The organism is Alsobacter metallidurans (assembly GCF_014636935.1).
GTDB lineage: Bacteria > Pseudomonadota > Alphaproteobacteria > Rhizobiales > Beijerinckiaceae > Alsobacter > Alsobacter metallidurans.
The window spans coordinates 1,423,148-1,532,947 of the sequence record NZ_BMES01000002.1; the positions used below are offsets into that span (position 1 = coordinate 1,423,148).

Here is a 109,800-nt window from a genome sequence, read left to right on the forward strand (position 1 = left end):
AAGGGTGCGGGAAACAGGGCCGATTGTCAAGGATTATTTTCATATTACGGGCGCGTTCCCATCCCCGCAATCCAGGCGGTTGGGGGTGGCCCCGACGCCGGCACAGCGCCCAGCCTTTAGACTGGATTGCTTCGCCTCCGGCTGGCAATGACGGCGAGGGCGCGGAAAACGAGCTTCAGTCCTCCGCCGAGCCCGGCGTCACGAACCTGTCCAGCCGGCCCTTGCCGAAGCTGATCTCGCTCCACTCGTCCACCGGGAAATCCAGCACCGCGATCGCCGAGGTCGGGAAGCCGCCGCGCAGGCGTGAGAAGGCGTACCGGTCGCCGTGGCCGGCCAGCGCGCGGGCAAATTCGGCCATGCCGGGGTTGTGGCCGACGAGAACGGCCGTGCGGGCCTTGGGGTCCGCAGCGCGCACCACCGCCAGCAGGTCGTCCGGCAGGGCCTCGTAGATGCGTTCGTCCGTCACCACCGGCGTCTCGCCCACCGCAAGCGCCGCCTGCGCCCAGGTCTGGCGCGTGCGCAACGAGGGCGACACCAGCGCGACGTCCGGCAGCAGGTGCTCCTCGGCGAGGTAGCGCCCGGTTCCGGCCGCGTCGGCGAGGCCGCGCTCCGCCAGGGCCCGGTCGAAATCCGGCGCCGCGCCGTGCGGGACGGCCTTGGCGTGGCGGAAGATTATAAGGCGTCGCATGCGGCCTCCCGCCTTTGAGCATCATCGCGCCCAGTGGATACCGGTTGGCGGCCCAAGATGATGCACATTCGTTTCACCGCTTCTCGCGCCGCGCCATGAAGGCGATCCGCTCGAAGAGATGCACGTCCTGCTCGTTTTTCAACAACGCGCCGTGCAGCGGCGGGATCAGCTTCGTGGGATCGCGCTCCAGCAGCGTCTCGGGCCCGATGTCTTCCGACAGCAGCAACTTGAGCCAGTCCAGCAGCTCGGACGTGGAGGGCTTCTTCTTGATGCCGGGCACGTCCCGCACCTCGAAGAACACCTTGAGGGCCTCGGCCACGAGCCGCTTCTTGATGTCGGGGAAATGCACGTCGACGATGCGCTCCATCGTCTCGGCGTCCGGGAACTTGATGTAGTGGAAGAAGCAGCGGCGCAGGAAGGCGTCCGGCAGCTCCTTCTCGTTGTTGGAGGTGATCACCACGATGGGGCGCTTCTCGGCCCGGATGGTCTCGCCCGTCTCGTAGACGTGGAACTCCATGCGGTCGAGTTCCAGCAGGAGGTCGTTGGGGAACTCGATGTCGGCCTTGTCGATCTCGTCGATCAGCAGCACCGGCCGCTGGTCGCTCTCGAAGGCCTCCCAGAGCTTGCCCTTGCGGATGTAGTTGCGGATGTCCGAAACGCGCGGGTCGCCGAGCTGGCTGTCGCGCAGGCGCGACACGGCGTCGTACTCGTAGAGCCCCTGGTGCGCCTTGGTGGTGGATTTCACGTGCCAGGTGATCATCGGCGCCCCCACCGCCCTGGCGATCTCCTCGGCCAGCACGGTCTTGCCGGTGCCGGGCTCGCCCTTCACCAGCAGCGGCCGCTGCAGCCTGATGGCGGCGTTCACGGCGACCTTCAGGTCGTCGGTTGCGACGTAGTTCTCGGTGCCGGAAAAGCGCATGCGGGGTCCGCTCGGTGGTTCTGGGGTCCGCCGGGCGGACGCGTCGACGCGAACTTAGCGCATTTCAGCGTGGCGTCATCCCCGAGGCGACGGGGACTGACGACCCCTCATCCGGCCCTTCGGGCCACCTTCTCCCCGTTCCGGGGCGAAGGGAGCGGCGGCGCCGTCGCCAGGCTCAATGAGCCGACCACGCGAGCGCGGCCCCCTCTCCCCGACCCGGGGAGAGGGTTGGGGTGAGGGTCTTCGCGCGCTCAGCTCGCCAGTCCCAGCCGCCGCAAAGCCCCCTGCCCGGCCGCAACGCCCGACGAAAAGCACGCCTGCAGCAGGTAGCCGCCCGTCGGCGCTTCCCAATCGAGCATCTCGCCGGCGACGAACACGCCCGGCAGGCGCTTCAGCATCAGCGTCTCGTCGAGCTCGTCGAACGCCACCCCGCCAGCCGTCGAGATGGCGCGATCCAGCGGGCGCACGCCCGTGATGCGGATGCGACAGCCTTTGGCGGCGCGGGCCAGCAGAATGGGTTCGCGCGGCAGGTCAGGCCCGAAAGCCTCGCGCAGGAGGCCGGCCGCGACGGGCGACAGGCCGATGGCCTTGCGCAGCACATTAGCGAGCGACTGCCCGGCCCTCATGGCGCCGACCCGCTCGGCCAGCTGCTCGGCCCGCAGGTCCGGCCGCAAGTCGATCCAAAGGGCCGCTTCGCCCGTCGCCTCGACCTCGGCGCGCAGCTCCGCCGAGAGCGCATAGATGGCCCCGCCCTCGATGCCGTGGCGGCTGATCACCGCCTCGCCCTTGAGCCGGCGACGGCCGACCGTATAGGCCGCGCCCTTCAGGGGCTCGCCCTCGAACCGGTCGCGGAACAGGTCGGTCCAGGCGACCTCGAAACCGCTGTTGGCCGCCCGCAGCGGCGCGATCGCGACCCCCTTGTCGGCCAGAAGCGTCGTCCAGCCGCCATCGGAGCCCAGCCGGGGCCAGCTTGCGCCGCCCAGCGCCAGCACGGTCGCGTCAGCCTCCACGGCGGTCACGCCGTCAGGGGTCTCGAAGCGCAGCAGCCCGAACTCGTCCCAGCCCGTCCAGCGGTGCCGCAGCGCCACGCGCACGCCGAGCCCGTCGAGGCGTCGCAGCCAGGCGCGCAGCAGCGGCGAAGCTTTCATCGCCTTGGGAAACACCCGCCCGCTGGTGCCCACAAAGGTTTCCTGCCCGAGCGCATCCGCCCAGGCCCGCAAGGCTTCGGGCGGGAATGCGTCCAGCAGCGGCCGCACCCGCGGCGCTGCCGCGCGATAGCGCTCCGCAAAGGCGTCCATCTGCTCGCCATGCGTGAGGTTCAGCCCGCCGCGTCCGGCCAGCAGGAACTTGCGGCCGAGCGAGGGCATGTGGTCGTACACCGTCACGGTGACGCGCCCGCCGGCTGCCGTCGCGATGGTCTCGGCCGCCATGAGCCCGGCGGGGCCGCCGCCCACGATGGCGACATGCGGAAGGGCGGGCGGCGCGGCGGCGATCTGGGTGTCGGTCATCCCGCTGCGTACGCGGGCGGCGTGCATGCCGCAAGGGCGCTCTCTCCGTCATGGCCGGGCTTGCCCCGGCCATCCACGCCGGAGCCCAGCGCGTGGATGCCCGGGACAAGCCCGGGCATGACGGTGGAAGGACCTCGCTCCGTTGCGCGAAGGGCCCCGCCTTGAAAACACCGGCCTCACGGCCCACCTTGCGGGCGAGGAGAATGCCGTGATCCGCCTGTTGATCAACGACCGCACCGGAACCCGCGTCGCCAGCCTGCCCCGCTGGGCCGTCTGGCTGGGCGTCGCCGCGGCGGCCGGCGTCGGCCTGCTGATCGCCGTGATCGGCTTCAGCCTGATCCTCGTGCTGGCCCCCTTCGTGATCGCGGCCGGCGCGCTGGCCCGCTGGCGCCTCAAGAAGGCGCTGCGCGAGATGCAGGCGCGGCAGGGCGCTGGTCCGGCCTCCGGGCGTAACGCCCGCCCTGCCCCTGCGGGCGTGATCGACGCGGACTACCGCGTGATCGAGGAAGCCCGGACGCCCGATCCCCGGTGACGCCGGGCGGGAGCCGCCCTAAACTCCCCCCATGCTCCTGACCTTCTTCACGAATCTGCGCGCCGCCAAGGTTCCCTGCACGCTGCGGGAGTATCTCCTGCTGATGGAGGCCCTGGAGGCCGACCTCGCCGACAAGTCGGTGGACGAGTTCTACTATTTGTCCCGCGCCTGCCTGGTGAAGGACGAGCGCAACCTCGACAAGTTCGACCGGGTGTTCGGGCAGACCTTCAAGGGCGTGGTCAGCCTCGGCGACGCCGTGGAGGCGACCGGAATCCCCGAGGAGTGGCTGCGCAAGCTGGCCGAAAAGTACCTCACCGACGAGGAAAAGGCTCAGATCCAGGCCCTAGGCTGGGAGAAGCTCTGGGAGACGCTGCAGGAGCGGCTGAAGGAGCAGAAGGGCCGGCACCAGGGCGGCTCGAAGTGGATCGGCACGGCCGGGACCTCGCCCTTCGGCGCCTATGGCTACAACCCCGAAGGCATCCGCATCGGGCAGGACAAGAACCGCAATTTCCGCGCCGTGAAGGTGTGGGACAAGCGCGAGTTCAAGGACCTGGACGACACGGTCGAGCTCGGCACGCGCAACATCAAGATCGCGCTGCGCCGCCTGCGCAAGTTCGCCCGCACGGGCGCGGCTGAGGAGCTCGACCTCGACGCCACCATCAAGGAGACGGCGTCGCACGGCTATCTCGACGTGCAGCTGCGCCCCGAGCGCCGCAACGCCGTGAAGGTGCTGCTGTTCTTCGACGTCGGCGGCTCCATGGACTGGCACATCGCCCAAGTGGAGGAGCTGTTCTCGGCCGCCAAGACCGAGTTCAAGCACATGGACTACTTCTACTTTCACAACTGCCTCTACGAGGGCGTGTGGAAAACCAACCGCCGCCGGCGCGAGGAGCAGACGCCCACCTGGGACGTGATCCGCACCTACCCGTCGGACTACCGCGTCGTGTTCGTGGGCGACGCCTCCATGAGCCCCTACGAGGTCGCGATGCCGGGCGGGGCCGTGGAGCACATGAACGAGGAAGCCGGCCAGGTCTGGCTCCAGCGCGTGCTGGACCATTTCCCCCGCACGATCTGGCTCAACCCGGTGCCCAGGAACCACTGGGGCTACACGCACTCCATCCAGATGATCAAGGACCTGATGGGCCAGCGCATGTTTCCGCTGACGCTGGAAGGACTGGACGGCGCGATGCGGGAGCTGGTGCGGTGAGGATGAGCGGCGGATGGCGCCAGCCCACGCCCATCTTGCAATCGAGCCCGGGCGGCCTGATAGCTGCGTCGCAGCCACAAGGACCGCCATGCAGGACGCCGCCCCCATCGCCTACGCCCACCGCCCCAAGCCGTTCGGCTACGAGGTGAGCTATCGGCTGGACCCGGACGCCCTGTTCGTCGACACCGGGCGCAAGCAGGAGCGGATCCCCTATCGGTCGATCGTGCTGGCGCGGCTCGCCTATGCGCCCACCAACTTCACCACCAAGGGCTACAGGCTCACGCTGCTGCTGGCGGACCGCCGGACGCTGAAGATCGCCAACCTGTCCTGGAAGACCTATTTCGAGTTCGACCGGCAGGACGGCGGCTATGCGGCCTTCGTGCGGGCGCTGCTGGCGCGCGCCGCGGCCGCCAATCCGCGCCTGGCGTGCCGCACCGGCACGCCGCCCGTGCTGTGGGGGCTCGCCGCCGCGGCGGGCGCGCTGGTGGTGGCGGGGCTGATCGCGATGGGCCTCGCGGCGACGCAGCGCGGCGGCCTTACGGTGGCGTTGCTGGTGATCCTGTTCGTGGCCCCGCTCGGCTGGCAAGTTCACGCCATGGTGACGCGCAACTGGCCCGGATCCTTCGACCCGGGCGCGCCGCCCCAGCGCGTGATGCCGGCTCCCGGCTGAGGCCGGCCTTCGGCCGCGGCTACTTCTTCGCCGGCTCGCGCACGACCAGCACGGAGGATTCCGCGTGCCGGACGATCGTGGAGGCGTTGGAGCCGAGCAAGTAGGTGGCCATGCCGGGCCGGTGCGAGCCGACCACGATCAGGTCCGCGCCGATCTTCTTCGCCTCGGCCAGCACCTCGTTGTAGACCGCGCCCATGCGCACCGCCGTGGTGACGGCGCCGCCAGGCACATGGAGGGTGGCGGCCAGTTCGGCCAGCCGCTTCTCGGCGTCGCCCTGCTGCTCCTCGTCAAAGGACGGCGGCACATATTCCATGAACGTGACCGGCAGGATCGAGCGCACATAAACGAGCGCAACCGTTCCGCCGCTGACGCCCGCGAGCGCCGTGGCTTTCTCGATGGCGGGGCGTGCAACCTCGACCTCGGAGAGGTCGACGGGAACCAGAATCGTCTTGAACATCGGGGGGCCTCCATTCACGGGACCCGCACACCTTAGCGCCTCTCGACGGCCGCGACATTGCGCAGCGTCAATGGGTTGGCGCGGTCAACGATGCGGCGCCGCCGCCAAAGCCCGTCGCGCCCGGCCGCATGGACATCCGGCGAGGCGCGCGGCTACCATCCACCATCCGGCCCGCGAAGAGGCCGGGCGGGGAGGATCACGGTGACGCATTTCACGATCGATCGGCGCACGTTGATGTTGACCGTCGCCGCGATGGCCGCCGGCGCCGGCGCGGCGCGCGCGCAGGACGCCTGGCCCAAGGGCCGCCAGTTGCGGGTGGTCGTGCCCTTTCCGCCAGGCGGCGCCACCGACGTGGTCGGCAGGATCGTGGCCGACAAGCTGGGGCAGATCTGGGGCCAGACGCTGGTTGTCGAGAATCGCGCCGGCGCGGGCGGCAATATCGGCAACGAGGCGGTCGCCCGGGCCGAGCCCAACGGCGACACGCTGCTGGTCGGCACCGTGGGGCTCACCACCAACCAGTTCCTCTACCCCAAGCTGAACTATGATCCGGTGGCCGATTTCGCGCCCGTGAGCCTGCTCGCGATGGTGCCGAACCTGCTGGTCGTGTCCAAGACCCTGCCGGTCAACTCGGTCGCCGAGCTCATCGCCTACGCCAAGGCCAATCCGGGCAAGTTGAACTACGGCTCATCGGGCGTCGGCACGTCGATCCACCTCTCGGGCGAGCTGTTCCAGCGCATGACCGGGGTGAAGATGGTGCATGTGCCCTACCGCGGCAGCGCGCAGGCGACGCAGGACCTGATCGCCGGGCGGCTCGACCTGATGTTCGACAACATCTCGCAGGCGCTTCCGCACGCCCAGGCCGGCTCCACCAAGGCGCTCGCGATCACCACCGCCAAGCGCTCGCCCGTGACGCCGGATTTCGAGACCGTCGCCGCCACCGTGCCGGGCTTCGACGTGTCGTCCTGGTTTGGCTACCTCATGCACCGCAAGACGCCGGCCGCGATCCTCCAGAAAGCCGCCGCCGACACGCGCGCCGCGGTGGCTGACCCGGCCGTTCAGGAGCGGCTGAAGGCGACGGGCGCCATCCCGGTCGGCTCCACGCCGGACGAGTTCGCCGCCATGATCGCGGCGGAAACCAAGATGTGGGGAACGGTGATCCGCGAAGCCAACATCAAGGCGGATTGACGCGGAGAATTGGGCGGAAAGATCAGGCCTGCCGCTCGGGCGTGTGGACCACCAGGCCGTCGAGCTCGGGCTTCACCTTGATCTGGCAGGACAGGCGCGAGGTCGGCCGCACGTCATAGGCGAAGTCGAGCATGTCTTCTTCCATGGAGGCGGGCTCGCCGACCTTGGCCTTCCAGGCCTCGTCCACATAGACGTGGCAGGTCGCGCACGCGCAGGCGCCGCCGCACTCGGCCTCGATGCCCGGTACGCCGTTGCGGACGGCCGTCTCCATCACGGTGGCGCCGTCCTGGGCGTCGATCGTGCGGGACGCGCCTTCATGGTCGATGAAAGTGATCTTGGTCATCGGGATCTCGGGTGGGACGCCGCCGCAGCCGGCGCTGCGGCGCGCAGTTCCGCCCTACTTAGGACAGTCTCGCCCGGTTGGCGAGAGGTGGAGCCACACCCACGCGACGCGTTCCCCGGAGCGATGACCTGGCGCTCACAGGCCCCCGATCCGCCGGTCGTGCAGGCGGGCGGCGATCACCGTACGCGCCTCGGCGACGGCCGCATGGAGGCCCGCGAGGGCTTCGAGAACCTCCTCCTCGTCGGCGGTGTCGTCCAGCGCTTCCACGGCGCCGGCCTGCCGGGCCACCATGAACGCCCCCACGGCGCTGGCGGAGCCCTTCAGGAGGTGTGCGGCGTCGCTGCGGCTGCGGCCGTCCACGGCGTCGCGCACGCTTCGCAGCACGTCGTTGGACTGCTCCAGAAACATGCCCAGCACGTCGCGGGCGAGATCCACGTCCCCCATGGTCTGGGCCGTGAGGTGCCGCAGATCGAGAATGGCCGGGGCCTCCAGCGTCGAACCGTTGTCCTGCCCCGCCAGCAGGTCTCGCGCCGTCAAATCGTCTGTCCCTGTCACTGCGCCGAACATGGTCTCAGGTCCTTTGTGCGACGAGCCGGCGGGAGACGCGGCCGATCAGAGAGAGTGTGCGGCGGGTTAAACATTCCGCAAGTCGCCATCCTGCGGAGGATTGGGGCGCAACGGTGTCAATGGTGGCGGCCGGCTGCACGTCTTTCGTTGTAGATAGACGTGCGTCTCTCATCCAATCGCCACCAGCGGCGCTCGCGCAACCTCATGGTTACGCTTATGGTAACCGAGGCGTTAACGACGTTTTGCGACGGCCGGGTGGGCCGGGTTCCCTTCGGGGGGGCCGCCGACTAGACTGCACTTTGGTTAACCGATCCCGAATGCGGGGCCGGGCGACCGCCGCGAGAGGCGCCACGCGTGGCTCTCGCCCGCGCATGTTGCATGCGGGGGCGGGGATGCGCGTGGAAGCGGCTGCGTGACGCGTACCGATGCGAGGCAAACCTGATGGCTATCCAACCCAAGGTCACCGACCCCACAGAGGCGGCGCTTTCGGCGATCGAGGAGGCGCTCAATCTCACGGGAACGACGCCGTCCGGGAAGCCTCGGGAAGACAACGAGACCGCCGTCGCCGCCCCGCCGCCCGCCACCGACGAGGAGCCCATCGGCCCCAAGCTGCCGGCCGTGAACGACGCCGAGATCTTCCCGGAAGTCAGGATCGAGAAGCCGCGCGACCGCGCCCGCCCGCAGCGCGACACGCTGGCCGACCAGCGTCGGCCCGAGCCCGGCCGCCCCGCCAATGACGACCGCCGCGCCGTCGGCGACATCCTGCAGGCCCTCCAGGTGCGCCCGTCCCGCGTTCCCCACGTTCTCGCCACTCTGGCGTCGCTGCTCTGGCTCGGCGTTTTCGCCGCCTTCGCGGCCGGCCGCTGGATGGCTCTCGGCGGCCCCGACCAGACCCTCGCCGAGCGGCTGCTGACGCCCGAGGCCGGCCTCGCGGCCTTTGCGGCGCTTGCGCCCATCATCATTTTCTTCGTGCTGGCCTCGCTGGCCGTGCGGGCGCAGGAGATGCGCCTCGTCGCCCGCTCGATGACGCAGGTCGCCATCCGGCTGGCCGAGCCCGAAACCGTGACCTCAGAGGGCGTCGTCAGCCTGTCGCAGGCGATCCGCCGCGAGGTCGCCGCCATGGGCGACGGCATCGAGCGCGCCCTGGCCCGCGCCGGCGAACTGGAGACGCTGGTTCATTCCGAGATCGCCACGCTGGAGCGCGCCTATGGCGAGAACGAGATCCGCATCCGCTCGCTGATCGACGAACTCGTGGTGCAGCGCGAGGCGATTCTCTCCAACGCCGAGCGCGTCCGCACCTCCATCACGGGCTCGCACGACACGCTGCGCGAGGAGCTGAACGCGGCTGCGACGCGCATCTCGGAGTCCGTCGGCGAGGCCGGCGCCCGGGTGACGCAGTCCTTTGGCTCCAAGGCCGAGGAAATCAGCGGCGTGCTGTCGCGCACCGGCGACCGCATGATTCATGAGATCGCCGAGAAGGGCGAGAACCTGATCACGCGTCTCGCGGCCACCACCGATGACGTCAATGGCCGCCTGACGCAGGCCACCACGGTGGTGACCGACACGCTCGGCGCCAAGGCGCGCGAGATCACCGACAATCTCACGGCCACGGGCGAGCAGCTCACCACCCAGATCGCCGAGCGCGGCGCGCTCGTCTCGCAGGCGCTGGAGCAGACCAGCCAGATCCTCACGACCTCGCTCGCGGAAGGCTCCGAGAAGGTCACGCGCGTGATCGCCGAGACCGGCTCCGGCGTGGCCGAGGCCATCGCGCAGCGCGCCATGGAGGTGAACGCAACCCTGAAGACCACCGGCGAGACGCTGGCGGCGGACCTGGGCGGCCGCGGCGACGAGGTCGCGCGGCGCATCGACGAGACCGGCGCGCGAATCGCCGACACCATCACGGCGCGTGGCGAGGACCTTGCCACCCGCCTGTCGGCCACGGGCGAGCGCATCCACGAGAGCGTCACCGTTAATGGCAAGACGCTGGGCGAGGCCCTGGCCCAGACCGGCGAGCAGATCGCGACCTTGATCGGCGAGCGCGTCGACTCCACCCGCACCGTGTTCGAGGAGACCGCCACCCGTTTGCAGGACGCCCTCGCGGCCCGCACGCAGGACAGCGAGCGCGCCTTCGTGACCAGCGCCGAAGCCGCCGTGCTGGCTCTCTCCACCCGCGCCGAAGCCGCCGAAGCGGCTTTCGCCACCCGCGCCGAGGCGATCGCCGAGACGCTGGCGGCCCGCGCCGCCGAGGCGCAGGCCGGCATGGCGTCCAGCTCGGAGGCCGTGGCCCGCACCCTGGCGAGCCGCACCGCCGAGGCCGAGCGCGTCTTCGCCGAGAGCACCACGGAGCTCGCCCGCAACCTCTCGGAGCGCGTCGCCGCCGCCGAGGAGGCGCTGACCGGCAGCGCCGAGCGGCTTGGGGCCACCGTGACCGAGCGCACCGCCGCGGCCGAGCGGCTGCTGGCCGACAGCGCCGAGCGCATCAACGACGTCATCGCCCAGCGCCTGCTGTCCGCCGAGGAGCTGTTCACCACCAGCGCCGAGACGGTCGCCCGCACCATCGCGGACCGCACCGGCGAGGCCGAGCAGACCTTCGCGAACAGTGCGGAACACGTCACCCGCACATTTGGCGACCGGATCTCGGACGTCGACGGCCACCTGGCCGCCCGCGCCCGCGAAGTCGCCGAGATGCTGGCCGCCCGCACGGTGGAGACCCGCTCGGCCTTCGAGGCCGCCACCGAATCGGTGCTCGCCGCCCTCACGGCCCGCGCCGCCGAAACGCAGAATGCCTTCTCGGAGCACGGCGACGTCGTGCAGGCGCGCCTCGCCGCGATCGCCCGCGACGCCGTGATGGCGGTCGCCACCCAGAGCTCGCGCATCAACGACGCGCTGGTGCGCAACGCCGAGCAGATCGTCGCGACCATCGGCGAGCGCGGCGGCGAAGTGTCCCGCACCATGGCGAACACGCTCACGGCCTTTGAGGAGACCGTGATCATTCGCGGCGGCAACCTCAACGAGCGCCTCGCCGGCCAGCTGGCGGCGTTCGAGGAAACCGCGCAGCAGCGCAGCCAGCGCCTCGAGCAGACCCTCACCGACCGCATCGGCGCGTTCGAGGGCGTTCTCGGCCAGGCCACGGCGCGGTTGGACGAAGCCTTCACGGCGCATGCAGGCAACTTCGAGAACCGCGTCCAGAGCCGCACCGCGGCCCTGCAGGAGGCGCTCGACGGCGTCGTGGCGGGCTTCGAGGGCAAGGTGCTGGAGCGCGGCGACACGCTCGCGACCACGCTGGTCGGCCGTCTCGATCACTTCGAGGAGAAGGTTCTGGGACGCGGCGGCGATCTGGTCGAGCGCATCGGCTCCGACACGCAGGCCTTCACCAACGCCGTGGAAGCCCGGCTCGCCCAGGTGGAGACCATCTTCGGCAAGCAGGGCGAGGTTCTGGCCGGCCGCGTCGCGGCGCGCGCCGAGCAGGCCGCCCGCGATCTGGAGAAGCAGATCGCCGACTACGAGGTCAAGACGGCCGCCTCCGGCGTCAACGTCGCCCGTACGCTGGACAGCATCTTCGTGCGCATCGACCAGGGGCTCGACGCCCGCGCCAAGTCGCTGAGCGAGACGCTGGCGACGCGCACGCTGGAGATCGCCCAGCTGCTGGGCAACGGCGGCAAGGAGATCACCCGCGCGCTCGACATGCGCGTCGAGACGGTGGAGACCGCAATCGCCAACCGCACGGACGTGCTGGCCCAGACGCTCTCGGCCAAGGCCGAACTCGTCAACGCCACGCTCGGCGCCCAGGCGAGCGCCATTGCGGCCACGCTGGACGGACGCGTCGCGCGCTTCGAGGAGCGGGTCGTCAATCGCCTCGACAGCGTCAGCGCCCTCCTGGACGAGCGCGCCCGGTTGTTCGGCGAAACGCTCACGAGCGGGGCGTCGTCCGTCACGGCGGCCCTGGGGCAGCGCACCGAGGAGCTCACCAGCCTCTTCGAGAACTCGACCCGCCAGCTCGACACCATCCTGTCCACCGGCGCGGAAGCCGTCACGGCTGCGCTCGGCGGCCGGACGGACGCCATTGTCGACATGGTGAGCGGCGCCGCGCGCTCCATCGACCAGGCCTTGACCACGGGCGTGCAGGCCATCGAGCGCGCCGTCGAAGGCCGCTCGGACGAGATCGCCAATGCGATCATCGCGTCCAGCAGCAAGCTCGAGGAGGTGCTCTCCACCGGCTCGCAGGGCGTCACGGGAGCGTTCGGGGACCGCATCGGCGAAATCGAGGCCCTGCTCGGACCCGACGGCGTCGCGAGCACCCGGCTGGCCAAGGTCGGCGACGACACGACCCGGCAGATCGCCAAGGTTGGCGAGGACACCACCAAGCAGATCGCCCATATCGGCGACGCCGTGCTGCGCGCCCTGGAGGGCCGCGGCTCGGAAATGATCAACGCCCTGCGCGAACGCAGCGACACGCTGGCCGAAGTGCTCCAGTCCTCGGCCGCCAGCCTGCAGCAGGTCATGGACGAAGGCGCCGCCCGCTCGGTCGGGCAGCTCACCGCCACCAACGACCGGCTCAAGGCCGAGATCAACGACAGCCTCGAAAAGCTCGCCCACACCAACGCCCTGCTGGAGCAGGCGATCAGCGGCGTCGGCCAGAACCTCGGCAGCCTCGATCAGGATCTCGGCGCCCGCATGGTGGCGCTGCGCGACACCCTGCACGCCATCACGAGCGAGACGAGCGCCGTGTCCGATCGCGCTGCCGAGCAGGTGGAAGCCCTGCGCGGCCTCTCGACCGGCGCGCTGCGCGACGCCGCCGGCCTGTTCGAGCGGCTGGACCAGCAGGGCCGCTCGGTGGCGGCCTCCAGCCAGGAGCACGCCCGCGCGCTGGCGAGCGTCGCCGCCATGCTGGAGCAGGTCGAGAGCCGCGTCGGGTCCGCCCTGGAGGAGCGCCGCGCCGGCCTCGATGCCGCCCTGTCGGCGATCACGTCGCGGACGGACGACATCGAGTACGTCACCCGCACCTTCAAGGCGCTGGTGGAAGACAGCCTCACATCCGCCGAGGAGCGCGCGCGCCAGATCGGTCAGGTGTTGAACGAGACGACTCAGTCGGCAAGCCAGGCTATCGGCGAGCAGTACGAAACGATCCGCATGGCCACCAGCAAGGAGCGCGAGCGCACCACGGCGGCGTTGCGCGCCGCCTACGAGCAGGTGATGGGCGAAATCGGCTCGGCGCTCACCGCCGCCACGGACCGGTTCCGCGAGGCCGCGAACGAGATGCGCCACCTTGGCTCGTCCGTGCAGCAGCAGCTGGAATCGACCCGCGAGGAGGTTCGCCGCGGCGTGCTGGAGCTGCCGAAGGAAACGCAGGAATCCGCCGCCGCCATGCGCCGCGTCGTCACCGACCAGATCCGCGCCCTGAACGAGCTCACCGCCCTGGTGGCCCGCTCCGACCGCGGCATGGACGTGTCGCGTCCGCAGGAGCGCGCCGCCGAGGAAGCCCCGCGCCGGGCCTCCGCCTCTGCGGCCGCGAGCGACGTCGGCCTGCCGGTGCGCGCCCCCGAGCAGCCCCGTCGCGCCCCCGAGCCGCCCGCCGCGGCCGCGCGCCCGAGCGTGCTCGTCACCCCGCCGCCGCGCCGTGAGGAGCCGCGTCGCGAAGAAGGTCGTCGCGAGGAGCCCCGCCGCGAGGAGGCTCGTCGTGAAGAGCCGGCCCCGCAGCAGCGGCCCGCCGCGCCGGCGCCGTCGCGCCAGCCTGAGCTTCCGCGCGAGGCCCTGTCGGGTCGCGCCAGCGGCGGCTGGCTGTCGGAGCTGCTGGCCCGGGCGTCCGTCGAGGACGACGCGCCCGCGCCCCGCAAGCCCGAGCTGCGCGCCTCCATCCCGCCGGAGCGCGAGCGCGCGCCGGCCGCCAAGGCCAGCAGCGCGGCCGACTCGCTGGGGTCGTTGTCCACCGATATCGCCCGCATGATCGACCATGACGAGGCGGTGGAGCTCTGGGCCCGCTACACGGCCGGCGAGCACGACGTGTTCAGCCGCCGCATCTACACGCCGCAGGGCCAGGAGCGTTTCGACGAATTCCGCCGCCGCTACCGCCGCGACCCGGAGTTCCGCGACACCGTGAACGCCTATGTGCAGAAGTTCGAGGAGCTGCTCGGCGAAGTCGCGCCTGGCGACCGCAATTCGACCCTGACGCGTTCGATCCTCACCTCGGACGAGGGCAAGGTCTACACGATCCTGGCCCACGCCTCGGGCAAGTTCGACTGACCTGCGGCGTAGTCACCTAATCAAAAGGCCCGGGAGCGATCCCGGGCCTTTTTCGCTTTAGGGCGCCCGACTCTCCGTCATCCCCGGCGGCGGCGCAGCGCCGGGAAGGGGATCCAGGGGTGAGCGCCTTTGTCCTGGATCCACTTCCCGGCCTGCTCCGCAGGTCGCCGGGGATGACGGCGGAGGTGTTGGGATCCCCGGGCCACCCTCCCGTCATTGCGAGCGCAGCGAAGCGATCCAGTCTGACGCCGAACAATCAGGCTGGATTGCCTCGCCTCCGGCTCGCAATGATGGCGCGGAGAGTTGGCGCCCTCAGCGCGCCCAGCGGACCACGTCGGCGAAGACGCGGCTGGCGGCCTGGTCGAGCGCGAGGGCGGCGGTTTTGCCGGAGATGTCGCTGAGCGGAACCGCGCCCTTGAACACGCGCGAGGCCGTGATCTTGCCCGAGGCGTTGTTCACGATCTTCACCGAGAGCTCCACGGTCGCCTGCGCGCCGCCGTTCACGCTCACGCCGAAGAAGCGGATGTCGGTTTGCACGATCGAGTCCGGGTTCACGCCGACGCCGGCGCGCGCCACCGCCCTGCCCTGGTTCTCGAAGGCCTGCACGAGCCGGTTCTGGAGCAGCCGCGGCAGTCGGTCGGACCACTGTACGCCCCCGACCGACGACACCGAGCCATCAGCCGACCGGACCACGATGCGGTCGGATTCGAGCGGCTGCAGGGCTGTGGGCTCCGCCACCACGAGCTGGCTGCGTCCCGGGCTTTGGCGCGCGGCGCCGATCGGCGCAGTCAGGTCATAGACCTCGGAGGGCGTCGAACTGCTGCACCCCGCGAGCGCGAGCGCGACGACGGCCGCGGCAAGCGCCGGCCGGAACGATGGGGCCGAACGCAACCGGGCCGAAGCGGCGTGGAAGGGGAACGCGGGCATGGCGGGGGATGGCCTCGAGAAAGTGGGGGTCGACACTAACGGCCCCGATATTCGGGAAGGGACGGCTTGCCGCCGAACAGCAGCTGCTGGGGGTTCTGCTGCAGGCTGCGCAGGGTGCGGTTGAGCTCGCCGAGCGCCTGCTTGCCGTCGGAGGCCAGCGACTGGTAGTCGCGCAGCGCCGGCCCGGTCACGCGGTTGATGCCGGCCGTGATCTCGGAGGTCCGCTTGTCGAGGTTGTCGGCGAGCACGCGCACGGACTTCGCCATGTCGCCAATGCTGCCCAGCGCCGCCTTGGTGTCGTCGGAGCCCAGGAACGTGCGAACGCTGGCCAGCACGCTGTCGACCTGGTCGGCGGCGCGGTTCAGCTTGGCGGTGAGTTCGCCGGCGTTCTTGATCACGTCGTCGACACGCTCGCTGTTGTTGCCGAGCGCGGCCGTGAACTTCTCGACGTTGTCGACCGAGCGCTGGATCTTGTCCGCGTCCACGGCCCGCAGGGTGCGGCCGGCGTCCGCCAGCACGCCGTCCAGCTTCACGGACGTATCGTTCAGCCGGCCGGCTAGCGTCGAGGCGTCGCGGATAAAGGCCGCGATGCGCTCCTTCTCGCCCGCGACGGAGCTCGTGATCTGCTGCAGGTTGGCGACGACCTTGTTGACGTCCTCCGGGTTCACGGCCTTGACGACATTGTCCACCGTCTCGGTGAGCTTCTGCAGGTCCACCGACAGCGAGGCGATCTTGTCGGCCGCGTTGCCGGTGGAGGACAGGAACTTGTTCACGCCCTCGGAATTCGAAGCCAGCGCGCCCGAGAAGGTCTCGATGTTGCGCACCGTGGCGCTGATGGAGCCCTGGTTGTCGGCCAGGATCTGGTCGGCGCGCCCCAGCACGTCGTCGGCCTTCTTGGCCAGCCGCTGGGCGCTTTCGAGCAGGTCCTGGAAATCGGAGCGGTCGGCGTTGATGGCCGGCGGCTCGGCGCCGTTCTGAACCAGCTTGGCGCTGTCGGGGCCGCCGCCCGAGAGCTGGATGGAGGCGACGCCGGTGAGGCCCTGGAACTCCAGCCGCGCCTTGGTGTCCACGTTCATGGGCGTGGCGGCGTCGATCTCGATCCGGGCGATCACCTTGCTGGGATCATTGGGCGCGAGCTGGATGGAATTCACTTCGCCGACGCGCAGGCCGTTATAGAGAACCTGGGCGCCGCGCGAGAGGCCGGACACCGATCCGTTGAACACGATCCGGTAGGTCGCCAGCTTGGCGCCCGCATCCTTGCCCGAAAACCAGAACACGAAACCGAACGCCGCGGTGAGAACCGCCAGCGTGAACAGCCCGATGAGCGCGTAGTTCGCGCGGGTCTCCATGCCGTTACCTTCCTGCCGCGGCTTCGCCCGTCATGTGACGGGCGCGCTCACCATGAAAATAGGACCGCAACCACGGATGGTCCGACTTCAGCATCGTCTCGATGGGCCCCGCGGCGATCACCTTTCCGTCGCCGAGCGCCGCGATGCGGTCACACGCCGAATACAGGCTGCCGAGGTCGTGCGTTACCATGAAGACGGTGAGTCCCAAAGTCTTCTGCAAGGTCGAGATCAGTTCGTCGAAGTCTTGCGCGCCGATCGGGTCCAGGCCGGACGTCGGCTCGTCCAGGAACACGATTTCGGGATCCAGCGACAACGCGCGGGCGAGCGCCACTCTCTTGATCATGCCGCCCGACAATTCGGACGGGAACCGGTCCGCGACTTCGGGCTTAAGGCCGACGAGCTCCAGCTTCAGCAGCGCGAGCTCGTCCATGAGCTCGTCCGAGAGCTTGAGGTGCTCCCGCATCGGCACCTGAACGTTCTGGCGCACCGACAGCGACGAAAACAGCGCGCCCTGCTGGAACAGCACGCCCCAGCGCCGCTCCATGGCCTTGCGGCCCGGCCCGTCCAGTTCGTCGACGTTTTGGCCAAACACCTCGATGGTGCCGCGCCGCTTCGGCACGAGCCCCAGGATCGTGCGCGTGAGCACGGACTTGCCGGTGCCGGACGCGCCCACGAAGCCCAGGATCTCGCCGCGATATACGTCGAGGTCGAGGCCGTTCATGATCAGCTTGTCGCCGAAGCCGACCACGAGGTCGCGCACCGAGATGATCACCTCACGCTCCGCGTCCGCGCCATTGGCGCGTCCGTCGGGCTGGGCGCTGGGGGGAAGGACGTCGGTGGCCATGTTCAATATTTGATGGACGCGAAGAACATGGCGAAAAGACCGTCGACCACGATCACCATGAAGATGGATTTCACCACCGAGGACGTGACCTGGCGCCCCAGCGATTCGGCCGAGCCCTTCACGGCGAGGCCCTCGATACACGCGATGATGCCGATCACCAGCGCCATGAAGGGCGCCTTGATGATGCCCACCATGAAGGTGTTGAACGCGATGGCGGAGCGCAGCCGGCCGAGGAACACCTCCTGGCTGATGTTGCCATAGAGCCAGGCGACGACGCCGCCTCCGAACAGGCCCGCGATGTTGGCCAGGAAGGTGAGCAGCGGCAGCGCCAGCATCAGAGCGAGGATCCGCGGAACGACCAGCACCTCGATGGGGTCGAGCCCCATCACCCGCAGGGCGTCGATCTCCTCGCGCATCTTCATGGAGCCGATCTCGGCCGTGAAGGCCGAGCCCGAGCGGCCCGCGATCATGATGGAGGTGAGCAGCACGCCCAGCTCGCGCAAGGTCAGGATGCCGGTGAGGTCCACCACGAAAGGCGTCGCGCCGAACTTGCTGAGCTGGAAAATGCCCTGCTGCGCCACGATGCAGCCGACCAGAAACGAGATCAGCGTGATGATCGGAACGCTGCGGAAGCCCACCGCCTCCAGGTGGAACACCACCGAGGTGATGCGGAACCGCGCCGGGTGGACGATCATCCGGCCCATCGCGGCCACGAGCGAGCCCAGGAAGCTGACGCCCCCCACCACGTCGCGCCCGGCGCCGCACACCGTGGAGCCCACATCCGACAGGATGTCGACCACGGCCGAGCCCCGCGCAACCGTTTTCTGCCCGAAGTCGTGATAAGCGACCTCCTGCAGGAGAATGCGCTTGGGCTCGTCCAGCCCGACGAAGCCGGCCTGCTGGCCGCCCGCCTCGAACGACGCCCGGGCCCGGTCCAGCACCCAGGCGCCGAGCGTGTCCAGCCGTTCAACGGCCGAGAGATCGAGCAGCACGCGCTGGGCGCCCTCCGCCTCGCTCGCGAGCTTGCCGGCCTCCTCCTCCACGGCGGCGGCCTGCTCGGACGTCCAGCGTCCGATGAAACGCAGCCGCGCTTCCGCGCCGTTGCGTTCCACCACCACGTTTGCGAGAGGATCCATGAAGGGTCTTTGTTCCGTGCGCCCGAAGCAAGCGCTTGTGCTGTTTTAGTTCAAATAGGGACAGCGCGTGAATGGCGCGAATACAACCGCTAAGCGTTTTCCCGCATGGTGTGACCCTTGGGCCAGCTTGCGCCGCGGTGGCGCAGCGGAGCCGGCTGCGTTAGAGCGGTTCCGGCTCCTATTGCACGAGGTGATCCGATGCCCCGCAGCTTGTCCGTAGCCGTCGAGCGATTCCCCATCGCGGGCGCGTTTACGATCGCGCGCGGTTCGCGCACGGAGGCCGTGGTCGTCACCGCGACCATCGGGGATCGTGGGGTGATCGCGCGTGGCGAATGCGTGCCCTATGCGCGATACGGCGAGAGCGTGGAGAGTGTCACGGCGCAGATCGAGGCTGCCCGCGCCTTCGTGGAGGGCGGCGGCGACCGCCATGGGTTGCTCGGGGCCATGCCGGCCGGCGCGGCGCGCAACGCCGTCGACTGCGCGTTGTGGGATCTCGAGGCCAAGACCACCGGCGTCCCCGCGCATGTGCTGGCCGGACTGGACCGTGTGGCGCCGGCCACGACCTGCTTCACCATCAGCCTCGGCGCGCCGGACGCGATGGCGGAAGCGACCGCTAAGGCGGCTGACCGGCCCATCCTCAAGATCAAGCTCGGCGGCGGGGCGGAGGACGGGGCGCGCATCGCGGCGGTTCGGCGCGCCGCGCCCGACGCCGTGCTGGTGGTGGACGCCAACGAGGGCTGGCGCGAGCACGACGTCGCGGCGCAACTCGCCGCCTGCGCGGCCGCCGGCGTCGCCCTGGTGGAGCAGCCGCTGCCGGCCGGGCAGGACGACCTTCTCGCCAGCCTCGAAAGCCCGATCCCGCTCTGCGCCGACGAAAGCGCCCATGGCCTCGCCGAACTCGCCGCCACGGCCGAGCGCTACGACGCCATCAACATCAAGCTCGACAAAACCGGCGGGCTTACGGCCGCGCTGGAGCTCGCAGCCGCGGCCCGGGCGGCCGGGCTCGACATCATGGTCGGCTGCATGGTCGGCACCTCGCTCGCCATGGCGCCCGCCATGCTGCTGAGCCCCGGCGCGCGCTATGTCGACCTCGACGGCCCGTTGCTGCTGGCGCGCGACCGGGAGCCCGGCCTTCGCTACGAGGGCGGGCTGGTGTTTCCGCCCTCGCGGGCGCTCTGGGGCTGAGGCGCGAGCCGCCAGGCCGCAAGCGCGAAAACGAGCCCGAGCACGGCCACCGGCGCCATCGCCAGAAACGCCCGGGCGCCGAAGCCGCCATAAAGCGGTCCGGACGCCACCGTGGCGAGCGCCGATGCGAGCGAGATCGAGGCCACGAGGGCGCCTTGCAATCGCGCCTTGGCGGCCGCGGGCGCCAGCGAGGCGAACGCCCCGATCGTGCCCAGATGCGTGGCGCCGAAGCTCGCGCCGTGCAGGAGCTGCAACAGCGCGATCGCGCCGGGCCCGGGCTCCAGCCCCATTCCGATCCACCGCAGCGCGGCGGCGGCGCCGCCGACGCACAGAAACCCGTAGGGCGGCGCCCGCCCTCCCCCGACGCGTCCCATCAGGGAAAACAGCGCGACCTCGACCACCACGGTGACGGCCCACAGGCCGCCCACGCCCGCAGGCGAGACGCCGGCCGCCTCGAAGGAGATCGACCCGAAGGCGTTCATCATGGAATGGCTCGAATGGATCATGGCGGCGCTCAGGATCACGAGCACCAGCGCTCCCGGCAAGCGCACGCGCCCTGCGCTCGGCTGCGCCGGGCGGGGCGCGTCGTCCCGGTCGAGATCCGCGACCAGAAGCGCCGCGGCGGCCGCGCCCAGATAGGACGCGCCCAGCGCCAGCGGCACCACGCCAGAGCCAAGCCAGCCGACGGCCGCGCCTGCCAGCAGGGTCGCCAGCGTGAACGAGAGCGAGCCCCAGACGCGGATGCGCCCATAATGCAGCCTCGGCCGGCTCTTTGCGGCCTCGATCGCAAGAACGTCCGACAGCGGAATGATGGGGCTTTGCGCCAGCGCGATGCTGGCCGTCAGCAGGAGCAGCACCGGAAACGCCCAGCCCGGCGCCGCCGCGAGATACCCCAATCCGACCAGCAGGTTTGCGGCCACCAGGATGCGACCCGCCGGGGCCCGCCCATCCGCCAGCCCGGCCGTCCAGACGCTCGCGAGGATGCGCACCACCAGCGGGGCGGCGACCAGCAGGGCGATCTGGTCCGGGCTGAGGCCCAGCCCGCGAAACCACACGGGCAGAAACGGGGACGACACCCCGATGCCGAAAAAGGTCGCCGCGTAGAGCGTGGAGAGCCGAAGCGCCACGGAAGTGTCGGACCGCATGCGCGAGATAGAGCATGATTTCCGCACGCCGCGCGACAGGCGCCGGCCAGATCGCTGGGGAGCCGCACGGCGAAAAGCTTGAGCGCCAGCCTGCGAGATGATGGTGTGCCACCGAGGAGGCGGCGCGCCTGATTCGCCGCCCGAACCGAGCGCCATGGCCGAGACCCCCAGCACCCCGCTGACCAGCGTGGAATACGAGGAAATCGAAGCCGCCGTGATGGAAACGTCGCGCGGGCGCTGGTTCCTGGCCGAGTTCGCCAAGCGCAACCGGCACGCCGAGACGGAGCGCCTGATCGCCTCGCTGGCCCGCATCGAACGCGCGGTGTCGGCCAGGGACATCACGCCCGATCCCGCCGTCGGCGTCCAGCGCGACCTCGCCGACATCGCCGACAAGATCGCCCGCACCCGCCACGATATCGCCCGCAGCGTCGCGGACGCGAACGGCGCGGGCGAGGCGCCCGTGGCCGACAAGGCGTTTGACGACCTGGTGGCGGCCGCCGAGCTCGCCGACACGGAGGCGTTCGACGCGGCCGAGCAAATCCAGGAACTCGCCTGGTCGCTGCGCGAAACCGCCGAGAGCGCCGAGGTGGCCGGCGCGCTGGACGACCTCGACCGCCATGCCCAGGACATCTACCGCGCCTCGAACCGCCATGCGCTGACCACCGGCCGCGTGCGGCAGCTGATCACGGTGTTGCGCGGCATCGAGGGCCGCATCCAGGCGCTGCTGGGCTCCGACGCGCGCGGCGGTCGCGCGGCCGCACCGGCGCAGCGGCCCGACGCCAGGCTGCCGGCCATGCGCGACGACGTGGTGTTCGTCGACAACCAGACCGCGATGCCGACCGAGCGACGCAGGCCCGCCCCGCCGGCCTTGCCGGCCGCCGATCGGCCCCTGGCCGAGCAGCGCCCGCCCGCTCCGGCGCCTGCCCGGGCGGAGCGCGCCGTGGATCCGCGCGTCGAGGCTTTCGCGGCCGTGGACGCCCTCAGCGTCGAGCAGAAGCTGGCGCTGTTCGTCTAGGGCGAGAGCGACCGCGCGGCGGCGGCGAGCCATGCGCCCCCCGTGACGCGGTTGCGCGCAATGGAGCTTTGCCCCGTCCGGCCGCGTGTGATCACATTGCGGGCAGCCTCGGCGCCGCCCGGCGTCCAATAGCCCGTTTCACTCCTCGCCCGCCGTCCTCAGGGTCGGCTCCGCCTGTCCGCAAGCCCAGACCCGCTCGTGAACGCCCTTCTCGGCATCAGCCTCAAGATCATCTCCACGCTTGCGTTCACGGCGATGTCGACGCTGATCAAACTGGTCGGCGCCGGCTACCCGACTGGCCAGGTGGTGTTCTTCCGCTCGTTTTTCGCGCTCGTGCCGCTGCTGATCTGGCTCGCCTCGCGCAACGAGCTCATCGACGCCGTTCGGACCACGCGGTTCTTCGGCCATCTGAGGCGCAGCCTCGCGGGCTCCTTGGCGATGTTCTGCGGCTTCACGGCGCTCGCGCTGCTGCCTTTGCCGGACGCGACCGCGATCGGCTACGCGACTCCGCTGATGACCACGGCGCTGGCCGCGCTGGTGCTCAAGGAAGTCGTACGCGTGTACAGATGGAGTGCGCTCGGGGTCGGCTTCATCGGCATGCTGATCATGATGATCCCCTACTTCAAGGCGGGCGGCGGCGGCCTCTCGGGCGGCCAGGCGGTCGGGGCCATGTTCGGCCTGCTCGGCGCGTTTTGCGGCGCAGTGGCGTCGGTGGAGATTCGCCGGCTGGCCCAGATCGAGAAGACCGGCGCGATCGTGTTCTACTTCTCGAGCACGGCGGCGCTGTTTGGCGCGCTCACGGCGGTGTTCGGCTGGCGCATGCCGAGCCTGCACGACGGCGCCATCCTCGTGCTGGCCGGGATCGCCGGCGGCGTCGGCCAGATCCTCCTGACGTCGAGCTACCGCTTTGCGCCCGCCAGCGTGATCGCGCCCTTCGACTACACGAGCCTGATCTGGGCGCTCGCGGTCGGCTTCGTGGTCTTCGCCGACGTGCCGGAGCCGCTGGTGCTGGTCGGCGCCGCGCTGGTGATCCTGGCGGGCCTGTTCGTGATCTGGCGCGAGCGGCGGCTCGGGCTGGAGGATCGCCGCCGGCGCGAGCGCGAAGCCGGCGCCCACCGCCAGACATGACCGCCGACGCGCCTGCCCCGGGGGCGCTGCTGCGCGCGCTCCTCACACTGGGCGTCACCCAGATCGCCGCCTGGGGCTCGCTGTTCTACACCATGGCGCTGGTTGGCCCGCGCATCCTCCACGACACCGGCTGGTCCGAAGCGCTGGTGTTCGGCGGGTTCAGCGTCGCGATGATCGCCTCGGGCGCCGCCGCGCCCTGGGCCGGGCGGTTGATCGATCGCCACGGCGGGCGGCCGGTGATGACGGCGGCCTCGCTGATCGGCGCCGCAGGGCTGGGATTCCTGGCGCTCGCGCAGGGGCCGCTGCCCTATCTGGCCGCCTGGGCGGTGATCGGCGTCGCAATGGCGGGCGCGCTGTATGACCCTGCCTTCGCCACCCTGGCGCAAATCGCGGGTCCGCAGACCCGGCGCGCCATTTCGATGCTGACGCTGGCGGGCGGCTTCGCGTCGACGGTCTCGTGGCCGCTCACGCTCTGGCTGCTGCGCGATCTCGACTGGCGGCAGGTGATCCTCGTCCATGCGGCCGGACAGGCGTTGCTCTGCGCGCCGCTGCACGCCTTCGGACTGCCGAAAGCCGCGCCGGCGCGCCCCGCCAAACTGGCAGGTGAAGCTGCGCCGCGCGCGTCGTTGTTGCGCGGCATGGATTGGACGGCCTTCGCGTTGTTCGCGCTGGTGATTTCGGCCCACGGCCTCGTCACCAGCGGGCTCTCGGTGCACCTCGTGCGGCTGCTCGACCAGTTGGGCCTCACGGAAGCGCAGGGCGTTCTCGCGGGGGTTTTCATCGGCCCCGCGCAGGTCGGGGCGCGGCTGCTGGAATTGTTGTTTGGCGCGCGGCTCAGCGCGCTGGCGCTGGGGGTGTTTTCCACCGCCATCCTGCCCTTCGCGTTCGCCCTGCTCGCCTTCGCGGCGCCGTCCACCGCGGTGGCGATCGCGTTCGGGCTGGTCTATGGCGCGTCAAACGGCCTGATCACCATCGCGCGCGGCGTGGTTCCCTTCGCGCTGTTCCGGCGCGACCGCTATGGCGAGATCCTCGGCCTCCTGGCCGCGCCCGCGCTGGCGACGAAATCGGCCGCCCCGGTCGTGTTCGCGCTCGTGCTGTCGGCCGGCGGGCCGAGCGCCGCGGTTGCGTTCTGCGCCGCCCTCGGCGTGCTGGCGGCGAGCGCGATGCTGCTGCTCGCACTGCTGCGCGGGACGGCGCAGCGGGCCTGAACAAAGGTCCGCTGAAACGAACGCCGCCGGGCGCGATTGTGAGAAACGCGCAGTTGCGCGCTCGATTGGGCTGTTCCGGCTTTACAAACAGCCGTTCGTTTTTCAAAACAGTTCAAGCGTTGAGGGAGTGAGCGGATGGGCGTCGAGGGCCGGGAGCGGGTCAAGGTTCTGGATATCGGCGCGCACGCCCTGTCGGGCCAGCTTGGAAAGACCATCCAACGCCTGCGCAAGGCCTACAACCTGTCGCTCTCCGAACTGGCCGAGCAGTCCGGCGTCGCGAAGTCGATCATCAGCCAGATCGAGCGCAACGAAACCAACCCGACCCTGGCCACGATCTGGCGCCTCTCGCAGGCGCTCGACGTCTCCATCGAGCGCGTGCTGTCCAGCGGCGACGACGAGCCCTTCATCGACAAGACCACCAAGGGCGACACGCCCATCCTGGTGTCGGACGACGGCAAGGTCCGCCTCGGCATCATCGGCTGGATCAAGACCGTCGAGTGGCTGCAGTGGTACGACGTCCAGGCCGAGCCCGGCGGCGTGCTCGACTCGGACGCCCACCAGCGCGGTTCCATCGAGTGCCTGTCTGTGATCGAGGGCGAGTTCGAGGTGGAGGTCGGCGAGCAGATCCAGCGCGCCAAGGCTGGCGAAACCCTGCGGTACCGCTGCGATCGCCCCCATAGCGTCCGCTGCGTCTCGAGCGCCCCGGGGCACGCCACCATGGTGTGCATCCTCAAGGCGGCCGTGATGGATTGAAGCGCCGCGCCCTACTCCGCCTTTTTCGGCGGGCGGGGCGGGCTCGCCACCGCGGGCAGGCTCTTGATGTACTCCGCCATCGCGCCCCGGTCGGCGTCGCTGAGCTGAGAGGTGTTCTTGATCACCGGCGCCATGGAGCCGCCAACGGCGTCATACTCCGGCGTGAAGCCGGTTTTCAGCAGTTCGGCGATGTCGTTCTTGGACCAGGACGCGAGGCCGGCCTTGTCCTGCGTGATGTTGGGCACGAAGCCCTTGCCCTCCGGGTCCGGCCCGCCCGAGAACCGTTTGCCGTCTACGATCGCGCCCGTGAAGGCGCGCGGCGAATGGCACTCGGCGCAATGCCCGGGGCCTTCCACCAGATAGCGCCCGCGGTTCCATTCGGCGCTCTTGGCCGGATCGGGCTGGATCGGCTTGCCGTCCAGGAAGGCGAGCTTCCACAGCCCGAGCCCGCGGCGCACGTTGAACGGGAACGGCAGGTCGTGATCGCGCACCTTGCCTTCGACGGGCGGCAGCGTCTTCAGGAAGGCGAAAACGTCGGCGAGGTCCTGCGCCGCCATGCGCTGGTAGGATGTGTACGGGAAGGCCGGATAGTAATGCCGGCCGTCGGGCGAGACGCCCTCCCGCATGGCGCGGATGAAGCTCGCAACTGTCCAGCCGCCGATGCCGTCGCGCGGATGGGGCGAGATGTTGGGCGCGTAGAACGTGCCAAAGGGCGATTGCAGCCCGAGGCCGCCGCCGAGCCTCGTCCTGTCGTCCTGTCCCGGGATGGCGTGGCAGGAGGTGCAGCCGCCCGCATAGAACAGCGTCTTGCCGTTCTCCAGGTTGGGCGCCGTCGCGACGGTGACGTCCGGGGCTCCGCGCAGGGCCTCGTAGGTAAACGGCGCCGTGAGCAGCCAAAACCCCGCCGCCCCGAGGGCCGCGAGCAACACGAGGGCGACCAGAAGCTTTTTCACCGATAGGGAACCCGGGACCAATTTGCGCTCAAATAGCCAAGCTTTTCATCGTGACGAGCACGCGGCCGAGCCACCCGCAACCCTCCACCGCCATCCCCGGGCTTGACCCGGGGATCCACGCCTCGGGCTCCGGCGTGGATGGCCGGGACAAGCCCGGCCATGACGCAGACCAACAGCCTGAACAACGACGGAGCGAGGGATGGTTACACCCCTGCCCCTCACCGACCGGTTCGAATCCGCTCAGCTCTTCTTGACGCGATAGCTCTCATGGCACGAGCCGCAATTCTTCAGCACGGCCGGGAAATTGGCCTTGAAGCTGGCCTCGTCCTTGATCTCGGCGGAAGCTTTGGTGGCGTCGGCCTCGAACTTCTGGAAGGCGGCCTTGAAGCCCGCCATGTCTTCCCAGATCTTCGGCGCCGCGGTGGTCTCGCCGCCCGTCTTGGAATTGTCGGGGAACAGCGCCGGCATCTTCTTGGCCGCGTCCTGATAGGTCGCGAGGCTCTTCTGCACCTTGGCGAGGTCGAAGGCGGCTTCGCCCTTCAGCATGGCGCCCGGGTCCTTGGTGGCTCCGCCGACCGATTTCATGATGTCCTTGCGCTGCGCAATGACGTCCGACTGCGCGACCACGGCGGTCGCCCCAATCGCGATGGCGGCGGTGGCGATGATGATGCGAAGCATCAGGTACTCCCCTCTGACCCGTTCAAACGGGCTCTATTGCAGGACATGCAGGTTGCCGCCCGGCCTCCCTAAACGCGAGGCGCGAGCTTGCAAAGTTGATCTTGCAACAGCGCAAGATCAACTTTGCGTTATAGAGCTGCGGACCTTCCATCGCCGAGATGCGATCACGCCGCCTGTGCGGATGCGCTCTTGATCGCCGCAAAAACCCTGTCCGGCGTCGCCGGCATGTCCATGTCGCGCACCCCGAAGGCCCGGTCGAGCGCGTCCACGACGGCGTTCATGACCGCCGGGCACGAGCCGATGGAGCCGGCCTCGCCCGCGCCCTTCATGCCGAGCGGGTTGGTGGTGGAGGGCACGTTCCGGGTTTCGAAATGGAGGAACGGCACGTCCTCGGCGCGCGGCAGACAGTAGTCCATGAAGCTCGCCGTCACGAGCTGCCCTTCCGCGTCGAACACGGTCTTTTCCAGCAGCGCCTGGCCGATGCCCTGCACGACGCCGCCATGCACCTGGCCGGCCAGCAGCATGGGGTTCACCGCAATGCCGAAGTCGTCGCAGATGGTGTAGCGCACCACCTTGGCGACGCCGGTGTCGAGGTCGATCTCGACCTCGGCGATGTGGGTGCCGTTCGGGTAGGTGGCGTTGGGAGGCGTGAAGTCGCCCTCCCCGGTCCGCGCCTCGCGCGTGGCTTCCGGCAGGTTGGCGAGGTCGACGAAGTCGATGCGCCGGTCGGTGCCGACGACGCGGACGCCGCCATCCGCGACCTCCAGGTCCGACACGCTGGCCTCGAGCTTCTGCGACGCGAGGTCCTTCAGCTTCTCGGCGAGCTTCTCGGAGGCGACGAACACCGACACGCCGCCGACCGGAATCGAGCGCGAGCCGCCGGTGCCGTGGCCGGTCTTCACCGATTGGGTGTCGCCCTGGATCACCTTGATGCGCTCCAGCGGGATGTCGAGATGCTGTGAGGCGAACTGCGCATAGGCGGTGGCGTGGCCCTGCCCGTTGGACTGGGTGCCCGAATACACCGTCACGGTGCCGTCGGTCTCCAGCCGGATCTCGACGTCCTCGCCCTCGCCCCAGGCGGTGCACTCGATATAGGTCGCCATGCCGACGCCGCGGATCTTGTTCTCCTTGCGGGCCGCGCGGGCGCGGTCCTTGAAACCGGCCCAGTCGGCCGCCTCCATGGCGCGCGTCATGTGCCCGTCGAAGTCGCCGGTGTCATAGGTGCGGTCGCCGATCGGCGTGCTGTACGGCATGGCGCTCGGCGGAATGAAGTTCTTGCGGCGGATCTGCTCGGGCTTCATGCCGGTCTCGCGCGCCGCGCGGTCCACCAGTCGCTCGAGGAGGTAGGCCGCCTCGGGCCGGCCCGCGCCCCGGTAGGCGTCCACCGGCACCGTGTTGGTGTAGACGCCGCGCACGCGCACATGGAGCGCCGGCGTCCTGTAGACGCCCGTCATCATGGTGCCGCCCAGATACGGGATATAAGGGCCATACTGCGAGCAGTACGCGCCGATCTCGCCCAGGATGTCGAAGCGCATGGCCAGGAACTTGCCGGCCTTGTCCATCGCGACTTCGCCCACCGCATAGTTGGAGCGGCCCTGCGCGTCGCCCATGAAGTGGTCGCCGCGATCCGCGATCCAGCGCACCGGGCGCTTCAGCCGCTTGGCGGCCTCGGCGGCCAGCGGATACTCGCGATAGCAGAACGTCTTGGTGCCGAAGCCGCCGCCGACGTCGCCGGTGACGACGCGGATGTTTTCCGGCTTGATCTTCAGGACCTGCGCAGCCAGCGTGTCGCGGATGCCGTGCACGCCCTGGCTGGAGAGCGTCAGCCTGTAGCTCTTCGACTTGGCGTCGTACTCGGCGATGACGCCGCGCGTTTCCATGTAGTTGGTGATCAGGCGGTTGTTCTCCACCTCGATCCGCACGACCTTGGCCGCGCCGGCGAAGATGGCGTCCACCTTGGCCTTGTCGCCCATCTCGGCGTCGAACGACACGTTGTCGGGCTGTTCGCTCCAGACCGATGGCGAGCCCTTCTCCAGCGCGGCGCGCAGGTCCACGGCGGCCGGAAGCTGCTCCCAGCTCACCCCGATCGCCTCGGCGGCGTCCTTGGCCTGGTTCACGGTCTCGGCAACCACGAACGCGACCGCGTCGCCGACATGCTTGGCGACGCCCTTGGCGAGCACGGGGATGTGGGCGACGTGGTTCTGCGTGCCGTCGCTGTTGGGCAGGGCGGCCTGGCAGGGCACATCGCCGAGATGCGCCACGTCCTCGTGCGTGAGGATCAGCTTCACGCCCTTCATGGCGCGCGCGGTCTCGAGGTCCGAGAAGGTGAACCGCGCATGCGCGTAGGGGCTGCGCAGCAGCACGGCCTCGAGCTGGCGCTCGGGCTGGTAGTCGGCCGTGTAGTTGCCGCCCCCGGTCAGCAGGCGCTGGTCCTCGACGCGGCGGAGCGGCTGTCCGATGCCGAACTTCTTGACGGTCATGGTGATCCTCGAAGCGGAGCGAATGGGGGTGTGGGAGGACGCAACTGGAAGATGGGCGCGGTCAGGGCCCCGTCGCGACGGGTTCGCCGTGCTGGACCCAGTCCAGCATGCCGCCCGCATAATGGGCGTCGACCGTGACGCCTCCGGCTGCGGCCGCCGCGGCCGCCGTCAGGGAGCGCTTGCCGGAGCGGCATGAAAACACGATGCGCCTGCCCTGCGGATCGGGCAGCGCCGCGGCGTCGAAGGTGGACAGCGGAAACAGAACCGCGCCGGCGATGTGGCCGGCTTCCCATTCGTTCGGCTCGCGCACGTCCACCAGCAGAATAGAGCCGTCCGCCAGGCCCTTCTTGATGTCCTCGATCCCGAGATTCTCGACCTTGGGTCCGCGGCCAAATCCGAACATGCGCGCCAGTCCTCGAACGTTTCCGGACCGGACTTTAGCCCATTCGGTTGGCTTGGCCAGAGGCCTGCGCGCCCGGTCTAACAAAAGGGGCGCGCCTTTTGGGCGCGCCCCGGATAGTGTCAGGCGAGCGGCGGAATGCGCAGCACCTGGCCCGGATAGATCTTGTCCGGATGGGTCAGCATCGGCTTGTTGGCCTCGAAGATCTCGTTGTAGTGGCTGCCCTTGCCCTTGCCGTACTGCTTCTCGGCGATGGCCCAGAGCGTGTCGCCCTTGACGACCGTGTACATGTTGGAGGCCGCCGTCTCGTTGTTGACGATCAGGTCGCTCTCGACCTCGGCCACGCCCTGCGTGTTGCCGAGCGCCAGGATGATCTTCTCGGCGTCGGCGGTGGACATCGCCTTGCCGGACACCTTCACCTTGTCGCCATCGACCGTGACCTGGATGCCATCGCCGCCGAGGCCATGCTTGGCGACTTCCTTCTGCAGCGCGTCAGGCTGCGCGGCGGCCGCCGGGGTCGCGCCGAACAGCTTCTCGCCGGCGTCCTTGATGAACTTGAACAGGCCCATGGTCCCACTCCCTTTGTGTTGTCGATCGATGAAGAGATAGGGCACATGCGCCGGGGTTCAAACAAGCAACCGTGAGGCGAGTAGCCCGACCGGACACGAAAAAGCCCGCGCGAATGGCGCGGGCTGGTCCGTCAGCGCGGCGAAAAAACTATTCGCCGGCGCGGAGCATCTTTTCCATCGCGGGTTCGGCGGGGTTCCAGATCGAATCCCCATCGAACTCGCCGTCGGCCGCCGTGGAAAGCAACTGCCCCAGGCGATTGCGGGCCCGGTTCACGCGGCTCTTCATGGTGCCGACCGCGCAACCGCAGATGTCGGCGGCTTCCTCGTAGGACATGCCGGAGGCGCCCACCAGGATCAGCGCCTCGCGTTGGTCGGGCGAGAGCTGCTGCAGCGCGTTCTGGAAGTCGAGGAAATCCATGTGCGAGTTTTGCGACGGAGCGGACGCCAGCCGGGCGGCGATCTGGCCTTCCGGGTCGGCGACCTCGCGGCGGCGCTTGCGGTATTCGGAGTAGAAGATGTTGCGCAGGATCGTGAACAGCCAGGCCGACATGTTCGTACCCTCCGTGAACGAGCCCAGATTGCTCCAGGCTTTCACGAGAGTTTCCTGAACGAGGTCGTCGGCGCGATCGATGTTGCCAGAGAGCGACATCGCAAAGGCGCGCAGGCTGGGGATCGCCCCGAGAAGCTCGGCTTTCAGGCTGGCGCTGCCTTGCGGGTTCATTCCTGGTCTCCAAGCTTCTCGTCGAGCTTGTCCATGAGCTCCTTGAAGCGATCGGGAACCGGCTGATTCAGCACTTCGTCATACACAGCCCTCAGCTGACGGCCGATGTGATCCTGAATTTGCGGAACCATTCCGGGCGTCGACTCACGGCCGACAGCCACCGGATCCGCAACTGCGGGATCCGAGTGCAGAGCACTCTTGTTTTGCGTCATTGCCACCCTCCGGGGAGCACGGGACAAAGGTCCCGCACAGCAGGATTGATCGCAGCCACAACGCACGATCCGGTATACGGTTCCCCGGACGCTGGAACCTTTTTTTCAGCCGTACGTTGTGGCCCAATGCCGTGCTTAGGCACGGGCATCATTGGGGGCGCTATGCCGATTTCTCAGGCCATCTCACCGCATCTGCCTTTCATGCGCCGCTTTGCGCGTGCGTTGACCGGCAATCAACGCATTGGCGACGTTTATGTTCAGGCGACATTGGAGTCGATCGTCTCCGATCCTTCGCGCATCGATCTGAACGGCGATGTCCGGATCGCGCTCTACCGGCTGCTGCTGGAAGTGTGGCGCTCGGTGCCGATCAACGCCCAGGTTGATCCCGGTCTCCCCGCCGTGGAGCTTGGCGCGCAGCGCAGCCTGGACGCAATGACGCCGCGCTCGCGCATCGCGTTCCTGCTGCGCTCGCTCGAGGGGTTCAGCACCGCCGAGGTTGCGCAGACGCTGGACTGCTCGCTCGGCGAGGCGCAGGCGCTGCTGGACGCCGCCGGCCGCGAGCTCGCGGACCAGATCAAGACCGACGTGCTGATCATCGAGGACGAGCCGCTGATCGCGCTCGACCTGCAGAGCCTCGTCGAGGACCTCGGCCATCGCGTGGTGGACGTCGCTCGCACGCACAAGGAGGCTGTGGCTTCCATAAGGAGGCTGTGGCTTCCATTCAGAAACTTCGTCCGGGCCTGATCCTGGCCGACATCCAGCTTGCCGACGGATCGTCGGGCCTGGAGGCCGTGAACGAGATCCTTGGCGCCATCGAGGTGCCGGTGATCTTCATCACCGCCTATCCGGAGCGCTTCCTCACCGGCACCCGGCCGGAACCGGCCTTCCTGATCACCAAGCCCTTCCTCACCGACACCGTAAAGGCCGTGATCAGCCAGGCCCTGTTTTTCCAACGGCGCGCGCAGCGCACCGACAAGACCGCGATTCCGGCCTGAATGCAGAAAAGCCGCTCCGCGATGGCGGAACGGCTTTTCTGGCTTTTCAAGGATTGTCGAAGGCGCTCGTTCATACGAGCGCCTTCGTTGTTTCAGCGGGTGATCATGCCAATGATCATGCCGGCGACGCCCGCGGCCACCAGCGCCGTCAGCGGACTGCGGCGAACCGACTCCTCCAGCTCGGAGCTCAGCGTTTCCAGCCTCGCCTGCGTGTCCTCGGCGATGCCGCTGCCGGCGCGCGCGATGCTGCCGGCCGCGTCGGTGACCTGCCCGCGGGCTGTGCCGACGGCCTCGCGGACCTTTTCGGCCTGAGCCGCAGCCTCTTCCTTTACAAGCTGGGCGACAGTGTCGCTCAGCTTGCCAAGGTCGGAGCGCAACTTCGTCAGATCGTCCCTGACGTCCTCTGCGCCGCCGCCAACCGTGCTGTCGAAGTCAGTCACGCGCGTCTCCTATGAGAGTCTGGAAAGTCAGAGCCTGCCTGTCAGCAGTAGGACGATCACGATCAGGATGACCACGCCCAGAATGCCGGACGGCCCGTAGCCCCAGCCGCGGCTGTGAGGCCAGCTCGGCACGGCGCCGATCAAAAGCAGGATGAGGATGATCAGCAGGATTGTGCTGATGCCCATGATGAATTCTCCTGAACGTCTGCGGCCTTGCGGTCCGCTTGTTGTTGCCTCGGTTCCCGGCGTGAGAACCACGATCCCTGCGGCAACGTTCAGGGTGTCGGGAAGGTTCCTGCAACCTGCGGCCGCCTGACGCAGTTGCGCATTGGAGTAACGGCTGGGCGGCGCGAAGCGCGATCTGCTTGCGCCTTCCAACGAGAACGGGACCCGCAACACCTGCTGCGGGTCCCGTTCGGCGCGGTTCGATCGGGCGGGAGGGGGCGTTCTGGCCCGAACCGTGCCTTGCTACTCAAACACGACTGAAGGTCCCGGGTTCCCGTCCGGGACCGACGAGGCGGCGTTCAGTGCGCTTCCAGCGAAGCGACGACCCAAGGATTCCAGGGCGAGCGCTTGGCGCCCTTGGCGGACGCGTCCTGCTCGGGAGACGACGTGGTGGCGTTTGTGGGCGCGCAAACGCCATCCTGCTGCGCTTTGGCGCGAACGGGCGTCATCGCGACCGGCGTGCTCGCCACAATCAGGCTGGCGGACGGTGCGGCGGCTTTTGCAGCCGCAGGCGCGTTCTTGACCACCGCGATGACGGGCGGCACGAAAAAGAAGGAGACCGCGACCGAGAATGCGACGGTGGGAAGAATTCGCGACGCGTTCATCTTTGATCTCCGTGTAGATGCATCCGACAACGCCGCGACTCTAGGGAGGTTCCCGCGCCGCCGATGCGCGTTAGCGCACATCGCTCGCCAGACGCTGCCTTGATTTCGTGATGCTCCCCGCTGCCGCCACGACGGCGCGCGGAATGCATGTACTTTCCGGCTGTCATTGCCGATCTAGTTGCGCTGGGACGATGACTTTCGAGCTGCGCGGGCGGGCGTTGGCGGGTTTTCCGCGTTCCGTTCCTCGGCATCGCGTTCATTGGCCACCTTTCGCAGCCTCTTTCCGGCAGGCGGCGCGGCGCCGAGCACGTCTTCGGCCGCGACCCCGACCGCACGGATCGCCGCCGTCTTGAGGCGCTCGTTGCGCTCGGGCGAGTGCGGGGGCGCCTCGGCGGCCGACTCCACTTCTTCTTCCAGGGCGGCCACCACTTCCGGCCGGCCGAGCTCCTTGATATCCTCGACATTCGGGTCACGCGCCTGCTTGGCGACGTCACGATACCGGGCCAGCAGGGTGTTGAGCTGATCCTCCGACATCTCCTCCAGATCGAGCAGCGTGTTGCGCGCCGAATGGGTCGCGCGAATGAGCTCGTCGAGCTTGATCTGGATGGAAGCCGACTCCCGGTTCTGCGTATTTTGGATCAGGAACACCATCAGGAAGGTGATGATCGTCGTCCCGGTGTTGATCGCGAGCTGCCACGTGTCCGAATAATGGAACAACGGCCCTGTGACGGCCCAGAGCAGGATCAGCGCGCACGACCCCACGAAGGTCATCGGGTTCCCGGCGAACTTGCTGGTCTTCGAGGCGAAGGCTGAAAACTTGAACGACATCGTCGAGACACTCCCGCGAACCCGGGCGTGTTCTTGCGACGACTTAGCGCCCTGGGTGTGGTGGAACGTCGCACCCTTGTGGCTGTTCCATTACGGATCCTCAATGCGGGGCCCAGGTCCGCACACAAACAAACCGCCGGCTAACAAAAAGGCCGGCGCGAGGCCGGCCTTTCTGGAGTTCAACCCCTGCGGGGAAGCTCAGTAGTAATCACAGACCCGACGGCCATACGCGTCGTAGTAGCAGTCAGCCGAGCGACGCGGGGTCGTCGCCGCGCCCACCACGGCGCCGCCGGCCGCGCCGATCGCCGCGCCCGCCAGAGCGCCGCTGCCACGGCCCGTCGCCGCGCCGCCGATCACCGCGCCCGCCGCGCCGCCCAGCACCGCGCCGGTGGCGGCCCGGTTGCCCTCTTCGGTCGCGCAGGCGCCGAGCGACAGCGCCACAGCCGAGATCATCAGGATCTTCTTCATCGTGTTCTCCTCCAGACAAACTGAACGCGAAACGTTCCATCCCAGGCCAACAGAAGACCCTGTGTCTCGTCGGCATTGCGGGTGGCAACGCATGTCAAGCCACAAAGGTTGCGATCGCGTCTCGGAAAGCCACAGCGGAGCAGTGGAATCAGTGTGATCGGCTTGGCTTCCAGCGGCTCCGTCCCTGCCTGCCCGGGCGCGGAACCAACCTAAAGGGCCAGCGTTGGAGGACACAAACAAACCAGAGGAGCGCAGGAATGCCAGATAAGCAGCAGCGGTCGAACCGGGGCTTCGCTTCTATGGACGAGTCCAAGCAGCGGGATATCGCTCGCAAGGGCGGAGAAAGCGTCCCCAATGAGAAGCGCAGCTTTTCCCGTAATCCGCAGCTTGCCGCCGAAGCCGGCCGCAAGGGCGGTCGCAGCGTCGCTCCTGAGTCCCGCAGCTTCTCACGAGACCCGAAGCTTGCCGCCGAGGCTGGCCGCAAGGGTGGCGAGGCCTCGCACAGCCGTCGGATGAAGGACGCCGAAGCCGGTTCGCGCTGAAGCGTCAACCCGGCCTCTTTGCAGGCGTCGGCCCCGCCGCGGCGGGATCGGCGCCTTTTGCTTGTCCAGGCTCTGGTTTCTCCACCCTGGAAAGCTCGGGCTACAACGCAAAAGCGCGGCGGATGAAACCGCCGCGCTTTCTCGCGATGTGAGAGAGCTCAGGCCCCTACGGCCTCGCTCAGGTTGATGTCGAGGATCCGCTCGCGCGTGTGGCGAACGGCGGGCCTGGAGCCGTTGGTCAGCGCTTGGATCTCGTTCTGCATGGCCTGCCAGGTTTCGTCCCACGCAGCTGCGTCGCCCCGCTGCGGGTTGGCGGCCAGCCGCACGGACGCGTGCCGGCCGGTCTGGCGCGCGAACATCTCGGGCGTTCCGGCGAAGACGAGGTCGACGCGGCCTAGAACGCGGCGCTCCAGCAGCTGCAGCGTTGCGGGGGCGTTGGGGCGCGCGGCGAGGTCTTCGGCGCAGTCATAGATCCGCGTCGCCGGCGTCAGGTGCGAACTGAACGCCATGGCGGGCGGCGACATGAGCCAGATAACGGTCGGCTGGCCGGTTTCGGCGAGAAGATCGTCCAGCAGCTTGCGCAGCAGCGCGTTCGCGGTCCGGTCTGCGAGCCGCGGCGGCAGGTGCGGCGTCGCCACCAGCAGATCGTCGCCCGCTTGTTCCCGCTCGAGCGAGCCCGCCCCTGCCCCGTCCGTCATCGGATCATCGAACACGATAACCCGATGGTCGTGCGCTGCGCGCGTCATCAGCTCGCGCACCCTCACATCGTCCTCTCGCCAGCGGCGGTGCGCAAAGCAGATCAGCAGCGGCTTCTCGGTCTGCGACGGCTTGGCGGCGGGCGCGGCGGTGTCGGTGGGAAGAGACATGAGACGATCCTGAATTCCGGACGCGACGCAGCGTGATCCGGCCGGTGAGCCGGAGTTGCGTCGCTAGAGTGGGCGGCTGTTTTTGATGAGAACCAAGGGTCCAAAGTGAAACGTTCAAACCTCGCGAGGGTTCCAAGCCGCACGCCCCAATGGCGACGCACGGAACCGCGCCGCGCGACCCGCGTTCCGCCCGCTCTCGACCGGAGCTCCAAATGGCCGAACACGACGCCGGGACTGAACGTCTCGCCGAATGCGCCGCGCTGCTGATCGGCGTCACCCGCATGATGCTGGACGCGGAACCCAAAGCGTTCGCGGCCTGGCTGCGCCGTGTCGCCGATGACATCGAGGCGGAGGCCGCCGAAGCAAGCCCCGGCGAGTTGCCGGCCGAAGCCCGCCCCCGCCACTGAGCCGCTCAGCCGTTCACGACCGTGCCGCCGTTCGGGTGTATCACCTGGCCGGACATGTAGCTCGCGTCCTCGCTGGCCAGAAACACATAGGCGGACGCCACCTCACGTGGCTGCCCGGGCCGGCTCATCGGCACGTCCGCGCCGAAGCTCTTGACCTTCTCGGCGTCGAACGTCGCCGGGATCAGCGGCGTCCAGATCGGGCCCGGCGCGACGGCGTTAACCCGGATGCCGTCCTTGGCCAGCGCCATGGAGAGCGAGCGGGTGAACGCCACGATCGCCCCCTTGGTGGAGCTGTAGTCCAGCAATTGCGGGCTGCCCTTGTAGGCCGTCACCGAGGTGGTGTTGATGATCGACCCGCCTGCCTTCAGCAGCGGTCGCACCGCTTTCGCCATGAAGAAGTAGCTGAAGATGTTGGTCCGGAAGGTGCGCTCCAGCTGCTCCTCCGAGATCTCGGTGATGTCCTCACGCTGGTGCTGCTCCGCCGCATTGTTGACCAGCACGTCGATGCCGCCGAAAGCGTCCGCGGCCTTGGCCACGCAGTCGCGGCAGAACGCCTCCTGGCCGACGTCGCCCGCCATCGGAAGCGCCTTGCCGCCCTCGGCTTCGATCAGCCGGACGGTCTCCTGCGCGTCCTCGTGCTCCTCCTTGTAGATGAACGCCACCGACGCGCCTTCACGCGCCATCGCGACCGCGACGGCGCGGCCGATGCCGCTGTCCCCTCCCGTGATGATCACGCCCTTGCCCTTCAGGCGGCCGGCCCCGGCGAAACGGGGCGCATAATCCGGCTTCGGGTTCATCTCGCTCTCGTGGCCGGGCTGGGAGGCCTGGTGCTGGGGCGGGAGAGTTTGTTCGGGCATGAGGGCTCCACTGGATGGGCGAGGGTCAGGAATGCGGCGATCGGCGCGACGCGCCCGCCGGCTGCGGGCCCGCATAAGCGTGGAACTGCAGCATGGCGGTGGCCAGCGACCCGCATGTCGCAAGCGACGCGGATGAAAGCGCGAGCGCTGCGATCGGCGCGGCCTGTGTCTCGCCTGCGAAGATCAGGGATGCGATGCCGTGTGCGTCCAGGGCCAGCAGCGCGGCCGTGAACGCCAGCCCGAGAACGAGGCCGAAACCCGCATGGGTGAGCAAGAACCGCGGCCAGGCCGCGAGCGCTTGCGAGCTGTAGGGTTCGGGCTCCGGAGCCATGGCCGCCTTCCGCTGCGTTCCACGGAGCAACGGGGCCTCTGGCTGTTCGTTCCCGGCGGTTCGGAACGGGCCTTAGCCCACCCACACCTTGGGCTCGCTCGGCTCGGCGCCGGGATCGCGGATGTAGCTGCTCGGGATGTCGAGCCGCCACGAGAACCCGGATTCGGCATAGTCGAGTTGGGCCTTGCCATTCAGGGCCCGCGGAACCAGCCGTTCGATCACGGCGTGGCCGAACCCCTTGTGGCGGGGAGGCTGCACGGCCGGGCCGTTGCGCTCCGCCCAGTCGAAGATGAAGCGCGGCGTCTCGCCGGACGCATCCAGACGCCAGCTGATCGCGATCACGCCGGAGGGCACCGACAGGGCGCCGTATTTCGCCGAGTTGGTCGACAGCTCGTGCAGCGCCAGGCCGATGTTCTGCGCCGCCTCGGGCTCAAGCACGATGTCCTCGCCCTCGAGCGTGATGCGCGTGCCGATGACGTCGCGCCAGTGGCTGAGCTGCGTTCGCACCAGTTGGGTCACCGAAGCGCCCTGCCAGTTCTCGTTCACCAGGATGTCGAGCGAACTCGCGAGCCCCTGCAGGCGGCCCGAGAAGCGAGCCTCGAAATCGCGGGCCGAAACGCTGGTGGTGAGCGTCTGCCGCGCCATCGCCTGCACCACCGCGAGGAGATTCTTGGTGCGATGCGTAAGCTCCCGCAGGAGAATGCGATTGTGGGTCTCACGCTGCCGGCGCTCGGTGACGTCTACGCTCGCGCCCACCACGCCGACGATCGCCCCGGCCTCGTCGCGCTGAGCCTCGACGCGCAGCAGGTGCCACTTCTCGGCGCCGGGCCTTTCGACCCGGAATTCGCCCGAGGCCGGGTCGCCCGAAACCAGGACCCCGCCCTTCAGCTCGGTGAGCTTGCGGGCGAGCTCGGGCTTGAAGATGTCCGGATCGGTCTTGCCGACGAACTCCGCCGCCGCCCTGCCCTCGAAATCGCTGCTGACCCACGTGTACGCAAGGTCGCGCCCCTGCGTGAACACCGTGATGTCCGCGCCTTTCAGCGCCACCTGGAACCTCAGAATGGTGCTCTGCAGCTCGACGCTGACCTGCGCGAGCCTCTGCTGGACGAGCTTCTCGCTGGTGAGATCGATGATGGCGCCGATCAAACCGATCGCCGCGCCGTTCTCTCCCAGAAGCGGCTCCGTGCGAACCCGGTACCACCGGCGCTCGCCGTTGATCTCGACGCTGTACTGGTGATCTCGCGGCGCCCCATTCGCCAGAACCTCGTCCTTCGCCGCCACCGCGATCCGGACGACGTCGTCGGGCAGGAAGTCTTCCTCCCTGAGGCCTCGGATGGACTCAGGCGACTTCCCGAACAGGTCGCCGCTCACCCAGGTGAACACCCGGTTCAGGTCCTGCGCAAAGACGATGACGTTCGCGGCCCGCAAGGCCACCTGGAAGCGTTGCACCGCCCCGGCCAATTCGCGGGTGCGCGCAGCGACCTCCTCCTCGAGCCGCTCGTTGGCCTTGCTCAAGCCCTTGCGGCTGTCGTCGACGACCCGCAGGAACCGGTAGGTGCTGAAGATCTGGTGCGCCCCGAACAGCAGGATGCCGAGCGCCGCGATTCCGCCGATCGCCATCTGCGTGCGCGCGGCATTGCGGTAGCCCCGTTCGGATCGCAGCATCAGCACGCGGTTATGGTCGAGGAAGCGCACGATCTCGGCGCGCACGGCGTCGTGGTCGAAGCCGGGGGCAGAGCCCCGCGCCGACGTCACCGCCTCGTCCCGTTTGCCGGCCTCGACCAGGCCCAGCAGGCGCTCGGCCTCGGTGACCTGCAACCGCATGGCGTCGCGGATCGACTCGAGACGCTTGCGCTGCTCGTCGTCTCGCACCGCCTCGAACAGCTTGGCGAGATGTTTGTCCGGCGCCGGCAGGAGAGAACGGAACCGTTCGCGCGCGGCTGGATCGTCGGAGATGAGGAGTCCGTACTCGGCCGCCAGCACGTCGCAATAAGAAGCGTCCAGCCTGAACGCGTGTTCGCGGACCTGCGCCGCCGCCATGTTGAGGGTGACGATCCGGTCCGTGTTGAACACCGCCAGCGCGGCAGCAAGCACGGCCGCCGCCAGCAACGCCACTGCGAGCGCCGCCACGGTCACGCCACGATGAAGCATTCCGGGAGTGCGACCGCCGGACGACGTTTCCCGTTCAGGTGTGTTCATCATTGCCGGAAAACGCCCCGACCCGGGGACTGCCCTCAAGCCGCCCTCTCGACCCCAACACGCTGCAACGCGCGTTGATCAACATTCGTTCCCACGCGCCCGCGCCGGCGGACGATTAGTTTCCAACGGTAAAATACAGGATGACGCCGGCCACGATGGCGAGGCCCAGGCCGATGCCCAGCACATATCTGACATTGTGGCCCGTCACGCCCTGCTTCGCGCGCACGTCATTCTCGACAGTCGGTGTGTCCAAGGGCTCTCGGGCCATTCGATTTCTCCATTGCGGGTCGTGGTGGCAACGCCACCCCCGGAACGACGGTTCCGCGCCATCGTGGTTGGTGCGAGGAACGAAAGCAGGCCAGGCACGTTTGTCTCGCAAATCCGCCCCTTCACCTTCGCGAGGCATCAATGTCGGTTCACGCCCTGCCGCCAAGCGTACGCGTCCTCCTGCCCGTGGACGCCCTGTTCGTGATCGACGTGCTTCGCCGTTTCGAGCGTTTCCGCAGCGGCTATGACCAAAAGCATCTGGACGCCGCCGCCGAGTCCATCCGCGACAAGCTCGGCGAAGCCGCAGTGGACGGCGTGATGTCCGACGCGCTGCTGCTCGACAACGAGATCCGCCTGCGCACGGGCGGAAATTTCGGCTTTATGCCCGATGGCTCGCCGAGCGCCACACAGGACGAAGTGACATTGCTGCGCATGATCGCGGCGCTTCAGGACGGCGCTTTCCGGATGGCCGGCGAGGACGCGGCGGATCTGGGCGTCATCCAGTCCCGGGCCTTGCTGATGCTGGCCAACAAGATCGCCAACCGCCTCGACACGCATGGCCTGCGGCTGCGGCGCGACACGATCGGCCTGAACGCAGGTCTTCGTGCTCTCCCGCCCCAACGTCCCGCAGGCGGCAAGGCTCCCGAGCTGCGCATCGTCGCCACCATGGCGCGCTGAAACACGCGAAATGCAACCAGAAGGCCGGAGCGCGCTCCGGCCTTTTTGATTCCGGGAGTTCTCAATCCGGCGCGAGGCTCCCACTCACGAGATGGTTCGAGAATGGCCAACCGACTCGCAGCGGCGAGCAGCGCCCGCTCAGGCGCTCTTCTTGGTCCGTGCGACCTTGGAGCGAGCGACGGCAGCCTTCCCGGCTGCGCCCTTTACGGTCTTGCTCGGCGCGAGCGGCTTGGCCGCAGCAGCCGCCGTTTTGGAATCCGTCGGCTTCGGCGCAGCCTTGCTGGCCGGAGCTTTGGGAGCCGCCGCCTTGCCGCCTGCCGTCGCGCGGACGGGCGATGCGGCAGCGGCAGTCCGCTTCGCCGGGGCCCCGGCTTCGGCCGCACCTCGCTGCTCGGCCTCGATGCTCTTGCGCAACGCGTCCATGAGGTTGACGACGTTGTTTTGCCGCGGTTCGGCCGAGGGCGCGGGCGCGCTGCGGCCCGACTGCTTGGCTTTGACGAGTTCGATCAGCGCGTCCTCGTAGCGGTCGGTGAAGCTGGCGGGATCAAAACTGCGCCGCATGCGCCCGATGATGTGAGACGCCAGGTCCACCATGTCGGGCGGGATGTTGAGGTCGGGAATGTCCTCGAAATAGGCGTCCGGCTGCCTCACCTCGTAAGGGTAGCGGAGCGTCGCAGCGAAAAGACCCTTCCCGCGCGGCTCCAGCATCACGATCCGCTCGCGGCGGTAGAGCACCACGCGCGCGATGCCGACGACGTCATGCTTGCGCATCGCCTCGCGGATCACCGCGAAAGCCTCCTGGGCGACACGATCATCCGGGGCCAGATAGTAGGGCGAGTCGACGTAGAGCTCGTCGATCTCGGAACGGGGAACAAACGCCTCGATGTCGATGGTGTGGCTGCTCTCGATGGCGATCTTGTCGATCTCGTCGTCCTCGACGATCACGTAATCGCCCTTGGCTACCTCGTAGCCACGAACCTGGTTCTCGGTCTCGACCACGTCGCCGGTGTCGGGGTCGAACATCTGGCGGCGAAGCCGGTTGCCGGTCTCACGGTTGATCGTATGGAAGGAGACGCGTGAGGCTGCCGTGGAAGCGGGGTAAAGCGCCACCGCGCAGGAAACGAGAGACAGTTTGAGATAGCCCTTCCAGTTTGCACGCGGCGCCATAACGCAACCCTCCGCCCGCGACATCACGCGTCGCCGGACTCCCGAACGTGAGTCTCTTCCGACTCGTTCCCTCCTGGGCGGCTTGCCGATTCCCCGGGGATTTGGTGTAGTAAACCCGTCCCCGCTGATTAATGGAATTAACAAATATCAATCGATTTTGGCCAGCGAAGTTCGCCCGCCCAGCATTCGCCATAATTGGGTCGCTTTGCGGCCACCCCGCATGGTGAATGAATGGTTATGGTCCTGCTTGGAAGGCGCGAGTTCTTGAGGCTCTGCCTAGGTTTGCCCGTTCCAGGCGTGACCTCAATGCCACATCGGCGGGCGTGAACGTTCCAGCCGCCCGTTTCAGGCGCAACCTGAATTGAATATGATCGTTGTGGCGGGTATTGTCTCTCAGGCTCAAGCCTCGAGACCCCTCCTCGAAAGGATGCGAATAAAATGATCCGTAATCTCCTCCTCGCCGCCACGGCCCTGACCGTGATGTCGGGCGTCGCCTCGGCCGCCGACCTGCCGACCTCGAAGGGCGCCCCGATGGCGCCGGTGGTGTACGCCCCCGTCTTCACGTGGCAGGGCTTCTACGTCGGTCTGAACGCCGGCTACGGCTTCTCCGACAACCGCAACGTGACCTTCACGAGCGGCACGGGCGTCGTCACGACGTTCAGCGACAGCAACGACGGCGGCTTCGTCGGTGGTGGCCAGATCGGCTACAACTGGCAGTTCGGCCAGATCGTCGCTGGCGTTGAGGCCGACATCCAGTACGCCGACCTCGGCCGCAAGAGCGACTTCGCTCCCTTCTACTACGGCGGCGGCAACGACAGCAGCTACTTCGGCACCGTTCGCGGCCGCCTCGGTTACGCTTTCGATCGCGCCCTCATCTACGTGACCGGCGGTCTCGCTTACGGCGACATCGGCGGCAGCGCCTTCGGCAACGACAACACCAAGGCCGGCTGGACCCTGGGCGGCGGCGTCGAGTACGCCTTCACCCCGAACTGGACCGCCAAGATCGAAGGTCTCTACGTGAACATCGATCGTGGCAACCGTGGCTACGTTGTCGCCGGCCCGACGGCTGCGACCACCTATGCGGTCACCAGCGGCAAGAACAACGACTTCGGCGTTGTTCGCGTCGGCCTGAACTACAAGTTCTAATCCCCGCTTAGGCGAGGCTTAGTGAGCCCGGCGGACTTCGGTCCGCCGGGCTTTTTCGTGTCTGAGCGTCCGCGGCGACGCGATCCTGGGCCCGTGTGACCGGACCGCCGGAGGCCAACAAGGCAACCGAACCTGCTTTCGCCCGTTAAGGAGTTCTGCGTGTCACGGCCGGCGCCTCGGCCTGCGTTGATTGAACGGGCGTAATTTTCATGAACAGCGGACACCGGTTCCAGGAACTGGCGGACCATGCCCCCGTGCTCATCTGGCGGGTCGGTCCGGACAAGATGTGCAATTACGTCAACATTCCTCGCCTAGAATTCACCGGACGATCCCTCGAAAGCGAATGCGGCGATGGCTGGTTCGACCCGATCCACGCCGAGGATGCGGAGCGTTGTCGCCGGCATTTCAACACCGCCTTTGACCGCCGGGCCGAATTCACCATCGACTATCGCCTGCGCCGGCATGACGGCGCCTACCGCTGGGTCATGGACCGGGGTCGTCCATTCTTTGATTCGGAAGGCCGGTTCTCGGGCTATCTCGGATCCTGCATCGACATTACGGATCGCAAGGAAGCCGAAGTCCGCGCCACCGCGGCCTTGGCGGAAGCCCGACGCGCTGTGCGTCAGCGCGACGTGCTGCTGGCCGAGGTTCATCATCGGGTCAAAAACAACCTCCAGGTGATCCTGAGCCTGATCGGCCTGAAGGCCCGCGACGTGAACGACGAAGAGTGCCGCCTTGCGCTGGAGTCGGTCGGGCGCCGGGTCCAGGCCATAGGAGTGATCCAGCAGGAGTTGCACGAAGACGCCGACATCTCGCGCATTGGCCTGCTGGACTACCTGAAGCGCCTGATGCCGCCGTTGGCGATGATCCACCATGGCGACCGCGCCGCCTTGGTGGTGTCAGGCGAGAATGCGCCGATCGACCTCGCGGCGGCGTCGCTGCTCGGCATGATCCTGGCCGAGTTGACCGCCAACGCCTTCCGGCACGGCCTCGCCGCCCAGGGCGGATCGCTGTCCGTTCAGGTCGGCAGGAGCCCGATGGGGCGCATCACAGTGACGATGGAAGACAATGGCGAGGGCTTCGACGCCGATGAGGCCGCCAAGACAACCGGGATCGGCCTGAAGCTCGTCCGGAACCTGGCCCGGCAGGGACACATCGACATCGCGTGCGACTCGCGCGCCGGAGCGCGCTGGACCATGACGCTCCCGACCGAAGCGCCATCGTCCGAGACTTAAAGTCAGCCGCGGGCCGCCATGGTCATCAGCCGCTCGATCGTCGACTCAAGTTCGGCGACCTGGAACGGCTTGCCGAGATGCGCCGTCGGCGGCTTCGGGGTGATGGGCTGGGGCCCCTGCCCCGTATGGCCGGTGGCGAAGATCACCGGCAGCAGCGGCGTCTTGGCGCGCAGCAGCTCGGCGAGACGATCGCCGGCGATGTCGGGCAGTCCGAGATCCGTGATCAACAGGTCGATGTCCGAGTGCTCCCCGAACAAGGCGAGAGCCTGCCCGCCGTTGAGCGCCTCGAGCGGCCGGTGGCCGAGCTCTTCCAACATATCCACGAGGGTGAGCGCGATGAGCGGCTCGTCCTCGACAAGCAACACTTTGAAAGAGGCCCCGTCCAAAGCAACACCTTCCGCCCGACACTTCGACAGGGCAAATCAACAACGACAACGGCCCCGCGTGCAGTCTACCGCAACACGTCCGACGGATTCCAGTCATGTTCGGCAGCGAACGCGACCTCGTGGCGACCCGCTCGCGCGGCGGCTCGCCACGGGTACTTACGCTTTCCGCCCCGTCGTGTCGCCTGTTTGTTCCTTATCGCGCGCCGGCGTATGCGGCGCGCCAGTTCCGGTGCGGCTTTCATCGGCCGCGCCGGGCTGGCCGGGTCGATGAGCAGGCGCGCCTTTGGCGATTTTGGCGGGAGCAGATTTCGGCGTCTTGGCGTCGCTGGGCATTATTGCGCCTCCGCTGTGGGATCGGGTTTCAGGCCTCCGGTCGCGGTCTCGATCGCATGCCGGAGCATGTGGAACTGACGCAGGCCCTCGACGAGCTCGTCCTTGGTCATCGCGCAGGCGCCCGGTAGGCCGATTTCGAATGCGAAGGACCGCAGGTCGGCCGTGATCGGATCGTCGGGTAGGCGAATGCTGGCCTGCCTCGGGCCGCTGGTGTGAATCTCACGCATGGCGAACTGGAACTCGTCAACAAACCGCTCGCGGGCGGAGCGCCGGCATTGCGGTATTCGGCGACAGCAACGCAGGACGGATTCGAGAAGTTCCGCCGCCCTCTTTTGACGGCTCGGGAGCTCATGCGGAACCCTGCCGCACAGCCCGCGTTGAACAGCTCGATCCACATCGGAGCCTTGTCTTGAGCATTGGAGCGCATCGGCTGCCTCGGACGCAGTGCTGGGCGGCGATGAAGATCGCTCTGGCGCTGTGCGCGCTCGCATGGGTTCTCATTTCGGCGCCCGCCCACGCCGCCTCGTCAACCTCCAGCGTCAATCCCGCGCTGCCCTTCGCGCTCGGCGCAGGCGCGTCCAAGCCGGCCGACAACAAGGCGCAGCCGCCGGACGATCCCGCGAAGGTGCCGGATTTCGTCAGTCGGCTCGACGACCGGCAAGCCCGCTCCCTGCTGCTCGATACGCTCGCCGCCAAGCCGAAGCCCGAGCAGCGCGCCGAAAACGACTCGGTTACGGACCTCTTCGGCAGCGTGCTGACGGCAGGTCGCCGCTACGCCGACCGCGTCGCCACGGTGGCGGCCGGCGCGCCCAATCTGGTGATGCTCCGCGACAGCGTCCTGACCCATCTCGATGCGACGCCGGCCTCGATGCTCGGCCTGATCGGCTGGATCGTTCTCTCGATCGGCGCGGCCGGAGCGATCGAGGCGATCGTGCGGGTGTTGGTGGACTGGAACCTGCGCCGCCGCCGCGCCCGCCAGGGGCTGCCTCCGCCGCCCGAATCCCTGCGCGACGGCGGCCGCCTCGGCCAGCGCAGCGTCGGCCTCGCTTGCTTCACGGCTGTGGCGACCGGCCTCGTGCTGGCGTCGCCGCGGGCCTTGTCCCAGGCGCAGCAGGACTTCGCCCTCTCCTTCGTGGCCGGCGCGCTGATCGTCCGCGTCGCCGACACCTCCGCGTATCTGTGCATCGCCTACCTCGTGCCGCCGTCCACCGCCGCGGCGCGCAAAAGCGTCCGGCGGGCGCTGCGCGGCACCGTGGTGGGCGCGCACGCCACCGTGATCCTCGGCGCGCTGCTCCTCACCGAGTTCCGCACCAGCGGCGTGCCCTTCGAGGCCCGCCTCCTGATCGGCATGGCGCTGTGGACCCTGCTCGGCATGTTCCTCTACGCCGGGGTGAACCGCCTGCGCCTCATGGTCGAGGCTCCCGTCGAGGAAGGGCGGTTCAAGCGCGAGACCTTTGTGTTCCGCTGGCTGCGCACGCACTGGTACGGCGTCGCCCGGGCGGTGATCGGCCTCGCCTGGGTGTTTACCCTCCTGAGCGCACTCGAGACCGGCCCCATGGCGTTCGAGGCCGGCGTCCTGAGCCTCCTGCTGGTGATCTACACGCCCGCCGCCGTGCGCCTTCTCACGCTGGCGCTGCGCCGCAGCTTCGCGCGTCGCCAGGGACACGACGAGAAGGTCGACCCGCCCTGGACCACCAGCCTCGTGCGCTGCGCCCGCATTCTGGCGGCCGTAGCGGCGCTCTACATGATGGGCCGGATCTGGGGCCTCGACGTCTTCGCTTATGCGAGCAATCGCTTGGGCGAGAGTGTCGCCCGCATGGTGATCGACGTCTCCATCATCGTGCTGCTCGCCTATGTGGTGTGGGAGATCATCCGCGCGATCGTGCGCAGCGAGGCCGGCGGCGAGCCCGTCGATCCGGAGGACGACGCCGAGGTCGCCTTTGAGGAAGGCAGCATGAAGCCGCAGACGCGGATGCAGACCTTCATGCCGCTGGTCGAAAAGTTCCTGTTCGTGGTCGTGCTCATCGTCGCCGGCATGATGATTTTGAAGACGCTGGGCGTGGACACCGGCCCCCTGCTGGCCGGCGCCGGCATCGTCGGCATCGCGATCGGCTTTGGTGCGCAAACGCTGGTGAAGGACATCGTCTCGGGCATCTTCTTCCTGCTCGATGACGCATTCCGGCTGGGTGAGTACGTCGAGATCGACCAGACGCGCGGCACCGTCGAGGGCATCTCGATCCGCAGCCTGCGCATCCGCCACCATCGCGGCGCGGTCCACACGGTGCCGTTCGGCACCATCCAGCGGCTCACCAACTACAGCCGCGACTGGATCATCCTGAAGCTGGAATTCCTGCTCGCGTTCGAGACCGACCTCAAGCTGGTGAAGAAAATCGTCAAGGAGATCGGCAAGGAGCTGCTGGAGGATGAGGAATACGGCCAGCACTTCCTGGAGCCGGTGAAATCCCAGGGCGTGCGCCGGATGGAGCAGATCGGCATGGTGATCGGCATCAAGTTCATGGCCAAGCCGGGCGAGCAGTTTATCCTGCGCCGCGAGGTGTACCAGCGCGTGCGCGACGCCTTCGAGAAGAACGGCATCGCGTTCGCGCGGCCGCAGGTGGTCGTGCAGGTGCCCAGCGGCAAGCTCTCGGCCGAAGAGGCGGAAGGCTTCGCGGCCGCCGCCGCCGAGGCCGCCGAGCCGCCGCCCACGCCCGAGGAGTTGCAGCAGCGAAAGGCCAAGGCGAGCTGACAAGCACCCCTCACGAGGCCCGGAACGGACGCCGCGATGCGGCGTTCGCCTTGGCAACGGAGAACGATCATGCAGCAAGCCGCGCCCGATCCGGGCCCCACCCCGAATCCGAACCCGACTCCCACGCCGCAGCCGAACCCGGTTCCCTCGCCGCAGCCCGACATTCCGGACCCCAGCCCGCCAGGCCCCGACATTCCGGATCCGAACCCCGCTCCCGTGATGCCGCCCATGAGCGACCCCATTCCGCCGCCCGTCCAGATGTGACGTTGCGGCACGACCAAGGCCCGGCTTTCCGCCGGGCCTTTTTCATGGCGCGCTGGCGAGGGCGGTTGCCACCCAGAATTGAGTTGCGTAGCTTTCGGGTCTGTACGCGGAGCCGCACGAGGGAACCATCGTCCCCGGGATACGTTTCGTCGCATCCGTTCCCGTTTGATTCGTTCCGCTTTCCAGAAGGAGACGCCCATGCAAACGGACGTCCAGGACGTCGCGCGCGCCCGAACCGGCGCGGCCGGTTCTCCTCCGGGCGCGATTACGCCGCGATCATTGCTTGCCGAAAGGGGCGGAGTGCCCGAATGCGAGCGGTCTACCGACCTCGCCCATGTTCTCGACGACATGGTTCACTTGGTGCGTTGCCTGATCGAACTCGACGAGACGGATGCGCGCGACCGGTGGACGAGAGAAGCGTCAAGCTATGAGGCGCTTGCGAAGGCGCGACGCTCGCTGCACCGCTGCGCCCGCAACCGCGGCATGGCTTGAAATAATTTTCCACCCGAATGGAACCGCCGCGCCAGAGCGGCGTTTGTGGTCATGTCTGCGCGGGTCGGTCGGAATGAACGCCCCCTCTTCCGACTGGCGCCGCGCCGCCTTTGACCCGCAACGTCCGCGTTGCGGGTCTTTCTTTTTATCGCGCGGCATTGAGGGCCCGCCGCATTCGGCGAGACGCGCCGCGCTCAAATGAACGCTTTGGCTTCAGCTTGGAACTCTCCGTCGAGCCGTGACGTTGCGACTTCAAGTCTCAGGCCCAGGCGCGGCCTCACGCCGATGTGCAGGGCGGTCCGAGAAGGAGCTTCGATCCGATGTTTGGTAGCCAGGAAACCCGCATGTCCGACGTTCGCGACGACCTTGCCGCCGTTCGCAATGATCTGGCCCGGCTCGCCGATACGGTGTCGAACATGGTTGCCGGTCGAGGCGGCGTGGCCCGCAACGCCCGAGGCGCCGTCGATCAGGCCCGTGACAAGGTCTACGCGCGCGCCAACGATCTCGGCAAGGCTGGCGGAATGCTGGCCGACGAGGCCCGCGATCGTCTGAATCGGGCCAACCGGCAGATCGAGAACCGCATCGAGCACAACCCGATCAGGGCCGTCCTGATCGCTGCAGGCGTCGGCCTCGTGCTGGGCCTCATGAGCCGTTCACGCTGATGGGTGGGCTTTTTGCGACCCTGAAAGACACGGCCATGCGCCCGGTGCGCACGGCCATGTCGAACCTCGTCGAGGACGTGATCGAGTTCGCGTTGATCGGCATCCTCGCCATGCTGGCGATCGGCTTCGGTATCGGCGCCGTCTATATCTGGCTGAGCCAGAAATATGGCGAGCTCTACGCGGCCCTGATCATGGCGGGCGTCTTCCTGGTGCTGGCCATCTTCGTGTTTGTGGTTCGCGCCATCTCGAGCGCCGCGCGGCGCAAAAAGGCTGAACGTGAGCGTCGCGAGCTTGCCGAGAAGGTAGGCCAGGCGACGCACTCGGCCCTTGATATCGTAACCTTGATCAAGGCGGTGGGAGCAGGCCGCGGCGGATCGGCGTCTCGGGACGACGCTCGCGGCAGCATGGCGGCGCGCGTCGCCCATTCGGTGACAAGCCAGGTCAGCCCCTGGACGTTGGTCGGCATCTCGATCCTGGCCGGCTTCGTCGGCGGCCGGAAGCTTGGCGACTGATCGTCCGAGGTCATAGGACACTCACGAAAAAGGCCGCGACATCGTCGCGGCCTTTTTGGTTTGTTGGAGACGAAGCGATCAGCCGGCCGCGGTCTTCTGCTTGCGATGCGACTTCTGGTCGAAGAACAGCGCCTGGCTGATCACGGCCTTCACGGTCTCGACCCGGAAGGGCTTGGTCACCAGGAACGCCGGCTCGGGGCGCTCGCCCGTCAGGAACCGCTCCGGATAGGCGGTGATGAAGATGACCGGCACCTCGAACGACTCGAGAATGTCGTTCACGGCGTCGAGGCCCGAGGATCCGTCCGCGAGCTGGATGTCCGCCAGCACAAGGCCGGGCTGCTGCTTGCGGACCGCCTCCACGGCTTCGCCGCGGGTGCGCGCGACTTCGATGACGCGGTGGCCGAGGCCTTCGACGAGGGACTCCAGATCCATCGCGATGATCGGCTCGTCCTCGATGATCAGCACGTCCGTCGCCATCTGCTGGGCGATCTCGCGGCCCGCTTCGTCGATCAGGTTGCCGACATCATCGGAGCTGCGACCCATCGCGCCGGCGATCTGCTCATGCGTGAAGCCCTCGACCGAGCTCAGGAGGAACGCCACGCGGGCCGGCGGAGTCAGCGCCGCGAGATTGCGGGTAATGCCGCCGCTGGTCGCCGGCGTATCGGTGACCTGGTTCACCGCGATCGATCCCCACACCTTCAGGAAGGCTTTGTAGAGCGCGACACGCGGCTCCATCTCGCGCTCGAACGAGCTTGGATCGGCGATAAGCGCTTCCAGGGTGGCTACCGCATAGGCGTCGCCGCCTTGCTGGGTGCCGGTAAGAGCGCGGGCGAACCGACGCAAATAGGGAAGATGCGGTGCGATCGCCTGGGCTATGGACATGGACGCCCCTTATGAGCTGGAGAGATTTGGCCGTTACGCGCCGGAGTGTGTCCCGGCGAGCCGGACCTTGACGTTAAACAAACGGATAGGATGCACAAAAGTTCCGTCGCTGACTCGGAACCGGGTGGGAGAAGCGACGTTTACGCCCCGTGCCTCACGTACAGGTCGTCGATTGATCCCCCGGTTTGATGACGCCGCGATCGGCATTGCGGAGGCATGGATGGACGAGAAGAAGCATAAGCGACGGGACCCGACAGGTAGCAGCATGGATCAGCAGGCAGGACGAGCGGCTCCGGACGCCCCGGTGGCATTCGACGCCGATGTCAACGCCCAGATCGGCCGCCAATTGCGGTCCATCTACGATTCCGTGGTGAGCCAGCCTGTGCCGGATCGTTTCCTTGAGCTTCTCAACCAGTTGGACAGCAAAACCGGGGGAGAGAAGAAGGACGAAGAGTGATGGACGAGGCAGGCCGCCGGATGAAGGACGACCTGCTTGGCGCCGTGCCAGCATTGCGCGCCTTCGCGATGTCTCTCAGCGGAAACCCCGACCGGGCCGACGATCTCGTGCAGGAAACCCTGCTGAAAGCCTGGGGCAACCGCAACTCCTTCACGCCGGGCACCAATGTCTCCGCCTGGCTTTTCACCATCCTGCGCAACGTCTTTTACTCCGAGCACCGCAAGCGCCGGCGCGAGGTGGAGGACGCCGATGGGCAGATGGCCGCCCGCCTCGCCACGCATCCGGCGCAGGACGGGCATATGGACCTCGCCGATTTCAACACCGCTCTTCAGAAACTCCTCCCCGACCAACGCGAAGCCCTGATCCTGATCGGCGGCTCAGGCATGTCCTACGAGGAAGCCGCGCAGATCTGCGGATGCGCCGTCGGTACGATCAAGAGCCGCGTCAATCGCGCCCGCAACCGCCTGGCGGAACTTCTGTCCGTCAACACGGTGGGCGATTTTGGACCTGATTCTCGTTGGCGACCGGCCTTGAGCCAGTATACACGGGCTGGCGCGGACGAGCGTTGATGCAACCGGGCCCATTCACGTTACAAGCGACTGAGACACGCCTTTTTCATCCAGTCTTACACGGATAGGTTGTTGCACGGGCGAAGTACAGGCTCCGATTGATCACCGGCCATCGCACCTACCAACCGGTAACGACTTAGCATCATCTTTGCAGATAGAATCGCGCGTCCTGATCGAGGTGCGCATGTCCGGATCCTCACTGAAAGCCGTCGCAATGCCCAGCAATGGCGGCGCGAGAACAGTCGCCCCAAAGACATCGAAATCGCTGCTGAGCCAAGCCGTTTCACAAGCCGACCTGCGCCTCGCCGGTCCGCAAGCCTGGAACACGCGATCCCATGACCTCGACCAGACACTCATCCAGGCAGAAGGGGTGGTCCACAAACTCCTGTCGGGCCCCATTGCCGATCTGGACCAGGTTGAACTCGATCGCGCCAACGGGTCGATGATCGACGCCATTCAAAGCCATGGCGTCGGTGTCTGGATCGAAACGGTGCGGCGCCATCACGACGCAACCTACCAGCACTGCATGCTGGTCAACGGCGTGACGGCGGCTTTCGTCAGCAGCCTTGGTTTCAACCGGGGCGACGCGCTTCGAGTCACGTTGGCGGCGACGCTGCACGACATCGGCAAGGCCAGCATACCGCTCGATATACTCGATTGCCCGACCCGGCTGACGCCGGAGCAGTTCGCCGTGATCAAGACCCATCCGGGCGAAGCCGTGCGGATGCTCGCCGACCAGCCGGAGATCCCCGCCGCCGTGCTGGACGCCGTGGAACACCATCACGAATATCTGGATGGATCGGGCTATCCTCACGCGATCCAGGGCGCCAAGGTCAAGGACCTGACCCGTATCCTGACGATTTGCGATATCTTCGCGGCTCTGGTGGAACATCGCAGCTACAAGCCCACGATGCCGCCCGCTGACGCCTACGAAATCCTGGTCGGAATGACCGGAAAGCTCGACCCAGCCCTCGTCCGAGCCTTTCGGCCAGTCGCGGCAGCGGCCTCGGTCGGCTGATCAGACCAGAGGCGCCTTCACGCCGGACTTCTGCGTCAGCCAGGCGGGAACGGGCAAGCCCTTGGTCATCAGGAACGCGGGGTTGAACAGCTTCGACTGATAGCGCGTGCCGTAGTCGCACAGGATCGTCACGATCGTCTTGCCCGGGCCGAGTTGCTCCGCCAGTCGGATCGCGCCCGCCACGTTCACGCCCGAGGATCCGCCGAGGCAGAGCCCCTCCTTTTCAAGAAGGTCGAACACGATCGGCACGGCTTCCTCGTCCGGGATCTGAAACGCCGTATCGATCGGCGCATCCTCAAGATTCGCCGTGATGCGGCCCTGGCCGATGCCCTCGGTGATGGACGAGCCTGACGATTTCAGCTCGCCGGTCGTGTAGTAGCTGAACAGCGCCGCTCCCATCGGATCCGCGAGGCCGATCGTCACCTTGGGATTGCGCGCCTTGAGCGCCATGGCGGTTCCGGCCAACGTTCCGCCGGTGCCGACCGCGCAAATGAAGCCGTCGACCTCGCCGCCGGTCTGCTCCCAGATCTCCGGCCCCGTCGTCTGGATATGGGCTTCGCGATTGGCGACATTGTCGAACTGGTTGGCCCAGATCGCCCCGTTTGGATTGCTGGCGTTCAAGTGCTCGGCGAGGCGTCCCGACACCTTCACGTAGTTGTTGGGATTGGCGTAAGGCACGGCAGGGACCTCGACGAGGTCGGCGCCGGCCAGCCGCAGCATGTCCTTCTTCTCCTGTGACTGCGTCTCCGGGATGACGATCACGGTTTTGAAGCCGAGCGCGTTCGCGACCAGCGCGAGACCGATGCCGGTGTTGCCCGCCGTTCCCTCCACGATCGTCCCGCCTGGTCGCAGGGCGCCCCGACGGACCGCGTCCTGGATGATGAACAGGGCCGCGCGGTCCTTCACCGACTGCCCGGGGTTCATGAATTCAGCCTTGCCGAGAATGCGGCAACCGGTTCGCTCGGAAGCTTCCTTCAGGAGGATCAGGGGGGTGTTGCCGATGGCCTCGACGACGCCGGAACGGATGAGCATGGTTGCGATCCCGTGGGCGGGCCGGTCGCTTTGCAGCCGGCCCCGCTAAGGAGGCGCACTATAGGGCGGCGCCGCGCAGGATCAACATAAGCCGCACCCGGATGTGCAATGCTGGTATTCACATTTTAAATGTGGAAACCCCGGCGCAAAGCCGGGGTTCTGCAGGTCGGTACCGTTCTCGCTTACCAGCTGGTCAGCACCGCGCCCTTGAACTTCTGCTCGATGAAGGCCTTCGTCTCAGGCGAGCGATAGGCCTCCACCAGGTCCTTCACCCACGGCTTGTCCTTGTCGGCCGCCCGCACAGCGATCACGTTGACGTAGGGCCCCTTCGGCTCCTCCAAAAGAATTGCGTCCTTCTGTGGGCTCAGCCCGGCCGGCTCGGCATAGTTGGTGTTCACCGCGGCCGCGTCCACGTCATCGAGGGTGCGCGGCGCTTGGGCGGCGTCGATCTCGATGAACTTCAGCTTGCGCGGGTTCTCGACGATGTCGAGCACGGTCGGCTTGAAGCCGACATCAGCCTTCAGCTTGATGACGCCCTTGTCCTGCAGCAGCAGCAGCGTGCGGCCGCCATTGGTCGGATCATTCTGGATCGCCACCGTGCCGCCGTTCGGCACCTGGTCGAAGCTCTTGTGCTTCTTGGAGTAGATGCCCATCGGGAAGTTCACCGTGGTGGCGACGCTGACGAGCTTGTAGCCGCGATCCTTCACCTGGTTGTCCAGGTAAGGCTGGTGCTGGAACGAGTTCGCGTCGAGCTCGCCGGCGTCCAGCGCCTGGTTAGGCACCACGTAGTCCGAGAATTCCTGGATGCGCAGGTCGATGCCCTTCTTGGCCAGGACCGGCTTCACGGCTTCGAGGATCTGGGCGTGCGGGCCGGGCGTCGCGCCGATCCGGACGACCTGGTCGGCCGCATGGGCCACCTCGGCGCCGGGAAGCGAAAACGCGAGGGTCGTCGCCGCGAGGGCGGCCACAAGGGCGATGCGGCGTGAGGGAGAGAACGTCACGGAAGGAACTCCAGTGTTGGGAGGGAAACGAAGGGAATGGTCAGGATTGGCGCAGGCGCTTGTTGAGGCGGCGCGCCAGGATGTCGCCGAGGCTCTGCACGGCCTGTACGAGCACGATCAGGACGACCACCACGGTGGCCATCACCTCGGGCATGAAGCGCTGGTACCCATAGCGGATGCCGAGGTCGCCGAGGCCGCCGCCGCCCACCGCGCCGACCATGGCCGAGTAGCCGATCAGGCTCACCACCGCGAGCGTCAGGCCGAGCACCACGCCGGGCAGCGCCTCCGGGATCAGCACCTTGCGGACGATCTGCAGCGGGCTCGCCCCCATGGCGCGGGCGGCCTCGACGAGGCCCTGGTCCACCTCCCGGATCGCGCCCTCGACGATGCGGGCGATGAACGGCGTCGCCGCCACGGTGAGCGGCACGATCGCGGCCGCGGTGCCGATCGAGCTGCCCGCGATCAGGCGCGTGAACGGGATGATGGCGACCACCAGGATGATGAAAGGCGTCGACCGCGTGGCGTTCACCACCAGGCCCAGCACGCCGTTCACGGCCGGCGCGGCGAAAAGCTCGCCCTTGCGGCTGGTGGCCAGGAACACGCCGAGCGGCAGGCCGATCGCGGTTCCGATCAACGCCGCCACGGCGACCATCGAGAGGGTGTCCAGCGTGGCGAGCCAGACGAGGCGGATGATTTCAGGCGACATGGCCAAGCACCTCCGCGCCGAGACCGAGTTGAGACAGAGCCGCGAGCGCGGCCGAGAGGCCCGGCTCTTCGCCGGGCAGGCTCACCACGAGGCTGCCGAAGGGCCGCCCGGCGATGCGCTCGATGCGTCCCGCCAGGATGTTGAAGTCAATGCCTAGCGTGGTGGTGAGCCGGCTGATTACCGGCGTGGTCGCGTTCTCACCCGTGAAGGTGACGCGCACCACCGCTTGCCCGCCCGCGACCGCCTCGGGCCGCAGCGCGGCCGTGACGTCGGCCGGTAGGTCGATGCCGGTGACGGACGACAGGAAGCTCGCCGTCGTGGGATGCCGCGGCCGGGTGAGCACGTCGAACACGTCGCCCTCCTCCACCACGCGGCCGCCTTCCAGCACGGCCACGCGGTCGCAGATCTCCTTGATCACCGGCATCTCGTGCGTGATCAGCAGGATGGTGACGCCGAGTTCGGCGTTGACGCGCTTCAGAAGCTGCAAGATCGACGACGTCGTCTCGGGATCCAGCGCCGAGGTCGCCTCGTCGCACAGCAGCACCTTCGGGTTTGTCGCCAGCGCCCGCGCGATGCCGACGCGCTGCTTCTGCCCGCCGGACAGTTCGGCCGGATAGCGGTCGCGCTTTTCCGAGAGGCCGACGAGCTCGAGCAGCGGCTCCACGGCGCGGCGGATATCGTCACGGCTCGCGCCAGCGATCTCGAGCGGCAGCCCGACATTGTCGAACACCGTGCGCGACGACAGCAGGTTGAAGTGCTGGAAGATCATCCCGATCGCGCCGCGCACGCCCCGCAGCCCTTTCTCGGACAGCGCCGCCACATCGACGCCGTCCACCACGACGGCCCCGCCGCTTGGCCGTTCCAGCCCGTTCACGAGCCGGATCAGGGTCGACTTGCCGGCGCCGGACCGGCCGATCACCCCGACGATCGCGCCTTTCGGGATGGCGAGGTCGATCCCCTCGAGGGCCCGCACCTCCGCCTGCCCGCGGCGTGCGGCAAAGCGCTTCGAAACGTTCTCGAACCGGATCAGCGCTTCGCGCGTGGCGGTTGGGTTGATCAACGGGTCGCCGAGGGCGACCCTCACGGGAGCATTCATAACTATCCTCAAGCAGTCGGCTGGCGGCCCGCGTCGCGGCGTTGGCCCCGGCGGTTTTGCTCGGCCCGCGCCGCCTTCTCGGCGGCGGCGGGCGTCCGGAAGGTTCGGCCTTCCAGGCTCCTGCCCAATGGATTGGCGGCATAGAAGCGGTAGGAAGGCTCGCCAGGATGACGGGCGACTATCCCGACGGACACGCCGCCGAGTTCGATCAGAAATGCATCGGACATCGGTAAGTTTCGCGCCGCTCGGACGCGCTCCAGATCCAGGACGAAGTGTGGGCGACTGCGTTCAGAAGGCCCGACAACACCGGCCGAAGGCCGGGCGGCTGAGGCGGCGCATTCGCATCTGGATCGGCATCGTCATGGTGGTCTCCATCGCGGAGCCCACGACATCGTCGTGGCGCTTTAGCGTTTGGTGACGCGGCGCAAGCTGCTGGCTCAAAATCCCGCGGCCGCAACGCCGAACGCGCTGCGACACCGCCAACATAGCTGAAAAGACCCGCAGGTCAACCGATACAACGGACGAACGTTCGTTTTACCGGAATGGCCGTCATGCGCCAGACGCGACGCTTCGGCTCACGGCGTCGGCCGGACCGTATCCACGCGGGCGGCTTCGGCGGCGGGCGCCTGACGATCGGGCCGGTAATCCAGCACCGCCATCCGCGTCTGCCCGGCGTCCGGCCCGACATGGATCTCGATCGGCCCGCCATCCGGTAGGGCGAAGCGCCCGCCCGGTTGCCAGTAGGCCAGGTCCTGCTCGCTCAGTGTGAAGCTGATCTCGCCCGTTTCTCCGGCCTTCAGCGCCACCCGTCCCATGCCCTTGAGTTCGCGCACCGGGCGCGACAGGCGCGCGACACGGTGGCGGATATAGAGCTGCGCCTGCGCGGCGCCCGGCCGGTCCCCCACATTGGCGACCGGGACCGTGATCCGCGCGCTCTCGCCCGACCCCATCCGGAGGCGATCGACCCGGGGCTCCCCCATCTCGAAGCGCGTATAGGACAGGCCGTGCCCGAACGCGTAGAGCGGCGTCGACGGCAGGTCGATATAGGCGCTCGTATAGGGCTTGTAGGCCGCCATGGCGGGCCGGCCGGTCGGCAGATGGTCGTGGTAGATCGGGATCTGCCCGACGCTGCGCGGAAAGCTGATCGGCAGGCGGCCGGTCGGTTCGTTCAGCCCGAACAGCGTGCGGGCGACCGCCAGTCCGCCTTCGCTGCCCGGAAACCAAGCTTCCAGGATCGCGGGCGCTTCCCGGTCCAGATCCTCGATCGTCAGCGGCCGTCCGTTGAAGAGCGCGACCGCGGTGGGCTTGCCCACCGCCAGCACGGCGCGGGCCAGCGCCATCTGGTCGCCCGGCAAGTCGAGCGACGAACGGCTCGCGGCCTCGCCGCTCTGCGTGGCGTGCTCGCCCAGCGCCAGGATCACGATGTCCGACTGGGACGCGAGCTTGGCGGCCGCCGCGATGTCGCGCGGCTTCGCTTGCTCGATCGTCCCGGCCGCGAGGGCTGTCACCTGCGCGCCGGCGCCTAGCACGGCCTCCACGCCCTCTTTCAGCGTGATGGCGGCCTCGGGGTCGCCGTGGGCCGCCCACGGGCCCAGCGTATCCGCGCCCGAGTCGCCGAGCGGCCCGATGATGGCGACCCGCTTGGCGTCGGTCGCGAAGGGCAGCGTCCGGCGCTCGTTCTTCAGCAGCACGAGCGACTTTTCGGCAAGCCGCAACGCCGCCTCGCGATGCGCCTGCGAGCCGATCACGGCCGCCTCGCGCTGCGGATCGGAGCGCGCGAACGGGTCGTCGAATAGGCCGAGATCCTCTTTCAGCTGCAGGATGCGCCGCACGGAGGCGTCGAGTTCGTCACCAGGCACGAGGCCCTCGCGCACCAGCAGAGGCATCGAGGCGATGTAGCTGCGGCTCTCCATGTCCATGTCGGTGCCGGCCCGGAAGGCGATCCGCGCCGCATCGAAGCCGTCTTCGGCGACGCCGTGCACCGGCAGCTCGCCGATGGCTCCGAAGTCGCTCACCACGATGCCGTCAAAGCCCCACTCCCGGCGCAGGATGTCGCGCAGCAGGCGCTCGTTGGCGACGCCCGGCACGCCGTCGACAGCGTTGAAGGCCGCCATCACGCAGCGCGCACGGCTTTCCACCGCGGCCTGGAACGGCGGCAGTTGCTGTTCGCGCAGCGCGCGCTCCGAAAGGTCAAGTCCGCTATAGTCGCGTCCCGCCTCGGTCGCGCCGTTGCCGGCGAAGTGCTTCACGCAGGCCGCCACCGAGTCGGTCGCGGAGAGCCGCGCGCCCTCCAGGCCTCGCACCCGCGCGGACGCGATGCGCGCGCCGAGCCATGCGGATTCCCCTCCCCCTTCGGCCACCCGGCCCCAGCGCGGATCGCGCGAGACGTCCACCATGGGGGCGAAGATCCAGTTCACGCCCGCGGCCGAGGCCTCGGCGGCGGACACGCGCTCGCCTTGCTCGATCGCCTCCATGTCCCAGCTCGCCGCCTGCCCGAGCGGAATGGGGAGGATGGTGCGGTAGCCGTGCAGCACGTCGAAGCCGAGCAGCAGCGGAATGCCGAGCCGTGTTTCGCGGGTGGCGAGCTCCTGGAGGCTGCGCGTGTACTCGGCCCCATAGACGTTGAAGAGGCCGCCGGCCTGCCCCTTCAGAATGGCGTCTCGCACGTCCTGCGGTGCGAAGGGCCCCGTCACGGCGTGGTTGCCCGACACGAGGTTCAGCTGCCCGACCTTCTCCTCGACAGTCATGCGCGCCAGCAGAGCTTCGACGCGCGGCGAAGCGGGCGCGCTCGTGGTTAGCGTCATCCAGGCCGCAACGGCGGCCAGCGCTAACGCGCAATGTCGTGCCAGAGGAAAAGCCATGGGCTGGATCCGGTTGGAGCGAGCATGGTTCAGGTGGGCGGCCGGAGATTACGCAGCGCGAGCTCCGCCCGCAAATCGCGCTCGCGTGATTGCTGTTGATCATGCAGGCTTCGTGCCGTGCGATCAGCGTCCCGGAAGTGCGATCACGGTCGGCGTTTCGGGAAGCGTCTCGCGCGACACCATCAGGAAGGGGTCGCTGCGCCGCTCCACGGGCCAACGGGCCTGGGCGCGCTCCAGAAAGCGGCTGAGGGTGGCCTGCCCGAAAAAATGCATCGGGATCATCACCCGCGCATTCAGCTGCGCGAGCACCTCCATCATGCCGTCCATGTCGAGCGTGTAGCTCCCGTCGACCGGGACAAGCACCACGTCGATGCGGCCAAGCTGCTTCAGATGGCCGGGCAGGAGCGTGTGATGCAGGTGGCCGAGATGCGCCACGCACAAACCGCCGGTCTCGAACACGAAGATGGAATTGCCGTCCCGCTCCGTTCCGCCGCCCCAATCGCGGATGCTGGTCGGAACGTTGCGGATGTGCATGTCGCCAACCGTGGCGTCATGCCGGGCGGGTCCGCCGCTCTCGTTCCAGCCGCGCAGCACCAGCGGGATCGACGGGTCCGGACGGTCGGTGAAATGGGTCGAATGCGCGTGGTTCATCGTCACGGCGTCGAGCTTGCCGGGCGCGCGCACATAGTCGTTGTAGTCGGTCGCGACCCGCACGCCGCCCGGGCTCTCGATCACGAAGGTCGCATGGCCGATGAAGGTGAGCCCGACCTCGCCAATGCCGAGCGCGGCAGGCTGGACGAGGCTGGGGCTCGATGACACAAGCCCCGTGCACGGGTCATGATCCGTCGTCTGCGCGTTCGCGGATCCGCCGAACAGGGCCAGGACGGCGAAGCTGATGATCGCAACAAGGCGGCGCATGGGCGTCTCCACTCGCGAGGTCCGCACAGTGAAGCACTGATGGCGCGGTTTAGCGAACGCGACAGGGCGTCGCGTCGAGGCGCCCCGAGCCTTGGGGTCAGGAAGCCTGGGCGAGCTCCACCACGACGTCGTCGCCAAGGTCCGCCAGCGCGGCGTTCAGTTCCGTCGCCAGGCGATCGCTTTCCTTGCCGCGCGGGCTGACGCGAACAACGAGGCGCTCGGGTCCGTTCGCGAAGGCGAGCGTCGTGGTCACTTCCGGTTCGGTGATCCGCTGCTCGGCCAGAAACGGGGCGAGCCTGCGCCTGATCTTGTCGTGTGTCGTCGCCATGGAGGATCCTCGGGGCGAGCAAGACATTGTGCACCGCACGGTGATCATGACGCAGTGCAGCGAAAACGCAAGGGGACGTTCGGACGCAGCCCACCCGGCCAGGGCCGGCGCTCCGCTCGTTTCCAGCCGGACCGGCCGAGTTTCGGGAACACGTGCGCGGCCGGCGCGTTGGTCTCCCAAGTCAACGTAAGGAGAAAACGCATGAAAAGGATCGCCATCGCGCTCGCGCTCGGTCTCATGGGCGCCTCGGCCGCCTCGGCCCAGAGCCTGACGATCGACACCAACGGCCCGCGCATCAGCCGGGACCGCGACTATGATCGCGGCGATCGTTGGGATGGGGGCGATCGTTTCGATCGCCGTGACCGCTGGGAGCGCCGGGTCGAACGCCGGGACCGCTACCGCAATTTCGAGACCGGTTCTGTGGATTGCCGCGTGACGACCATCCGCAAGCGTAACGCCGACGGCGACATGGTGGTGCGCCGCATCCGCCGCTGCGACTAAGACAGGGTTCAGTTTCGTCGTGGAAGGCCGGCCTCGCGCCGGCCTTTCCTTTTGCGCCCAAGCGCAGCACGAGAAAAAGGCCGGCTTGGAGCCGGCCTTTTCGCGATCACGATGCTGAGGTCAGCGGGTCGCCTTCTTCACGGCGTCCTTGGCGTCTCCGACCGCCATGCGGCCCTCGCCCTTCGCCTTGTCGGCCTTGCCCTCGGCCTGGAGCTTGGCGTCGCCGGTCATCTTGCCGGCCGCGTCCTTGACGGCGCCCTTGGCCTTATCCATCGCGCCTTTGGCGTGCTGCTTGTCCATGCGGGTCTCCCTTCTTCAACTGGGAACACAACGCGCGAACACCGAGATTGTTCGGCGACTCTCGATAAGTCGCACTGGCCATTGCCCGTGTTTGGTGTTTACACTCTGTAACACAACCTATGAGATAAATCGCGTCCCAGATTGTCATGCATGGCCTGATTCGAAGTCGCACCATGCAGGCACAAGGAATCGACCGATTGGCGGCCGTCCTGCCGTCCAGCGCTCGAAATACGAGAAGGTGCCCCTCGCGATGTTGATGACCATCCAGCAGAGCTATTCGGTCGAGGGGCTACGGTCGACGCCTCTCTTTCGTGACGCTAGCCCTGAGACGCTCGAACAATTTTCGCGTGTATGCCTCGTTCAGCGCGTTCCTTCCAGCACGGAGTTGATCGGCGGCGGCGAGCGGCCCGGCTTCGTTCACGTGATTCTCGAAGGCGCGGTGGAGTTTTTCTCCATCGAAGCCGGGCGGGAAGCCATGCTGTGCACCGTCCGGGACGGCCTCGCGGTGGGACTGGACGCGCTTCTCTCCAGCGACGAGCCCGTGCACGGCGCCCGCACGCTGTCCACGGCGCGCTTGCTCGCCATTCCGGGCTCCGCGCTGATTCCGGCGCTGTCCAAAGATCCCGGCCTCGCCTTCTCGGCGGCCGTGATCGCCTCGACCCTCTCGACGCGCCTCGCCAAGGAACTCGCCGAGCAGAAGCTGCGCACCTCCATCGAGCGGCTGGCGCACTGGCTGCTGCGCGTTCAGCGCCACTACGGCGGCGCGGAGCGTTTCGAGCTGCCCTATTCCAAGCGAACGCTTGCGCTGCGGCTCGGCATGACGCCCGAGAGCCTGTCGCGCAACTTCGCGCAAATCGAGAAAAGCGGCTGCAAGGTCGATGGTCCCTATGTCAGCGTGACGGACCTGCCCAAGCTCGAAAGCCTCGCCCGGGTCTGATCCGTACCGGGAGCCCAATCCGGGAGCCAACGAGGCTCCCGGCCTCGCACCTGTGCGCAGCCGGCCCCAAAGGGTTGACTAGTGTCATCCAGGCTCGCGTAAGTTGCCTGACGCTACGCGACTCAGGCCATGTCCACCCAGACGCATCGCACCGCCGTCGAAGACCCGAGCAGCCGGAAGACCGTCCACACCGGCGACGGGGCGCCGCCGCTCGGCTTTCTCCGGATCGGGCCGGCGGAACCCGCCAAGCAGATCCTGACCGACAGGCAGCAGCCCTTCGAGGCGCTTTGCCAAGAGGCCGGGCTGGATGCAGGCGCATTCGACGACCCGGATGCGCTGGTGTCGTACCAGGCGCTCGGCCGCTTCCTCCAACTCGCCGCCGCACGATCCGGCCTGGGCCATTTCGGCCTTCTGGTTGGATGCTCGTCGCCGCCCTCATCGCTGGGCCTTGTGGGTTTTCTCGCCCAGAACGCCCCGACGGTTGGGGCGGCCATTGCTGACCTAACCGAATACCTGCACTTCCAGGGCCGCGGCGGCATCCCGGTCACGTCGGCCGACGGCGATGCGTTCACGATCGGCTACACGCCGCTGGACGCCAGCATGCCGGGCGCGGACGACATCGCCGAGATGGCGATGGGCGTGCTCTACCGGATGCTCGGCAAGATCTGCGGGGACGCCTGGAGCCCTCTCGAGGTCCGGATCTGCCGGGAGCGGCCGGCCGAGCCGGCGCTATTCTGGCGGCTGCTGAACGCGCCGGTCCGCTTCAACTCCGACCATACGGCCTTGTCCTTCCAGACGCGCTGGCTGGACGCGCAGGTCGCGGGCGCCGATCCCGCGCTTTACCGCTACCTGCGCCGCCAGGTCGAGGCCATGCACGCGCTGGAGAGCCAGGGATTTACCGAGGAGGTGCGCCGCACCATCCGGCTGCGGCTGCGCGACCGCGCGCCCTGCGCTGACGACATCGCGAAGGCGCTGCGGATCAACAAGCGAACGCTGACGCGCCGGCTGGCCGCGGAGGGATCGAGCTTCTCCGCCCTGCTGAGCGAGACGCGCTACGACATCGCCCAGCACCTGCTGCGCACCACCTCGATCCCGCTGAGCGAGGTGGCGCTGCTGCTGGGCTATTCGGAAGCGAGCGCCTTGACCCGAGCGTTCCGCGATTGGTCAGGCGTCAACCCGCAGCAGTGGCGGGTGCAGCACCGCTTCATCGGAATGCGTGCGCCGGGCCCCGGGGTCGGCGACTAGGCGCGCAGCGCCGCCACCGCCTGCCGCGCCGCCGCCCTGCCAGCGAGCGTAGCGCCTCCCACCGTCATGCCGCCCCCGACCGTGTCGCCGCCGCCGGACGTCGCCTCGCCGGCGAAGAACAGGCGCTCGCCGACCGGCCGCGCCAGGGCGTCGCGCAACCCGGCAGCGCCGGGCGGCGCATACGAGTACGACCCCTGCGAGTAAGGCTGCGCGGTCCAGTCCGCCAGGCGCCCGGCGCGCAGGCGCTTGCGCGCGTCCGATCCCACGATGCCGGCGAACACGTCGAGCATCGCCGCCACGGCCCCGGCTTCTCCGTCGCGAACCAGGTCCCGCGCCGGCGTGCCGCCGATGGTCCCGATCACGATGTCCCGGTCAAACGGCCAGAGTTCGAGATTGAAGCCCGAGCCCAGCGGATAGAGATCGCTCGGCGACGGCCAGCCGAAGCGCTCGCCGTCGAAAGCCAGCACAACCTTGGTGAGGGCGCCCATCCGCAGCCCGTGGATGGCGTCCAGGGTCGAGGCCGGCAGGGCCGGCTCGAACGCGATCGCGGCGGCGGCCAGCACGCCAACCGGCGCGGTGACGATCGCGGCCCGGGCCGACAGCACACCTGCCCCGCTCTCCACCCGCACGCCGCCGGCTGACCACGCGATGCGGCTCACCGGCGTCCCGAGCCGGATCGGCAAGCCAACGGCCGTGGCGCTCACCAGCGCCCCGTAGCCGCTCGGCACGGTGCGGTCCGGCCCCTCCCAGAGCTGGCGCAGATCCGCGACGCCGACCCGCTCCGGATCTTCGCCGATCGCCTGCCGCCCGTAGCGCAGCGCCGCCTGCAGCACGCCGTCCGGCTCGTCGCGGACCAGATCGAGCAGCGAGCAATCGGGCGACCGCCCGCGGTCGTCCTCGGTCTCGTAGATCAACTCCCACAGCCGCCCCGCCCCGCGCTGGCGCTCGCGCCGAAAAACTTCAGGCAGGCGCTCCCCATCGCGAAAGTGCACGCCGGCGCCCCAGCCCCTATGCTCGAGCAAGGAAACGCCCAGCTCGGCCGCGATCTCCACCCAGGGATTGCGGTCCGCGTAGTGCACATAGGCCGCGCCGGCGTCAAAGAGCGCGCCGCCGCAGCTGTCCGTGAAAGCGCGGCCGCCCACGCGGTCCCGCGCCTCCAGCACTTGCACGCGCAGCCCTGCGGCGACCAGGTCGCGCGCCGCCGCGAGGCCGGCCGCGCCCGCGCCGATCACCACGACGTCGCAGTCGGCCAGTGCGTCGGTCCGGCGGAGCGCCGGCAAAGGTTCTGATGTCATGCGATACGGCTCCCGCCCGCTATGTAGGCGCGGCGGACTCTTCCGACAGCCCTCACGCCCCTCGGGTGAGTTCTTCGCGCAGCCGCTGCGCCAGTTCGTCGAACGCGAACGGCTTGCGCAGCAGGCGATGCGCGCCGGGCACGTCCGCCAACGCGCGCGTATCCGCGTGGCCGCTCGCGAACACGATCGGCAGGTCGGGCCGGATCGCCTTCAGGCGCTTCGCGGTCTCGGCTCCCGTCATGCCCGGCATTACGTAGTCGAGCACCACGACGTCCACCGGCGACCCTTCCACGATCGCGATCGCTTCGACGCCGTTCTCCGCCACCGCGATTTGGTAGCCGAGCTCCACGAGGGCGTCCGACAGGACGCGGCGCACGTCGTCGTCATCCTCGATCAGCAACACCGTTTCGCCATTGCCGCCGGGAACGTCCTTCAGCGGCGCGGCCAGGATGGGCGCCTCGAAGTCTTGCGCCTGCGGCAGCAGGATCATGACCTTCGTTCCCCGGCCTTCCTGGCTCTCGATGGTGGCTCGCCCGCCGAGTTGGCGCGCCACGCCATAAACCTGCGAGAGGCCAAGCCCGGTGCCCTGCCCGGCCGGCTTGGTGGTGAAGAACGGATCGAACGCGCGCTCGCGCACGGCGTCCGGCATCCCGGGTCCATCGTCCTCGACCGCCACCACGATCCATTTCAAGGCTGATCCCGGCTGCGGCTCGACCTTGGTCGACAGCGTGATGCGGCCGTTTCCCGCCATGGCGTCGCGGGCGTTGATCGCGAGGTTGACGAGGGCCAGCTCGAGCTGGTTGGCGTCGGCCAGCACGTGGCCGGCCTGCGGGTCGAGGTCGGTGGAAATCGCCACCGTCGGCCCGATCGACTGCACGAGCAGATTCTGCATGCCCAGGATGAGGCCGTTCACATCCACCGGCTTGGCTTCAAGCTCCTGGGTGCGCGAAAAGGCGAGCAGTTGCGAAATCAGCTTCACGCCGCGCTGCGCCGCATGCATCGCATGGCCCGCCAGTTCGACGATGGGCTGCTCCTTGGACCGCCGCTGAATCAGGCTCAAGCCGCCCACCACGGCGGCCAGCAGGTTGTTGAAGTCGTGCGCGATGCCGCCCGTGAGCTGGCCCACGGCCTCCATCTTCTGCGACTGCACCAGCGCGGCTTCCGCCTTGGCGCGTTCGAGGATTTCGGCCTGCAGCCGCGCGTTGGAGTCGGCGAGCTCCCGCGTCCGGTCCGCAACGCGCTGCTCCAGCTCGTCATTGAGCCTGCGGAGGGCATTCTCGGCGTCGTGGAGGCGAAACAGCGCCCGCACGGCCGCCACCAGCTCCTCCGGCTCGGCGGGCTGGGCCATGTAGGAGTCCGCGCCGCTGTCGAGCCCGCGCGCCTTGTCGGCGCTGGCCACAAAGGACGCCGAAACCTGCAGCACGAGGATCCAGGGACGATCGCGCTTGATGATGCGGCAGATCTCGATGCCGCTGTAGTCGGGCAGCTTCACGTCCAGCAAAACGACGCTGGGTTCTCGCTCGTCGACGAGCCGCAGGGCGTCCGCCCCCGTCCCCGCCTCGATTACCTCGTAGCCCGCCCGCTGCAGCGTCCGCGTCTTGGCGTAGCGGACCGCCTCCGTGTCGTCGACATTCAGGACGAGGCGCGGCTGCGGGCTCATGCAACCGGCTCCGGACCGCCTGTGACGCCCGCCAGCAACGACAGGAGCACGTCCCGCGACAGGGCCTCCTTGCTGATCAGCGCCTGCGCAACGCCGAGCTGCGTCCGCAGCGCGGGGTCGATCACATGCGAGGTCGACACGATCACCGGAATGGCCGCGGTGGACGGCTCCTCGCGCAGGCGACGGAGCAGCGCGGGGCCGTCCATCACGGGCATCTGCACGTCGAGCAGGATCGCGTCCGGCCGGGCGACCCGAATGCTGTCGAGAGCCTCCAGGCCGTTTTCCGCCTCCACCACCTCATAGGCAGGGTCCGAGCCGATGATCTGCCGCAGCACGTAGCGGAACGCCTCGTCGTCATCGACGATCAGGACGCGGCGGGTCTGCGGGCTGGCCGACGAAACGCCGGCGGCCTTGGTTCCGTTGAATTCGGCCGGGAACACGAGCGAGAAACACGACCCCTGTCCGGGCTCGCTCGTCACCAAAACCTCGCCTCGGATCAGCTCCGCGAGCTTGCGCGAGAGCGGCAGCCCGAGGCCGGTTCCCTTGGAACGCGCCTGCAGCCGGTTCTCGACCTGCACGAACTCGTCGAAGATCCGGCCCTGGTCGCTCGTCGCGATGCCGATGCCGGTATCGCTCACCGCGATGGTGACGACCTCGGCTTGGGCGTCCCAGGCAGCCTTGACGCGCACCTCGCCCGTTTCGGTGAATTTCAGCGCATTGGAGATGAAGTTGCGCAGGATCTGCGCGACCTTGCCTTCGTCCGTGTTCAGCGCTGGCAGGCCCGGCGCCTCCTCGAAAATGAGCGCGACGGCTTCCGACGTCTGCAGCGGCCGCATCGCGCCGCGCAGGCCGCCGAACAGCTCCGTGATGGTGAAGCGGGTCGCCTTCACGTCGAGCTTGCCCGCCTCGACCTTGGCGAGGTCGAGGAGATCATTGACGAGTTCGGTCAGGTGCTCGGCGGACTGGCGGATATAGCCGACCTGCCGCGCCTGCTCGGGCGTCAGCTCGCCATCGATCCGGTCGATCAGCATGCGCGAGATCGCCAGGATGGAATTCAGCGGCGTGCGGAATTCGTGACTCATGTTGGACAGGAAACGCGTCTTCAGCTCGCTCGCCTGGCGCAGCTGCTCGGCCTTCTCGTCGAGTTCGGAATAAAGCGCGACCACGCCGCGGTTGGTGTCCTCGAGTTCGCGGCTGAGGGTCTGCAGCTCCTCGTTGCGCTCCTTCAACTCGCTCAGGCTGTTGATCAGCTCCCGATTCTGGTCGCGAAGCGCGCCAAGCGGGTCGCCGCTGTCCTCGCGGGCCACCGCGGAGGCAAGCGCTCCCAGCGCCTGCGGGGCCAGCGGGGCGGCGCGCGACGGCCGCGCCTTGCGCAACTCCACCACGGTTCCCTTGCCGGGGGTCGTGTCGATCGTGACACCGTCCATCAGGCGCTTCGCCCCGATGATGCCAAGCCCCATGCCGGTGCGGGATTTGTAGCGACCCTCCAGGATGGATTCGAGCTGACGGATGCCCGGACCCGTATCGCTGATCCGGATCACCATCGACTGTGATTGCAATTCGCCGTCGAGCAGAAACTCGGCTCTGCCGCCTCCCCCGTACGCGTAGGCGTTGCGGGCGATCTCGGACACCGCCGTGGCGATGCGGGTCTGGTCCTGCGCGTCGAAGCCGAGCCGGGCCGCCACGCTGCGGGCGCGCTGGCGCACGAACACGATGTCCATCTCGCTTTGCAGCGCAGTCGAGATGATGGCGTGCCTCATGCGCGCGCCCTCGCGACCACCACGGTGGCGTCGTCGCGTCCCCGGCAGGCGTCGCGCCACAGCACGGCCGCGATGAGGCTGGGATGAGCCGAGAACAGGCCGGGATAGCGCTCCACCGACCACCCCGACGAGAGCCCGTCCGAGTGCATGATCACCAGGAAGTCGCGCGGCCACGGATATTCGAAGGCCTGCACCCGCCGGGCGGAAACACCCGCGGAGCCGTTGTGCGAGACCATGCGGCGAATTTCGCCCGGTCCCACCACCGCACCTGCGATATTGCCGATGCCCGAGAAGGTCACCCGCCCTTCATCGACGTCCAGGGTCGCGGCCGCGACAGCGGCCCCACGCGTCGCCCGAAGCCCATCGTGAATGCGCTCGATGGCGTCGACCACGTCCGGAAAGCTCGCCGCGTGCGTCGCGAAGATCCGAACCGCCGCAGTGGAGGCTTCCGCCGCCGCGGCGCCGTGGCCGAGGCCATCGGCGACCAGCAGCATCGGCCGACCTGCGCGGTCCCGCGCCACCGTCCAGGCGTCGCCGCAGACTTCCTCGCCGGGCTTGGGAGTCGCGACGGATCCGAGCGTCAGCCCCATGCGCGTGGGCTCGGCCTGGCCGGGGGACGGGCGCGCGCGCGCCAGCCTGGCCATCACGGCCGAGCCCTGCCCCGGCCAAGAGGCGACGTCGATGAACTGCGCCTGCCGACCGATCGCCCCCAGGCCCTGGCCGGCGCTGCCCGCCGTCGAGAACCCGTCTCGCTGGCAGGCGTTGACGTCCGACATGCCGGGCCCACGGTCCACCGCAATCAACTCCACACCGTCGCCCTCATCATCCGAATAGAGAGCGGCCAGGATCGTTCCCCCGCCGGCGTGCTTGATGAGGTTCGTGGCGAGTTCGGTCGCCACGATCGCGACCCGGCCATTGTCTTCCGCCGAGAAATCGATGCGCTCGGACAGCAGCACGGCCCGGCGGCGCGCCTCCGAGACCTGGCTCGCTTCGTGAACGCTGATCGCCTCGGTCGCCATGACTGCCCCTACGACCAACGCACAATGGTGACGCGCGTGCCCTCGCCAGGTCTCGAATCGAGCGTGAACTCGTTGGAGAGGCGCCGCGCGCCGCTCAGGCCAAGACCGAGGCCCTTGCCGGAAGTCCAACCGTCCTTCAGCGCGAGCGCGATGTCCGGGATTCCGGGGCCCTCGTCCTCGAAAGTCAGGCGCAGCCCGCGCCGCATGCCTTCATGCACGATTTCCAGCCGCGCGGTGCCGCCGCCGCCATAGTCCAGCGTGTTGCGGGCGAGCTCGCTCGCCGCCGTGACGATCTTGGTCTGGTCGACGAGGCTCAACCCGATCTCGATCGCCCGCGCCCGGACCTCCTGCCGCACCCTGACGATGTCGTCGGAACTGCGGACCGGCATCACGTCGTCACGAACGACGGCCACTGAAGTCTCCCAGGCCGCGCAGGCGCTTCTGAATCAGCAGCATGCCTCGCTCCACGTTCAGCGCGGTCTTGACGCCCGTCAGCGACAGGCCGAGCTCCACGAGCGTGATCGCGACGGCCGGCCGCATGCCGACCACCACCGTGTCGGCGTCGAGCATGCGAGATACCGCCGCGATGTTGTCCAGCATGCGGCCGATGAAGCTGTCGACGATTTCGAGCGACGAAATGTCGATCAGCACGCCTTTGGCCCGCGTCGCCGCGATCTTGGCCGTGAGGTCTTCCTCCAGGGCGAGCGCCAGCCTGTCGTGCATGTCCACCTGGATGGTGATCAGCAGTGCGTCGCCCATCTTGAGGATCGGGATGCGGTCCATCCGGCGATCCTCAGCGGCTATAGTCGGGGGCGGCCAACGCCTGCGGCACGTCGGTCACGCGCTTGCCGATCCGCTGCAGCGCCAGCGCGAGCGCGTCCGCGAGGCTCGCCTTCGAGACGACGTTCAATTCCACCCCGAGATGCACCATCGTCTGGGCGATCTGCGGACGGATGCCGCTGACCACGCAATCTGCCCCCATCAGCCGCGCCGCCGCGACGGTCTTGAGCAGATGCTGCGCCACCAGCGTGTCCACGGTGGGAACGCCCGTGATGTCGATGATGGCGATCTCGGCCGAGGTGTCGACGATGGACTGGAGCAGGTTCTCCATCACCACCTGGGTGCGCTCGCTGTCCAGCGTGCCGATCAGCGGCAGCGCGAGGATGCCGTCCCACAGCTTCACCACCGGCGTCGAAAGCTCGGAGATCTCGCGCTGCTGGCGAATGATCACCTCTTCGCGCGAGCGCTGGTAGGCCTCGATGGTGATCAGCGCCAGGCGGTCGAGCTTGCGGGTCGCGTCCAGCGTGGCGGCCGCGATCAGGTCGCCCTGGCCGGCATATTCGGCCGCCACCGCGCCGAACAGCGCGGGCTTCAGGCCGAGCACGAAGTTGGCGGTCTCGCTGGGCGTAAAGCCCTGCAGGGCGCGCGACCGGGACAAGGCGCTCAGCGTCTGGCTGAGCTCGTCGGACGCCGGCGATCGGTCGCCCGCATGCGCGAGATCCGGCGCCACGAGCGCCAGAACGCGGCCGCACTCGCTTTGCAGCTCGGCGTCCTTGATGCGCCCTGTCTGCAGCGCCCCTTCGGCGCGCAGGAAGTTGAGCCAGCCCTGGATGATCTCATCCCGGCGGCGCGCGATGACGCCGTTCCAATCGGCGGTTGCCGCCATGTCTTAATCTCCCCCTGAAGGAGCGGGAGGTGGGGCGAGGGCTCTCCACCCTCACGCCCATCGACGACGAACCCGCCCCCGAACCCCGATCCAAGCCGCAGCTGAGCCGTTAAACTCGCGACATTGAGATCGGTTCCATGCTGAAGCTGGGCCGGAAGGCCGCTCTTGCCGCCGCGCGTCACGAGCCTTGGCCCATGCAACCTCTATTAGTCCGGCCGGAGCGCAGGCTTGACTTTTCCTCCGGCTGACTCGGAACCAGAACGGCGTTGCTCCGTTGTCAGTGCAGCGAAAGCAACAGGAGGACACTATGGGCTTGGGTAAGGGCGCTTTGCTTTGGATGCTTGGAATTCCGCTGCCGATCATCATTCTTCTTGCGCTGTTCTGGCGCTAAGAATCGATCTTCGATGATCCGAAAAGCCTCGCAGTTCGCTGCGAGGCTTTTTTGTTGGCTCCACGTCAGCCCGAGCCGAACACGGTTGCGCGGATGATCTTCAATCCCACGGTTTCGCCCACCGCCGGCGCCACCGCGCTCGGGAGATCGACTTCCAGCCGGCGCGCCAGCCCGGTCACGGCGACCTCCGCCCGCCGGATCGCGCCATGGCGGCGCACGGCCGCGACGACGCCCGCCAGCCCATGCGCGTTCGGCGGCTCCACCAGCCGCACGTCCTGGGGGCGCACATAGAGGTTCGCCACGCCGCGCGCGTTGTGGGCCGGGGCGGCGAAGATTGGTTTGTCGTTGAAGAAGGCCTGCCCGCCCGCCACCTCCACGTCGAGCCGGTTGCTCTCCCCCAGAAAGCCGCACACGAACGGCGTCTCCGGGTGATCATAGACATCGTCCGGCGTCCCGACCTGCTCGATCCGCCCATCGTTCAGCACCGCCACCCGATCCGCCAGCTCCAACGCCTCGTCCTGGTCGTGGGTGACGAAGAGGGTGGTGTGGCCCGTGCGCCGGTGCACGTCGCGCAGCCACTGGCGCAGGTCCTTGCGCACGCGCGCGTCCAGCGCGCCGAAGGGCTCGTCCAGGAGCAGCACGCGCGGCTCGATCGCGAGCGCGCGCGCGAGCGCGACGCGCTGCCTCTGCCCGCCTGAGAGCTGCCCCGGAAACCGCTTCTCCAGCCCGACCAGTTGGACGAGGTCGAGCAGCGCGCCGACGCGGCGGCGGATCTCGTCCGCGGAGGGGCGCTCGGCCCGGGGACGGGCGCGCAGCCCGTACGCGATGTTGTCGGCGACGCTGAGATGCCTGAACAGCGCGTAGTGCTGGAACACGAAGCCGATGCGGCGGTCTCGCAGCGACAGCCGATGCGCCTCGACGTCGTCGAAGCGCACCTCGCCGCCGTCCGGCTCCTCCAGGCCGGCGATGACGCGCAGCAGCGTGGTCTTGCCGGAGCCGGATGGCCCCAGCAGCGCCACCAGCTCGGCGGGCTCCACCTCGAGCGAAACGCCCCTGAGGGCCGCGAACGCGCCGAACTGCTTGGTCACGCCCTCGATCGTCACCGCGACGGACATGCGCGAACTCCCATCAATGTTTGCCGTTCGCCGAGAGATGGTCGGCGTAGCGCCATTCGAGCAGGGTTTTCAGGACGAGCGTCACGAGCGCGAGCAGCGCGAGCAGCGACGCCACCGCGAAGGCCGCCACCGTGTTGTACTCGTTGTAGAGGATCTCGACATGCAGCGGCATGGTGGTGGTGAGCCCGCGGATGCGGCCCGACACCACCGAGACGGCCCCGAATTCGCCCATCGCGCGCGCATTGCAGAGCAGCACGCCGTAGAGCACGCCCCATTTCACGTTGGGCAGCGTGATGGTCCAGAAAGTTCGCCAGCCGGAGGCGCCCAACGTCAGCGCGGCCTCTTCGTCGGCCGTGCCATGCGACTGCATCAGCGGCAGCACCTCGCGGGCGACAAACGGGAAGGTCACGAAGATCGTGGCCAGCACGATGCCGGGCAGCGCGAAGATGATCTCGACGCCGTTCGCCTTCAGCCAGGGGCCGAACCAGCCCTGCGCGCCGAACAGCAGCACGTAGACGAGGCCCGAGATAACGGGCGACACCGAGAATGGCAGGTCGATGAGGCTGGTCAGCAGCGTCTTGCCGCGAAACTCGTATTTGGCGATGCACCACGCCGCCGCCAGGCCGAACACGACGTTCACCGGCACCGCGATCGCGGCGACCAGCAAGGTCAGCCGTACGGCCGCGAGCGCGTCCGGGTCGGAGAGGCCCTCGAGATACACGTCCCAGCCCTTCCGGAACGCCTCCACGAACACGGACGCGAGCGGCAAGCCGAGCACCAGCAGCAGGAACACGAGCGCGATGGCGATCAGGATGGCCTGCACGAGTCGGCTTTCGCCGCGCACGCGTGCGCCGCCCGCGCGCCGGGCGGGGCGCGCCGGAGATGGCGTGAGAGCGGCCTCAGACATGGCCGTACCTCCGCCGCAGCCCGCCATGCAGCAGGTTCAGCAGGAGGATGAGCAGAAACGACGCCAGCAACATGAGCACGCCCACTACGGCTGCGCCGGCGTAGTCGAACTGCTCGAGCCGGATGACGATCAGCAACGGGGCGATCTCCGAAACCATCGGCACATTGCCGGCGATGAAGATCACCGAGCCGTATTCCCCGACCGCCCGCGCGAAGGCGAGCACGAAGCCGGTGATCAGGGCCGGGAACACGGCCGGCAGCACCACCGTGAACACCGTGCGAAGGCGTTCCGCGCCCAGCAGCGCGGCGGCCTCCTCCACCTCGGGCTCGATCTCCTCCAGTACGGGCTGGACGGTTCGCACCACGAAAGGCAGGCCGATGAACACAAGCGCGACTGCGACGCCCAGAGGAGTGTAGGCCACCTTGACGCCGAGAGGGTCCAGCAACGAGCCGACCCAACCATTCGGCGCATAAACGGCCGCGAGCGCGATGCCGGCGACGGCCGTCGGCATCGCAAAGGGCAGGTCCACGGCAGCGTCCACGAGCCGCCGGCCGGGAAAGCGGTAGCGCACCAGCACCCAGGCGATCAGCATCCCGAAGATCGCGTTCACGAGCGCGGCCAGGAAGGCGGCGCCGAACGAGAGCCGCAGCGCCGCCACCGTCCTCTCCGATCGCGCAATCGCGATGAACTCGGCGGGGCCGATGCTGGCGGCTTTCAGCACGAGGCCGGCCAGCGGGATCAGCACAATCAGGCACAAGGCCGTCAGCGTCACGCCGAGCGCCAGCCCGAACCCCGGGAGGATGCTCGGCTGGCGCCAGCGGGATGCGGCCGCCTGCATGCTCAGCGCTTCGGCTTGTAGAGCTGGTCGAAAGTGCCGCCGTCGCCGAAGTGCTCGGGCTGCGCCTTGGTCCAGCCGCCAAAGTCCTTGTCGATCGTAACGAGGTCGATCGTCTTGAACTGCGCCATGTCCTTCGGGTCCGCGGCTTCGGGCTTCATCGGGCGATAGTGATGCTTGGCGATGATCGCCTGCGCCTTCGGGGTGTAGAGGAAGTCTAGGTAGGCCTGCGCGGCCTCGCGCGTGCCTTTGGCGTCGACGTTGCCGTCTACGAGCGACACAGGCGGCTCGGCCAAGATCGACAGCGACGGCGTCACGATGTCGAACTTCTCGGCGCCGAACTCCTCGCCCACCAGATAGGCCTCGTTCTCCCAGGCCAGCAGCACGTCGCCGATGCCGCGCTGCGCGAAGGTGGTGGTCGCCCCGCGCGCGCCGGTGTCCAGCACCGACACGTTCGCGAACAGCGCCGCGATGTACTCGCGCGTTTTGGCTTCGTCGCCGTTGTTGGCCTTTTTGGCCCACGCCCAGGCGGCGAGGTAGTTCCAGCGGGCGCCGCCGCTGGTCTTCGGGTTCGGCGTCACGACGCCCACACCCGGCTTGGCCAGGTCGCCCCAGTCCTTGATTCCCTTGGGATTGCCCTTGCGCACCAGGAACACGATCGTGGACGTGTAGGGAGACGCGTTGTTGGGCAGGCGCTTCTGCCAGTCGGCGGGGATCTTCTTGGTCCGCTGCGCGATGGCGTCGATGTCGCCGCCCAGCGCCAGGGTCACGACGTCGGCGTTGAGCCCATCGATCACCGTCCGGGCCTGCGCGCCGGAGCCGCCGTGGGATTGGCGGATCGTCACCGTCTTGCCGGTTTTCGCCTTCCACTCCTGCGCGAACGCCGCATTGATGGCGCGGTAGAGCTCGCGGGTGGGGTCGTAGGACACATTCAAAAGCTCAACGGTCTGGGCCCGAGCGCCGGCCGTCACCGCGAGGCAGAACGCCAGGGCGAGCGCCGCCATGGCGTAATCGAAAAGTCGTCGAAGGCGCTTGCGTGTCATCGATGCTCTCCTGCGTTCACTATAACGACCTCGCCGCGAAATGCGCGGGGGTCTGCATCAAGGCGCTGCGTTGCGCGCCTCAACCTTCGGAGCAGCGGGGGCGGGCGGCCCCTCGCGCACGTCGTTCAACAGCGCCGCGCCGATCGCCGCCAGGACGACGAGCGCAAGAAACGCCAGGTTGGCGCGGCGTTCCCGGCTTGCGTCCACGGGCGCCGGCTCGAGCAATGGGCTTTCGCTCATATTCCGCTTCCCTCCGCGTCGTAGTGACCGCGGGCGATGCGTTGGCGCTCGAACGACCTCCAGGCCGCCTGGTGCGCCAGACGGAGAATGGGGCGAAGAAGCGCCTCGGCGAGCGCAGCCGCGGCTGTGATGCGCCAATCGGCGAAAGTGAGCTGAACCAGCGCCGCCACCGCGAGCGACGCCAGGGCGCGCCAGCTCGCCTCCTCGACGATCTGCGGCCACCCGCCCGGCGCCAGACGATCGAGGGCGACTTTTACCCAGTGGCGGCTCCGGCCCGGAGAAGCGGACGGAACGCCATCGCCCGACACGGAGCGCACCAGCCGGACGGCTCCCGCGTCCACGAGGCCGAGCGCCACCGTGTCGCCCGACACGCGATCCACCAGGATGAAGGCGCCGAGTTCGCGGTCTTCCGCGTAGTCGGTCAGCGCCACTGCGCGATCGAGCGCGATCGTCGCGATACCCACCTCGTTCATCGCCAGCGCGTCGGCAGCGTGGATCTCAAACGAGTGGATGTCGACTGCGCCCGCGATGGCGACGCGCGCGGTTGCGCTCGACGCGCCCAGCCGCAGCGTGAGCTCCGCACCACTGGCGAGCGGCCTATCGGACATCCACAGCAGCCGCGCCGCGAAGGCGCGACGGGCCGTGAGCGCATCGTCCACCGCCACGATCACGTCGCCCCTGGACACGTCGACCTCATCGGCGAGCGTCAGCGTCACAGCCTGTGCGGCGACCGCCTCCGCCAGGTCTCCGTCCTGCGTGACGATGCGCGCCACCCGGGAGCGCCGGCCGCCCGGCAGGATCGCAACTTCGTCGCCCGGCGAGACGGCTCCGCCCGCGATCGTCCCTGCGAAGCCCCGAAAATCGAGGTTCGGCCGGTTCACCCACTGCACGGGCATCCGGAACCGGGCCGCCAACTGCACGGCGCCGGCCACGTCCACGGATTCCAGGTGCTCGAACAGCGTCGGGCCCGCATGCCAGGGCATGTTCGGCGAGCGACCCGCGACGCCGTCGCCTTCAAGCGCCGAGATTGGAATGGGGGTGATCGTCGCAAAGCCGAGGCCGCCCGCCATGTGGCGATATTGGGCGACAATCCCTTCGAACACGGCCCGGTCGAAGCCGACGAGATCCATCTTGTTGACCGCCACCACGACGTGGCGGACGCCCAGCATCGAGACGATGAACGAGTGCCGGCGCGTTTGCGGCAACACCCCCTTCCGGGCGTCGATCAGGATGATGGCGAGATCGGCCGTGGACGCGCCTGTCGCCATGTTGCGGGTGTACTGCTCGTGCCCGGGCGTGTCGGCGACAATGAAGGAGCGGCGCGGCGTCGCGAAGTAGCGGTAGGCCACGTCGATCGTGATGCCCTGTTCGCGCTCGGCCGAGAGGCCGTCCACCAGCAAGGCCAGATCGAGCTTGTCGCCCTGCGTGCCGAACCGGCGGCTGTCGCGGCCGAGCGCGTCGAGCTGGTCGTCGTGCACGAGCTTGGCGTCGAACAGCAGGCGGCCGATCAGCGTCGACTTCCCGTCGTCCACGGAGCCGCAGGTGATGAAGCGCAACAGGGCTGGAGCGGCGGCGGCCGCGGGGTGAGCGGAAGGGTTCTGGGCCGCCAAAACGGCCTTGAGGGCGACGGCGCTCATCAGAAGTAGCCCTCCTGCTTCTTCTGCTCCATGGAGCCGGCGCCGTCGTGGTCGATGATCCGGCCCTGTCGCTCGGAGGAGCGCGATCCGCGCATTTCGGCGATGATCTCCGGCAGGGTCGCGGCCGTGCTCTCCACCGCGCCCGTGAGCGGGTAGCAGCCCAGGGTCCTGAAGCGGACCATGCGCGTCTGGACGACCTCGCCCTCCCGCAACGCCATGCGGTCGTCGTCGCGCATGATCAGCGCGCCGTCGCGCTCCACCACGGGCCGGGGCGCGGCGAAGTAAAGCGGCACGACCGGGATGTTTTCGCGGGCGACGTAATCCCACACGTCCAGCTCGGTCCAATTGGACAACGGGAAGACCCGGAAGCTCTCGCCAGGACGCTTGCGCGTGTTGTAGAGCCGCCATGGCTCAGGCCGCTGCGCCTTCGGATCCCAGCGATGCTCGGCCGAGCGCAGCGAAAAGACCCGCTCCTTGGCGCGCGACTTCTCCTCGTCGCGTCGGGCGCCGCCGAAAGCCGCGTCGAACTTGTGCGCATCCAGCGCTTGCCGCAGCGCCTGCGTCTTCATGACGTCCGTGTGGGCGCGCGAGCCCGAGTCGAAGGGGTTCACCCCGGCCCGGACGCCGTCCTGGTTCACATGGACGATGAGATCGAGGCCGAGTTCCTGCGCGCGCTGGTCCCTGAAGGCGATCATCTCCCGGAACTTCCAGGTCGTGTCGACATGGAGCACCGGAAAGGGCAGCCGGCCCGGGTAGAACGCCTTGAGGGCGAGGTGCAGCAGCACCGCCGAGTCCTTGCCGATCGAGTACAGCATCACGGGGTTGTCGCAGGTCGCGACGGTCTCCCGGATGATGTGGATCGCCTCGGCCTCGAGCTTCTGGAGATGGGTCAGCTGAATCATGCCGACGCTCCCGCGCGCACAAGCCGGCCATCCTCGGCGACGTGCAGGCCGCACTCCTTCTTGGCCTCTTCCTCCCACCACCAGCGCCCTGCCCGCTCGGGCTCGCCAGGCGCAACGGCGCGCGTGCAAGGCGCGCAGCCGATCGACGGAAAGCCCTTCGCATGCAGCGGATTGAGCGGAACGTCGTTCTGTTCAGCGAACGCCAGCACGGCGTCGCGGCTCCAGTCGAACAGTGGATTGGCTTTCAGGAGCTCATGCGTCTGGTCGAGTGAGACGAACCCCATCCCTTGCCGGTTGGCGGACTGGTCGCCCCGAAGGCCGGTGACCCAGGCGCTCGCGCCGTCCAGCGCGCGCCTGAGGGGTTCGACCTTGCGAACGCCGCAGCACGCCTTGCGGGACTCCGCGGAGTTGAAGAAGCCATTCACGCCCTGCCGAAACACGAGGTCGCCAAGGTCCTCGTGGCGCGGGTAGTAGGCGCGGATCCGGCGCTTGTAGCGCTGCTCCGTTTCGGCCCAGAGCGTGTAGGTCTCGGGAAAAAGCCGACCGGTGTCGAGCGTGACGATCTCGACGTCAACGCCGGCGTCGCAAATGCAATGCGTCAGCGCCTGGTCCTCGAGCCCGAAGCTCGTCGTGAATACGATGGCGCCCGAGACGGCGCGTCGCAACACGCGCAGGCGGAGAGCAGGCGGCAGATCGCCGAACGCTGCGTCCAGGCGGTCGGGGAGCGTAGCCGGCGAATCAGTCGAGGCAGTTTTGATCAGAGGCATCGCCGGAGCTCGTTCGGTTTAACGAACAAAACCGTAGCTTAGCCCGGATTTGGAATCAATACACGTTTTGCGGAGCGTCCAGATCTATATTTACATTTTAGAATGTATATTTGCCGCACTTTGCTATGGCGGAGTTGGGAGGAACAACGGCGGCTTGGTGGCGTTAACGAGGCGGCAACACTTTCGAGGACCGCGCCATGGAACTCTCGGCAGAACTCCGGTTCGCCCTCTGCGCCGCCGTTTTCGCCATCTACGAGTTCGCTCTGGATCGCGCTTCCTTCTGAACGACCGCACTCCTCGAGGCTCTGACTTCACCGTCCGCGATCGCGGCGATCAGCCCTTTTGATTTGTTGCAGCCGCCATCCTTGGCGATGCTGCGGGCATGAACATTCTCTCGATCCAGTCCCATGTCGCCTACGGGCACGTGGGAAACTCGTCCGCGACCTTCCCGATGCAGCGCCTCGGCTGCGAGGTCTGGCCCATCCACACCGTGCAGTTCTCCAACCACACCGGCTATGGCCAGTGGACCGGACGGGTGTTCGACGGCCCCATGATCGAGGAGCTCGTCGACGGCATCGCCCAGCGCGACGTGCTCGGAACCTGCGACGGCGTCCTCTCGGGTTACATGGGGTCGTCGGACATCGGGGTCGCGATCCTGTCCTCGGTGTCACGGGTCAGGGCCGCGAACCCCAAGGCCGCCTATTGCTGCGATCCCGTGATCGGCGACGTCGGCCGGGGCGTCTTCGTGCGCCCCGGCGTGCCGGAGTTCATGCGCGAGCAGGCCGTGCCGGCCGCCGACGTGATCACGCCGAACCAGTTCGAACTGGAGCTCCTGACCGGGAGGACCTGCAACTCGCTGGGCGACGCCAAGGCGGCGCTCGCGGCTGCGCACCGGCTCGGCCCCAAAGTGGTGCTCGTCACCTCGCTGCTGAGCGAGGACACGCCGGACGACGCCATGGACCTGCTCGCGTCGGATGGGCAAAGCGTCCATCGGGTCCGGACGCCCCGGCTGAACGTCAGCGTCAACGGCGCGGGCGACGCGATCGCGGCGCTGTTCTTCGTTCACTGGCTTCATTCGGGCTCCGCCGCCCAGGCGCTTGGCGAAGCCGCGGCCTCCGTCTATGGCCTCCTGAAGCGCACCGAGGAGGCCGGCTCGCGCGAGATCCTCACGGTGGCGGCGCAGGACGAGTTCGTCGCGCCCACGCATCGCTTCCCGGTGGAGCCGGTTTAGGCTTGCCGCCCGCGCGCCGGGATGGAATGTCTTGGCCATGAAGCTGCGCGTCGCCACGTTCAACGTCGAGAACCTCTCGTCCCGCTGGCGCTTCGCCGACGTGCAGCGCGGCGACGTCACGGCCGCCATGTCGCTGGCCGAGTTCGACCGCCCGCACGAGCGCGAGGCCGCCGAGCGCTCCGTCGCGCTGACGCTGGAGGACGACAAGCGGCAGATGACGGCGCTCGCCATCGCGGAGGCGCGCGCCGACGTGCTGTGCCTGCAGGAGGTCGACAGCCTGCGCGTGCTGGAGGCGTTCTTCGCCAACTACGTCCATCGCATGTCAGACATCCGTTACGGCCACTTCAAGCTCATGGAGGGCAACGACCGCCGCGGCATCGACGTCGGCTTTGCGGCCCGCCGCTCCCTGCTGCGGCCCGACCAGGTCACGGTGACATCGCACCGCGAGGGCACGTTCGAGCAGTTCGACGTCTTCGACCGCGACATCGCGGCTTTCGGCATCAAGCCGGGCGACCGGGTCTTCAACCGCGATTGCCTCATGGTGGACCTGGACCTCGGCCACATGACGCTCACGCTATTCGTGTGCCACCTGAAATCCATGAACAACGGCAAGGCCGACGGCCGCCCCGCCACCATGCCGCTGCGCCGGGCCGAGGCCCGCGCCGTGCGCGCGCTGGTGCAGCGCCGGTTCGGGCCGGACTGGCGCCGGGCCAATTGGATCGTGGCCGGCGACCTCAACGACTATTCCGAGGTGATCGGCCCCTTGGGGGCGGTCGATTCCAAGCCCTCCCCGGCCCTCCAGGTCCTGACCGAGCATTTCGGCGTCAACCCGGTGGCCGACCTGCCGCCGCATGAGCGGTGGACCCATTTCCATCGCGCCTGGATCGAGGACGAGGGGCGGATCCGCGAGGAGCACGTGCAGCTCGACTACGTGCTGCTTTCCCCTGCCCTGGCGGAGCGCGGCGCGACCGTCGAGATCGTCCGGCGCGGGTTGCCCTATCGCACCCCGCTCGACCCGCGCGATCCGGATCGTTCCATCCCCAGGCTCGCCACCACGGCCGATCGCTATCCGCGCGTCGGCTGGGACCGGCCCAAGGCGAGCGATCATTGCCTGCTCGCGGTGGAAATCGACCTTCCCGCCAACCGCCGCGACTGAACCAGGAGGTCGCCATGCGCCGCCGCTTTTTCACCCTCGACGTGTTCACCACCCGGCCGATGGCCGGCAACCCGCTCGCGGTGGTGCTGGACAGCCAGGGCCTGACGGACGCCGCGATGCAGGGCATCGCGCGCGAGTTCAACCTGAGCGAAACCGTGTTTGTGCTGCCGCCCGCCGACGCGCACAACCGCGCGCGGTTGCGCATCTTCACCCCCGGCCGCGAGCTGCCCTTCGCGGGCCATCCCACCGTTGGAGCGGCGGTCTTGCTCGGCTGCCTCGATCACGGCCCCGGACACGGCGTGCTCGGCTTCGGCCTGGAGGAGAAGGTGGGCCTCGTCGCCTGCGTCGTCGAGGTGAAGCACGACGGATGCGGCGAGGCGACGTTCACGCTCCCGAGGCTGCCCGAAAAGCTTGCCGCCCCGCCCGCCGGCGCCGCCATCGCGCACGCCCTGAGCCTGACGGAGGCCGATCTCGGCTTCGGCGCGCACCGCCCCACGATCTACTCGGCCGGCAACGGCTTCACCTTTGCGCCGCTGCGGGACAAGGCCGCGGTCGATCGCGCCCGGCCGGACCTCTCCGCCTGGAACGAGGGCGTCGGCCCCGCCGACCACCCCAACGCCTTCGTGTACTCGCGCGAGACCAGCGACGCGTCGAGCGCCTACTACGCCCGCATGTTCGCACCCGACATGGGCGTGATGGAGGATCCCGCGACTGGCTCCGCGGTGGCGGCGTTCGCGGGCGTCGTGATGGAGTTCGACAAGCCCGGCGACGGCGAGCACAGCCTCGTGATCGAGCAGGGCTACGCGATGGGCCGCCCATCCCAGATCACGCTCGGCCTCAGCGTGGAAGGTGGGCGTCTCGTCCGCGCCACCATCGGCGGCGGCGCCGTCGTGGTCTCCGAAGGATCGCTGCGGCTCTGACCGCCGCACACTGTTTCAGCCCAGGACATTGCCGTGACGGATGATTTGCCGCCTCCCGTTTTCGCGCGCGTGACGCACATCGATTGCCGCGTGGACCAAAGGCCCTGGCCCTGGGCCGAGGCCGAGCGCGAGCGCATCGACGCGCATTGGGCCGCGCAGGTCGGCCACAACCCGGCGCTGTTCGACGGCAAGGTTCTGGTGCTGCACACCGGCGGCGTGGACGGAGACGTGTTCCGCGCCGCCTATCTGGAAACCCGGTTCTCGCGTTTCCTGGCTTGGCGCGACTTCGGCTTTCCGGACCGCAGCATGCGCAACGGTTTTGCAATGGCGGCGCTGCGGAGCGCGGAAGGCGCTTACCTCCTCGGCGTGATGGGCCCGCAAACCGCCAATGCCGGGAAGATCTATTTCCCGGCCGGAACGCCCGACCCCAGCGACGTCTTTGACGGGCGTGTCGATCTCGCAGGCAGCGTCGCGCGGGAACTCGAGGAGGAAACCGGCCTGACGGAGGCGGACGTCACGTTTGCGGACGACTGGACCGTGGTCAGCCACGGCCAGCGCATCGCGCTCATGCGCCGGGTCGAGTCCCCCGAACCCGCCGATGACCTGCGCGCCCGCATCCTCTCGACCCTGGCGCGGGAGAAGCAGCCGGAGTTGTCCGACATTTGCGTCGTGCGCTCGGAGGCGGACATCGACGAAGCCGCAATGCCGCCTTTTGTAGTGGCCTATCTGCGCAAGGCGTTCGCGCCGCGCAGCTGAACGAAAGTCGCCTGGGGAAAGCCCCGCAAAGAGCGATCGCGAAGCGAGGGCGAAGCTTGAACGTGGCCATAAGCCATGCTGCTAATCCGCTTCCAATCAGGGGGCAGCATGAAAACGATTTTCGCTCTCGCCGGGGTGGTCTTGATGACCGCCGGATGCGCCACGGTGACCCGCGGCACGACCGGACAAGTCACGTTCAACTCAGAGCCATCTGGCGCGCAGATGCGCACGTCGCTCGGCCACACCTGTCCGACGCCTTGCACACTTGAGATCCCGCGGAAATCCGATTTCGTCGCGGTGTTCACGAAGGACGGCTACAAGGAGCAGCAGATCCCAATCGCCACGCGCGTCGCCGGATCGGGTGCGGCGGGTTTCGCCGGCAACATCCTGGTTGGCGGCCTGGTGGGCATGGGGGTCGACGCCGCGACCGGCTCGACGCTCGAGCATTTCCCCAACCCGGTCAACGCAACTCTCGAGGCGCTCCACCGTGCTCCTGCGCCGACGGTCAGCCGGCGGGGACGCGCCCCGAAGGCCATCGCTCCAGCGCCGGACGCCTGAGACGGTTGTGTCGGCGCCGCGGCGCCGACACGACGCGATCAGCCTTGCGGATACCCATGCCGGCTGCGGGACGAACGAACGAGCGCTTCGGCTTCGCCATCCCGCCCGGCCTGGCACGCCGCTGACGCCTGGGCGATCTCGCCCTTGATCTTGTTGTAGACCGACTGGCTCACATGGCCGGAATTCAGGTCGTTATCCATGATGGCTTCATAGCGCGCCACCGCGCCCGCGCAGCCGCTCCCTTCCGGCAGCCGGAAGCCCGGAGGAGACACCCCGGCCGGCAGATTGGCGTAGGCGGAGGACGACGGAGCCGCAGCCGCGACCGGCGCCGAAGGCGTGCCGGCGGCATTGCAAGCTGCGAGCGCGAAAACGAGAACAGGCGCAATCAGGCGGATCATCGGCGACTCCTTGACGAGGCCAACCGTTGGCATTCGACACGCGCCTGCGTCAACCCGAACCTGAACGCCCGCGAATGCGCGAGTGGGCGACTTAGGACCGTTATGTTGCTGCGACACCCGCAATCAACGGTTTTCACTGTGAGATCGTCCGATATCGCCGATCATAAAAACAATGTCTACTCAGTGAATAAAGGCGGCTCAGTGCGTTATTACCCCGTTTTATTCGGTGAATTCACGCTCAACATTACCGATATCGACGCCACTCCGGTTGGATCCGTGCAGATTTCGCAAGGCATGCGGGGCCGCCGGCCATGCAGAACGGCCGGCGCTCGAATTCATCGCCAATGCCGCAAGAGCATTCTCAGGTCCATGACAAGCCCAGGTCCACCGAAAAACAAGCTGTCGTTGCATCTGCGTCTTGGCCATTCTAAGGCTCTCGCGTGAGCACACTGGTGGAGCGATGCGCTATACACCAGTTATTAAATTATCACATCAGATTTGGGAATTGCATCGACGTCTACAATCCTGGGTTGTTCAACCCGGACAGACAAACCTGATGAGTATTCGCGCTTCTATGTACGATAACAACTTGTGCATTCCGCGAATCAGCGTAACGATCGCCACGCTCACAACACGGTTGCTGCGATGCCTTTTCGAGCCATCTACGTCAGCAGTCACATCTTGCCTGTTCGCGACGATGGGACATGCGAGGAGTTCGATCGGATCGCCGAGCAGGCGCACCGGTGCAATGCGCAGACCGGGGTGTCGTTTTTCCTCGTCTGCACGCACCATTGGTTCTGCCAGGTGCTGGAGGGCAGCGAACCCGCGGTGCGCCGTACGCTGGCCCGGATCGCGGCGGACAAGCGCCACTTCGACTGCCGCGTGATTGAGGCCACCGCGCAAGTCCAACACGCGAAGCTCGACGGCTACGCCACGGTCCACAAAAGCATCGCCAACCGGCTGCTCTTTCTCGAACGCGGCTTCAGCCGCGCCATCGTGCCTTATGACCGGACCGCTGCCGAAATGCTGGATCTTTGCAACGCCCTCCGGAGCTTTGGCGTCCCGAGCGAGCAGCGCCAGTCCGAACTCTGTTGATCCCACCCTGGCGTGAGCGATGAACCGCCGCAGAACCGCCCGCGACTGGCGGCTCCAGGCTAATCGCGCCGTTCGCGACTGTCCGGCATGCTGGCGCGCATTGCTGGCCTGAACCGCTCGCCCACAGCCGGGCCGCACGGCGCTTGCGCTATGAACCGCGTTTCGTTTATGAAGCTTGTGGCGCAGCAAAGCGCCGCCGAACGAGGACGCCGTGGCCGTATCCGCCGCCCATCGCCGCCAGCAGACGCAGACCGCTTCGGTCCGTACGGCGACGTCGTGCGCGCAGTCCTCCCTGCTTCTTTCCGGGCTTCTTCTCCTTATCCGCCCCTGAGGGCCGGCTGGGCGCGTGCGCCTGGGCGCTCAGGGGCCGCCGAAGCCGGACGCAACGAAGCGCTCTGATCCGCCTTGGCCCCGATGCGGCCCGCGGCAGGCGAAAGCCACGACAAGGACAGCCCATGACCACCAATGCAGCGAGCCAGACCGTATCCGGCAAGGACCGGGTCCTGATCTTCGACACCACCCTGCGGGACGGCGAGCAGTCTCCCGGCGCATCGATGACGCTGGAAGAAAAGCTGCAGGTTGCCGACCTGCTGGACGAGATGGGCGTCGACATCATCGAGGCCGGCTTTCCGATTGCCTCAGAGGGCGATTTTGAGGCCGTCACCGAGATCTCGCGGCGGGTGAAGCGCGCCACCGTGGCGGGCCTGGCGCGCGCCGGCCAAAAGGACATCGATCGCGCCGGCGAGGCCGTGAAGGGCGCCGTGCGGCCCCGCATCCACACGTTCATCTCCACCTCGCCCGTCCATATGAAGCACAAGCTGCAGATGGCGCCCGAGAAGGTGCTGGACCTGGTGACCGCCTCGGTGACCCGCGCCCGCAACTGGGTGGAGGACGTCGAGTGGTCCGCCGAGGACGGCACCCGCACCGAGATGGACTTCCTGTGCCGCTGCGTCGAAGCGGCCATCCGGGCCGGCGCGACCACCATCAACATCCCCGATACGGTCGGCTACACGACCCCCGGGGAATACGCCCGGATCTTCCGCACGGTGCGTGAGCGCGTGCCGAATTCCGACAAGGCGATCTTCTCGGTGCATTGCCACAACGACCTCGGCATGGCGGTCGCCAACACGCTGGCGGGCCTGCAGGGCGGCGCACGCCAGATCGAGTGCACCGTGAACGGCATCGGCGAGCGCGCCGGCAACGCCGCGCTGGAAGAGATCGTCATGGCGATCAAGACCCGCAATGACGCCTTCCCGTACGAGTGCGGCGTCGAGACCACAATGCTGACCCGCGCGTCAAAGCTGGTGGCGGCCGTGACGTCGTTCCCAGTGCAGTACAACAAGGCGATCGTCGGTCGGAACGCCTTCGCGCATGAGAGCGGCATCCACCAGGACGGCATGCTGAAGAATACCGAGACCTACGAGATCATGACGCCCGAATCAGTGGGCGTATCCAAGACCTCGCTGGTGATGGGCAAGCACTCCGGCCGCCACGCTTTCCGCGAGAAGCTGAAGGAGTTGGGATACGATTTGGGCGAGAACGCCCTGGAAGACGCCTTCAAGCGCATGAAGGACCTCGCTGACCGCAAGAAGCACGTTTACGACGAGGACATCGAGGCGCTGGTCGACGACGAAATCCTCACCGCGCATGACGGCATCAAGGTCGTGGCGCTGACCATCATCGCCGGCACGCAGGGGCCGCAGCTCGCCACCCTGACGTTGGACGTCAACGGCGCACACAAGACCGTCCAGTCGACCGGCAACGGCCCGGTCGACGCCTGCTTCAACGCCATCCACGCGCTGGTGCCGCACGAGGCGCGGCTGGAGCTCTACCAGGTGCACGCCGTCACGGAGGGCACCGACGCGCAGGCGGAAGTTTCGGTCCGTCTCGCCGAGGACGGCAAGTCCGTCACCGCCAAGGCGGCCGATCCCGACACGCTGGTGGCCTCGGCCCGCGCTTATCTGGGGGCGCTGAACAAGCTGATGGTGAAGCGCCTGCGCGGCAAGCCGGAAGCGCTCGCGGCAGGTTGAGGGCCGTGACGCCCGCCGTCAACTTCGTTGTTGGCGGGCTCAACTCTCTCCGTCATCCCCGGCGGCGCAGGTCGCCGGGATGACGGCGGAGGGGCTTACGAGCCGGGCGATCAGGAGAAGCCCTCCCCTCCAGCGCGAAAAAGCGCGACCGGAATGCAAACTGCCGCTGGACATCCCCGCGGGCCTTTGATACTCACCCCCTCGTCGCGGCGGCTTCGGCCCCCGGCAACTTTGATGGGCGCATAGCTCAGTTGGTAGAGCAGCTGACTCTTAATCAGCGGGTCCAAGGTTCGAGCCCTTGTGCGCCCACCATCAAAGTCCTTCAGGCGAGCAGTGATCTCGCCGCGAACTCTCATTTCATCTCCGCCTTCACTCGCGCTTATCCCGTTTCAGCGTAACAGTGCTGTGTTTCGCGGCTGAACCTGCTATTGCGCCCGCGTGGAAGACCTGTCGCGCGCTTTTTCCCTTGCCGCACGCCTCATCGTGAATGGGGACGCCGAACTGATCGGCATCGTCGGGCTGTCGCTGCGCGTCAGCGGCGCGGCGACGCTGATCGCGTTCGCGCTGGGCGCGCCGCTCGGCGCCGCGCTGGCGGTCTGGCGCTTCCCGGGCCGGCACGCCGTGGTGGTCGCCGTCCACGCGCTGCTCGGGCTTCCGCCCGTGGTGGTTGGCTTGCTGCTCTATGTCGCCCTGTCGCGCTCGGGCCCGCTGGGGGCCATGGGGCTGTTGTTCACGCCCGCAGCCATGACCACCGCGCAGGCTGTGCTCGCCTTGCCGATCGTGGTGGCGCTCACGCACCGCACCGTGGAGGGCTATTGGCGCGACTACGGCGCGGCGCTGCTCGTCGACGGAGCATCGCTGGCCCGCGCCTGCCTGGAGCTGCTCTCCATGGCGCGGGGAGCCCTGGTGACGGTTCTGCTCGCCGCATTCGGACGCTGCGTGGCCGAGGTTGGCGCGATCCTTGTGGTGGGCGGTAACATCCGCGGCTTCACCCGCACGATGACCACCGCGATCGCGCTGGAGACCAGCAAGGGCGACCTGGCGCTGGCGCTGGCGCTGGGGTTGACGTTGATCACCATCAGCGCCGCCGTGAGCGCCGCCGCGTTCGGCCTCCAGCGCGCCGCCGAGGGACGCTGAGGCTCAGCCGGTCGGAATTTCTCCTTCCACCACATGGTCAAGCGAGCCGTCGCTGGATGTCAGCGTCATCTTCACCCGCAATACGTCGCCCGGCGCTTTGCCGTCGCGCACGACCTTCTCGATCTCGCGCTGCGAGGTCACGCCGACCTCCTTCAGGAACTTGCGCAGCGCCATGTTGAAGCGTTCTTCGTCCATGCTCGTCTCCTCTCAAGACCGTTCGGTCGAGGCGTTGGGAAAAAAGAGCTGCTGCCCCTCGATCCGATAGCTCGCGATGGCGCCCTGCCCATCGGGCGAAATCAGCCAGTCCACGAAAGCCTGCCCGTCCTGCGCCTTCACGTTCGGGTGCTTCTGCGGGTTCACGAGCATTGCGCCATACTGGTTGAACAGCCGCCGGTCGCCCTCCACCAGGATCGTGAGATCCTGCCGGTTCTTGAACGACAGCCACGTTCCCCGGTCCGCCAGCACATAGCCGCCGATCGCGGCCGCCATGTTGAGCGCCGGGCCCATGCCCTGGCCAATCTCACGGTACCAGCTGTCCTTGGCGGCCGCGATGTCCACGCCCGCCTCCTTCCAGGTCCGCAGCTCCGCCGCGTGCGTGCCCGAGCGGTCGCCGCGCGACACGAAGGCCGCCTTGGCGGCCGCAATCTTGCGGAAGGCGTCCAGCACGTCCGGGTCCTGCGCCGCTTTGGCGGGATCCTGCTTCGGGCCGACCACGATGAAATCGTTGTACATCACGTCGAAGCGCTTCACGCCCTGGCCCTCAGCCATGAACGCGTCCTCGGCCGCCCGGTCATGCACGAACACCACGTCGGCGTCGCCGCGCCGGCCGATGTCCAGCGCCTGGCCGGTGCCCACCGCCACGACCCGGACCTCGATGCCGGTCTTGGCCGTGAACGCCCCAAGCAGGTGGCCGAACAGGCCGGATTGCTCCGTCGACGTCGTGGACGCGACCGTGATGAAGCGCGATTGAGCCACGCCGGGCGACGCCGCCGCCAGCGCGACCCCAAGCGCGATCAGTCCCGACACGATACGCTTCAGCATGGCTGCTCCTTCCAACGACGGCAGCATAGGCAGGCGCATCGCCCGCTCGCAAGCCGACGTGAACTGACGGAAGTCTTGTCTCCGGTTCAAGAAATTTCGCGCGGCGTTGACCGAATTTCCGGCGATCCGCCTCGTTCGCCATGATTTCTCGCGAGCTTAGACCAAAGTATAGATGGTCTAGCGATAGTCTGCACTCGTACCCGCGCTTGCTTGCACCTTGCGAGCCGATACACATGACACAACCGCCCTGGAACAACTCCGGGCGTCGACCGAGCGTTCGAACAACGGACGCCTCAGGAGGAAGCACATGAGTGTGACGACCGCCCCCGGGTCCGCCACGAGCGCGGCCGCTGGCCTGCTCGACCGCGAACGCATCATCGCGAAAGCAGGCTCCAATCGATGGCTGGTTCCGCCGGCCGCCCTCGCCATTCATCTTTGCATCGGCATGGCCTACGGCTTCAGCGTCTTCTGGCTGCCGCTCTCGCAGGCGCTCGGCGTCTCCAAGCCGGTCGCCTGCCCGGACATCGGCTTCTTCGGCACGCTGTTCACGACGACCTGCGACTGGAAGGTCAGCGATCTCGGCTGGATGTACACGCTGTTCTTCGTGCTGCTCGGCTCCGCCGCCGCCATCTGGGGCGGCTGGCTGGAGCGCGCCGGCCCCCGCAAGGCGGGCGTAGTCTCGGCGCTGTGCTGGTGCGGCGGCCTGCTGATCTCGGCGCTGGGCGTCTACACGCACCAGCTCTGGCTGCTGTGGCTCGGCTCCGGCGTGATCGGCGGCATCGGCCTCGGCCTCGGCTACATCTCACCCGTCTCGACGCTCATCAAGTGGTTCCCCGACCGGCGCGGCATGGCGACCGGCATGGCCATCATGGGCTTTGGCGGCGGCGCGATGATCGGCTCTCCGCTGGCCGACATGCTGATGAACTACTTCAAGACCCCGACCTCGGTCGGCGTCTGGCAGACCTTCGTCAGCATGGCGGCGCTCTACTTCGTGTTCATGATGGCGGGCGCGTTCGGCTACCGCGTGCCGCCCGCCGGCTGGCGCCCGGAAGGCTGGACGGCTCCCACCGAGTCCACCAACGCGATGATCACCCACCGCGACGTCCACCTGCGCGACGCGCACCGGACGTGGCAGTTCTGGGCAATCTGGCTCGTGCTCACCCTCAACGTCAGCGCCGGCATCGGCGTGCTCGGCATGGCCTCGCCCATGCTGCAGGAGATCTTCGCCGGCTCGCTCATCGGCCAGCCGGCCGTCGGCTTCACCGATTTGAACCCCGACCAGAAGAAATCCATCGCCACCATCGCGGCGGCCTTCGTCGGCCTGCTGTCGCTGTTCAACATCGGCGGCCGCTTCTTCTGGGCGTCGATGTCGGACCATATCGGCCGCAAGATGACCTACGCGACCTTCTTTGGCCTCGGCATCCTGCTCTACGCCCTGGCGCCCTGGGCCGCGCATGCCGGCAGCATGATCCTGTTCATCGGGTTCTTCTGCATCATCCTGTCTATGTATGGCGGCGGCTTCGCGACGGTGCCGGCCTATCTGGCCGACATCTTCGGCACGCAGTTCGTCGGCGCGATCCACGGCCGCCTGCTGACCGCCTGGTCGACGGCGGGCATCATCGGCCCGGTGGTGGTGAACTATATCCGCGAGGCGCAGATCGCCGCCGGCGTGCCGCGCGCCCAGGTCTATGATCGGACGATGTACATCCTCGCCGGCATGCTGGTGCTCGGGTTCCTGATTAACCTCACGATCCGGCCGTTGAACGAGAAGTGGTTCATGAAGGACGAGGAAGTCGCCGCCCTGCAGGCCAAGGGCGCGGCGGCGGCGACTCACAGCGGAGCCTTCGGCATCGGCCGCGGCGGGCTCACACCCGTGTCGGCGCTCGCCTGGGCGGTGGTCGGGATCCCGATCATCTGGGGCGTGTGGATCACGCTGTCGAAGTCGCTCGTTCTGTTCCGCTGAGGCCAAGGCGGCGCCTGCAGCACGCTGCCGGCGCCGCCCAAGCCAGCGACCACAAGGCGCAGCAATTTGCTGCGCTGCAGTAATGACAGCGCCGCGGACCTGTGGTCTGATTGCTGGCATGCCAGATACCTCGGATACGGAACGCCAAGTTTCGACCGGGGTGAGAGGAAACGGGCCGAGCCAAGAATGAGCGACAATCGCGATCAGAACGTGCTGCGCTTCGAGCATCCCGGCTTGGGCCGCAAGCGCGCAAAATCCACCCCCAAGGGCCGCCAGGTCGATCCCGTCGCGCTGCAGGAAGTCATCGACCTTCTCGGCGACCTTCCCCGGCGTCGCGACCTCCTGATCGAGCACCTGCATCTGATCCAGGATCGCTACCACCAGATTTCCGCCGCCCACCTGGCGGCTCTCGCGGACGAGATGAAGCTGTCCTTCGCGGAAGTCTTTGAGGTCGCGACCTTCTACGCCCACTTCGACGTCGTGAAGGAGGGCGAGCCCACCATTCCGCCCCTGACCGTGCGGGTGTGCGACAGCCTGACCTGCGAGCTCTACGGTTCCGAGAAGCTGATTGCCGACCTGAAGGCGCAGGCCGGGCCGGATGTCCGGATCGTTCGGGCGCCCTGCGTCGGCCTCTGCGACCAGGCTCCGGTTGCGGAAGTTGGCCACCACTTCATTCACCAGGCCACGGCTCAGAATGTCGCCGCCGCCATCGCGGCCGGCGACACGCATCCGCACGTGCCGGACGACTACATCGACTTTGACGCCTATGTGGCGAACGGCGGCTACGCCCTGCTCGGCAAGCTGCGCGGCGGCGAGATGACGGTCGACGAACTTTTGACGAGGCTGGATGGGGCGGGCCTGCGCGGCCTTGGCGGCGCGGGTTTCCCGACCGCGCGCAAGTGGCGCGCCGTGCGCGGCGAACCCGGCCCGCGCATGATGGCGATCAATGCCGACGAGGGCGAGCCCGGCACCTTCAAGGACCGTCACTACCTCAACACCGATCCGCACCGCTTCCTGGAAGGCACGCTGATTGGCGCGCACGTCGTGGAGGCCGAGGACGTGTACATCTACCTGCGCGACGAGTACCCGGTGGCGCGCGAGATCCTGCTGCGCGAGATCGCCAAGCTTCCGGCCGGCGGCCCCCGCATCCATATGCGGCGCGGCGCGGGCGCGTATATCTGCGGCGAGGAATCATCGTTGCTGGAGAGCCTGGAAGGCAAGCGCGGCCTGCCCCGGCACAAGCCCCCCTACCCGTTCCAGGTCGGACTGTTCGGCCTCGCGACGCTGATCAACAACGTCGAGACGGTCTATTGGGTGCGCGACATCGTCGAGAAGGGCGCGGAGTGGTGGTCCAGCCAGGGCCGCAACGGCCGCGTCGGCCTGCGCACCTTCTCGGTGTCTGGCCGGGTCAAGAACCCCGGCGTGAAGCTGACACCGGCCGGCGTCACCATCCGCGAGCTCATCGACGAGTATTGCGGCGGCATGCAGGAGGGCCACAGCTTCAAGGCCTACCTGCCGGGCGGCGCCTCGGGCGGCATCCTGCCGGCCCACATGGACGACATCCCGCTCGATTTCGGCACGCTCGAGAAATACGGCTGCTTCATCGGCTCGGCCGCCGTGGTGGTGATGTCCGACAAGGACGACATCCGTTCGGCGGCGCTGAACCTCATGCGCTTCTTCGAGGACGAGAGCTGCGGCCAGTGCACGCCCTGCCGCATCGGCACCGAAAAGGCTGTGAAGCTGATGCAGAAGCCGGTTTGGGACCAGGAGCTGCTTGGCGAGTTGTCCCAGACAATGCGCGACGCCTCGATCTGCGGCCTGGGCCAGGCGGCCTCCAACCCGCTGACCTGCGTCATCAAGTATTTCCCCGACGAATTCGCCCCCCGCGTGGCGGCCGAGTGAGGGACTGCACGCCATGAACGTGACATTCGAACTGGACGGCAAGACCGTCGAAGCCGCCCCCGGCGAGACCATCTGGCAGGTCGCGCAGCGCGAGGGCGTTCAGATCCCGCATCTGTGCTACCTGCCCGAGCCCGGCTATCGGCCGGACGGCAACTGCCGCGTCTGCATGGTGGAGATCGAGGGCGAGCGCGTGCTCGCAGCCTCCTGCATGCGCGCTCCCACGGTGGGCATGAAGGTGAAGACCGCATCCGCGCGCGCCGAGAAGGCGCGCGAGATGGTGATGGAGCTGCTGGTCGCCGACCAGCCGGAGCGCGCGACGTCGCACAACCCGGAGTCCAAGTTCTGGAACTGGGCCGACAAGACCGGCGTCACGACGAGCCGCTTCCCGGCCGCCGAGCGCTGGGCCGCGGACGTCAGCCACACCGCAATGCGGGTCAACCTCGACGCCTGCATCCAGTGCGGCCTGTGCGCGCGCGGTTGCCGCGAGGTGCAGGTCAACGACGTGATCGGCATGGCGTACCGCAACGCCGCCGCCAAGATCGTATTCGATTTCGACGACCCCATGGGCGAAAGCACCTGCGTGGCCTGCGGCGAGTGCGTGCAGGCCTGCCCGACGGGCGCGCTGATGCCGGCCGCCTATCTGGACGACAACCAGACCCGCACCGTGTACCCCGACAAGAAGGTGGACTCGCTCTGCCCCTATTGCGGCGTCGGCTGCCAGGTCACCTACAACGTCAAGGACGAGAAGATCGTCTACGCCGAGGGCCGCAACGGCCCCGCCAACCAGAACCGCCTTTGCGTCAAGGGCCGCTTCGGCTTCGACTACATCCACCATCCGGACCGGCTGACCAAGCCGCTCATTCGCCTGCCGAATGCGCCCAAGCACGCCAACGACCAGGTGGACCCGGCCAACCCGTGGACCCACTTCCGCGAGGCGACCTGGGAGGAGGCTCTCGACGCCGCCGGCTTCGGGCTGAAGAACATTCGCGACCAGCACGGCCGCAAGGCGCTGGCCGGCTTTGGCTCCGCCAAGGGCTCCAACGAGGAGGCCTACCTGTTCCAGAAGCTGGTGCGCACCGGCTTCGGCTCCAACAACGTCGACCACTGCACCCGGCTATGCCACGCCTCCTCCGTGGCGGCGCTGATGGAAGGCGTGAATTCAGGCGCGGTGTCGGCGCCCTTCGCGGCCGCCCTGGACGCCGAAGTGATCATCGTGATTGGCGCCAACCCGACCGTGAACCACCCGGTCGCCGCCACCTACATCAAGAACGCCGTGAAGAACGGCGCGAAGCTGATCGTCGCCGATCCGCGCCGCCAGACGCTGTCGCGGCACGCCACCTACCACCTCCAGTTCAAGCCCGGCAGCGACGTGGCGATGCTCAACGCCATGTTGAACACCATCATCGAAGAGGGACTGACCGACGACAACTACATCGCCGGCTACACGGAAGGCTTCGAGGAGCTCAAGGAGCGCATCAAGGAGTTCACGCCCGAGCGCATGGCGCCCGTCTGCGGCGTGGACGCCCAGACCCTGCGCGAGGTGGCGCGGCTCTACGCCCGGTCCAGGGCCTCGCTGATCTTCTGGGGCATGGGCATCAGCCAGCACGTGCACGGCACCGACAATGCCCGCTGCCTGATCGCGATGGCGCTCACCACCGGCCAGATCGGGCGCCCCGGCGCCGGCCTGCATCCGTTGCGCGGCCAGAACAACGTCCAGGGCGCGTCCGACGCGGGCCTGATCCCGATGGTGTTCCCGGACTACCAGTCCGTCGAGAAGCCCGACATACACAAGATGTTCTCGGAGTTCTGGCAGAGCGAGCTCGACGACAAGCGCGGGCTCACGGTGGTGGAGATCATGAACGCCATCCATGCCGGGGACATTCGCGGCATGTACATCGAGGGTGAGAACCCCGCGATGTCAGACCCCGACCTGCAGCATGCCCGCGAGGCGCTGGCCAAGCTCGACCACCTCGTCGTGCAGGACCTGTTCCTCACCGAGACGGCCTTCCACGCCGACGTGGTGTTGCCGGCTTCCGCCTTCGCCGAAAAGGTCGGCAGCTTCACCAACACGGACCGCCGCGTGCAGATCGCCCGGCAGGTCATCAAGCCGCCGGGCGAGGCCAAGCAGGACTGGTGGATCATCCAGGAGCTGGCGCGCCGCATGGGCCTGCCGTGGGAGTACACGCACCCCAGCGAGGTCTTCACCGAGATGGCGATGGTGATGCCCTCTTTCGCCAACATCACGTGGGAGCGGCTGGAGCGCGAAGGCGCGGTCACCTATCCGGTGGATGCGCCGGACAAGCCCGGCAACGAGATCATCTTCGCGCAGGGTTTCCCGACCGCGAGCGGCCGCGGCAAGATCGTGCCGGCCCGGGTCACGCCGCCGGACGAAGTGCCGGACGAGGAGTACCCGATGGTGCTCTCCACCGGCCGCGTGCTGGAGCATTGGCACACGGGCTCCATGACGCGCCGCGCCGGCGTGCTGGACGATCTCGAGCCGGAGGCCGTGGCCTTCATGTCGCCGCGCGACATGGGCCGCATGGGCGTGCGCGCCGGCGACTTCATCCGCATGGAGACCCGCCGCGGCGCCGTCTCGGTGAAGGTGCGGGCGGATCGGGACGTGCCGCAGAACATGGTGTTCATGCCGTTCTGCTACGCGGAGGCGGCCGCCAACCTGCTCACCAACCCGGCGCTGGACCCCTTCGGCAAGATCCCGGAGTTCAAGTTCTGCGCCGTGCGGGTTTCGGCGGAGGCGGCCGCAACCGCCGCGGAGTAGCGCCGTGCGCGTGATCGGCCTGGCGGGTTGGAGCGGCTCGGGGAAGACCACCCTTCTGACCGCCCTCATCCCGCTGCTGACCGCGCGCGGTCTTCTGGTGTCCACGGTCAAGCACGCCCACCACGCGTTTGACGTGGACACGCCCGGCAAGGATTCCTGGGTCCATCGGCAGGCCGGCGCCTCCGAGGTGCTGGTCTCGTCCGCGACCCGCTGGGCGCTGATGCATGAGCACCGCGGCGCGCCCGAGCCGCGGCTGGCCGAGCTTCTGGGCAAGCTCTCGCCCTGCGACCTCGTGATCGTGGAAGGGTTCAAGCGCGAGCCAATCCCCAAGCTCGAGATCTGGCGCGCGGCGGTCGGCAAGCCGCCGCTGCACGCCGACGATCCAGGCATCATTCTCGTCGCCTCCGACGACCCATGCCCGGCAGCCCGCGTCCCGGTGCTGCCCTTGCGAGAACCGGTTCGCGTGGCGGAAGCGTTGCTTGAAGCCGCGCAGCCGATCAGCCATGTGTTGGCGCGTCTCGAAGCGGGGGATTAGGCCATGGCGCAACTCACGGACGACGCCTTCGCGTTCGGCGGCGAGTTGATGCCCGTCGATCAGGCGATCGCGCTGATCGGCGAGCGGCTGCCCGTTCTGGCCGGCGTCGAGGATGCGCCGCTCTGGAGCGCCGACGGCCGCGTGCTGGCCCACGACGTGGTCGCGCGCGTCGCCTTGCCGCCCTTCGACAACTCCGCCGTGGACGGCTACGCGACCCGCACGGCGGACCTGAGCCCCGGGAGCGCCACGCGCCTCCCCGTCCGGGGGCGCGTCGCAGCCGGCCATGGCGCCGCGGCGCTCGACCCCGGCTCCGCCGCCCGCGTGTTCACGGGCGCGCCCGTTCCGGTGGGAACCGACGTCGTGTTCATGCAGGAAGACGTCACGGCGGACGGCGACCATGTCCTGCTCCCGCCCGGCCTGAAGCCCGGCGCCAACCTGCGGCGCGCCGGCGAGGATATCGAGCGTGGCGCGGTCGCGCTGCTGGCCGGCCGGCGCCTTCGGCCGCAGGACGTCGCACTCGCGGCGGCGCTGGGCTGCGCCTCGCTCCAAGTGCGCCGTCGGCTGCGTGTCGGCCTGTTCTCCACCGGCGACGAGCTGCGCGAGCCCGGCGAGACGCTGGGGCCCGCGCAGATCTACGACTCGAATCGCGCCCTCCTGGCGGCGCTGCTCGCCCGCATGGGCGTCGAGGTCAGCGATCTCGGCCGCCTGCGCGACGACCGGGACGCCGTCCAGGCGGCGCTGTCGGAAGCCGCCGGCGCACACGACCTGCTGGTCACCTCCGGCGGCGTCTCGATGGGCGAGGAGGACCACGTCCGCGCCGCCGTGGAGGCGACCGGCGCGATGGTGTTCTGGCGGCTCGCCATCAAGCCGGGCCGGCCGGTGGCGCTCGGCGTCGTGGATGGGACGCCTCTGGTGGGCCTGCCCGGCAACCCGGTCGCGGTGTTCGTCACCGGCGCGCACGTGCTGCGTCCCCTTGTCGCCCGCCTCCGCGGCGAGGCGCTGGAGCCCCTGCCGGCTTTCCCGGTGCGGTGCGGCTTCAGCTATCGCAAGAAGGCCGGACGCCGCGAATATGTGCGCGTCAGCCTGCGGCAGGACGGGGACGGCGGCTGCACGGCAGCCAAGCACCCTCGCGACGGCGCCGGCGTCCTGAGTTCGCTCACCGAAACCGCCGGCCTGATCGAACTCGAGGAAGACCGGCTCACCGTGGAGCCGGGCGAGAGCGCCCGCTTCATCCCCTACGGCCTGCTGTGGTGACGCGATGACCCAAGGCGCGACGCCCCCCGCGCGCCCTTCCACGGTGATGCGCCTGACGCCCGTCGCGACGGTTCTGGACCGGATCGTGGAGGCGCTGGGGCCCGCTCCGGCGCGCCAACTTCCGATCGATCACGCCGCCGGCTCCGTGCTCGCGGCCGATGTCGTGGCGCCCCGCACCTTGCCGTTGTTTCCCACTGCGCTGCGCAACGGCTGGGCCGTGCTGGCCTCCGACACGGTCGGGGCCTCGCCCTACGGCCCGGCCGCGCTAACGACGGCGCCTGTTCGCGTCGCGGCCGGCGACCCCCTGCCGCCCGGAACCGATGCCGTGCTGCCCCTTGGCGCGGTTGACGCCGGCGGCCCGATCCCGACAGCATCCGATGCGGCTGCGTCCTCCGAAAACGTCCGTGCGACCGGCGCAGAGGTCCGGGCCGGCCAGACGCTGGCCCGGCGCGGCCAGCGCCTGTCCGCCCATCAGGCCGTCGCCTGCGTGCAGGCGGGCGTCGAAACCGTCTCGGCCCGGCGCGCCAGGGTCGCGTTCGCGCCCGAGTGCGACCCCGCATCCCGCGCGGTGATTGCCGGGCTGCTCGGCCGGGCCATCGCAAACGGCGCCGACACCGAAGCGTCAGTGGTGATCGCGCCCTGGAGCCCGCCCCCCACCACGGTCGACGGCCTGATCTGCGAAGCTCTCGGCCTAGCGCCCGGCGAGGCGACCTGGATCGCCATCGAGAAGGGCCGCGCCGTGTTGCGGCTTCCGCCCGGCCTGGGCGCGGCGGCGGCCGTTGCGCTCGCTGTGATCGCGCCGCTGCTGGACAGCCTGGACGGCGTCGAAGGCCCTGTCCCCAGCCGCAGCCTGCCTCTGTCGCGCAAGATCGCGTCCCGCATCGGCTGGAGCGAAATCGCATTGCTGGGCGTTGAGGGGGAGCGTTGGACGCCCCTCACCGTCGGGGACGTCACGATCACAACGCTGGCCCGCGCAGCCGCCTGGGCGTTGATCCCGCCCGACAGCGAGGGCGCGCCCGTGGGCGCGACGCTGCCGGCGCGACCCTTCGGAGATGTGCCGTGAGCGCTCCCACCAAGCCCCTCGCCCCGGCGTCCGCCGATCAGGCGCAGTTCCTGTCCGTGCTGTCGCGCGGCGAAGCCTTGGCGCGCTGGACGGCCGCGCTGGATCCGAGGCCGCTTGGCCGCGAAACGGCGCCGCTCGAAGCCTGCCTCGGGCGCGTGCTGGCCCGCTCGGTGGCGGCCCCCATCGACGTCCCGCCCTTTGATCGCTCGCAGATGGACGGCTTCGCGGTCCGCTCCGCCGATCTCGCGACCGCGACCGATGACGCGCCCGTCCGCCTCGTGCTGAACGCCGAGACCATCGCGTGCGGCGTATCGCCCGCCCTCGCGGTGGCGGCCGGAACCGCCACCCCGATCGCGACCGGCGGACCCATGCCGCGCGGGGCGGACGCCGTGATGATGATCGAGCACACCGATCCGGACGGCGACGCCGCCATTTGGGTGCGCCGTTCCGCTCCGCCTGGCGGCGCCATGGCGTATGCGGGCTCCGACATGGCGCGCGGCGAGGTCGTGCTTCGCGGCGGCGCGGTGCTGGGCGCCCGCGAAATCGGCATGCTGGCGGCTTGCGGCGTCGCCGCCGTGGAGGTCTGGCGGCGTCCCCGCGTCGCGGTGCTGTCCACCGGCGACGAGCTGGTGCAATCCGGCTCGCCGCTCGGCCCGGCGCAGATCTACGATTCCAACGGCCCCATCGTGGCCGCGGCCCTGGCCGAAAACGGCTGCGAGCCGGTGCGCTTCGGGGCCGTGCCTGACAACGCGGACGCGCTGGAGGCTGCGCTGCGCGACGCCCATGCGCGATGCGACGCCGTGATCCTGTCCGGCGGCACCAGCAAGGGCGCGGGCGACCTCACCTACCGGCTTATCGACCGGCTGGGCTCCCCCGGCATCGTAGCCCACGGCGTGGCGCTGAAGCCCGGCAAGCCGCTCTGCCTGGCGGTGTGCAACGGCAAGCCCGTGGTGGTGCTGCCTGGCTTTCCGACCTCGGCGATGTTCACGTTCCACGACATCGTCGCCCCGGTGCTGCGCCGCCTCGCCGGCCAACCAGGGCGCGCCGAGGCGAGCGTGGAGGCGCGCGTGCCGGTGCGCGTCGCGTCCGAGTTGGGCCGAACGGAATTCGTCATGGCCTCGCTCACAAGGGCGGAGGACGGTCTCGTGGCGTTCCCGGTCAGCAAGAGCTCCGGCGCGGTTTCAAGCTTTTCGCAGGCGGACGGATTCCTGACCATCGACGCCCTGCATGACGGCCTCGACGCGGGATCCACCAGAACGGTGACCTTGCTGGACCCCGGGCATCGCCCACCCGACCTCGTGATCGTCGGCAGCCACTGCGTGGGCCTGGAGCCCATTCTGGACGAGCTCGCTTTGGCGGGCGTCTTGTCCCGCAGCATCCCGGTCGGCAGCCTCGCGGGCCTTGCAGCGCTAGGGCGCGGCGAATGCGACATCGCGCCGATCCACCTGATGGATCCCAAGTCTGGCGAGTACAACCGCGCCTTCGTGCCCGAAGGCGCCGTCCTGATCCGTGGCTGGGACCGGCCCCAGGGCCTCGTATTCCGGGCGCAGGACGAGCGCTTCGCCGGCCTGTCGCTCCAACAGGCGCTCGAGCGAGCGGCGGATGATCCGTTGTTTCTGATGGTCAACCGCAACCCGGGCTCGGGCACCCGCATCCTCATCGACAGGCTGTTGGGCGGGCGCAAGCCCGACGGCTACTGGAACCAGCCGCGGTCCCACAACGCTGTCGGCGCCGCCGTGGCCCAGCGGCGCGCCGATTGGGGGGTCACCATCAAGCCTGTCGCCGACGCCTATGGCCTCGGGTTCCTGCCCATCCTGGACGAGCGATACGACTTCGTGGTCAGGCGCTCGCGTGTCGAATCACCGCCCGTGCGCGCCTTCCTCAGCGCGTTGCAAGCGCCCGAAACCGTGGCGGCATTGCAGCGCATCGGCTTCAAACCGGTGTCGGACCCGGCCTGAACGCCATCCGAGGTCGCGGACCCCGAATTCACACTAGACACCGAGCTTAGCGGACACGAAGGTTCGCTTTGATCAGGGCTTGAAGAGCCATACTCCACCATGTCTCACGCCGGCGCCCACGACACCCTGCTGGTCGCCTTGTCCATCGTGATCGCGGTGACGGCCGCCTATACGGCGCTTGATCTCGCCGCCCGGATGCGCGCGACGAGCGGTTGGCCAGCGCATGGCTGGCTCGCCGCCTCGGCGATCGCAATGGGCGGCGGCGTCTGGTCGATGCATTTCGTCGCCATGCTGGCCTTCCAGTTGCCCGGCGTCGAAGTCCGCTATGATCTCGGACTGACGCTGCTATCGCTGGCGCTGCCGATCCTCGCCACCGCCTTTGGCTTTTTCGCCGTGGACCGGTATCGCCAGAGCAGGCCGGCGCTCCTGGCGAGCGGTTTCGTCATGGGGCTTGGCATCGCGGGCATGCATTACGCCGGCATGGCCGCGATGCAGATGTCGGCCGAACTCACCTACGCGCGGCTGACGATCGCCCTTTCGGTGCTGATCGCCATCGGGGCCGCCACGCTGGCCTTGTGGCTCGCATTCCGCAATTCCACCGTCGCCGAACGGGCCTTGGCCGCCCTCATCATGGGCGCGGCCATCTCGGGCATGCACTACGTCGCCATGGCGGGCTCGACCTTCTCGGCAGTGCAGAGCATCCGCTCGCTGAACGACGCCGCGGATTTGTCCCAGACCAAGCTGGCGCTGTGGATCACCAGCACGACGTTTCTGATCCTTGTCCTGGCGCTCGTCGCCGCCATGTTCGACCGCCATTTCGCGCACCTGACATCGCGCGAGGCTACAGCCCTGCGCGAGAGCGAGGAGCGGTTTCGCCTGCTTGTCGAGAGCGTCACCGACTACGCGATCTTCATGCTCGACCGGGACGGGCGCGTCGCCAACTGGAACGCCGGCGCCGAGCGCATCAAGGGCTACACCGCGCAGGAGATCGTGGGCAGCCACCTGTCCCGGTTCTACACCGCCGAGGCGCAGGCCGTCGGCGCGCCCGAGGCGGCCCTGAAAACCGCCGCCACCACGGGCAAGTTCGAGGACGAGACCTGGCGCGTCCGCAAGGACGGGTCGCTGTTCTGGGCCAGCATCGTGATCGACCCCATTCGGGACGCGCATGGCGAGCTCGTCGGCTACGCCAAGATCACGCGCGACGTCACCGAGCGCAAACAGGCCCAGGAAGCGCTCGACCGAACCCGCGAGGCGCTGGCGCAAAGCCAGAAGATGGAAGCTGTCGGCCAACTCACCGGCGGCGTGGCGCACGACTTCAACAACCTGCTGATGGCGATTCTCGGTAGCCTGGATCTCCTGCGCAAGCGCGTGCCGACCGACGATCCCCGCATTACCCGCCTGATCGACAACGCCATCCAGGGCGCCGAGCGCGGCGCATCGCTGACGCAGCGCATGCTGGCCTTCGCGCGACGCCAGGACCTGAAGCCGCGCGCGGTGGACCTGCCCGATCTGGTTCGTGGCATGACGGAGCTGCTGAACAGGTCAATTGGGCCGCAGATCGCCATCGAGACGCGGTTCCCGCTCGGGCTGCCGCGCGTGCAGGTTGACGCCAACCAGCTCGAGCTCGCGTTGCTGAACCTCGTCGTCAATGCGCGCGACGCCATGCCAGGAGGCGGCCAGATTACTATCGGAGCCCGCGAGGAGCATGCGCCGGACGGCGGCGCAACGGCGGCGCGCTACGCCAGCCTTTGGGTGCAGGACACCGGCGAAGGCATGGATGAGGCGACCCTGGCGCGGGCGCAGGAGCCGTTCTTCACCACCAAGGGCGTCGGCAAGGGCACGGGCCTCGGTCTCTCGATGGTGCACGGCCTCGCCGAGCAGTCGAACGGGCGGCTCATCCTGAAGAGTCGCAAGGGCGAAGGGACGATCGCCGAGATTCGCTTGCCGATCGCCGCGGACGCAGAGCCGGAGGCCGCGCCCGCGACGGTGGTCCCCTACCCGCGCACGGCCCCTCGGGCCTACACGGTGCTGGTCGTGGACGATGATCCGCTCGTGCTCGAGAACACCGCCGCCATGCTGGAGGACCTCGGCCATCGCGTCATCGAGGCGCGGTCAGGCCGCGAGGCGCTCGAAATGGCGAGCCGCGCCCGGTCGCTGGACGTGGTCGTCACGGATCACGTCATGCCGGGCATGACGGGCATCGAGCTTGTCGAGCGCCTCAACGCCGAGCGGCCCGGGTTGCCAATTATCCTCGCAACCGGCTACGCGGAGCTCTCCGCCGCCGCCCAAAGCCTGCCGCGCCTGAACAAGCCGTTCGACCAGAACGCGTTGGCCCGGGCCGTCGACCAGGCGGTTCAGGGCCCCGGACCAGAAGGCGTGGTCGCCTTTCGGCCCAAGCTCGCCTGACCGCTTCCATCAAACCGAAACGCACCCCAGAACCACGGGGGACTCGCCCCAACGGGCGCCAAGGCCCATCTACCGATCCATGGGCGCTTTACGGCGCCGCCGGAGTGCTCGGCCCGTGACGATCTCGCTGCCTTTCGACAACAGCTACGCCCGCCTTGATGGGCCGTTCTTCACGCGAACCAAGCCGACGCCCGTCGTGGCTCCGCGGCTCGTGCGTCTGAACCTCGCTCTCGCCGAGGAACTCGGCCTCGACGCCGACGCCCTGGCGTCTCCCGAAGGCTTGGCGGCGCTCGCCGGGGCCGCCATCCCGGACGGAGCCGAGCCGATCGCGGCCGCCTATGCGGGGCACCAGTTCGGGCACTTCTCGCCCCAACTGGGCGACGGACGCGCGATCCTGCTCGGCGAGGTGATCGACCGCGCCGGCCGCCGCCGCGACATCCAGCTGAAAGGCTCCGGCCCCACCCCATTCTCCCGCGGCGGCGATGGCCGGGCGGCCCTGGGACCGGTGCTGCGTGAATACCTCGTCAGCGAGGCCATGGCGGCGCTGGGCGTCCCAACCACGCGGGCGCTCGCGGCTGTGACCACGGGCGAGCATGTGATGCGCGAGGACATCCATCCCGGCGCGGTGCTGACGCGCGTCGCCGCGAGCCATATCCGGGTCGGCACGTTTCAGTTCTTCGCCGCGCGCCGCGATCTCGCGTCCCTGCGCAAGCTCGCCGACTATGCGATTGCACGGCACGATCCCGCGGCCGCGGGTGCGCCGAACCCCTATCTCGCTTTCTTCGAAGGCGTGGTGCGCCGCCAGGCCGACCTCGTCGCCCAGTGGCTGCTGCTCGGCTTCATCCATGGCGTCATGAACACCGACAACATGTCGGTCTCCGGTGAAACGATCGACTACGGCCCCTGCGCGTTCATGGACGCCTACGACCCCGCGACCGTGTTCAGCTCCATCGACCGGCAGGGCCGCTATGCCTATGGGGCGCAGGCTGGCATTGCCCAGTGGAACCTCGCCCGGCTCGTCGAGGCCCTGCTGCCGCTGTTCGGCGAGGACGAGAACAAGGCCGTCGCCGACGCGCAGGGGGCGCTGGACGCCTATGTCGACCGCTTCAACGCCTCATACCTGGCCGGCCTGCGGCGCAAGTTGGGGCTCACGACCGAGGGGCCGGACGACCTCGCTCTCGCGTCCGCGCTGCTGTCGCTGATGACGGCCGACCGGGTGGATTTCACGGTGCTGTTTCGCCGGCTGTGCGATCTCGCGGCCGATCCCGAGGCGAGCGGCCCGGTGCGCGACATGTTCATGGACCTCGCCGGCGTCGACGCCTGGCTGGCTCGCTGGCGTGATCGCCTCACGTCGGAGCCCGCCGTCGCCCCGGCCGAGCGCGCAAGCGCGATGCGGCGCGCGAACCCCGCCTTCATCCCGCGCAACCACCTCGTGGAGCGCATGATCGAAGCCGCCGTGGAACGCCAGGATTTCGCGCCCTTCGAGGAGCTCCTGCGAATTCTGGCCCGTCCCTACGACGACCAGCCCGAGTTTGCCGCTTACGCGGAGGCGCCTCCGCCGAGCCCACAGAACTACGTGACTTACTGCGGCACATGAAAAAAGGCGCGACCCGTGGGCCGCGCCTTTCTTGAAGTTCGTTCGCGAAAAGGCGCTTACTGCGCGGCGCCGCTCTGCGGCTTGACGTTCTGCGAGCCGCCCGAGCCCTGCATGCCCATGGAACCGCCGGCTTTGCCGCTCATCGAGCCGGACGAGCGCGAGGTCGAGCCGCCGTTGATCGAGCCGGAGCCCTGCACCTCGGCCTTGCCCCGCACGGAGCCGGTTTCGACGTTGCGCGTCTGCGAGCGAGTGGTCGCAGCCTCGCCGCGCTCGCGAGTCTCGGCCGAGAAGCGGGTTGTGGAGCGGCTGCGCTCGCCCGCCCGGATCGACACGCTGGTGGACGGCTCGGAGTGGCCATAGCGGGTCACCGTGCGGCTGCGCGTCACGGAAGACGGCTCATCCTGCCAGGTGCGCACGATGTGGCGCTTCTTGCGGATGGTCACGGACGGCTCTTCGACGTAGTGGCGCTTGTGCTTGCGCACGACCACGTACTTGCGGCGCGGCTCGTCATAGCGATGCACGATGCGCTTGCGGCGAACGACCGTCGTGGTCGGCTCGTCGTCGTAGCTCGTCACCGAGCGGCGATGAACCGAGACGCTTGGGCTGCCTTCGGTGGTGCGCGTCCGGGTGCGGATCGACACGCCGCCCTCTTCGCGGCTGCGAGATCCCACGGTGGTCCGGCCCTCGACGCGCGTCGCGGACGATCCCTCGACCCTGGCCGAGCCGGAGGCTTCGCCGCTCACGCCGGTCCGCTGGGACGAGCGCTGGGTGGTCGCGCCCGTGCTCTGCTTCTCGGCCGAGCCGCTCTTCTGGCGCTGCATGGTGGAGGAATCAGAGCCCGAGCCCGAGCTCATCGACGCGCCGCCGGAGGCGTTGGCGCCGCCGCTGGTGGAAAGGCTGGTCTGGGCCAGCGCCGTCGTGCTGACGAGCGCGAGGGCGAGCCCAAGGCTTGCGAGTTTCATGACATGTTCCCTTCTGGTCGCCGGGGCGCCTTCAAGGCGGCATCCCGGCTCTTGATTGGATCAGGCGGGCGTCAGGCCCGCCCCTCGTTGTTCACGGTCAGTCGATGACCTGCACCACGCGGCGGGTGCTCGGGTCGACCAGCACGGTCCGGTCGTTCACCACCGAGTAGCGGTACTTGGTCTTCACGCCGACGGTCTCGGGCACCTCGTAGAACTGCACCGAAGACGGCAGGGTCTCGCCGACCACGACCTTTTCCTGCACGCGTACGGACGGCCGGTGCTCGCGAACCACATATTCCTTGAACTTGGTCTCTTCCGGACCCGTCAGGCCCCCGATGACCGCGCCCGTCGCGCCGCCCACGACGGCTCCAACAGGGCCGCCCACGACAGCACCCCCGACGGCTCCGGCCGTCGCGCCCGCGGCGGCTCCGCCGGACGACTGCGCCTGCGCGGCCATCGGCATGGCGAACGCGGTGGCCAACGCGGCGGCGGCAAGAAGCGATTTCTTCATGACGATTCTCCGTTGCTCCGCCCCCGCGCAAACAACGAGATGACCGTCGACCGGTTCCAGAAATCGTCACCGATCGATTGATAATCTGGTTTATGAATACGTGTTCATGACAATCCTGAATAAGCGTTCATGTCCAATCGTGAATCAGATACTTGCGGTCTGCTTTATTGAAAATATCAAGTGAGCATATGAACTTGTCGGCATGACCGAGACGCCGACCAAACACGAACGGCCGGGATAGGGGTCCCGGCCGCGTGATCGCGTCGTCGATGGCCGCAGAGCTATTTCACACTGGCGGCCGCCTTCTTGGCGAAGCGGTCGTCGAAGGTCGTAGCCAGGTCGACCTTGGCGTCCTTGAGCTCGGCGTCGAACTGCTTCAGCATGTCGAGCGTGCTCTTCATGCCGCTCTCGGTCACGATGCCGGTCTGTGAGTAGGTCGGCTTGGAGTTCTTCACCGCGAGTTCGTAGAGCTCCTTGTCGCCCAGCAGGTATTCCTCCGGCACCGCAGCGGCGATTTCGGCCGGCGAGGATTTGTTGATCCACACCAGCGCCTTGTAGAGGCTGTTGGTGAGCGCCTGCACGGTGTTGGGGTTCTTGTCGATGAAGTCCTTCTTGACGTAGAGCACCGCCGCCGGGTTCGAGCCGCCGAACAGCGCCTTGGTGCCCTCTTCAGTCCGCGTGTCGACCACGATCTTGATGTCGCCCGAGCGCTCCAGCATGGAGAGCACCGGCTCCAGGTGCGAGATCGCGTCGAGCTGCCCGTTGCGGATGGACGCAACCGCCGACTGGGCGCTGCCGACGCCGATGAACGACGCGTCCTGCGGAGTGAGGCCTTCCTTGGCGAGCAGGAAGTTGACCAGCATGTTGGTGGAGGAGCCCGGCGCGGTGACGCCGATCTTCATGCCCTTGAGGTCCTTCGGCGACTTGTAGGCGTCAGCCTTGGCCTTTGCGATCCCTACCGCGATGCCCGGGAAGCGCCCGAGCTCCAGCACGGCGCGGATGTCCTGCCCCTTCGCCTGCATGCGGATCGTGTGCTCGTAAGCGCCTGTCACGACGTCCAGCGAACCGCCGACAAGACCCTGCAGCGACTTTGCGCCGCCGGCGAAATCGGAGATCTCGACATCGAGTCCCTGCTCCTTGAAGAAGCCCTTCCGCTCCGCGATGGTCAGCGGCAGGTAGTAGAGCAACGCCTTGCCGCCCACGCCGAGCTTGATGTCCTTTTTCTCGGGGGCCTGCGCGGAGGCGGCGCTGCCGGCCAGCAGCAGCGCTGCAGCGGCCGCGGCGATCAGCTTGAACGGACTCATGTTTTCACTCCCTGATCCGGTTCTTGTGAACCTTCATCTCGTTATGGTTGAACGTGAACTCAGGCATGGCTCGCAGGTTGCGGACGCCACACCAGCAGGCGGTTCTCGATCAGCGTGACCAGCCAGTCGATGAACAACACGAAGGCGGCCAGGATCACCATGCCGGCAAACACGCCGGTCACGTCGAACACGCCCTCGGCTTCGTGAATGAGATAGCCCAGGCCCGCCGCCGAGCCGAGATACTCGCCCACGACCGCGCCCACGAGCGCGAAGCCTACCGACGTGTGCAGCGACGAAAACATCCAGCTCAGCGCCGACGGCCAGTACACGTGCCGGAACAGCTGGCGCTCGTTCATGCCCATCAGCCGCGCATTGGCGAGCACCACGGAGCTCACCTCCTTCACGCCCTGGTAGACGTTGAAAAACACGATGAAGAACACCAGCGTGACGCCAAGCGCCACCTTGCTCCAGATGCCGAGCCCCAGCCACAACATGAAGATGGGCGCGAGCACCACGCGCGGCAGCGCGTTCGCCATCTTCACGTAGGGATCGAACACCGCCGCCACGATGGGCTTGCGGGCGAACCAGAACCCGAACAGCACGCCGCCGACCGAGCCGATCAGGAACGCCAGCACGGTCTCGGTGAGCGTGATCGAGAGGTGCTTCCAGATCTGCCCGCCCGCGAACAGTTTCCAGATCCGCGCGATCACGTCGCCCGGGGTCGAGAAGAAGAATTTCGGCAGCAGGTAGGTCCCGCCGATCGGCACCGTTGATCCGACATGCCAGATCAGCAGCGCGACCGCGGCGACGAGCGCCTGCAAGGCGAAGAGCTTGGTGCGCGAAATGCCGATCACGTCGCCGCTCCGTAAGCCTTGGTGACCTCGTCGCGCAACTCGCTCCAGATCGCCCGGTGCAGCGTGTGGAAGCGCGGATCGAGCCGCACCTCGGCCACGTCCCGTGGGCGCGGCAGGTCGATGGCGTGGTCACCGATGATGCGCGCCTTGGGGCCGCATGACATGATCACGACCCGATCGGCCAGCGCGATCGCCTCCTCGAGGTCGTGCGTCACGAACAGCACGGCCTTGCGGTCCGTCGCCCAGAGGTCCAGCAGAAGCGTGCCCATGATCTGCCGGGTCTGCGCGTCGAGCGGCCCGAAGGGTTCGTCCATGAGCAGGATCTTGGGATCGCGGATCAGCACCTGCGCGAGCCCGACGCGCTTGCGCTGGCCGCCCGAGAGCTGGTGCGGGTAGCGGTCCGCGAAGGCGGATAGGCCGACCCGCGCAAGCCAGGCCTTGGCCTGCTTGCGGGCCTCGGCGCTGGCCATCCCGCCGACCTCGAGCGCGATCGCCACGTTTTCCAGCGCCGTCTTCCAAGGCATCAGAGCGTCCTGCTGGAAGAGGTATCCCGCCTTGCCGTTCAGCCCCGACAACGGCTCGCCGAAGATCGACACCGCCCCGCTGGCGGGCTTGAGCAAGCCGGCGGCGGCGTTCAGCAGGGTCGACTTGCCGCAACCTGTCGGCCCCACGATGGCGACGAACTCGCTTTCGGCGACCCGCAGGGTGGTGGGCGCGACGGCCTCATAGACCGGCTGTGCGCCGCCCCCATACGCGATCGACACCGCGTCCAGCGCCACCGCCGGCGGCTTGGCTCCTGGCGCATCGCGTTCGATCACGCGCAACACCACCATCCCGACGCTCTCCCGCAGTCCGGCCGCGGACTGCGACCTCGTTTTTCCCACGAAAGGGTAGAGAGTGAGAGCACCAAGGGCAAGCAAAGAGCCCCGGCGGAGGCGTCCGCCGGGGCTCTTGAACGTTTTCGATCGCGCAGGCGCGAGGCCTTGCGCCGGCTTAGTTCTTCGACTTGTCGACCAGCGCCTTGGCCTTGATCCAGGGCATCATGTCACGCAGTTTGCCGCCGACTTCCTCGATCTGGTGGGCGGCGTTCTTGGCGCGCACGGCCTTGAACGAGGTCTGGTTGACCTTGTTCTCCAGCATCCAGTCGCGCGTGAACTTGCCCGTCTGGATATCGTTCAGGACGCGCTTCATCTCGGCCTTGGTTTCCGATGTGATGATGCGCGGGCCGGTGACGTACTCGCCGTACTCGGCGGTGTTCGAAATCGAGTAGTTCATGTTGGCGATGCCGCCCTCGTAGATGAGGTCGACGATCAGCTTCACTTCGTGCAGGCACTCGAAATAGGCCATCTCGGGGGCGTAGCCCGCTTCGACCAGCGTCTCGAATCCGGCGCGGATCAGCTCCACGAGGCCGCCGCAGAGCACGACCTGCTCGCCGAAGAGGTCCGTCTCGCACTCTTCCTTGAAGGTCGTCTCGATGACGCCGGCGCGGCCGCCGCCGTTGGCGGATGCGTAGGAGAGCCCGAGGTCATGCGCGTTGCCGGAGGCGTCCTGGTGGATCGCGATCAGGGTCGGCACGCCGCCGCCGCGCTGGTACTCGGAGCGCACCGTGTGGCCGGGGCCCTTCGGGGCGACCAT

Annotated in this window: 111 protein-coding genes and 1 tRNA gene (1 of these 112 running past the window's edge); 46 read left to right on the forward strand and 66 right to left on the reverse strand. The window is 68.1% G+C overall.

All coding sequences use genetic code 11. The annotated features are described in order from the left end of the window. Window positions 1-175 precede the first annotated feature (175 nt). The 3 genes from IEV99_RS17115 to IEV99_RS17125 all read right to left on the reverse strand — a co-directional run bounded on the left by IEV99_RS17115 (window position 176) and on the right by IEV99_RS17125 (window position 3,115). Window positions 176-688, reverse strand: coding sequence for a SixA phosphatase family protein (locus IEV99_RS17115; protein WP_188518944.1), 513 nt, complete (start codon window positions 686-688; stop codon window positions 176-178). A 73-nt stretch (window positions 689-761) separates the two neighbouring features. Next, window positions 762-1,607: an AAA family ATPase gene (locus IEV99_RS17120; RefSeq protein WP_188518945.1), complete on the reverse strand. Its 846-nt coding sequence runs from the start codon at window positions 1,605-1,607 to the stop codon at window positions 762-764. 251 nt (window positions 1,608-1,858) lie between these two features. After that, a complete protein-coding gene (locus tag IEV99_RS17125; protein ID WP_188519715.1) occupies window positions 1,859-3,115 on the reverse strand; it encodes a BaiN/RdsA family NAD(P)/FAD-dependent oxidoreductase in 1,257 nt (418 codons plus the stop codon). A 208-nt stretch (window positions 3,116-3,323) separates the two neighbouring features. Here IEV99_RS17125 and IEV99_RS17130 point away from each other — a divergent pair, with 208 nt between their 5' ends. The 3 genes from IEV99_RS17130 to IEV99_RS17140 all read left to right on the forward strand — a co-directional run bounded on the left by IEV99_RS17130 (window position 3,324) and on the right by IEV99_RS17140 (window position 5,524). Further along, window positions 3,324-3,647: a hypothetical protein gene (locus IEV99_RS17130; protein WP_188518946.1), complete on the forward strand. Its 324-nt coding sequence runs from the start codon at window positions 3,324-3,326 to the stop codon at window positions 3,645-3,647. 31 nt (window positions 3,648-3,678) lie between these two features. Next, a complete protein-coding gene (locus IEV99_RS17135) occupies window positions 3,679-4,854 on the forward strand; it encodes a vWA domain-containing protein (RefSeq protein WP_188518947.1) in 1,176 nt (391 codons plus the stop codon). A gap of 88 nt (window positions 4,855-4,942) precedes the next feature. Continuing rightward, a complete protein-coding gene (locus IEV99_RS17140; protein WP_188518948.1) occupies window positions 4,943-5,524 on the forward strand; it encodes a hypothetical protein in 582 nt (193 codons plus the stop codon). Window positions 5,525-5,543: 19 nt separating this feature from the next. Here the strand turns inward: IEV99_RS17140 and IEV99_RS17145 are convergent, their stop codons facing one another. Continuing rightward, window positions 5,544-5,981: a universal stress protein gene (locus IEV99_RS17145; RefSeq protein WP_188518949.1), complete on the reverse strand. Its 438-nt coding sequence runs from the start codon at window positions 5,979-5,981 to the stop codon at window positions 5,544-5,546. Between the two features lie 201 nt (window positions 5,982-6,182). Here IEV99_RS17145 and IEV99_RS17150 point away from each other — a divergent pair, with 201 nt between their 5' ends. After that, window positions 6,183-7,166, forward strand: a complete 984-nt coding sequence (locus IEV99_RS17150; protein WP_244643905.1) for a tripartite tricarboxylate transporter substrate binding protein — start codon at window positions 6,183-6,185, stop codon at window positions 7,164-7,166. A 22-nt stretch (window positions 7,167-7,188) separates the two neighbouring features. On the opposite strand, the gene IEV99_RS17155 is transcribed toward IEV99_RS17150, so the two are convergent. Together IEV99_RS17155 and IEV99_RS17160 are read right to left on the reverse strand one after the other, a co-directional pair. Continuing rightward, complete coding sequence (locus IEV99_RS17155) at window positions 7,189-7,509, reverse strand: 2Fe-2S iron-sulfur cluster-binding protein (RefSeq protein WP_188518950.1); 321 nt, start codon at window positions 7,507-7,509, stop codon at window positions 7,189-7,191. A 135-nt stretch (window positions 7,510-7,644) separates the two neighbouring features. After that, window positions 7,645-8,076 (reverse strand): Hpt domain-containing protein, encoded by a 432-nt coding sequence (locus IEV99_RS17160; protein ID WP_188518951.1) that lies wholly within the window; start codon window positions 8,074-8,076, stop codon window positions 7,645-7,647. 441 nt (window positions 8,077-8,517) lie between these two features. Here IEV99_RS17160 and IEV99_RS17165 point away from each other — a divergent pair, with 441 nt between their 5' ends. Continuing rightward, window positions 8,518-14,316 carry an apolipoprotein A-IV repeat region-like domain-containing protein gene (locus tag IEV99_RS17165; protein WP_188518952.1) on the forward strand — a complete coding sequence of 1,933 codons (5,799 nt, stop codon included), beginning with the start codon at window positions 8,518-8,520 and terminating at the stop codon, window positions 14,314-14,316. Window positions 14,317-14,628: 312 nt separating this feature from the next. On the opposite strand, the gene IEV99_RS17170 is transcribed toward IEV99_RS17165, so the two are convergent. The 4 genes from IEV99_RS17170 to IEV99_RS17185 all read right to left on the reverse strand — a co-directional run bounded on the left by IEV99_RS17170 (window position 14,629) and on the right by IEV99_RS17185 (window position 18,572). Beyond that, complete coding sequence (locus IEV99_RS17170; RefSeq protein WP_188518953.1) at window positions 14,629-15,243, reverse strand: ABC-type transport auxiliary lipoprotein family protein; 615 nt, start codon at window positions 15,241-15,243, stop codon at window positions 14,629-14,631. Between the two features lie 35 nt (window positions 15,244-15,278). Beyond that, on the reverse strand, window positions 15,279-16,592 hold the full coding sequence (locus IEV99_RS17175; protein WP_188518954.1) for an MlaD family protein: 1,314 nt from the start codon (window positions 16,590-16,592) through the stop codon (window positions 15,279-15,281). Window positions 16,593-16,596: 4 nt separating this feature from the next. Further along, on the reverse strand, window positions 16,597-17,313 hold the full coding sequence (locus tag IEV99_RS17180; RefSeq protein ID WP_371875813.1) for an ABC transporter ATP-binding protein: 717 nt from the start codon (window positions 17,311-17,313) through the stop codon (window positions 16,597-16,599). 125 nt (window positions 17,314-17,438) lie between these two features. Further along, the gene (locus IEV99_RS17185; RefSeq protein ID WP_188518956.1) at window positions 17,439-18,572 is read right to left on the reverse strand and encodes an MlaE family ABC transporter permease; all 1,134 of its coding nucleotides are present in this window, start codon (window positions 18,570-18,572) and stop codon (window positions 17,439-17,441) included. 198 nt (window positions 18,573-18,770) lie between these two features. Here IEV99_RS17185 and dgcA point away from each other — a divergent pair, with 198 nt between their 5' ends. After that, complete coding sequence (dgcA, locus tag IEV99_RS17190; protein WP_188518957.1) at window positions 18,771-19,757, forward strand: N-acetyl-D-Glu racemase DgcA; 987 nt, start codon at window positions 18,771-18,773, stop codon at window positions 19,755-19,757. On the opposite strand, the gene IEV99_RS17195 is transcribed toward dgcA, so the two are convergent. Continuing rightward, entirely contained in the window at window positions 19,709-20,902 is a 1,194-nt protein-coding gene (locus tag IEV99_RS17195; RefSeq protein WP_188518958.1) for an MFS transporter, read from the reverse strand. The genes dgcA and IEV99_RS17195 overlap by 49 nt on opposite strands. Before the next feature lie 154 nt (window positions 20,903-21,056). On the opposite strand from IEV99_RS17195, the gene IEV99_RS17200 reads away from it, so the two are divergent. The 4 genes from IEV99_RS17200 to IEV99_RS17215 all read left to right on the forward strand — a co-directional run bounded on the left by IEV99_RS17200 (window position 21,057) and on the right by IEV99_RS17215 (window position 25,006). Next, the gene (locus tag IEV99_RS17200) at window positions 21,057-21,917 is read left to right on the forward strand and encodes a hypothetical protein (protein WP_188518959.1); all 861 of its coding nucleotides are present in this window, start codon (window positions 21,057-21,059) and stop codon (window positions 21,915-21,917) included. Window positions 21,918-22,115: 198 nt separating this feature from the next. After that, window positions 22,116-23,045: a DMT family transporter gene (locus IEV99_RS17205; RefSeq protein ID WP_188518960.1), complete on the forward strand. Its 930-nt coding sequence runs from the start codon at window positions 22,116-22,118 to the stop codon at window positions 23,043-23,045. After that, window positions 23,042-24,253: an MFS transporter gene (locus IEV99_RS17210; RefSeq protein WP_188518961.1), complete on the forward strand. Its 1,212-nt coding sequence runs from the start codon at window positions 23,042-23,044 to the stop codon at window positions 24,251-24,253. The genes IEV99_RS17205 and IEV99_RS17210 overlap by 4 nt, the downstream gene beginning before the upstream one ends. Before the next feature lie 135 nt (window positions 24,254-24,388). Next, complete coding sequence (locus IEV99_RS17215; RefSeq protein ID WP_188518962.1) at window positions 24,389-25,006, forward strand: helix-turn-helix domain-containing protein; 618 nt, start codon at window positions 24,389-24,391, stop codon at window positions 25,004-25,006. A gap of 11 nt (window positions 25,007-25,017) precedes the next feature. Here IEV99_RS17215 and IEV99_RS17220 read toward each other — a convergent pair whose 3' ends face one another. The 7 genes from IEV99_RS17220 to IEV99_RS17250 all read right to left on the reverse strand — a co-directional run bounded on the left by IEV99_RS17220 (window position 25,018) and on the right by IEV99_RS17250 (window position 31,019). Continuing rightward, window positions 25,018-25,959, reverse strand: coding sequence for a c-type cytochrome (locus IEV99_RS17220; protein ID WP_188518963.1), 942 nt, complete (start codon window positions 25,957-25,959; stop codon window positions 25,018-25,020). A gap of 240 nt (window positions 25,960-26,199) precedes the next feature. Further along, window positions 26,200-26,637, reverse strand: coding sequence for a c-type cytochrome (locus IEV99_RS17225; RefSeq protein WP_244643906.1), 438 nt, complete (start codon window positions 26,635-26,637; stop codon window positions 26,200-26,202). 164 nt (window positions 26,638-26,801) lie between these two features. Then, window positions 26,802-29,117, reverse strand: a complete 2,316-nt coding sequence (locus IEV99_RS17230; protein WP_188518964.1) for a xanthine dehydrogenase family protein molybdopterin-binding subunit — start codon at window positions 29,115-29,117, stop codon at window positions 26,802-26,804. 61 nt (window positions 29,118-29,178) lie between these two features. Beyond that, entirely contained in the window at window positions 29,179-29,520 is a 342-nt protein-coding gene (locus tag IEV99_RS17235) for a rhodanese-like domain-containing protein (RefSeq protein WP_188518965.1), read from the reverse strand. A gap of 119 nt (window positions 29,521-29,639) precedes the next feature. After that, entirely contained in the window at window positions 29,640-30,086 is a 447-nt protein-coding gene (lysM, locus tag IEV99_RS17240; protein WP_188518966.1) for a peptidoglycan-binding protein LysM, read from the reverse strand. 148 nt (window positions 30,087-30,234) lie between these two features. Then, window positions 30,235-30,807, reverse strand: coding sequence for a sigma-70 family RNA polymerase sigma factor (locus tag IEV99_RS17245; RefSeq protein ID WP_188518967.1), 573 nt, complete (start codon window positions 30,805-30,807; stop codon window positions 30,235-30,237). Further along, entirely contained in the window at window positions 30,804-31,019 is a 216-nt protein-coding gene (locus IEV99_RS17250; RefSeq protein WP_188518968.1) for a NepR family anti-sigma factor, read from the reverse strand. The genes IEV99_RS17245 and IEV99_RS17250 overlap by 4 nt, the downstream gene beginning before the upstream one ends. Window positions 31,020-31,064: 45 nt before the next feature. On the opposite strand from IEV99_RS17250, the gene IEV99_RS23925 reads away from it, so the two are divergent. Both IEV99_RS23925 and IEV99_RS23930 read left to right on the forward strand, forming a co-directional pair. After that, a complete protein-coding gene (locus IEV99_RS23925; RefSeq protein ID WP_308469378.1) occupies window positions 31,065-31,763 on the forward strand; it encodes a sigma factor-like helix-turn-helix DNA-binding protein in 699 nt (232 codons plus the stop codon). Beyond that, the gene (locus tag IEV99_RS23930; RefSeq protein WP_308469379.1) at window positions 31,730-32,014 is read left to right on the forward strand and encodes a hypothetical protein; all 285 of its coding nucleotides are present in this window, start codon (window positions 31,730-31,732) and stop codon (window positions 32,012-32,014) included. Before IEV99_RS23925 ends, IEV99_RS23930 begins: the two co-directional genes overlap by 34 nt. A 92-nt stretch (window positions 32,015-32,106) precedes the next feature. Here the strand turns inward: IEV99_RS23930 and IEV99_RS17260 are convergent, their stop codons facing one another. The 5 genes from IEV99_RS17260 to IEV99_RS17280 form a co-directional block, all read right to left on the reverse strand. Next, window positions 32,107-32,454 carry a hypothetical protein gene (locus IEV99_RS17260; protein ID WP_188518969.1) on the reverse strand — a complete coding sequence of 116 codons (348 nt, stop codon included), beginning with the start codon at window positions 32,452-32,454 and terminating at the stop codon, window positions 32,107-32,109. A 27-nt stretch (window positions 32,455-32,481) separates the two neighbouring features. Beyond that, the gene (locus IEV99_RS17265) at window positions 32,482-32,640 is read right to left on the reverse strand and encodes a DUF3309 family protein (protein WP_188518970.1); all 159 of its coding nucleotides are present in this window, start codon (window positions 32,638-32,640) and stop codon (window positions 32,482-32,484) included. A gap of 338 nt (window positions 32,641-32,978) precedes the next feature. Further along, window positions 32,979-33,284, reverse strand: a complete 306-nt coding sequence (locus IEV99_RS17270; protein ID WP_188518971.1) for a hypothetical protein — start codon at window positions 33,282-33,284, stop codon at window positions 32,979-32,981. Window positions 33,285-33,458: 174 nt separating this feature from the next. Continuing rightward, window positions 33,459-34,112: a low affinity iron permease family protein gene (locus IEV99_RS23870; protein WP_188518972.1), complete on the reverse strand. Its 654-nt coding sequence runs from the start codon at window positions 34,110-34,112 to the stop codon at window positions 33,459-33,461. Between the two features lie 198 nt (window positions 34,113-34,310). Then, entirely contained in the window at window positions 34,311-34,580 is a 270-nt protein-coding gene (locus tag IEV99_RS17280) for a YMGG-like glycine zipper-containing protein (RefSeq protein ID WP_188518973.1), read from the reverse strand. A gap of 257 nt (window positions 34,581-34,837) precedes the next feature. Here IEV99_RS17280 and IEV99_RS17285 point away from each other — a divergent pair, with 257 nt between their 5' ends. Beyond that, the gene (locus tag IEV99_RS17285; protein WP_188518974.1) at window positions 34,838-35,122 is read left to right on the forward strand and encodes a con-10 family general stress protein; all 285 of its coding nucleotides are present in this window, start codon (window positions 34,838-34,840) and stop codon (window positions 35,120-35,122) included. Window positions 35,123-35,280: 158 nt separating this feature from the next. Here IEV99_RS17285 and IEV99_RS17290 read toward each other — a convergent pair whose 3' ends face one another. Next, window positions 35,281-35,988, reverse strand: a complete 708-nt coding sequence (locus tag IEV99_RS17290) for a glycosyltransferase family protein (RefSeq protein ID WP_188518975.1) — start codon at window positions 35,986-35,988, stop codon at window positions 35,281-35,283. 212 nt (window positions 35,989-36,200) lie between these two features. Here IEV99_RS17290 and IEV99_RS17295 point away from each other — a divergent pair, with 212 nt between their 5' ends. Beyond that, on the forward strand, window positions 36,201-36,395 hold the full coding sequence (locus IEV99_RS17295) for a hypothetical protein (RefSeq protein ID WP_188518976.1): 195 nt from the start codon (window positions 36,201-36,203) through the stop codon (window positions 36,393-36,395). Window positions 36,396-36,400: 5 nt separating this feature from the next. Here IEV99_RS17295 and IEV99_RS17300 read toward each other — a convergent pair whose 3' ends face one another. The 4 genes from IEV99_RS17300 to IEV99_RS17315 all read right to left on the reverse strand — a co-directional run bounded on the left by IEV99_RS17300 (window position 36,401) and on the right by IEV99_RS17315 (window position 40,035). Next, window positions 36,401-37,252 carry an SDR family oxidoreductase gene (locus IEV99_RS17300; RefSeq protein ID WP_188518977.1) on the reverse strand — a complete coding sequence of 284 codons (852 nt, stop codon included), beginning with the start codon at window positions 37,250-37,252 and terminating at the stop codon, window positions 36,401-36,403. A 25-nt stretch (window positions 37,253-37,277) separates the two neighbouring features. Next, complete coding sequence (locus IEV99_RS17305) at window positions 37,278-37,583, reverse strand: hypothetical protein (protein ID WP_188518978.1); 306 nt, start codon at window positions 37,581-37,583, stop codon at window positions 37,278-37,280. Between the two features lie 72 nt (window positions 37,584-37,655). Beyond that, window positions 37,656-39,734: a PAS domain-containing protein gene (locus tag IEV99_RS17310; protein WP_188518979.1), complete on the reverse strand. Its 2,079-nt coding sequence runs from the start codon at window positions 39,732-39,734 to the stop codon at window positions 37,656-37,658. A gap of 163 nt (window positions 39,735-39,897) precedes the next feature. Beyond that, window positions 39,898-40,035 carry a hypothetical protein gene (locus IEV99_RS17315; protein WP_188518980.1) on the reverse strand — a complete coding sequence of 46 codons (138 nt, stop codon included), beginning with the start codon at window positions 40,033-40,035 and terminating at the stop codon, window positions 39,898-39,900. A 155-nt stretch (window positions 40,036-40,190) separates the two neighbouring features. Here IEV99_RS17315 and IEV99_RS17320 point away from each other — a divergent pair, with 155 nt between their 5' ends. Further along, entirely contained in the window at window positions 40,191-40,727 is a 537-nt protein-coding gene (locus IEV99_RS17320; RefSeq protein ID WP_188518981.1) for a hypothetical protein, read from the forward strand. A gap of 138 nt (window positions 40,728-40,865) precedes the next feature. On the opposite strand, the gene ku is transcribed toward IEV99_RS17320, so the two are convergent. Next, window positions 40,866-41,894: a non-homologous end joining protein Ku gene (gene ku / locus IEV99_RS17325; protein WP_188518982.1), complete on the reverse strand. Its 1,029-nt coding sequence runs from the start codon at window positions 41,892-41,894 to the stop codon at window positions 40,866-40,868. Between the two features lie 438 nt (window positions 41,895-42,332). Here ku and IEV99_RS17330 point away from each other — a divergent pair, with 438 nt between their 5' ends. Further along, window positions 42,333-43,040: an outer membrane protein gene (locus tag IEV99_RS17330; RefSeq protein WP_188518983.1), complete on the forward strand. Its 708-nt coding sequence runs from the start codon at window positions 42,333-42,335 to the stop codon at window positions 43,038-43,040. A gap of 209 nt (window positions 43,041-43,249) precedes the next feature. Next, window positions 43,250-44,275, forward strand: a complete 1,026-nt coding sequence (locus IEV99_RS17335) for a sensor histidine kinase (RefSeq protein WP_188518984.1) — start codon at window positions 43,250-43,252, stop codon at window positions 44,273-44,275. Window positions 44,276-44,277: 2 nt separating this feature from the next. Here IEV99_RS17335 and IEV99_RS17340 read toward each other — a convergent pair whose 3' ends face one another. The 3 genes from IEV99_RS17340 to IEV99_RS17350 form a co-directional block, all read right to left on the reverse strand. Continuing rightward, window positions 44,278-44,640, reverse strand: a complete 363-nt coding sequence (locus tag IEV99_RS17340; RefSeq protein WP_188518985.1) for a response regulator — start codon at window positions 44,638-44,640, stop codon at window positions 44,278-44,280. Window positions 44,641-44,817: 177 nt separating this feature from the next. Further along, complete coding sequence (locus tag IEV99_RS17345) at window positions 44,818-44,994, reverse strand: hypothetical protein (protein WP_188518986.1); 177 nt, start codon at window positions 44,992-44,994, stop codon at window positions 44,818-44,820. After that, window positions 44,994-45,221, reverse strand: a complete 228-nt coding sequence (locus IEV99_RS17350; protein ID WP_188518987.1) for a hypothetical protein — start codon at window positions 45,219-45,221, stop codon at window positions 44,994-44,996. The genes IEV99_RS17345 and IEV99_RS17350 overlap by 1 nt, the downstream gene beginning before the upstream one ends. A gap of 230 nt (window positions 45,222-45,451) precedes the next feature. Between IEV99_RS17350 and IEV99_RS17355 the strand changes: the two genes are divergently transcribed. From IEV99_RS17355 to IEV99_RS17375, 5 genes are all read left to right on the forward strand, one after another. Continuing rightward, window positions 45,452-47,740, forward strand: coding sequence for a mechanosensitive ion channel family protein (locus tag IEV99_RS17355; RefSeq protein WP_188518988.1), 2,289 nt, complete (start codon window positions 45,452-45,454; stop codon window positions 47,738-47,740). Between the two features lie 69 nt (window positions 47,741-47,809). Next, window positions 47,810-48,004: a hypothetical protein gene (locus IEV99_RS17360; protein WP_188518989.1), complete on the forward strand. Its 195-nt coding sequence runs from the start codon at window positions 47,810-47,812 to the stop codon at window positions 48,002-48,004. Between the two features lie 198 nt (window positions 48,005-48,202). After that, window positions 48,203-48,496, forward strand: a complete 294-nt coding sequence (locus IEV99_RS17365) for a hypothetical protein (RefSeq protein ID WP_188518990.1) — start codon at window positions 48,203-48,205, stop codon at window positions 48,494-48,496. A 344-nt stretch (window positions 48,497-48,840) separates the two neighbouring features. After that, window positions 48,841-49,158 carry an ElaB/YgaM/YqjD family protein gene (locus IEV99_RS17370; protein WP_188518991.1) on the forward strand — a complete coding sequence of 106 codons (318 nt, stop codon included), beginning with the start codon at window positions 48,841-48,843 and terminating at the stop codon, window positions 49,156-49,158. After that, on the forward strand, window positions 49,158-49,670 hold the full coding sequence (locus IEV99_RS17375) for a phage holin family protein (RefSeq protein WP_188518992.1): 513 nt from the start codon (window positions 49,158-49,160) through the stop codon (window positions 49,668-49,670). The genes IEV99_RS17370 and IEV99_RS17375 overlap by 1 nt, the downstream gene beginning before the upstream one ends. A 78-nt stretch (window positions 49,671-49,748) precedes the next feature. Here the strand turns inward: IEV99_RS17375 and IEV99_RS17380 are convergent, their stop codons facing one another. Beyond that, window positions 49,749-50,552, reverse strand: coding sequence for a response regulator (locus IEV99_RS17380; RefSeq protein ID WP_188518993.1), 804 nt, complete (start codon window positions 50,550-50,552; stop codon window positions 49,749-49,751). 220 nt (window positions 50,553-50,772) lie between these two features. On the opposite strand from IEV99_RS17380, the gene IEV99_RS17385 reads away from it, so the two are divergent. The 3 genes from IEV99_RS17385 (at window position 50,773) to IEV99_RS17395 (ending at window position 52,596) form a co-directional block, all read left to right on the forward strand. After that, window positions 50,773-51,009, forward strand: coding sequence for a NepR family anti-sigma factor (locus tag IEV99_RS17385; protein ID WP_244643907.1), 237 nt, complete (start codon window positions 50,773-50,775; stop codon window positions 51,007-51,009). Then, the gene (locus IEV99_RS17390; protein ID WP_244643908.1) at window positions 51,009-51,578 is read left to right on the forward strand and encodes a sigma-70 family RNA polymerase sigma factor; all 570 of its coding nucleotides are present in this window, start codon (window positions 51,009-51,011) and stop codon (window positions 51,576-51,578) included. The genes IEV99_RS17385 and IEV99_RS17390 overlap by 1 nt, the downstream gene beginning before the upstream one ends. A 148-nt stretch (window positions 51,579-51,726) precedes the next feature. Next, complete coding sequence (locus IEV99_RS17395; RefSeq protein ID WP_188518994.1) at window positions 51,727-52,596, forward strand: HD-GYP domain-containing protein; 870 nt, start codon at window positions 51,727-51,729, stop codon at window positions 52,594-52,596. Here IEV99_RS17395 and IEV99_RS17400 read toward each other — a convergent pair whose 3' ends face one another. From IEV99_RS17400 to IEV99_RS17435, 8 genes are all read right to left on the reverse strand, one after another. After that, a complete protein-coding gene (locus tag IEV99_RS17400; RefSeq protein ID WP_188518995.1) occupies window positions 52,597-53,628 on the reverse strand; it encodes a cysteine synthase A in 1,032 nt (343 codons plus the stop codon). Window positions 53,629-53,810: 182 nt separating this feature from the next. Beyond that, complete coding sequence (locus tag IEV99_RS17405) at window positions 53,811-54,629, reverse strand: MetQ/NlpA family ABC transporter substrate-binding protein (protein WP_371875800.1); 819 nt, start codon at window positions 54,627-54,629, stop codon at window positions 53,811-53,813. Between the two features lie 40 nt (window positions 54,630-54,669). Next, a complete protein-coding gene (locus tag IEV99_RS17410) occupies window positions 54,670-55,335 on the reverse strand; it encodes a methionine ABC transporter permease (protein WP_188518996.1) in 666 nt (221 codons plus the stop codon). After that, complete coding sequence (locus tag IEV99_RS17415) at window positions 55,325-56,431, reverse strand: methionine ABC transporter ATP-binding protein (protein WP_188518997.1); 1,107 nt, start codon at window positions 56,429-56,431, stop codon at window positions 55,325-55,327. The genes IEV99_RS17410 and IEV99_RS17415 overlap by 11 nt, the downstream gene beginning before the upstream one ends. 8 nt (window positions 56,432-56,439) lie before the next feature. Beyond that, window positions 56,440-56,658, reverse strand: coding sequence for a hypothetical protein (locus IEV99_RS17420; RefSeq protein ID WP_188518998.1), 219 nt, complete (start codon window positions 56,656-56,658; stop codon window positions 56,440-56,442). Between the two features lie 348 nt (window positions 56,659-57,006). Then, complete coding sequence (locus IEV99_RS17425) at window positions 57,007-59,292, reverse strand: glycoside hydrolase family 3 N-terminal domain-containing protein (RefSeq protein WP_188518999.1); 2,286 nt, start codon at window positions 59,290-59,292, stop codon at window positions 57,007-57,009. 123 nt (window positions 59,293-59,415) lie between these two features. Next, on the reverse strand, window positions 59,416-60,210 hold the full coding sequence (locus IEV99_RS17430; protein WP_188519000.1) for an MBL fold metallo-hydrolase: 795 nt from the start codon (window positions 60,208-60,210) through the stop codon (window positions 59,416-59,418). A gap of 97 nt (window positions 60,211-60,307) precedes the next feature. Then, window positions 60,308-60,538, reverse strand: coding sequence for a hypothetical protein (locus IEV99_RS17435; RefSeq protein ID WP_188519001.1), 231 nt, complete (start codon window positions 60,536-60,538; stop codon window positions 60,308-60,310). Window positions 60,539-60,739: 201 nt separating this feature from the next. Here IEV99_RS17435 and IEV99_RS17440 point away from each other — a divergent pair, with 201 nt between their 5' ends. Continuing rightward, the gene (locus tag IEV99_RS17440) at window positions 60,740-61,039 is read left to right on the forward strand and encodes a hypothetical protein (RefSeq protein ID WP_188519002.1); all 300 of its coding nucleotides are present in this window, start codon (window positions 60,740-60,742) and stop codon (window positions 61,037-61,039) included. Between the two features lie 120 nt (window positions 61,040-61,159). On the opposite strand, the gene IEV99_RS17445 is transcribed toward IEV99_RS17440, so the two are convergent. Then, window positions 61,160-61,339 carry a CsbD family protein gene (locus IEV99_RS17445; RefSeq protein WP_188519003.1) on the reverse strand — a complete coding sequence of 60 codons (180 nt, stop codon included), beginning with the start codon at window positions 61,337-61,339 and terminating at the stop codon, window positions 61,160-61,162. Between the two features lie 250 nt (window positions 61,340-61,589). On the opposite strand from IEV99_RS17445, the gene IEV99_RS17450 reads away from it, so the two are divergent. After that, a complete protein-coding gene (locus tag IEV99_RS17450) occupies window positions 61,590-62,276 on the forward strand; it encodes a helix-turn-helix domain-containing protein (RefSeq protein WP_188519004.1) in 687 nt (228 codons plus the stop codon). 129 nt (window positions 62,277-62,405) lie between these two features. Continuing rightward, window positions 62,406-63,521 (forward strand): AraC family transcriptional regulator, encoded by a 1,116-nt coding sequence (locus IEV99_RS17455; RefSeq protein WP_188519005.1) that lies wholly within the window; start codon window positions 62,406-62,408, stop codon window positions 63,519-63,521. Here IEV99_RS17455 and IEV99_RS17460 read toward each other — a convergent pair. The 15 genes from IEV99_RS17460 to IEV99_RS17530 all read right to left on the reverse strand — a co-directional run bounded on the left by IEV99_RS17460 (window position 63,518) and on the right by IEV99_RS17530 (window position 78,758). Beyond that, window positions 63,518-64,816 carry a flavin monoamine oxidase family protein gene (locus IEV99_RS17460; RefSeq protein ID WP_188519006.1) on the reverse strand — a complete coding sequence of 433 codons (1,299 nt, stop codon included), beginning with the start codon at window positions 64,814-64,816 and terminating at the stop codon, window positions 63,518-63,520. The two genes, IEV99_RS17455 and IEV99_RS17460, sit on opposite strands and share 4 nt — an antisense overlap. Window positions 64,817-64,868: 52 nt before the next feature. Continuing rightward, window positions 64,869-66,476, reverse strand: coding sequence for a response regulator (locus IEV99_RS17465; protein WP_188519007.1), 1,608 nt, complete (start codon window positions 66,474-66,476; stop codon window positions 64,869-64,871). Next, the gene (locus IEV99_RS17470; protein ID WP_188519008.1) at window positions 66,473-68,236 is read right to left on the reverse strand and encodes an ATP-binding protein; all 1,764 of its coding nucleotides are present in this window, start codon (window positions 68,234-68,236) and stop codon (window positions 66,473-66,475) included. The genes IEV99_RS17465 and IEV99_RS17470 overlap by 4 nt, the downstream gene beginning before the upstream one ends. Beyond that, a complete protein-coding gene (locus tag IEV99_RS17475; protein WP_188519009.1) occupies window positions 68,233-69,255 on the reverse strand; it encodes an ATP-binding SpoIIE family protein phosphatase in 1,023 nt (340 codons plus the stop codon). The genes IEV99_RS17470 and IEV99_RS17475 overlap by 4 nt, the downstream gene beginning before the upstream one ends. Before the next feature lie 8 nt (window positions 69,256-69,263). Then, window positions 69,264-69,668, reverse strand: a complete 405-nt coding sequence (locus tag IEV99_RS17480; RefSeq protein WP_244643909.1) for an anti-sigma regulatory factor — start codon at window positions 69,666-69,668, stop codon at window positions 69,264-69,266. After that, complete coding sequence (locus IEV99_RS17485) at window positions 69,652-70,038, reverse strand: STAS domain-containing protein (RefSeq protein ID WP_188519010.1); 387 nt, start codon at window positions 70,036-70,038, stop codon at window positions 69,652-69,654. The genes IEV99_RS17480 and IEV99_RS17485 overlap by 17 nt, the downstream gene beginning before the upstream one ends. A 10-nt stretch (window positions 70,039-70,048) precedes the next feature. Further along, window positions 70,049-70,921 carry an STAS domain-containing protein gene (locus IEV99_RS17490; RefSeq protein WP_188519011.1) on the reverse strand — a complete coding sequence of 291 codons (873 nt, stop codon included), beginning with the start codon at window positions 70,919-70,921 and terminating at the stop codon, window positions 70,049-70,051. Window positions 70,922-71,377: 456 nt separating this feature from the next. Further along, entirely contained in the window at window positions 71,378-72,427 is a 1,050-nt protein-coding gene (locus IEV99_RS17495) for a sulfate/molybdate ABC transporter ATP-binding protein (RefSeq protein ID WP_188519012.1), read from the reverse strand. 13 nt (window positions 72,428-72,440) lie between these two features. Further along, window positions 72,441-73,334 (reverse strand): sulfate ABC transporter permease subunit CysW, encoded by an 894-nt coding sequence (gene cysW, locus IEV99_RS17500; RefSeq protein WP_188519013.1) that lies wholly within the window; start codon window positions 73,332-73,334, stop codon window positions 72,441-72,443. Continuing rightward, the gene (gene cysT, locus IEV99_RS17505) at window positions 73,327-74,172 is read right to left on the reverse strand and encodes a sulfate ABC transporter permease subunit CysT (RefSeq protein WP_188519014.1); all 846 of its coding nucleotides are present in this window, start codon (window positions 74,170-74,172) and stop codon (window positions 73,327-73,329) included. The genes cysW and cysT overlap by 8 nt, the downstream gene beginning before the upstream one ends. Window positions 74,173-74,174: 2 nt before the next feature. Further along, window positions 74,175-75,212: a sulfate ABC transporter substrate-binding protein gene (locus IEV99_RS17510; protein ID WP_188519015.1), complete on the reverse strand. Its 1,038-nt coding sequence runs from the start codon at window positions 75,210-75,212 to the stop codon at window positions 74,175-74,177. Between the two features lie 57 nt (window positions 75,213-75,269). After that, the gene (locus tag IEV99_RS17515) at window positions 75,270-75,452 is read right to left on the reverse strand and encodes a hypothetical protein (protein WP_188519016.1); all 183 of its coding nucleotides are present in this window, start codon (window positions 75,450-75,452) and stop codon (window positions 75,270-75,272) included. After that, window positions 75,449-77,089, reverse strand: a complete 1,641-nt coding sequence (cysN, locus tag IEV99_RS17520; protein WP_188519017.1) for a sulfate adenylyltransferase subunit CysN — start codon at window positions 77,087-77,089, stop codon at window positions 75,449-75,451. Before cysN ends, IEV99_RS17515 begins: the two co-directional genes overlap by 4 nt. Then, window positions 77,089-77,991 carry a sulfate adenylyltransferase subunit CysD gene (gene cysD, locus IEV99_RS17525; protein ID WP_188519018.1) on the reverse strand — a complete coding sequence of 301 codons (903 nt, stop codon included), beginning with the start codon at window positions 77,989-77,991 and terminating at the stop codon, window positions 77,089-77,091. Before cysD ends, cysN begins: the two co-directional genes overlap by 1 nt. Further along, the gene (locus tag IEV99_RS17530) at window positions 77,988-78,758 is read right to left on the reverse strand and encodes a phosphoadenylyl-sulfate reductase (RefSeq protein ID WP_188519019.1); all 771 of its coding nucleotides are present in this window, start codon (window positions 78,756-78,758) and stop codon (window positions 77,988-77,990) included. Before IEV99_RS17530 ends, cysD begins: the two co-directional genes overlap by 4 nt. Window positions 78,759-79,140: 382 nt before the next feature. Here IEV99_RS17530 and pdxY point away from each other — a divergent pair, with 382 nt between their 5' ends. The 5 genes from pdxY to IEV99_RS17555 all read left to right on the forward strand — a co-directional run bounded on the left by pdxY (window position 79,141) and on the right by IEV99_RS17555 (window position 83,379). Continuing rightward, window positions 79,141-79,989 (forward strand): pyridoxal kinase PdxY, encoded by an 849-nt coding sequence (pdxY, locus tag IEV99_RS17535; RefSeq protein ID WP_188519020.1) that lies wholly within the window; start codon window positions 79,141-79,143, stop codon window positions 79,987-79,989. Window positions 79,990-80,026: 37 nt separating this feature from the next. Further along, window positions 80,027-81,145: an endonuclease/exonuclease/phosphatase family protein gene (locus IEV99_RS17540; RefSeq protein ID WP_188519021.1), complete on the forward strand. Its 1,119-nt coding sequence runs from the start codon at window positions 80,027-80,029 to the stop codon at window positions 81,143-81,145. A gap of 14 nt (window positions 81,146-81,159) precedes the next feature. After that, window positions 81,160-82,065, forward strand: a complete 906-nt coding sequence (locus IEV99_RS17545) for a PhzF family phenazine biosynthesis protein (protein WP_188519022.1) — start codon at window positions 81,160-81,162, stop codon at window positions 82,063-82,065. Window positions 82,066-82,098: 33 nt separating this feature from the next. After that, window positions 82,099-82,821, forward strand: a complete 723-nt coding sequence (locus IEV99_RS17550) for an NUDIX domain-containing protein (protein WP_244643910.1) — start codon at window positions 82,099-82,101, stop codon at window positions 82,819-82,821. Window positions 82,822-82,896: 75 nt separating this feature from the next. After that, window positions 82,897-83,379: a translation initiation factor 2 gene (locus IEV99_RS17555; RefSeq protein ID WP_244643911.1), complete on the forward strand. Its 483-nt coding sequence runs from the start codon at window positions 82,897-82,899 to the stop codon at window positions 83,377-83,379. A gap of 38 nt (window positions 83,380-83,417) precedes the next feature. Here the strand turns inward: IEV99_RS17555 and IEV99_RS17560 are convergent, their stop codons facing one another. Continuing rightward, complete coding sequence (locus IEV99_RS17560) at window positions 83,418-83,777, reverse strand: hypothetical protein (RefSeq protein WP_188519023.1); 360 nt, start codon at window positions 83,775-83,777, stop codon at window positions 83,418-83,420. Between the two features lie 645 nt (window positions 83,778-84,422). Between IEV99_RS17560 and IEV99_RS17565 the strand changes: the two genes are divergently transcribed. The 4 genes from IEV99_RS17565 (at window position 84,423) to IEV99_RS17580 (ending at window position 88,039) form a co-directional block, all read left to right on the forward strand. Further along, on the forward strand, window positions 84,423-84,872 hold the full coding sequence (locus IEV99_RS17565) for a BLUF domain-containing protein (protein WP_280514684.1): 450 nt from the start codon (window positions 84,423-84,425) through the stop codon (window positions 84,870-84,872). Between the two features lie 455 nt (window positions 84,873-85,327). Then, a complete protein-coding gene (locus IEV99_RS17570; RefSeq protein ID WP_188519025.1) occupies window positions 85,328-86,902 on the forward strand; it encodes a 2-isopropylmalate synthase in 1,575 nt (524 codons plus the stop codon). 236 nt (window positions 86,903-87,138) lie between these two features. Then, a tRNA-Lys gene (locus IEV99_RS17575) sits at window positions 87,139-87,214 on the forward strand. A 126-nt stretch (window positions 87,215-87,340) separates the two neighbouring features. After that, the gene (locus IEV99_RS17580; protein WP_188519026.1) at window positions 87,341-88,039 is read left to right on the forward strand and encodes an ABC transporter permease; all 699 of its coding nucleotides are present in this window, start codon (window positions 87,341-87,343) and stop codon (window positions 88,037-88,039) included. Between the two features lie 3 nt (window positions 88,040-88,042). Here the strand turns inward: IEV99_RS17580 and IEV99_RS17585 are convergent, their stop codons facing one another. Beyond that, window positions 88,043-88,234, reverse strand: a complete 192-nt coding sequence (locus IEV99_RS17585) for a DUF6494 family protein (RefSeq protein WP_188519027.1) — start codon at window positions 88,232-88,234, stop codon at window positions 88,043-88,045. A gap of 12 nt (window positions 88,235-88,246) precedes the next feature. After that, complete coding sequence (locus tag IEV99_RS17590; protein WP_188519028.1) at window positions 88,247-89,080, reverse strand: ABC transporter substrate-binding protein; 834 nt, start codon at window positions 89,078-89,080, stop codon at window positions 88,247-88,249. Window positions 89,081-89,387: 307 nt separating this feature from the next. Between IEV99_RS17590 and IEV99_RS17595 the strand changes: the two genes are divergently transcribed. The 9 genes from IEV99_RS17595 to IEV99_RS17635 all read left to right on the forward strand — a co-directional run bounded on the left by IEV99_RS17595 (window position 89,388) and on the right by IEV99_RS17635 (window position 104,534). After that, complete coding sequence (locus IEV99_RS17595; protein WP_188519029.1) at window positions 89,388-91,043, forward strand: OFA family MFS transporter; 1,656 nt, start codon at window positions 89,388-89,390, stop codon at window positions 91,041-91,043. Between the two features lie 186 nt (window positions 91,044-91,229). Then, entirely contained in the window at window positions 91,230-92,945 is a 1,716-nt protein-coding gene (locus IEV99_RS17600; protein WP_188519030.1) for an NAD(P)H-dependent oxidoreductase subunit E, read from the forward strand. A 13-nt stretch (window positions 92,946-92,958) separates the two neighbouring features. Beyond that, window positions 92,959-95,721 carry a formate dehydrogenase subunit alpha gene (gene fdhF, locus IEV99_RS17605; RefSeq protein WP_188519031.1) on the forward strand — a complete coding sequence of 921 codons (2,763 nt, stop codon included), beginning with the start codon at window positions 92,959-92,961 and terminating at the stop codon, window positions 95,719-95,721. Between the two features lie 4 nt (window positions 95,722-95,725). Next, window positions 95,726-96,256 (forward strand): molybdopterin-guanine dinucleotide biosynthesis protein B, encoded by a 531-nt coding sequence (mobB, locus tag IEV99_RS17610; protein ID WP_188519032.1) that lies wholly within the window; start codon window positions 95,726-95,728, stop codon window positions 96,254-96,256. A gap of 3 nt (window positions 96,257-96,259) precedes the next feature. Next, the gene (locus IEV99_RS17615; protein ID WP_188519033.1) at window positions 96,260-97,510 is read left to right on the forward strand and encodes a molybdopterin molybdotransferase MoeA; all 1,251 of its coding nucleotides are present in this window, start codon (window positions 96,260-96,262) and stop codon (window positions 97,508-97,510) included. A gap of 4 nt (window positions 97,511-97,514) precedes the next feature. Next, entirely contained in the window at window positions 97,515-98,573 is a 1,059-nt protein-coding gene (locus tag IEV99_RS17620; protein WP_188519034.1) for a molybdopterin-binding domain-containing protein, read from the forward strand. Beyond that, window positions 98,570-100,531, forward strand: a complete 1,962-nt coding sequence (locus IEV99_RS17625; RefSeq protein WP_188519035.1) for a molybdopterin biosynthesis protein — start codon at window positions 98,570-98,572, stop codon at window positions 100,529-100,531. The genes IEV99_RS17620 and IEV99_RS17625 overlap by 4 nt, the downstream gene beginning before the upstream one ends. A gap of 99 nt (window positions 100,532-100,630) precedes the next feature. Then, window positions 100,631-102,937 (forward strand): MHYT domain-containing protein, encoded by a 2,307-nt coding sequence (locus tag IEV99_RS17630; RefSeq protein ID WP_188519036.1) that lies wholly within the window; start codon window positions 100,631-100,633, stop codon window positions 102,935-102,937. A 115-nt stretch (window positions 102,938-103,052) separates the two neighbouring features. Then, complete coding sequence (locus IEV99_RS17635) at window positions 103,053-104,534, forward strand: protein adenylyltransferase SelO (protein WP_188519037.1); 1,482 nt, start codon at window positions 103,053-103,055, stop codon at window positions 104,532-104,534. 56 nt (window positions 104,535-104,590) lie between these two features. Here the strand turns inward: IEV99_RS17635 and IEV99_RS17640 are convergent, their stop codons facing one another. The 6 genes from IEV99_RS17640 to ilvC form a co-directional block, all read right to left on the reverse strand. Beyond that, window positions 104,591-105,496, reverse strand: coding sequence for a hypothetical protein (locus IEV99_RS17640; RefSeq protein WP_188519038.1), 906 nt, complete (start codon window positions 105,494-105,496; stop codon window positions 104,591-104,593). A gap of 97 nt (window positions 105,497-105,593) precedes the next feature. Beyond that, window positions 105,594-106,007 (reverse strand): DUF1236 domain-containing protein, encoded by a 414-nt coding sequence (locus IEV99_RS17645; protein WP_188519039.1) that lies wholly within the window; start codon window positions 106,005-106,007, stop codon window positions 105,594-105,596. A 281-nt stretch (window positions 106,008-106,288) separates the two neighbouring features. After that, window positions 106,289-107,311 (reverse strand): ABC transporter substrate-binding protein, encoded by a 1,023-nt coding sequence (locus tag IEV99_RS17650; protein WP_188519040.1) that lies wholly within the window; start codon window positions 107,309-107,311, stop codon window positions 106,289-106,291. A gap of 59 nt (window positions 107,312-107,370) precedes the next feature. Then, window positions 107,371-108,156, reverse strand: a complete 786-nt coding sequence (locus tag IEV99_RS17655; RefSeq protein ID WP_188519724.1) for an ABC transporter permease — start codon at window positions 108,154-108,156, stop codon at window positions 107,371-107,373. A gap of 5 nt (window positions 108,157-108,161) precedes the next feature. Further along, on the reverse strand, window positions 108,162-108,998 hold the full coding sequence (locus IEV99_RS17660; RefSeq protein WP_188519041.1) for an ABC transporter ATP-binding protein: 837 nt from the start codon (window positions 108,996-108,998) through the stop codon (window positions 108,162-108,164). A gap of 160 nt (window positions 108,999-109,158) precedes the next feature. After that, window positions 109,159-109,800: the 3' portion of a ketol-acid reductoisomerase gene (ilvC, locus tag IEV99_RS17665; RefSeq protein ID WP_188519042.1), read on the reverse strand. The gene runs 378 nt beyond the window's last position; the window shows 642 of its 1,020 coding nt (coding positions 379-1,020); its start codon lies beyond the right edge, outside the window; its stop codon occupies window positions 109,159-109,161.

What these genes read in the sequence shown, in the direction of transcription:
- IEV99_RS17660 (WP_188519041.1), bottom strand. Translation starts at nt 108,998, where the DNA reads ATGGTGGTGTTGCGCGTGATCGAACGCGATGCGCCAGGAGCCAAGCCG.
- IEV99_RS17140 (WP_188518948.1), top strand. Translation starts at nt 4,943, where the DNA reads ATGCAGGACGCCGCCCCCATCGCCTACGCCCACCGCCCCAAGCCGTTC.
- IEV99_RS17485 (WP_188519010.1), bottom strand. Translation starts at nt 70,038, where the DNA reads ATGGACCGCATCCCGATCCTCAAGATGGGCGACGCACTGCTGATCACC.
- IEV99_RS17195 (WP_188518958.1), bottom strand. Translation starts at nt 20,902, where the DNA reads ATGCGGTCCGACACTTCCGTGGCGCTTCGGCTCTCCACGCTCTACGCG.
- cysT (WP_188519014.1), bottom strand. Translation starts at nt 74,172, where the DNA reads ATGCAGGCGGCCGCATCCCGCTGGCGCCAGCCGAGCATCCTCCCGGGG.
- IEV99_RS17360 (WP_188518989.1), top strand. Translation starts at nt 47,810, where the DNA reads ATGCAGCAAGCCGCGCCCGATCCGGGCCCCACCCCGAATCCGAACCCG.
- IEV99_RS17170 (WP_188518953.1), bottom strand. Translation starts at nt 15,243, where the DNA reads ATGCCCGCGTTCCCCTTCCACGCCGCTTCGGCCCGGTTGCGTTCGGCC.
- IEV99_RS17590 (WP_188519028.1), bottom strand. Translation starts at nt 89,080, where the DNA reads ATGCTGAAGCGTATCGTGTCGGGACTGATCGCGCTTGGGGTCGCGCTG.
- IEV99_RS17320 (WP_188518981.1), top strand. Translation starts at nt 40,191, where the DNA reads ATGTCGGTTCACGCCCTGCCGCCAAGCGTACGCGTCCTCCTGCCCGTG.
- IEV99_RS17385 (WP_244643907.1), top strand. Translation starts at nt 50,773, where the DNA reads ATGGACGAGAAGAAGCATAAGCGACGGGACCCGACAGGTAGCAGCATG.
- IEV99_RS17200 (WP_188518959.1), top strand. Translation starts at nt 21,057, where the DNA reads ATGGCCGAGACCCCCAGCACCCCGCTGACCAGCGTGGAATACGAGGAA.
- IEV99_RS17455 (WP_188519005.1), top strand. Translation starts at nt 62,406, where the DNA reads ATGTCCACCCAGACGCATCGCACCGCCGTCGAAGACCCGAGCAGCCGG.
- IEV99_RS17290 (WP_188518975.1), bottom strand. Translation starts at nt 35,988, where the DNA reads ATGTCTCTTCCCACCGACACCGCCGCGCCCGCCGCCAAGCCGTCGCAG.
- IEV99_RS17470 (WP_188519008.1), bottom strand. Translation starts at nt 68,236, where the DNA reads ATGAGGCACGCCATCATCTCGACTGCGCTGCAAAGCGAGATGGACATC.
- IEV99_RS17225 (WP_244643906.1), bottom strand. Translation starts at nt 26,637, where the DNA reads ATGCTTCGCATCATCATCGCCACCGCCGCCATCGCGATTGGGGCGACC.
- IEV99_RS17335 (WP_188518984.1), top strand. Translation starts at nt 43,250, where the DNA reads ATGAACAGCGGACACCGGTTCCAGGAACTGGCGGACCATGCCCCCGTG.
- fdhF (WP_188519031.1), top strand. Translation starts at nt 92,959, where the DNA reads ATGAACGTGACATTCGAACTGGACGGCAAGACCGTCGAAGCCGCCCCC.
- IEV99_RS17430 (WP_188519000.1), bottom strand. Translation starts at nt 60,210, where the DNA reads ATGCGCCGCCTTGTTGCGATCATCAGCTTCGCCGTCCTGGCCCTGTTC.
- IEV99_RS17600 (WP_188519030.1), top strand. Translation starts at nt 91,230, where the DNA reads ATGAGCGACAATCGCGATCAGAACGTGCTGCGCTTCGAGCATCCCGGC.
- IEV99_RS17155 (WP_188518950.1), bottom strand. Translation starts at nt 7,509, where the DNA reads ATGACCAAGATCACTTTCATCGACCATGAAGGCGCGTCCCGCACGATC.
- IEV99_RS17390 (WP_244643908.1), top strand. Translation starts at nt 51,009, where the DNA reads ATGGACGAGGCAGGCCGCCGGATGAAGGACGACCTGCTTGGCGCCGTG.
- IEV99_RS17285 (WP_188518974.1), top strand. Translation starts at nt 34,838, where the DNA reads ATGCCAGATAAGCAGCAGCGGTCGAACCGGGGCTTCGCTTCTATGGAC.
- IEV99_RS17265 (WP_188518970.1), bottom strand. Translation starts at nt 32,640, where the DNA reads ATGGGCATCAGCACAATCCTGCTGATCATCCTCATCCTGCTTTTGATC.
- lysM (WP_188518966.1), bottom strand. Translation starts at nt 30,086, where the DNA reads ATGGGCCTGTTCAAGTTCATCAAGGACGCCGGCGAGAAGCTGTTCGGC.
- IEV99_RS17370 (WP_188518991.1), top strand. Translation starts at nt 48,841, where the DNA reads ATGTCCGACGTTCGCGACGACCTTGCCGCCGTTCGCAATGATCTGGCC.
- cysD (WP_188519018.1), bottom strand. Translation starts at nt 77,991, where the DNA reads ATGATTCAGCTGACCCATCTCCAGAAGCTCGAGGCCGAGGCGATCCAC.
- IEV99_RS17250 (WP_188518968.1), bottom strand. Translation starts at nt 31,019, where the DNA reads ATGACGCAAAACAAGAGTGCTCTGCACTCGGATCCCGCAGTTGCGGAT.
- IEV99_RS17310 (WP_188518979.1), bottom strand. Translation starts at nt 39,734, where the DNA reads ATGCTTCATCGTGGCGTGACCGTGGCGGCGCTCGCAGTGGCGTTGCTG.
- IEV99_RS17245 (WP_188518967.1), bottom strand. Translation starts at nt 30,807, where the DNA reads ATGAACCCGCAAGGCAGCGCCAGCCTGAAAGCCGAGCTTCTCGGGGCG.
- IEV99_RS17410 (WP_188518996.1), bottom strand. Translation starts at nt 55,335, where the DNA reads ATGTCGCCTGAAATCATCCGCCTCGTCTGGCTCGCCACGCTGGACACC.
- IEV99_RS17165 (WP_188518952.1), top strand. Translation starts at nt 8,518, where the DNA reads ATGGCTATCCAACCCAAGGTCACCGACCCCACAGAGGCGGCGCTTTCG.
- IEV99_RS17305 (WP_188518978.1), bottom strand. Translation starts at nt 37,583, where the DNA reads ATGGCTCCGGAGCCCGAACCCTACAGCTCGCAAGCGCTCGCGGCCTGG.
- IEV99_RS17595 (WP_188519029.1), top strand. Translation starts at nt 89,388, where the DNA reads ATGAGTGTGACGACCGCCCCCGGGTCCGCCACGAGCGCGGCCGCTGGC.
- IEV99_RS17415 (WP_188518997.1), bottom strand. Translation starts at nt 56,431, where the DNA reads ATGAATGCTCCCGTGAGGGTCGCCCTCGGCGACCCGTTGATCAACCCA.
- IEV99_RS17115 (WP_188518944.1), bottom strand. Translation starts at nt 688, where the DNA reads ATGCGACGCCTTATAATCTTCCGCCACGCCAAGGCCGTCCCGCACGGC.
- IEV99_RS17545 (WP_188519022.1), top strand. Translation starts at nt 81,160, where the DNA reads ATGCGCCGCCGCTTTTTCACCCTCGACGTGTTCACCACCCGGCCGATG.
- IEV99_RS17515 (WP_188519016.1), bottom strand. Translation starts at nt 75,452, where the DNA reads ATGAGCGAAAGCCCATTGCTCGAGCCGGCGCCCGTGGACGCAAGCCGG.
- IEV99_RS17295 (WP_188518976.1), top strand. Translation starts at nt 36,201, where the DNA reads ATGGCCGAACACGACGCCGGGACTGAACGTCTCGCCGAATGCGCCGCG.
- IEV99_RS17400 (WP_188518995.1), bottom strand. Translation starts at nt 53,628, where the DNA reads ATGCTCATCCGTTCCGGCGTCGTCGAGGCCATCGGCAACACCCCCCTG.
- IEV99_RS17120 (WP_188518945.1), bottom strand. Translation starts at nt 1,607, where the DNA reads ATGCGCTTTTCCGGCACCGAGAACTACGTCGCAACCGACGACCTGAAG.
- IEV99_RS17530 (WP_188519019.1), bottom strand. Translation starts at nt 78,758, where the DNA reads ATGCCTCTGATCAAAACTGCCTCGACTGATTCGCCGGCTACGCTCCCC.
- IEV99_RS17375 (WP_188518992.1), top strand. Translation starts at nt 49,158, where the DNA reads ATGGGTGGGCTTTTTGCGACCCTGAAAGACACGGCCATGCGCCCGGTG.
- IEV99_RS17540 (WP_188519021.1), top strand. Translation starts at nt 80,027, where the DNA reads ATGAAGCTGCGCGTCGCCACGTTCAACGTCGAGAACCTCTCGTCCCGC.
- IEV99_RS17620 (WP_188519034.1), top strand. Translation starts at nt 97,515, where the DNA reads ATGACCCAAGGCGCGACGCCCCCCGCGCGCCCTTCCACGGTGATGCGC.
- IEV99_RS17270 (WP_188518971.1), bottom strand. Translation starts at nt 33,284, where the DNA reads ATGAACGCGTCGCGAATTCTTCCCACCGTCGCATTCTCGGTCGCGGTC.
- IEV99_RS17460 (WP_188519006.1), bottom strand. Translation starts at nt 64,816, where the DNA reads ATGACATCAGAACCTTTGCCGGCGCTCCGCCGGACCGACGCACTGGCC.
- IEV99_RS17640 (WP_188519038.1), bottom strand. Translation starts at nt 105,496, where the DNA reads ATGAAACTCGCAAGCCTTGGGCTCGCCCTCGCGCTCGTCAGCACGACG.
- IEV99_RS17215 (WP_188518962.1), top strand. Translation starts at nt 24,389, where the DNA reads ATGGGCGTCGAGGGCCGGGAGCGGGTCAAGGTTCTGGATATCGGCGCG.
- IEV99_RS17300 (WP_188518977.1), bottom strand. Translation starts at nt 37,252, where the DNA reads ATGCCCGAACAAACTCTCCCGCCCCAGCACCAGGCCTCCCAGCCCGGC.
- IEV99_RS17555 (WP_244643911.1), top strand. Translation starts at nt 82,897, where the DNA reads ATGCTGCTAATCCGCTTCCAATCAGGGGGCAGCATGAAAACGATTTTC.
- IEV99_RS17420 (WP_188518998.1), bottom strand. Translation starts at nt 56,658, where the DNA reads ATGTCCGATGCATTTCTGATCGAACTCGGCGGCGTGTCCGTCGGGATA.
- IEV99_RS17425 (WP_188518999.1), bottom strand. Translation starts at nt 59,292, where the DNA reads ATGGCTTTTCCTCTGGCACGACATTGCGCGTTAGCGCTGGCCGCCGTT.
- IEV99_RS17560 (WP_188519023.1), bottom strand. Translation starts at nt 83,777, where the DNA reads ATGATCCGCCTGATTGCGCCTGTTCTCGTTTTCGCGCTCGCAGCTTGC.
- IEV99_RS17235 (WP_188518965.1), bottom strand. Translation starts at nt 29,520, where the DNA reads ATGTTCGGATTTGGCCGCGGACCCAAGGTCGAGAATCTCGGGATCGAG.
- IEV99_RS17565 (WP_280514684.1), top strand. Translation starts at nt 84,423, where the DNA reads ATGCCTTTTCGAGCCATCTACGTCAGCAGTCACATCTTGCCTGTTCGC.
- IEV99_RS17185 (WP_188518956.1), bottom strand. Translation starts at nt 18,572, where the DNA reads ATGGATCCTCTCGCAAACGTGGTGGTGGAACGCAACGGCGCGGAAGCG.
- IEV99_RS17160 (WP_188518951.1), bottom strand. Translation starts at nt 8,076, where the DNA reads ATGTTCGGCGCAGTGACAGGGACAGACGATTTGACGGCGCGAGACCTG.
- ku (WP_188518982.1), bottom strand. Translation starts at nt 41,894, where the DNA reads ATGGCGCCGCGTGCAAACTGGAAGGGCTATCTCAAACTGTCTCTCGTT.
- IEV99_RS17445 (WP_188519003.1), bottom strand. Translation starts at nt 61,339, where the DNA reads ATGGACAAGCAGCACGCCAAAGGCGCGATGGATAAGGCCAAGGGCGCC.
- IEV99_RS17380 (WP_188518993.1), bottom strand. Translation starts at nt 50,552, where the DNA reads ATGTCCATAGCCCAGGCGATCGCACCGCATCTTCCCTATTTGCGTCGG.
- IEV99_RS17135 (WP_188518947.1), top strand. Translation starts at nt 3,679, where the DNA reads ATGCTCCTGACCTTCTTCACGAATCTGCGCGCCGCCAAGGTTCCCTGC.
- IEV99_RS17615 (WP_188519033.1), top strand. Translation starts at nt 96,260, where the DNA reads ATGGCGCAACTCACGGACGACGCCTTCGCGTTCGGCGGCGAGTTGATG.
- IEV99_RS17355 (WP_188518988.1), top strand. Translation starts at nt 45,452, where the DNA reads ATGAAGATCGCTCTGGCGCTGTGCGCGCTCGCATGGGTTCTCATTTCG.
- IEV99_RS17145 (WP_188518949.1), bottom strand. Translation starts at nt 5,981, where the DNA reads ATGTTCAAGACGATTCTGGTTCCCGTCGACCTCTCCGAGGTCGAGGTT.
- IEV99_RS17280 (WP_188518973.1), bottom strand. Translation starts at nt 34,580, where the DNA reads ATGAAGAAGATCCTGATGATCTCGGCTGTGGCGCTGTCGCTCGGCGCC.
- IEV99_RS17475 (WP_188519009.1), bottom strand. Translation starts at nt 69,255, where the DNA reads ATGGCGACCGAGGCGATCAGCGTTCACGAAGCGAGCCAGGTCTCGGAG.
- cysW (WP_188519013.1), bottom strand. Translation starts at nt 73,334, where the DNA reads ATGTCTGAGGCCGCTCTCACGCCATCTCCGGCGCGCCCCGCCCGGCGC.
- IEV99_RS17350 (WP_188518987.1), bottom strand. Translation starts at nt 45,221, where the DNA reads ATGCGTGAGATTCACACCAGCGGCCCGAGGCAGGCCAGCATTCGCCTA.
- dgcA (WP_188518957.1), top strand. Translation starts at nt 18,771, where the DNA reads ATGCCCCGCAGCTTGTCCGTAGCCGTCGAGCGATTCCCCATCGCGGGC.
- IEV99_RS17450 (WP_188519004.1), top strand. Translation starts at nt 61,590, where the DNA reads ATGTTGATGACCATCCAGCAGAGCTATTCGGTCGAGGGGCTACGGTCG.
- IEV99_RS17440 (WP_188519002.1), top strand. Translation starts at nt 60,740, where the DNA reads ATGAAAAGGATCGCCATCGCGCTCGCGCTCGGTCTCATGGGCGCCTCG.
- IEV99_RS17645 (WP_188519039.1), bottom strand. Translation starts at nt 106,007, where the DNA reads ATGAAGAAATCGCTTCTTGCCGCCGCCGCGTTGGCCACCGCGTTCGCC.
- IEV99_RS17180 (WP_371875813.1), bottom strand. Translation starts at nt 17,313, where the DNA reads ATGAACGGCCTCGACCTCGACGTATATCGCGGCGAGATCCTGGGCTTC.
- IEV99_RS17650 (WP_188519040.1), bottom strand. Translation starts at nt 107,311, where the DNA reads ATGAGTCCGTTCAAGCTGATCGCCGCGGCCGCTGCAGCGCTGCTGCTG.
- IEV99_RS17230 (WP_188518964.1), bottom strand. Translation starts at nt 29,117, where the DNA reads ATGACCGTCAAGAAGTTCGGCATCGGACAGCCGCTCCGCCGCGTCGAG.
- IEV99_RS17125 (WP_188519715.1), bottom strand. Translation starts at nt 3,115, where the DNA reads ATGACCGACACCCAGATCGCCGCCGCGCCGCCCGCCCTTCCGCATGTC.
- IEV99_RS17330 (WP_188518983.1), top strand. Translation starts at nt 42,333, where the DNA reads ATGATCCGTAATCTCCTCCTCGCCGCCACGGCCCTGACCGTGATGTCG.
- IEV99_RS17585 (WP_188519027.1), bottom strand. Translation starts at nt 88,234, where the DNA reads ATGGACGAAGAACGCTTCAACATGGCGCTGCGCAAGTTCCTGAAGGAG.
- IEV99_RS17435 (WP_188519001.1), bottom strand. Translation starts at nt 60,538, where the DNA reads ATGGCGACGACACACGACAAGATCAGGCGCAGGCTCGCCCCGTTTCTG.
- IEV99_RS23870 (WP_188518972.1), bottom strand. Translation starts at nt 34,112, where the DNA reads ATGTCGTTCAAGTTTTCAGCCTTCGCCTCGAAGACCAGCAAGTTCGCC.
- IEV99_RS17630 (WP_188519036.1), top strand. Translation starts at nt 100,631, where the DNA reads ATGTCTCACGCCGGCGCCCACGACACCCTGCTGGTCGCCTTGTCCATC.
- cysN (WP_188519017.1), bottom strand. Translation starts at nt 77,089, where the DNA reads ATGAGCGCCGTCGCCCTCAAGGCCGTTTTGGCGGCCCAGAACCCTTCC.
- IEV99_RS17495 (WP_188519012.1), bottom strand. Translation starts at nt 72,427, where the DNA reads ATGTCCGTCGCGGTGACGATCGAGGGCGTGACCAAGCAGTTCGGCGCG.
- pdxY (WP_188519020.1), top strand. Translation starts at nt 79,141, where the DNA reads ATGAACATTCTCTCGATCCAGTCCCATGTCGCCTACGGGCACGTGGGA.
- IEV99_RS17210 (WP_188518961.1), top strand. Translation starts at nt 23,042, where the DNA reads ATGACCGCCGACGCGCCTGCCCCGGGGGCGCTGCTGCGCGCGCTCCTC.
- IEV99_RS17365 (WP_188518990.1), top strand. Translation starts at nt 48,203, where the DNA reads ATGCAAACGGACGTCCAGGACGTCGCGCGCGCCCGAACCGGCGCGGCC.
- IEV99_RS17465 (WP_188519007.1), bottom strand. Translation starts at nt 66,476, where the DNA reads ATGAGCCCGCAGCCGCGCCTCGTCCTGAATGTCGACGACACGGAGGCG.
- IEV99_RS17345 (WP_188518986.1), bottom strand. Translation starts at nt 44,994, where the DNA reads ATGCCCAGCGACGCCAAGACGCCGAAATCTGCTCCCGCCAAAATCGCC.
- IEV99_RS17570 (WP_188519025.1), top strand. Translation starts at nt 85,328, where the DNA reads ATGACCACCAATGCAGCGAGCCAGACCGTATCCGGCAAGGACCGGGTC.
- IEV99_RS17510 (WP_188519015.1), bottom strand. Translation starts at nt 75,212, where the DNA reads ATGACACGCAAGCGCCTTCGACGACTTTTCGATTACGCCATGGCGGCG.
- IEV99_RS17175 (WP_188518954.1), bottom strand. Translation starts at nt 16,592, where the DNA reads ATGGAGACCCGCGCGAACTACGCGCTCATCGGGCTGTTCACGCTGGCG.
- IEV99_RS17490 (WP_188519011.1), bottom strand. Translation starts at nt 70,921, where the DNA reads ATGGCGGCAACCGCCGATTGGAACGGCGTCATCGCGCGCCGCCGGGAT.